General features: G+C 71.5%; 108 protein-coding genes and 1 pseudogene (1 of these 109 only partly in view). 59 read left to right on the top strand and 50 right to left on the bottom strand.

Annotated elements, in window-relative coordinates; genetic code table 11:
• Positions 1–110 precede the first annotated feature (110 nt).
• Positions 111–305, top strand: coding sequence for a hypothetical protein (locus AB0H78_RS13255; RefSeq protein ID WP_363234454.1), 195 nt, complete (start codon positions 111–113; stop codon positions 303–305).
• Here the strand turns inward: AB0H78_RS13255 and AB0H78_RS13250 are convergent.
• Complete coding sequence (locus tag AB0H78_RS13250; RefSeq protein WP_363234453.1) at positions 284–715, bottom strand: NUDIX domain-containing protein; 432 nt, start codon at positions 713–715, stop codon at positions 284–286. The two genes, AB0H78_RS13255 and AB0H78_RS13250, sit on opposite strands and share 22 nt — an antisense overlap.
• A 75-nt stretch (positions 716–790) precedes the next feature.
• Between AB0H78_RS13250 and AB0H78_RS13245 the strand changes: the two genes are divergently transcribed.
• The 3 genes from AB0H78_RS13245 to AB0H78_RS13235 all read left to right on the top strand — a co-directional run bounded on the left by AB0H78_RS13245 (position 791) and on the right by AB0H78_RS13235 (position 2,021).
• A complete protein-coding gene (locus tag AB0H78_RS13245) occupies positions 791–1,126 on the top strand; it encodes a DUF4240 domain-containing protein (protein WP_363234452.1) in 336 nt (111 codons plus the stop codon).
• The gene (locus AB0H78_RS13240) at positions 1,123–1,476 is read left to right on the top strand and encodes a DUF6247 family protein (RefSeq protein WP_363234451.1); all 354 of its coding nucleotides are present in this window, start codon (positions 1,123–1,125) and stop codon (positions 1,474–1,476) included. The genes AB0H78_RS13245 and AB0H78_RS13240 overlap by 4 nt, the downstream gene beginning before the upstream one ends.
• Before the next feature lie 155 nt (positions 1,477–1,631).
• Positions 1,632–2,021: a hypothetical protein gene (locus AB0H78_RS13235; protein ID WP_363234450.1), complete on the top strand. Its 390-nt coding sequence runs from the start codon at positions 1,632–1,634 to the stop codon at positions 2,019–2,021.
• Between the two features lie 41 nt (positions 2,022–2,062).
• On the opposite strand, the gene AB0H78_RS13230 is transcribed toward AB0H78_RS13235, so the two are convergent.
• Positions 2,063–2,434, bottom strand: coding sequence for a DUF4267 domain-containing protein (locus AB0H78_RS13230; protein ID WP_363234449.1), 372 nt, complete (start codon positions 2,432–2,434; stop codon positions 2,063–2,065).
• Between the two features lie 107 nt (positions 2,435–2,541).
• Between AB0H78_RS13230 and AB0H78_RS13225 the strand changes: the two genes are divergently transcribed.
• The 3 genes from AB0H78_RS13225 to AB0H78_RS13215 all read left to right on the top strand — a co-directional run bounded on the left by AB0H78_RS13225 (position 2,542) and on the right by AB0H78_RS13215 (position 4,827).
• Positions 2,542–3,126, top strand: coding sequence for a TetR/AcrR family transcriptional regulator (locus AB0H78_RS13225; RefSeq protein ID WP_363234448.1), 585 nt, complete (start codon positions 2,542–2,544; stop codon positions 3,124–3,126).
• 89 nt (positions 3,127–3,215) lie between these two features.
• Complete coding sequence (locus AB0H78_RS13220; RefSeq protein ID WP_363234447.1) at positions 3,216–3,890, top strand: RNA polymerase sigma factor; 675 nt, start codon at positions 3,216–3,218, stop codon at positions 3,888–3,890.
• A complete protein-coding gene (locus tag AB0H78_RS13215) occupies positions 3,883–4,827 on the top strand; it encodes a CU044_5270 family protein (protein WP_363234446.1) in 945 nt (314 codons plus the stop codon). The genes AB0H78_RS13220 and AB0H78_RS13215 overlap by 8 nt, the downstream gene beginning before the upstream one ends.
• A gap of 17 nt (positions 4,828–4,844) precedes the next feature.
• Here AB0H78_RS13215 and AB0H78_RS13210 read toward each other — a convergent pair whose 3' ends face one another.
• The gene (locus AB0H78_RS13210) at positions 4,845–5,768 is read right to left on the bottom strand and encodes an EamA family transporter (RefSeq protein ID WP_363234445.1); all 924 of its coding nucleotides are present in this window, start codon (positions 5,766–5,768) and stop codon (positions 4,845–4,847) included.
• 36 nt (positions 5,769–5,804) lie between these two features.
• The gene (locus tag AB0H78_RS13205) at positions 5,805–8,714 is read right to left on the bottom strand and encodes an FAD-binding and (Fe-S)-binding domain-containing protein (RefSeq protein ID WP_363234444.1); all 2,910 of its coding nucleotides are present in this window, start codon (positions 8,712–8,714) and stop codon (positions 5,805–5,807) included.
• Positions 8,715–8,888: 174 nt separating this feature from the next.
• On the opposite strand from AB0H78_RS13205, the gene AB0H78_RS13200 reads away from it, so the two are divergent.
• The 7 genes from AB0H78_RS13200 to serC all read left to right on the top strand — a co-directional run bounded on the left by AB0H78_RS13200 (position 8,889) and on the right by serC (position 15,350).
• Positions 8,889–10,202, top strand: coding sequence for an ATP-binding protein (locus AB0H78_RS13200; RefSeq protein ID WP_363234443.1), 1,314 nt, complete (start codon positions 8,889–8,891; stop codon positions 10,200–10,202).
• Complete coding sequence (locus AB0H78_RS13195; RefSeq protein ID WP_363234442.1) at positions 10,199–10,597, top strand: roadblock/LC7 domain-containing protein; 399 nt, start codon at positions 10,199–10,201, stop codon at positions 10,595–10,597. Before AB0H78_RS13200 ends, AB0H78_RS13195 begins: the two co-directional genes overlap by 4 nt.
• On the top strand, positions 10,594–10,968 hold the full coding sequence (locus AB0H78_RS13190) for a DUF742 domain-containing protein (protein ID WP_363234441.1): 375 nt from the start codon (positions 10,594–10,596) through the stop codon (positions 10,966–10,968). The genes AB0H78_RS13195 and AB0H78_RS13190 overlap by 4 nt, the downstream gene beginning before the upstream one ends.
• Positions 10,949–11,563 carry an ATP/GTP-binding protein gene (locus AB0H78_RS13185; protein WP_363234440.1) on the top strand — a complete coding sequence of 205 codons (615 nt, stop codon included), beginning with the start codon at positions 10,949–10,951 and terminating at the stop codon, positions 11,561–11,563. Before AB0H78_RS13190 ends, AB0H78_RS13185 begins: the two co-directional genes overlap by 20 nt.
• Positions 11,560–12,831, top strand: a complete 1,272-nt coding sequence (locus tag AB0H78_RS13180; protein ID WP_363234439.1) for a cytochrome P450 — start codon at positions 11,560–11,562, stop codon at positions 12,829–12,831. Before AB0H78_RS13185 ends, AB0H78_RS13180 begins: the two co-directional genes overlap by 4 nt.
• Complete coding sequence (locus AB0H78_RS13175) at positions 12,828–14,075, top strand: cytochrome P450 (protein WP_363234438.1); 1,248 nt, start codon at positions 12,828–12,830, stop codon at positions 14,073–14,075. The genes AB0H78_RS13180 and AB0H78_RS13175 overlap by 4 nt, the downstream gene beginning before the upstream one ends.
• Before the next feature lie 156 nt (positions 14,076–14,231).
• On the top strand, positions 14,232–15,350 hold the full coding sequence (serC, locus tag AB0H78_RS13170; protein WP_363234437.1) for a phosphoserine transaminase: 1,119 nt from the start codon (positions 14,232–14,234) through the stop codon (positions 15,348–15,350).
• 60 nt (positions 15,351–15,410) lie between these two features.
• On the opposite strand, the gene AB0H78_RS13165 is transcribed toward serC, so the two are convergent.
• The 3 genes from AB0H78_RS13165 to AB0H78_RS13155 all read right to left on the bottom strand — a co-directional run bounded on the left by AB0H78_RS13165 (position 15,411) and on the right by AB0H78_RS13155 (position 18,030).
• Positions 15,411–15,971 carry a TetR family transcriptional regulator gene (locus AB0H78_RS13165; RefSeq protein WP_363234436.1) on the bottom strand — a complete coding sequence of 187 codons (561 nt, stop codon included), beginning with the start codon at positions 15,969–15,971 and terminating at the stop codon, positions 15,411–15,413.
• The gene (locus AB0H78_RS13160; RefSeq protein WP_363234670.1) at positions 15,968–17,383 is read right to left on the bottom strand and encodes an MFS transporter; all 1,416 of its coding nucleotides are present in this window, start codon (positions 17,381–17,383) and stop codon (positions 15,968–15,970) included. Before AB0H78_RS13160 ends, AB0H78_RS13165 begins: the two co-directional genes overlap by 4 nt.
• A 161-nt stretch (positions 17,384–17,544) precedes the next feature.
• Positions 17,545–18,030 carry a GNAT family N-acetyltransferase gene (locus AB0H78_RS13155; protein WP_363234435.1) on the bottom strand — a complete coding sequence of 162 codons (486 nt, stop codon included), beginning with the start codon at positions 18,028–18,030 and terminating at the stop codon, positions 17,545–17,547.
• 64 nt (positions 18,031–18,094) lie between these two features.
• On the opposite strand from AB0H78_RS13155, the gene AB0H78_RS13150 reads away from it, so the two are divergent.
• Entirely contained in the window at positions 18,095–18,496 is a 402-nt protein-coding gene (locus AB0H78_RS13150) for a PPOX class F420-dependent oxidoreductase (protein ID WP_363234434.1), read from the top strand.
• Positions 18,497–18,504: 8 nt separating this feature from the next.
• Here AB0H78_RS13150 and AB0H78_RS13145 read toward each other — a convergent pair whose 3' ends face one another.
• Positions 18,505–19,821 (bottom strand): hypothetical protein, encoded by a 1,317-nt coding sequence (locus AB0H78_RS13145; protein ID WP_363234433.1) that lies wholly within the window; start codon positions 19,819–19,821, stop codon positions 18,505–18,507.
• A 104-nt stretch (positions 19,822–19,925) separates the two neighbouring features.
• Positions 19,926–20,945 (bottom strand): WD40 repeat domain-containing protein, encoded by a 1,020-nt coding sequence (locus tag AB0H78_RS13140; RefSeq protein ID WP_363234432.1) that lies wholly within the window; start codon positions 20,943–20,945, stop codon positions 19,926–19,928.
• A 68-nt stretch (positions 20,946–21,013) separates the two neighbouring features.
• On the opposite strand from AB0H78_RS13140, the gene AB0H78_RS13135 reads away from it, so the two are divergent.
• The 4 genes from AB0H78_RS13135 (at position 21,014) to AB0H78_RS13120 (ending at position 24,048) form a co-directional block, all read left to right on the top strand.
• Entirely contained in the window at positions 21,014–21,676 is a 663-nt protein-coding gene (locus AB0H78_RS13135; protein WP_363234669.1) for a GDSL-type esterase/lipase family protein, read from the top strand.
• Between the two features lie 43 nt (positions 21,677–21,719).
• Positions 21,720–22,709, top strand: coding sequence for an aldo/keto reductase (locus AB0H78_RS13130; protein WP_363234431.1), 990 nt, complete (start codon positions 21,720–21,722; stop codon positions 22,707–22,709).
• Positions 22,710–22,934: 225 nt separating this feature from the next.
• Positions 22,935–23,525, top strand: a complete 591-nt coding sequence (locus AB0H78_RS13125) for a Uma2 family endonuclease (RefSeq protein WP_363234430.1) — start codon at positions 22,935–22,937, stop codon at positions 23,523–23,525.
• Between the two features lie 22 nt (positions 23,526–23,547).
• Positions 23,548–24,048: a GNAT family N-acetyltransferase gene (locus AB0H78_RS13120; protein ID WP_363234429.1), complete on the top strand. Its 501-nt coding sequence runs from the start codon at positions 23,548–23,550 to the stop codon at positions 24,046–24,048.
• A gap of 6 nt (positions 24,049–24,054) precedes the next feature.
• On the opposite strand, the gene AB0H78_RS13115 is transcribed toward AB0H78_RS13120, so the two are convergent.
• Both AB0H78_RS13115 and AB0H78_RS13110 read right to left on the bottom strand, forming a co-directional pair.
• Positions 24,055–25,380: an MFS transporter gene (locus tag AB0H78_RS13115; RefSeq protein WP_363234428.1), complete on the bottom strand. Its 1,326-nt coding sequence runs from the start codon at positions 25,378–25,380 to the stop codon at positions 24,055–24,057.
• Positions 25,381–25,425: 45 nt separating this feature from the next.
• Positions 25,426–25,863, bottom strand: a complete 438-nt coding sequence (locus tag AB0H78_RS13110; RefSeq protein WP_363234427.1) for a MarR family transcriptional regulator — start codon at positions 25,861–25,863, stop codon at positions 25,426–25,428.
• A 132-nt stretch (positions 25,864–25,995) separates the two neighbouring features.
• Between AB0H78_RS13110 and AB0H78_RS13105 the strand changes: the two genes are divergently transcribed.
• Complete coding sequence (locus tag AB0H78_RS13105; RefSeq protein ID WP_363234426.1) at positions 25,996–26,190, top strand: ribbon-helix-helix protein, CopG family; 195 nt, start codon at positions 25,996–25,998, stop codon at positions 26,188–26,190.
• Between the two features lies 1 nt (position 26,191).
• On the opposite strand, the gene AB0H78_RS13100 is transcribed toward AB0H78_RS13105, so the two are convergent.
• Positions 26,192–27,652, bottom strand: coding sequence for an NCS2 family permease (locus AB0H78_RS13100; protein ID WP_363234425.1), 1,461 nt, complete (start codon positions 27,650–27,652; stop codon positions 26,192–26,194).
• A gap of 186 nt (positions 27,653–27,838) precedes the next feature.
• Here AB0H78_RS13100 and AB0H78_RS13095 point away from each other — a divergent pair, with 186 nt between their 5' ends.
• Together AB0H78_RS13095 and AB0H78_RS13090 are read left to right on the top strand one after the other, a co-directional pair.
• Positions 27,839–28,138 carry a DUF2530 domain-containing protein gene (locus tag AB0H78_RS13095; RefSeq protein WP_363234424.1) on the top strand — a complete coding sequence of 100 codons (300 nt, stop codon included), beginning with the start codon at positions 27,839–27,841 and terminating at the stop codon, positions 28,136–28,138.
• Between the two features lie 53 nt (positions 28,139–28,191).
• Positions 28,192–30,624 (top strand): cation-translocating P-type ATPase, encoded by a 2,433-nt coding sequence (locus tag AB0H78_RS13090; protein WP_363234423.1) that lies wholly within the window; start codon positions 28,192–28,194, stop codon positions 30,622–30,624.
• A 65-nt stretch (positions 30,625–30,689) separates the two neighbouring features.
• Here AB0H78_RS13090 and AB0H78_RS13085 read toward each other — a convergent pair whose 3' ends face one another.
• From AB0H78_RS13085 to AB0H78_RS13075, 3 genes are all read right to left on the bottom strand, one after another.
• Positions 30,690–31,562, bottom strand: a complete 873-nt coding sequence (locus AB0H78_RS13085; protein WP_363234422.1) for a DUF5707 domain-containing protein — start codon at positions 31,560–31,562, stop codon at positions 30,690–30,692.
• A 151-nt stretch (positions 31,563–31,713) separates the two neighbouring features.
• Positions 31,714–34,962: a molecular chaperone Hsp90 gene (locus AB0H78_RS13080; RefSeq protein ID WP_363234668.1), complete on the bottom strand. Its 3,249-nt coding sequence runs from the start codon at positions 34,960–34,962 to the stop codon at positions 31,714–31,716.
• 301 nt (positions 34,963–35,263) lie between these two features.
• Entirely contained in the window at positions 35,264–36,193 is a 930-nt protein-coding gene (locus AB0H78_RS13075) for a DUF3027 domain-containing protein (protein ID WP_363234421.1), read from the bottom strand.
• 276 nt (positions 36,194–36,469) lie between these two features.
• Between AB0H78_RS13075 and AB0H78_RS13070 the strand changes: the two genes are divergently transcribed.
• The 4 genes from AB0H78_RS13070 to AB0H78_RS13055 are packed head-to-tail and all read left to right on the top strand — an operon-like array spanning position 36,470 to position 39,814.
• Positions 36,470–37,825, top strand: a complete 1,356-nt coding sequence (locus tag AB0H78_RS13070; protein WP_363234420.1) for an MFS transporter — start codon at positions 36,470–36,472, stop codon at positions 37,823–37,825.
• Positions 37,826–37,852: 27 nt separating this feature from the next.
• Positions 37,853–38,326: a DUF2771 domain-containing protein gene (locus AB0H78_RS13065; RefSeq protein WP_363234419.1), complete on the top strand. Its 474-nt coding sequence runs from the start codon at positions 37,853–37,855 to the stop codon at positions 38,324–38,326.
• An 8-nt stretch (positions 38,327–38,334) separates the two neighbouring features.
• Complete coding sequence (locus tag AB0H78_RS13060; RefSeq protein ID WP_363234418.1) at positions 38,335–38,976, top strand: futalosine hydrolase; 642 nt, start codon at positions 38,335–38,337, stop codon at positions 38,974–38,976.
• On the top strand, positions 38,969–39,814 hold the full coding sequence (locus tag AB0H78_RS13055) for a 1,4-dihydroxy-6-naphthoate synthase (RefSeq protein ID WP_363234417.1): 846 nt from the start codon (positions 38,969–38,971) through the stop codon (positions 39,812–39,814). The genes AB0H78_RS13060 and AB0H78_RS13055 overlap by 8 nt, the downstream gene beginning before the upstream one ends.
• Here the strand turns inward: AB0H78_RS13055 and AB0H78_RS13050 are convergent.
• Entirely contained in the window at positions 39,801–41,255 is a 1,455-nt protein-coding gene (locus AB0H78_RS13050) for a hypothetical protein (RefSeq protein WP_363234416.1), read from the bottom strand. The genes AB0H78_RS13055 and AB0H78_RS13050 overlap by 14 nt on opposite strands.
• Before the next feature lie 296 nt (positions 41,256–41,551).
• Positions 41,552–41,935, bottom strand: a complete 384-nt coding sequence (locus AB0H78_RS13045; RefSeq protein WP_363234415.1) for a cold-shock protein — start codon at positions 41,933–41,935, stop codon at positions 41,552–41,554.
• A gap of 120 nt (positions 41,936–42,055) precedes the next feature.
• Here AB0H78_RS13045 and AB0H78_RS13040 point away from each other — a divergent pair, with 120 nt between their 5' ends.
• Positions 42,056–42,304 (top strand): hypothetical protein, encoded by a 249-nt coding sequence (locus AB0H78_RS13040; RefSeq protein ID WP_363234414.1) that lies wholly within the window; start codon positions 42,056–42,058, stop codon positions 42,302–42,304.
• Here AB0H78_RS13040 and AB0H78_RS13035 read toward each other — a convergent pair.
• Complete coding sequence (locus AB0H78_RS13035; protein WP_363234413.1) at positions 42,283–42,918, bottom strand: haloacid dehalogenase-like hydrolase; 636 nt, start codon at positions 42,916–42,918, stop codon at positions 42,283–42,285. The two genes, AB0H78_RS13040 and AB0H78_RS13035, sit on opposite strands and share 22 nt — an antisense overlap.
• A gap of 69 nt (positions 42,919–42,987) precedes the next feature.
• On the opposite strand from AB0H78_RS13035, the gene AB0H78_RS13030 reads away from it, so the two are divergent.
• The 3 genes from AB0H78_RS13030 to AB0H78_RS13020 are packed head-to-tail and all read left to right on the top strand — an operon-like array spanning position 42,988 to position 45,880.
• On the top strand, positions 42,988–43,992 hold the full coding sequence (locus tag AB0H78_RS13030) for an iron ABC transporter permease (RefSeq protein WP_363234412.1): 1,005 nt from the start codon (positions 42,988–42,990) through the stop codon (positions 43,990–43,992).
• Positions 43,989–45,083: an iron ABC transporter permease gene (locus AB0H78_RS13025; protein WP_363234411.1), complete on the top strand. Its 1,095-nt coding sequence runs from the start codon at positions 43,989–43,991 to the stop codon at positions 45,081–45,083. The genes AB0H78_RS13030 and AB0H78_RS13025 overlap by 4 nt, the downstream gene beginning before the upstream one ends.
• Entirely contained in the window at positions 45,080–45,880 is an 801-nt protein-coding gene (locus AB0H78_RS13020; protein WP_363234410.1) for an ABC transporter ATP-binding protein, read from the top strand. Before AB0H78_RS13025 ends, AB0H78_RS13020 begins: the two co-directional genes overlap by 4 nt.
• A gap of 283 nt (positions 45,881–46,163) precedes the next feature.
• On the opposite strand, the gene AB0H78_RS13015 is transcribed toward AB0H78_RS13020, so the two are convergent.
• The gene (locus AB0H78_RS13015; RefSeq protein ID WP_363234409.1) at positions 46,164–47,159 is read right to left on the bottom strand and encodes a hypothetical protein; all 996 of its coding nucleotides are present in this window, start codon (positions 47,157–47,159) and stop codon (positions 46,164–46,166) included.
• Between the two features lie 67 nt (positions 47,160–47,226).
• Between AB0H78_RS13015 and AB0H78_RS13010 the strand changes: the two genes are divergently transcribed.
• A complete protein-coding gene (locus AB0H78_RS13010) occupies positions 47,227–49,755 on the top strand; it encodes a helicase-associated domain-containing protein (RefSeq protein ID WP_363234408.1) in 2,529 nt (842 codons plus the stop codon).
• Positions 49,756–49,957: 202 nt separating this feature from the next.
• Here the strand turns inward: AB0H78_RS13010 and AB0H78_RS13005 are convergent.
• Positions 49,958–50,449: pseudogene (locus AB0H78_RS13005) on the bottom strand (VanZ family protein); the annotation flags it as partial.
• 117 nt (positions 50,450–50,566) lie between these two features.
• On the opposite strand from AB0H78_RS13005, the gene AB0H78_RS13000 reads away from it, so the two are divergent.
• Positions 50,567–52,210, top strand: coding sequence for a DNA repair helicase XPB (locus tag AB0H78_RS13000; protein WP_363234407.1), 1,644 nt, complete (start codon positions 50,567–50,569; stop codon positions 52,208–52,210).
• A gap of 70 nt (positions 52,211–52,280) precedes the next feature.
• Positions 52,281–52,568, top strand: a complete 288-nt coding sequence (locus AB0H78_RS12995) for a hypothetical protein (protein ID WP_363234406.1) — start codon at positions 52,281–52,283, stop codon at positions 52,566–52,568.
• On the opposite strand, the gene AB0H78_RS12990 is transcribed toward AB0H78_RS12995, so the two are convergent.
• Together AB0H78_RS12990 and AB0H78_RS12985 are read right to left on the bottom strand one after the other, a co-directional pair.
• Positions 52,516–53,622, bottom strand: a complete 1,107-nt coding sequence (locus AB0H78_RS12990) for a glycosyltransferase 87 family protein (protein WP_363234667.1) — start codon at positions 53,620–53,622, stop codon at positions 52,516–52,518. The two genes, AB0H78_RS12995 and AB0H78_RS12990, sit on opposite strands and share 53 nt — an antisense overlap.
• A gap of 97 nt (positions 53,623–53,719) precedes the next feature.
• Positions 53,720–53,899, bottom strand: a complete 180-nt coding sequence (locus AB0H78_RS12985) for a hypothetical protein (protein ID WP_363234405.1) — start codon at positions 53,897–53,899, stop codon at positions 53,720–53,722.
• Positions 53,900–54,171: 272 nt separating this feature from the next.
• On the opposite strand from AB0H78_RS12985, the gene AB0H78_RS12980 reads away from it, so the two are divergent.
• Positions 54,172–56,232, top strand: a complete 2,061-nt coding sequence (locus AB0H78_RS12980; protein ID WP_363234404.1) for an ATP-binding domain-containing protein — start codon at positions 54,172–54,174, stop codon at positions 56,230–56,232.
• Positions 56,233–56,307: 75 nt separating this feature from the next.
• A complete protein-coding gene (locus AB0H78_RS12975; protein WP_363234403.1) occupies positions 56,308–58,209 on the top strand; it encodes an AarF/UbiB family protein in 1,902 nt (633 codons plus the stop codon).
• Here AB0H78_RS12975 and AB0H78_RS12970 read toward each other — a convergent pair.
• The 9 genes from AB0H78_RS12970 to asnB (AB0H78_RS12930) form a co-directional block, all read right to left on the bottom strand.
• Positions 58,190–59,698 (bottom strand): peptide MFS transporter, encoded by a 1,509-nt coding sequence (locus AB0H78_RS12970; protein WP_363234402.1) that lies wholly within the window; start codon positions 59,696–59,698, stop codon positions 58,190–58,192. The genes AB0H78_RS12975 and AB0H78_RS12970 overlap by 20 nt on opposite strands.
• Positions 59,699–59,735: 37 nt before the next feature.
• A complete protein-coding gene (locus AB0H78_RS12965) occupies positions 59,736–61,658 on the bottom strand; it encodes an ATP-binding cassette domain-containing protein (RefSeq protein ID WP_363234401.1) in 1,923 nt (640 codons plus the stop codon).
• Positions 61,655–63,397, bottom strand: a complete 1,743-nt coding sequence (gene cydD, locus AB0H78_RS12960; protein ID WP_363234400.1) for a thiol reductant ABC exporter subunit CydD — start codon at positions 63,395–63,397, stop codon at positions 61,655–61,657. Before cydD ends, AB0H78_RS12965 begins: the two co-directional genes overlap by 4 nt.
• Positions 63,397–64,407, bottom strand: a complete 1,011-nt coding sequence (gene cydB / locus AB0H78_RS12955) for a cytochrome d ubiquinol oxidase subunit II (RefSeq protein WP_363234399.1) — start codon at positions 64,405–64,407, stop codon at positions 63,397–63,399. The genes cydD and cydB overlap by 1 nt, the downstream gene beginning before the upstream one ends.
• 28 nt (positions 64,408–64,435) lie before the next feature.
• Positions 64,436–65,731 carry a cytochrome ubiquinol oxidase subunit I gene (locus AB0H78_RS12950; RefSeq protein WP_363234398.1) on the bottom strand — a complete coding sequence of 432 codons (1,296 nt, stop codon included), beginning with the start codon at positions 65,729–65,731 and terminating at the stop codon, positions 64,436–64,438.
• A 184-nt stretch (positions 65,732–65,915) separates the two neighbouring features.
• Entirely contained in the window at positions 65,916–66,881 is a 966-nt protein-coding gene (gene sbnA / locus AB0H78_RS12945) for a 2,3-diaminopropionate biosynthesis protein SbnA (RefSeq protein ID WP_363234397.1), read from the bottom strand.
• Positions 66,878–67,561: a GNAT family protein gene (locus AB0H78_RS12940; RefSeq protein ID WP_363234396.1), complete on the bottom strand. Its 684-nt coding sequence runs from the start codon at positions 67,559–67,561 to the stop codon at positions 66,878–66,880. The genes sbnA and AB0H78_RS12940 overlap by 4 nt, the downstream gene beginning before the upstream one ends.
• A 23-nt stretch (positions 67,562–67,584) precedes the next feature.
• Positions 67,585–68,463, bottom strand: a complete 879-nt coding sequence (locus AB0H78_RS12935) for a DUF6410 domain-containing protein (RefSeq protein ID WP_363234395.1) — start codon at positions 68,461–68,463, stop codon at positions 67,585–67,587.
• Positions 68,463–70,316 carry an asparagine synthase (glutamine-hydrolyzing) gene (gene asnB / locus AB0H78_RS12930; RefSeq protein ID WP_363234394.1) on the bottom strand — a complete coding sequence of 618 codons (1,854 nt, stop codon included), beginning with the start codon at positions 70,314–70,316 and terminating at the stop codon, positions 68,463–68,465. Before asnB (AB0H78_RS12930) ends, AB0H78_RS12935 begins: the two co-directional genes overlap by 1 nt.
• A 142-nt stretch (positions 70,317–70,458) precedes the next feature.
• Between asnB (AB0H78_RS12930) and AB0H78_RS12925 the strand changes: the two genes are divergently transcribed.
• Positions 70,459–72,099, top strand: coding sequence for an FAD-dependent oxidoreductase (locus AB0H78_RS12925; protein WP_363234393.1), 1,641 nt, complete (start codon positions 70,459–70,461; stop codon positions 72,097–72,099).
• Positions 72,100–72,167: 68 nt separating this feature from the next.
• Here the strand turns inward: AB0H78_RS12925 and AB0H78_RS12920 are convergent, their stop codons facing one another.
• Genes AB0H78_RS12920 through asnB (AB0H78_RS12910) form a run of 3 tightly spaced genes read right to left on the bottom strand, consistent with a single transcriptional unit; the run spans position 72,168 to position 76,821 of the window.
• Entirely contained in the window at positions 72,168–73,745 is a 1,578-nt protein-coding gene (locus tag AB0H78_RS12920) for a multicopper oxidase family protein (protein ID WP_363234392.1), read from the bottom strand.
• A gap of 41 nt (positions 73,746–73,786) precedes the next feature.
• Positions 73,787–74,989 (bottom strand): Xaa-Pro peptidase family protein, encoded by a 1,203-nt coding sequence (locus AB0H78_RS12915; protein ID WP_363234391.1) that lies wholly within the window; start codon positions 74,987–74,989, stop codon positions 73,787–73,789.
• Positions 74,986–76,821 carry an asparagine synthase (glutamine-hydrolyzing) gene (gene asnB / locus AB0H78_RS12910; RefSeq protein ID WP_363234390.1) on the bottom strand — a complete coding sequence of 612 codons (1,836 nt, stop codon included), beginning with the start codon at positions 76,819–76,821 and terminating at the stop codon, positions 74,986–74,988. Before asnB (AB0H78_RS12910) ends, AB0H78_RS12915 begins: the two co-directional genes overlap by 4 nt.
• 207 nt (positions 76,822–77,028) lie before the next feature.
• Here asnB (AB0H78_RS12910) and AB0H78_RS12905 point away from each other — a divergent pair, with 207 nt between their 5' ends.
• Positions 77,029–78,465 (top strand): MFS transporter, encoded by a 1,437-nt coding sequence (locus AB0H78_RS12905; protein ID WP_363234389.1) that lies wholly within the window; start codon positions 77,029–77,031, stop codon positions 78,463–78,465.
• A gap of 95 nt (positions 78,466–78,560) precedes the next feature.
• Here the strand turns inward: AB0H78_RS12905 and AB0H78_RS12900 are convergent, their stop codons facing one another.
• The gene (locus tag AB0H78_RS12900; protein ID WP_363234388.1) at positions 78,561–78,941 is read right to left on the bottom strand and encodes a SchA/CurD-like domain-containing protein; all 381 of its coding nucleotides are present in this window, start codon (positions 78,939–78,941) and stop codon (positions 78,561–78,563) included.
• Positions 78,942–79,105: 164 nt separating this feature from the next.
• Between AB0H78_RS12900 and AB0H78_RS12895 the strand changes: the two genes are divergently transcribed.
• Genes AB0H78_RS12895 through AB0H78_RS12840 form a run of 12 tightly spaced genes read left to right on the top strand, consistent with a single transcriptional unit; the run spans position 79,106 to position 87,704 of the window.
• Complete coding sequence (locus AB0H78_RS12895) at positions 79,106–79,441, top strand: TcmI family type II polyketide cyclase (RefSeq protein WP_363234387.1); 336 nt, start codon at positions 79,106–79,108, stop codon at positions 79,439–79,441.
• Positions 79,438–79,872 (top strand): cupin domain-containing protein, encoded by a 435-nt coding sequence (locus tag AB0H78_RS12890; protein ID WP_363234386.1) that lies wholly within the window; start codon positions 79,438–79,440, stop codon positions 79,870–79,872. The genes AB0H78_RS12895 and AB0H78_RS12890 overlap by 4 nt, the downstream gene beginning before the upstream one ends.
• Positions 79,869–81,158 (top strand): beta-ketoacyl-[acyl-carrier-protein] synthase family protein, encoded by a 1,290-nt coding sequence (locus AB0H78_RS12885; protein ID WP_363234385.1) that lies wholly within the window; start codon positions 79,869–79,871, stop codon positions 81,156–81,158. The genes AB0H78_RS12890 and AB0H78_RS12885 overlap by 4 nt, the downstream gene beginning before the upstream one ends.
• Complete coding sequence (locus AB0H78_RS12880) at positions 81,155–82,393, top strand: ketosynthase chain-length factor (RefSeq protein ID WP_363234384.1); 1,239 nt, start codon at positions 81,155–81,157, stop codon at positions 82,391–82,393. Before AB0H78_RS12885 ends, AB0H78_RS12880 begins: the two co-directional genes overlap by 4 nt.
• 31 nt (positions 82,394–82,424) lie before the next feature.
• Positions 82,425–82,889, top strand: a complete 465-nt coding sequence (locus tag AB0H78_RS12875) for an SRPBCC family protein (protein WP_363234383.1) — start codon at positions 82,425–82,427, stop codon at positions 82,887–82,889.
• Positions 82,890–82,923: 34 nt separating this feature from the next.
• Positions 82,924–83,385: a DUF1772 domain-containing protein gene (locus AB0H78_RS12870; protein ID WP_363234382.1), complete on the top strand. Its 462-nt coding sequence runs from the start codon at positions 82,924–82,926 to the stop codon at positions 83,383–83,385.
• A 31-nt stretch (positions 83,386–83,416) separates the two neighbouring features.
• Entirely contained in the window at positions 83,417–84,172 is a 756-nt protein-coding gene (locus tag AB0H78_RS12865; protein ID WP_363234381.1) for an SDR family NAD(P)-dependent oxidoreductase, read from the top strand.
• Positions 84,172–84,492, top strand: coding sequence for an antibiotic biosynthesis monooxygenase family protein (locus AB0H78_RS12860; RefSeq protein ID WP_363234380.1), 321 nt, complete (start codon positions 84,172–84,174; stop codon positions 84,490–84,492). The genes AB0H78_RS12865 and AB0H78_RS12860 overlap by 1 nt, the downstream gene beginning before the upstream one ends.
• Positions 84,482–84,793 carry an antibiotic biosynthesis monooxygenase gene (locus tag AB0H78_RS12855; protein ID WP_363234379.1) on the top strand — a complete coding sequence of 104 codons (312 nt, stop codon included), beginning with the start codon at positions 84,482–84,484 and terminating at the stop codon, positions 84,791–84,793. Before AB0H78_RS12860 ends, AB0H78_RS12855 begins: the two co-directional genes overlap by 11 nt.
• Before the next feature lie 52 nt (positions 84,794–84,845).
• Positions 84,846–85,724 carry an NAD(P)-dependent oxidoreductase gene (locus tag AB0H78_RS12850; RefSeq protein ID WP_363234378.1) on the top strand — a complete coding sequence of 293 codons (879 nt, stop codon included), beginning with the start codon at positions 84,846–84,848 and terminating at the stop codon, positions 85,722–85,724.
• Between the two features lie 4 nt (positions 85,725–85,728).
• Entirely contained in the window at positions 85,729–87,402 is a 1,674-nt protein-coding gene (locus AB0H78_RS12845; protein WP_363234377.1) for an FAD-dependent oxidoreductase, read from the top strand.
• Positions 87,399–87,704 carry an antibiotic biosynthesis monooxygenase family protein gene (locus tag AB0H78_RS12840; protein ID WP_363234376.1) on the top strand — a complete coding sequence of 102 codons (306 nt, stop codon included), beginning with the start codon at positions 87,399–87,401 and terminating at the stop codon, positions 87,702–87,704. Before AB0H78_RS12845 ends, AB0H78_RS12840 begins: the two co-directional genes overlap by 4 nt.
• Before the next feature lie 87 nt (positions 87,705–87,791).
• Here the strand turns inward: AB0H78_RS12840 and AB0H78_RS12835 are convergent, their stop codons facing one another.
• The 8 genes from AB0H78_RS12835 to AB0H78_RS12800 all read right to left on the bottom strand — a co-directional run bounded on the left by AB0H78_RS12835 (position 87,792) and on the right by AB0H78_RS12800 (position 93,872).
• Positions 87,792–88,244 carry a DUF1772 domain-containing protein gene (locus AB0H78_RS12835; RefSeq protein WP_363234375.1) on the bottom strand — a complete coding sequence of 151 codons (453 nt, stop codon included), beginning with the start codon at positions 88,242–88,244 and terminating at the stop codon, positions 87,792–87,794.
• A complete protein-coding gene (locus AB0H78_RS12830; RefSeq protein WP_363234374.1) occupies positions 88,241–88,630 on the bottom strand; it encodes a SchA/CurD-like domain-containing protein in 390 nt (129 codons plus the stop codon). Before AB0H78_RS12830 ends, AB0H78_RS12835 begins: the two co-directional genes overlap by 4 nt.
• The gene (locus tag AB0H78_RS12825; protein WP_363234373.1) at positions 88,630–89,385 is read right to left on the bottom strand and encodes an SDR family NAD(P)-dependent oxidoreductase; all 756 of its coding nucleotides are present in this window, start codon (positions 89,383–89,385) and stop codon (positions 88,630–88,632) included. The genes AB0H78_RS12830 and AB0H78_RS12825 overlap by 1 nt, the downstream gene beginning before the upstream one ends.
• Entirely contained in the window at positions 89,382–89,651 is a 270-nt protein-coding gene (locus AB0H78_RS12820) for an acyl carrier protein (RefSeq protein WP_363234372.1), read from the bottom strand. The genes AB0H78_RS12825 and AB0H78_RS12820 overlap by 4 nt, the downstream gene beginning before the upstream one ends.
• A gap of 15 nt (positions 89,652–89,666) precedes the next feature.
• On the bottom strand, positions 89,667–90,476 hold the full coding sequence (locus AB0H78_RS12815) for an AfsR/SARP family transcriptional regulator (protein ID WP_363234371.1): 810 nt from the start codon (positions 90,474–90,476) through the stop codon (positions 89,667–89,669).
• A 13-nt stretch (positions 90,477–90,489) separates the two neighbouring features.
• Entirely contained in the window at positions 90,490–91,233 is a 744-nt protein-coding gene (locus AB0H78_RS12810) for an alpha/beta fold hydrolase (RefSeq protein ID WP_363234370.1), read from the bottom strand.
• Between the two features lie 75 nt (positions 91,234–91,308).
• The gene (locus AB0H78_RS12805; RefSeq protein ID WP_363234369.1) at positions 91,309–92,106 is read right to left on the bottom strand and encodes a 4'-phosphopantetheinyl transferase superfamily protein; all 798 of its coding nucleotides are present in this window, start codon (positions 92,104–92,106) and stop codon (positions 91,309–91,311) included.
• Positions 92,107–92,129: 23 nt separating this feature from the next.
• Positions 92,130–93,872: an acyl-CoA dehydrogenase family protein gene (locus AB0H78_RS12800; RefSeq protein ID WP_363234368.1), complete on the bottom strand. Its 1,743-nt coding sequence runs from the start codon at positions 93,870–93,872 to the stop codon at positions 92,130–92,132.
• A 498-nt stretch (positions 93,873–94,370) separates the two neighbouring features.
• Here AB0H78_RS12800 and AB0H78_RS12795 point away from each other — a divergent pair, with 498 nt between their 5' ends.
• From AB0H78_RS12795 to AB0H78_RS12780, 4 genes are all read left to right on the top strand, one after another.
• A complete protein-coding gene (locus AB0H78_RS12795; RefSeq protein WP_363234367.1) occupies positions 94,371–94,991 on the top strand; it encodes an antibiotic biosynthesis monooxygenase in 621 nt (206 codons plus the stop codon).
• An 85-nt stretch (positions 94,992–95,076) separates the two neighbouring features.
• Positions 95,077–95,283 carry an acyl-CoA carboxylase epsilon subunit gene (locus AB0H78_RS12790; protein WP_363234366.1) on the top strand — a complete coding sequence of 69 codons (207 nt, stop codon included), beginning with the start codon at positions 95,077–95,079 and terminating at the stop codon, positions 95,281–95,283.
• 56 nt (positions 95,284–95,339) lie between these two features.
• Entirely contained in the window at positions 95,340–97,112 is a 1,773-nt protein-coding gene (locus AB0H78_RS12785; RefSeq protein ID WP_363234365.1) for a fatty acyl-AMP ligase, read from the top strand.
• Positions 97,109–98,344 (top strand): acyltransferase domain-containing protein, encoded by a 1,236-nt coding sequence (locus tag AB0H78_RS12780; protein WP_363234364.1) that lies wholly within the window; start codon positions 97,109–97,111, stop codon positions 98,342–98,344. The genes AB0H78_RS12785 and AB0H78_RS12780 overlap by 4 nt, the downstream gene beginning before the upstream one ends.
• A gap of 22 nt (positions 98,345–98,366) precedes the next feature.
• Here the strand turns inward: AB0H78_RS12780 and AB0H78_RS12775 are convergent, their stop codons facing one another.
• From AB0H78_RS12775 to AB0H78_RS12760, 4 genes are all read right to left on the bottom strand, one after another.
• Positions 98,367–98,981, bottom strand: a complete 615-nt coding sequence (locus AB0H78_RS12775) for a response regulator transcription factor (RefSeq protein WP_363234363.1) — start codon at positions 98,979–98,981, stop codon at positions 98,367–98,369.
• A gap of 51 nt (positions 98,982–99,032) precedes the next feature.
• Positions 99,033–100,232, bottom strand: coding sequence for a histidine kinase (locus AB0H78_RS12770; RefSeq protein ID WP_363234362.1), 1,200 nt, complete (start codon positions 100,230–100,232; stop codon positions 99,033–99,035).
• Positions 100,233–100,375: 143 nt separating this feature from the next.
• Complete coding sequence (locus AB0H78_RS12765) at positions 100,376–102,652, bottom strand: TOMM precursor leader peptide-binding protein (RefSeq protein ID WP_363234361.1); 2,277 nt, start codon at positions 102,650–102,652, stop codon at positions 100,376–100,378.
• Positions 102,649–102,936, bottom strand: coding sequence for a hypothetical protein (locus AB0H78_RS12760; RefSeq protein ID WP_363234360.1), 288 nt, complete (start codon positions 102,934–102,936; stop codon positions 102,649–102,651). Before AB0H78_RS12760 ends, AB0H78_RS12765 begins: the two co-directional genes overlap by 4 nt.
• Positions 102,937–103,130: 194 nt before the next feature.
• On the opposite strand from AB0H78_RS12760, the gene AB0H78_RS12755 reads away from it, so the two are divergent.
• Positions 103,131–103,952, top strand: coding sequence for an AfsR/SARP family transcriptional regulator (locus tag AB0H78_RS12755; RefSeq protein WP_363234359.1), 822 nt, complete (start codon positions 103,131–103,133; stop codon positions 103,950–103,952).
• A gap of 60 nt (positions 103,953–104,012) precedes the next feature.
• Positions 104,013–105,602 (top strand): acyl-CoA carboxylase subunit beta, encoded by a 1,590-nt coding sequence (locus AB0H78_RS12750; protein ID WP_363234358.1) that lies wholly within the window; start codon positions 104,013–104,015, stop codon positions 105,600–105,602.
• A gap of 39 nt (positions 105,603–105,641) precedes the next feature.
• Here the strand turns inward: AB0H78_RS12750 and AB0H78_RS12745 are convergent, their stop codons facing one another.
• Positions 105,642–106,331, bottom strand: coding sequence for a copper homeostasis protein CutC (locus tag AB0H78_RS12745; RefSeq protein WP_363234356.1), 690 nt, complete (start codon positions 106,329–106,331; stop codon positions 105,642–105,644).
• A gap of 185 nt (positions 106,332–106,516) precedes the next feature.
• Here AB0H78_RS12745 and AB0H78_RS12740 point away from each other — a divergent pair, with 185 nt between their 5' ends.
• From AB0H78_RS12740 to AB0H78_RS12725, 4 genes are all read left to right on the top strand, one after another.
• Positions 106,517–108,772, top strand: a complete 2,256-nt coding sequence (locus AB0H78_RS12740) for a heavy metal translocating P-type ATPase (RefSeq protein WP_363234355.1) — start codon at positions 106,517–106,519, stop codon at positions 108,770–108,772.
• A 454-nt stretch (positions 108,773–109,226) separates the two neighbouring features.
• Positions 109,227–109,898, top strand: a complete 672-nt coding sequence (locus tag AB0H78_RS12735) for a hypothetical protein (RefSeq protein ID WP_363234354.1) — start codon at positions 109,227–109,229, stop codon at positions 109,896–109,898.
• Between the two features lie 7 nt (positions 109,899–109,905).
• A complete protein-coding gene (locus tag AB0H78_RS12730) occupies positions 109,906–110,385 on the top strand; it encodes a GNAT family N-acetyltransferase (RefSeq protein WP_363234353.1) in 480 nt (159 codons plus the stop codon).
• A 90-nt stretch (positions 110,386–110,475) separates the two neighbouring features.
• Complete coding sequence (locus AB0H78_RS12725; RefSeq protein ID WP_363234666.1) at positions 110,476–111,711, top strand: Cmx/CmrA family chloramphenicol efflux MFS transporter; 1,236 nt, start codon at positions 110,476–110,478, stop codon at positions 111,709–111,711.
• On the opposite strand, the gene AB0H78_RS12720 is transcribed toward AB0H78_RS12725, so the two are convergent.
• Both AB0H78_RS12720 and AB0H78_RS12715 read right to left on the bottom strand, forming a co-directional pair.
• Entirely contained in the window at positions 111,668–111,934 is a 267-nt protein-coding gene (locus AB0H78_RS12720) for a DUF4031 domain-containing protein (RefSeq protein ID WP_363234352.1), read from the bottom strand. The genes AB0H78_RS12725 and AB0H78_RS12720 overlap by 44 nt on opposite strands.
• Positions 111,931–112,052, bottom strand: partial view of a hypothetical protein gene (locus AB0H78_RS12715; RefSeq protein ID WP_363234351.1) — the final stretch only. 235 nt of this gene lie beyond the right edge of the window; the window shows 122 of its 357 coding nt (coding positions 236–357); the start codon falls outside the window, past its right edge; it ends in the stop codon at positions 111,931–111,933. The genes AB0H78_RS12720 and AB0H78_RS12715 overlap by 4 nt, the downstream gene beginning before the upstream one ends.

Below are 112,052 nucleotides of genomic sequence, written 5' to 3'. Positions count from 1 at the left end.
CAGCCACACCCTCCCCCGTCGCGGGCCCGGCTTCATCGAACATCGACAGCCCAGGTGTGTCCAGACGTCGTCCACAGCCGCCGCCGGACATGGCCTCCGACTCTCCGCCCATGCAAGGCCGTTACCGCGCCTGGCCGTTCGTCATCCCGCCCTTCGACCGGCTCTACGACTTCCCGGACGAGGACGGGATCGAGCCCGACGCCCGCGCCGACTACACGCCTGTGCACAGGCTGTACGACATCCGGACCGCGGACAACGGCCACCTCGCAACGGATATCGAGATCTACGGGACACCCGAAACGTGAGCCAGCCCGTCGATCGCCGCAGGCGACAGCATCGACTCCACCAGCCCGGTCACGGGCATCCACTCCACGGCACAAGTGGAATCGTCCGCCTTCACCACGGCGAGGGGGCCGGGCTTGAGCTCGACCCGATAGAAGAGCCCCACCAAATGCCAGCTCACCCCGAGCCGGTGCGCGGCATATGAACGCGAGTCGACGAGTCGCGCATCAAGCACCTCGAGCCCGGTCTCCTCCACCAACTCCCGCGCCAGCGCCTCGGCCGGCTGCTCGCCCGGGTCGATGCCCCCGCCGGGCAGATGCCACAGCCCCGGCTCGAACACCGGTGATGCATCGGAGAGTTGCGTAAGCAGCAACTGCCCGCCCCTCGTGGCGATCGCATACGCCGATACGCGCACCCGCACGTTGTCCGCCATGACACCTCCAGATCGGATCCACAGTAGCGATCACCGCCCGGAACGATGTCAGTGCCCAATGGCATGCTCCTGGTCATGGAGAAGAAGCAGTTCTGGGCGCTGGTCGACGAGGCCCGAACGCAGGTGGCCGACACCGAGGATGGCGAGGCAGTAGCCAGTCACATCACCTCGTTGCTCGCGCTCCGGCCACCCCTGGAGATCGTCGCAGCGCAGCGGATCATCTGGGACCTCATGGCCGAGTCCTACCAAGCCCCCTTGTGGGCGGCCGCCTACGTCATGAACGGCGGGTGCTCGGACGATGGCTTCGACTACTTCCGCGGCTGGCTGATCAGCCAGGGACGCATGACCTTCGAGCTGGCCGTCACTGCACCCGACACCCTTGCCGACCTGGCCGTGAGGAGGACATTGTGAGCGCACAGCCGGACCACCCCGGCGGAGAGCTGATTCGCCGCCCGGATCGCACTCCCGACGCACTTCGGGAGGCGCTGGCAGTCCTTGCGCCCGCTCGGATTCCGGAGATGGAGCGGGAGAAGGACAAGGCGCTCACCGAAGCCGTACGGCAGAGCAGCATCGACCCGCTGCGGGGGGTCCTGCTGCGCTGGGCCGCCGTCATCGAGATCGAGCGCCATCCCGCTATGGCGCAACGATTCCACCGGGCCGAGTATCTGGCCCAGGTCTCCGCCGACCCCGAGACCTCCCGCCGGTACGTCCGGGAGTCCGGGGACATCCTCCGCGCCGCATACACGGAGCTGGACGCTTGATCTGGTCCTGGGGGTACGACCCCGACGAGGAGTACCTCGCCGGTGGCGCAGATCCGGCATCCGGCAGATCACCATCTACTAGGTGACGGTTCCGGAAAGTCGACTGCCCAAGGCAGCCCCTGGTCGCCGGCCGCTCCCCATGAGATCGTCCCCAGGTGACTGACGCCACCGCCGGGGATACGGCCGCCGCCCGGCCGGACGACCGCATACCGTCCGGCTTTCGCTTCGCCACCGAGCTCGTCGCCTGGGTCGCCACCCCCTGGGCCCTGTCCGGGTATTCGTGGGTGCTCGCCGTGCTGGCCGTGGTCGCTCTCATCGGGCTTCCCACCCTCTTCTCCACCCCGGGCGACAAGTCCTCCGTGATCATCGCCGTCCCGGGCCTGGTCACGATCCTGCTCGTACTGCTGCAGCTCGTCGCCGCCGTGGTGTCCGCCTGGGTGGTGTGGCCCGTGTGGGCCGCCGTCCCCGCGACCCTGCTCGCCGGCGCGACGCTCGTCACCGAGCGGCGGCGCTGGCGGTGGCTGGTGGCGGACCGCACCGCCTAGCCGCCGGGCCGCCTCCCAAAGGGCGCCGGACGCTCGCGGCATCAGACCGCGAAGAGGAGCGCTGCGTTGATGAGCATGATGACCGCAGTGAGCGTGTGGATGCCGTACGCCACCGCCTTCTTGCCGCCGTTGCGCAGCACGATGAGTGTGTCCGCGATCGGTGCCAGCGCCACCACCAGCATGAACCAGGCCTCCGCGTGGGCCCCTGCGAACGCCAGCAGGGCCAGGCCGAGGAGGCCGTAAGTGCCGTCGCGTACGCCCTTGATGGTGAGGTAGACGGCGTCGCCGTTCTCCTTCGCCGCCACTCCGTAGCCGGCGGCCGCCACCTTGGGCTGCGCCAGGAAACTTATGCCGATCCAGACGACCATGAGGTTGAGGACGATGGCCAGACCGTAGGCGATGGGGGTGAGCATGGTCTTCTCCCTGTGTTCTTCTCCGGCAGATTCGCTAGCAGCGCTAGGAACAATGTCGAAGGTAGCAGAGCATTGGCAGCTTGCCTAGCGCTGCTAGAATTTGATCCATGACCACACATCACGCGCGGCGTGAGCGCGAGCGGGCAGAGCGGGAGCAGTCGATCGTCACGGCCGCGCGGGACCTGGCCGAGGCGGACGGATGGGACGCGGTGACGACCCGGCGGCTCGCCGCCGAGATCGAGTACAGCCAGCCCGTCCTCTACAGCCACTTCAAGGGCAAGAGCGCGATCATGGCGGCCGTGGTGGTGCAGGCCTGCGGCGACCTCGCCGACGTGCTGCACGCCGCCCGCACCGGTGCGCGGGGGAAGCGGCAGGTGCTGTGCGCGGTCGCCACCGCGTACACGGAGTTCGCCGAGCGGCGGCCCGCCGTGTACGACGCGATCTTCACCCACCCCGTCGACCTGCCGTTCGCGACCCCCGAGGCACCGGCCCAGCTGCACGCCGCGTTCGGCGAAATCGTCGCGACGGTACGACCGCTCGCCGAGGGCGCTGACGACGCCGAACTGGTCGTGCTCACCGAGACCTTCTGGAGCTCGCTGCACGGCCTGGTCACACTGATGCGCAGCGGCAGGCTCCGCCGCGAGGACCATGAGCGGCGGCTGGCGCTCCTGATCGGGCGCTTCTGGAGCTGAGGAAATGGAACTCGAATGCCGGCATCGGCGAACAACCGGTGACCATGCCCGAATCGTCGAAGGAACCGCATGCATCCAGGAGGCAACCAGTGACCGCCTCGCCGGACGTCGGAGTGGACCGTGCCTCCGTCAGGGACGATCCGGCGGACTCCGACGCCTCGGTCGTCGAACGGTCCTGTGACGAGCCGGAGTTGTTCGCCGTGCTCTTCGACCGGCACTCCGATGACATTCATCGGTACGCGGCCAGGCGGCTCGGCACCGAGGCGGCCGACGATCTGATGGCCGAGACCTTCGTCATCGCCTTTCAGCAGCGGCGCCGTTACGACCTGACCAGGCCGCACGCCCTGCCCTGGCTGTATGGAATCGTCACCAACCTCATCAGCCGGCACAAGCGGGCCGAGGCCCGCCGCCTGCGGGCGCTCGCGCGCGTCATGTCTTCAACTCCGGCAGAAGGAGCGGGCGTTGGGGACGCCCACAGCGAGGCGATGGCCGATCGCGTGGTGGCCCGGGTGGGCGCCGAGAGCACCCGGGGCGCTCTGGCCGCGGCGCTCGCCGGGCTGTCCCCCCGTAACCGGGACGTCCTGCTGCTGATCGCCTGGGGCGATCTCGACTACGCCGAGGCCGCGGAAGCCCTCGGCATACCCGTGGGCACCGTGCGGTCCCGGCTGCACCGGGCCCGCAGCGCGGTGCGCGCGGCGCTGGGCGGAGCCGATCCCACCACCATTCGCGAGGACGAGGACCAGGAGGAGACGCATCGTGGATGACCTTATGCAGGTGCGGGAGTGGGAGGCCGACGTGCCGCCGCCCAGCGACGAGGCGCGGTCCGCCGCCCGCGTGCGGCTGCAGAGCGCCGTCCACCGGGAGAGCCGTCGGGGTGCTTCTGCCGCGCCGTCCCGGCGGCTGATGTTCCGGGTGGCGGCCGGCGCGACCGTGGCCGCAGCCGCGGCCGTCGCTGGAACCGCCGTGGTCGCCACCAAGGGCGGGGGCAACCGCGGCGCGGCGCCACGTATGGCCCCCCTCAGTGCGGTGCAGGTGCTGCACAAGGCCGCGGACCGGTCCCGGTCCCGCGGGAACGGGCTGCCGGCCCCGCGCAACGACCAGTACATGTACATCAAGACCTACATCGAGCGGAAGCCGATGAAGGGCGGCGGCACTCCCCGGACCCGGACCTGGACGGACGAGAGCTGGATGTCGGTGGACGGCCGCAAGCCCTCTCGGCGGCAGGACCACGGCACGTTCCACGACGACCCTCCGATGGGCCCGCACCAAGCGCCGTGGCCGCCGACCGTCTACACGAAACTGCAGGCCATGCCGACAGATCCGGACGCGCTGCTGCGTGCGCTGAGGCACAGCACCGAACCATCGCCCGTGCTCGACAGCTTGGCGTTCAGCCAGCTCTGCATGCTGATGATGGGGACGCGCGTCATGCCACCCGGCCTGCAGGCGGCGGCCTTCGAGGCGGTCGCGAAGCTCCCGGGCGTCCGGCTCGACCGCGACGAGGTGGACACCCTCGGACGGCGCGGGGTCAGCGTCTCGTACCCCCAGATCGCCAACTCGTTCCTCTTCGACCGCCGCACGTACGAGTACCTCGGGTTCCGCACCAAAATCCGTGGCGCACAGAAAGACGTCTGGTACACCGAGACCCGAAGCCTCGTGCGGCTGGGGGTGGTCGACTTCATCGGGCAGCGGCCGCCGGGCTGAGAGGCCGCCGGGCGGCCCTACTTGCCCGTGACCTGCGACCGCACCGCGCCCATGCTCGCCACGATCACCAGCGAGATCGCGAGCGCGTCCAGCGCGGACAGCGACTGGTGCAGTACGAGGAAGCCCGCCAGCGCCGCGATCGCCGGTTCCAGGCTCATCAGGACCGCGAAGACCGAGTTCGGGAGGCGGCGCAGGGCGAGCATTTCCAGGGTGTACGGGAGGACCGACGACATCAGCGCCACCGCCGCCCCCAGCGCGAGCGTGCTCGGCACGAGCAGCTTCGCGCCGGCGTCCGCGATCCCCAGCGGCAGCATCAGCACCGCCGCGACGCCCATCGCGAGCGCGAGGCCGTCCGCGCGGGGGAAACGGGCGCCGGTCCGCGCGCTGAAGACGATGTACGCCGCCCACATGGCGCCCGCGCCGAGCGCGAAGGCCGCCCCGACCAGGTCGATGCCGCCGAAGCCGCCGCCGCTCAGCAGCGCCACCCCGCACAGGGCGATCCCCGCCCACAGCGCGCTCGCCAGGCGGCGGGCGGCGAAGACGGAGAGGGCGAGGGGGCCGAGGACCTCCAAGGTGACGGCCGCACCCAGCGGGATGCGGTCGGCGGCCTGGTAGAAGAGGCCGTTCATGCCCGCCATCGCGACGCCGAAGACCAGCACCGTGCCCCAGTCGCCGCGCGAGAGGCCGCGCACCCTCGGGCGGCAGACCACGAGGAGCACCGCCGCGGCGACGAGGAGCCGCAGCGAGACCACGCCCAGCGCGCCCACCCGCGGCATCAGCCACACCGCGACCGCCGCCCCGAACTGCACCGAGATCCCGCCCGCGAGGACCAGACCCACCGGGCCGAAGCGCGCACGAGGACTGGGAGCCGTGGCGGCGGGGGCGGGCGCGGGGGCAGGGGCTAGCGCCTGGGCGGCGTCGGCGGGGGCGATCGGGTCCATCCCTACAGGGTAAGGGTCGACCACCCATGGTCCCGCTTACAGTCCAGCTGCCAAGATCTCCGCCAGGTGACGCCCCCGCACCCCGCCCAGCTGCTCCAGCTGCGTACGGCAGGAGAAGCCGTCGGCCAGCACCGCCGCCCCCGGGTCCGCCTGCCGTACGGACGGGAGCAGCTGCTCCTCCGCGCAGGCCACGGAGACCTCGTAATGACCGCGCTCGAAGCCGAAGTTCCCGGCGAGACCGCAGCAGCCGCCACTCAGTTCGCCCGTCAGTCCGGCGCGCTCGCGCAGGCGCCGTTCCGCCTCGTCGCCGAGGACGGCGTGCTGGTGGCAGTGCGTCTGGCCCACCACGGGGCGGTCGATGCGCGGGGGCTGCCAGTCCGGCGCGTACCGCTCCAGCGCCTGCGCGAAGGTGAGCACCCGGTCGGCCAGGCGCCGGGCGCGGGGGTCGTCGGCGAGGAGCTCGGGGAGGTCGGTGGTGAGGGCGGCCGCACAGCTCGGTTCGAGGACGACGACGGGCAGGTCGCCGTCCGCGAGCAGCGGGTCGAGGAGGTCCAGCGTGCGGCGCATCACGGCGCGGGCCCGGTCCAGCTGCCCGGTCGATACGTACGTCAGACCGCAGCAGACCGAGGCGCGACGGAGCCGACGCGGGATCCTCAGCGTGAAGTCCTCGCCGCGCTCGGCGGCCCGCTCCAGTTCTGCGTACGGCACGGGCAGCTCTGCCTCCGGCGGGAGCATCACGCCGATACCGGCCGCCTCCAGGACCTTGAGCGCGGCCCGCCCCACCCCCGGGTCGAGGTGATTGGTGAAGGTGTCAGGCCAGAGCAGCACCTCGGGTCCGTCTCCGCGACTCCGCAGCCGGCCCGCCGTCGCCTCCCGCATCAGCCGCTTCCACCACCACCGCGAGAAGGTCTCGCGCGCCACCGTGGGGAGCATCCGCTCCGGGGCGATCCCGCCTGCGCGCTTGGCGATCGCGGCGAGCGGGGTGACCTTCGCGCCCGCGTTCAGCAGCGGCGCGAGCCGCAGCCTTGCCGCCAGCCGCAGCCACTCCGGCAGGCGCCCCATCGCGTGGTGCGAGGCCGGGCGGCGCCGGCCTTCGTAGTGGTGGTGAAGGAATTCCGCCTTGTACGTGGCCATGTCCACGCCCACCGGGCAGTCGCTCCTGCACCCCTTGCAGGACAGGCAGAGGTCGAGCGCGTCCCGTACCTCCTCCGACTGCCAGCCGTCCGTCACCACCTCCCCCGCGAGCATCTCGTGCAGCAGGCGGGCCCGTCCCCTGGTGGAGTGCTGTTCCTCGCCGGTGGCCCGGAAGGACGGGCACATGACGCCTGAAGTGGGCTCTGTCGTACGGCATTTGGCGACCCCTACGCACCTGCGCACCGCCGCCGAGAAGTCCCCGCCGTCGTGCGGGTAGCCGAAGGCGACCGGGACCGGCTCGCGGGGAAGCACCTCGAAGCGGAGGTTCTCGTCGAGGCGGTCCGGGCGGGCGAGCATGCCGGGGTTCATACCGCCCGACGGGTCCCAGACGTCCTTGAACCGGCCGAAGACATCCACCAGTTCGTCCCCGTACATCTTCGGCAGCAGCTCGGCCCGCGCCTGCCCGTCCCCGTGCTCGCCCGACAGCGATCCGCCGTGCGCGACCACCAGGTCGGCCAGCTCCTCCGAGAAGCGGCGGAAGCCCTGCACCCCCTCCTTGCTCAGCAGGTCGAAGTCGATCCGTACGTGGATGCAGCCGTCCCCGAAGTGTCCGTACGGAGTCCCGCGCAGTCCGTGCTCCCCCAACAGCCCGCGGAAGTCCCGCAGATACGCCCCGAGCCGGGCGGGCGGCACCGCGCAGTCCTCCCACCCCGGCCAGGCCTCGCTCCCGTCGGCCATCCGGGTCGCCGTCCCGCTGGCGTCCTCCCGTACCCGCCACAGCGCCCGCTGCCGCGCCGGATCGTCGACCACCATCCCGTCCAGGGCGTCCGCGCCCCGCACCAACTCCTCAGCCCTGGCCCGCGCTTCCCCAGCCCCCTCGCCCCCCATCTCCACGAACAGCCATGCCCCGCCCCGAGGCAGCCCGGCCCGGTCCCCCGCGTCCCTGACCAGGTCCGCCGCCATGCCCTCCACCGTAAGCGGACCCACTGACAACAGCCCGGCCGCCGCCTCCGCCGCCGCGCTCTCGTCCGCGTACCCGAGCACCGCGAGCGCCCGCGCCCGGGGCGACTCCACCAGCTTGACGGTCGCCTCCGTCACCACCCCGAGCGTGCCCTCGCTGCCGCAGAAGGCCCGCGCGAGATCGACTCCGTTCTCGGGCAGCAGCGCATCGACCGCGTAGCCCGAGATCCGTCGCGGCAGCCCCTGCGGATACCCCGTCCGCAGCAGCGCCAAGTTCCCTTCCACCAGCGGGCGGAGACCGGAAGGCGCCCCCTCCCAGCCCTGCCCGAGCCGCCACCGCTCGCCCCCGTAGCCGAGCACCGTGAGACCGCTCACGCTGTCGGCGGTCGTCCCCCACGCCACCGAGTGCGAGCCGCAGGAGTTGTTGCCGATCATGCCGCCGAGCGTGCAGCGGCTGTGCGTGGACGGATCGGGCCCGAAGGTCAGCCCGTACGCCCCCGCCGCAGCCCGCAGCTCGTCGAGTACGACGCCGGGCTGGACGACCGCCGTACGCGCCTCGGGGTCCACCTCCGCCACCGTCCGCATATGGCGCGTGAAGTCCAGTACCACGCCGACTCCGGTCGCCTGACCGGCGATCGACGTCCCGCCTCCGCGCGGCACAACCGGAACGCCCGCCTCCCGGCAGGCGGCGAGGGTCGCGGCGACGTCCTCGGCGTCGCGCGGGGCGACCACGCCCAACGGCACCCTTCGGTAATTGGAGGCGTCCATCGTCATCAGCGCGCGGGCGGCCGATCCGAAGTCGATCTCGCCCCGCACGGTCCTCCGGAGTTTTTCCTCGAGTTCGAGTCCCATCACACCAGGATGCACCTGGGCGAAATGTGCACCGGTATCAACAATCTCCACACCAAGAACTCCCCAAAGTGATCACCAACTCTCCTATAGTTGCCAGGCATTGCTCAGGAACCGACGCTTCCATTTCGCCCGGTCCGTCCCGCCTGTCCCATCCGTCCATGAGGACTCCGATTGATGACCGCCACACTCGTCTGGTGCCTGGGCGCACTCGCCGTGCTGCTCTGCGCCGCCGTCGCCGTCGCGGCGCACGCCCGGCGCACCGCGCGCGGACTCCGCGCCCGTATCTCCGAAATGGGCGTGGCCCAGGACCGGTTCGGCGCACGGGAGGCCGAGCTGAAGGCCGAGACCGCCCGTGCCGAAGCCGCGACCTCCCGCGCCGAGTCGCAGCGCGCCGCCGCGCTCTCCGCCGCGGCCAACGCCGCGGGCCGCATGCAGGCCCTGGCCACCGGCATGCTCGCCGACCTGCGCGACATGGAACACCGCCACTCCGACGAGGACGTGCTCGGCGACCTCCTCCACCTCGACCACCGCACGGCCCAGGCCGGACGGCTCGCCGACTCCATCGCGGTCCTCACCGGAGCGCGCTCCGGGCGGCGTTGGGCCAAGCCGATCGTCATGGAGTCGATCCTGCGCGGCGCGATGGGCCGGATCTCCGGCTATCAGCGGGTGCGGCTGCACTCCACCAGCGAGATCGCCATCGCGGGGCACGCGGCGGAAGGCGTCATGCACGCCCTCGCGGAACTCCTTGACAACGCTGCCAACTTCTCGCCGCCCACCGCCGAGGTCCATGTGTACGTCGAGGAGGTCCCGGCCGGGGTCATCCTCACCGTCGAGGACAGCGGCCTGGTGATGAGCGAGGTCCAACTCCGCCGCGCCGAGAAGGCGGTGGACGCCGACGCCACCCGCCAGCTCGACCTCGCGGGTCTCTCCGGGACCCGCCTCGGACTCGCGGTCGTGGGCCGGCTGGCCCGCAAGCACGGACTGACCGTCTCCTTCCGCCCCTCGGCGCGAGGCGGCACGGGCGTCCTGATGCTGCTCCCCCAGGACCTGATCACCCGCCGCCCGGCCGTGAACCCGGCACCGGCCGCAGCACAGGAGCCGGCACCGGCAGAGGCAGCGGCAGCCACCCCGCCCGCAACACCCGCACCCCGTAAGGCCCCTGAGCCCGCCCCGGACACCACCCCCGCCCCGGAAGCCGACACCCTCGATTCCGCGCCCGACCCCGACCCCGACCTGGGCGGCCTCCCCCGCCGCCGCCGCGGCGCCACCATGGCCGCCGCGCACCCGGACTTCCCGGCGGCCCCCGCCGTCCCCCGGCCCCGTAGAGCCGAGGCCGAGACCGACTCCGAGTCCTCCACCACCGCAGCGGCCCGCTTCAGCACCTTCCGCCAGGCCGTACGCCCGGGCGCCGCCACGAGCGCCGCGCCCAGCACCACCCCGGGCACCCCCAACCCCCCGCGACCGGAAGGCACAGGCACATCCGAATGACCACCACCACCGACGAGAAGCTCAACTGGCTGCTGGAGAGCCTCCTGGAGCGCACTCCCGGCGCCCGCCACGCGCTCGTCCTCTCCCGTGACGGCCTCAAGCTCTGCCGCACCCCCGAGCTCTCCGTCGACCAGGCCGACCAGCTGGCCGCCATCTCCGCCGGCATCCAGTCCCTCTCCCACGGAGCCTCCGTCGAGTTCGGCGACGGCACCGGCGGCGTACGGACCGCGATGGCGGAGTTCTACGGCGGCATCCTCTTCATCGTCGAGGCGGGCGACGGCGCCCATCTCGCCGTCGTGGCGGACGAGTCCGCGGACGTCGGCCTCATCGGCCACAACATGAGCGAACTCGTCGAGCAGCTCGGCGACCACCTCGCCGCCGAGCCGCGCCAATGACTCCGCCGCCCCCGCCCCGCCCGGGCCGCAACGACAACCCGGACCGGCTCTACACCGTCACCGGCGGTCGCAGCCGCTCCAACGCGGTCGACACCTTCGACCTCGTGACGCTCATCGTCGGCGAGTGCGACCCGGCGCCCGGCATGCAGTCGGAGCACAAGGCGATCCTGCGTCTCTGCGAACGCCCCACCGCGGTCGTGGAGATCGCCGCCCACCTCCAACTCCCGGTCTCCATCACCCGGATCCTGCTCTGCGACCTGCTCGACACGGGCCGGATCAGCGCCCGCCACCCGCGCACCGCCCGCGCCGCCGACCGGCTCCCCGACCCCACCATCCTGGAACAGGTGCTCGTTGGACTCCGCAACCTCTGAACGAGGAAACACAGAGGCTCTCTCCGCGACGGCCGACAACGGTCTCAAGATCGTCATCGTCGGCGGCTTCGGCGTGGGCAAGACGACGATGGTCCGCTCGGTCAGCGAGATCCGCCCCCTCAACACCGAGGAGACGATGACCGAGGCGGGCCGCCCGGTCGACGACACCTCGGCCGTACGCAACAAGACCTCGACCACCGTCGCCTTCGACTTCGGCCGCATCACCATCGACGAACGCACGGTGCTCTATCTCTTCGGCGCGCCCGGCCAGGAGAGATTCTGGTTCCTCTGGGACCGGCTCTTCGCCGGCACGCTCGGCGCGGTCGTCCTCGTCGACACCCGCCGGCTCGCCGACTCCTGGTACGCCATCGACCGCCTGGAGCACCACGGCACCCCGTTCATCGTGGCGTGCAACGACTTCGGCGGCTCGATCCACACCCCCGAACAGCTCCGCGCGGCGCTCGACCTCCACCCCGACGTACCGCTGATCGACTGCGACGCCCGCGACCGTACGTCGTCCAAGTACGTCCTCATCGCCCTGCTCCAGCACCTGCACGCCCTCTCCGCCGCCGCCCGGGAGCCCAGCACTTCATGACCACGCACGCCGCGCCCACCGGATGCCCCGTGGCCCACGGATCCCCCGCATCCGCCGCACCCGCCCCGCTCAGCGGCCCGCGCTTCCACGTCGAACCCACCCCGCTCTACCGGGAGTTGCGTGATACGCACGGACCGGTGGCGCCCGTCGTCCTCGACGGCGGCATCCCGGCCTGGCTGGTGCTCGACTACCGCGAGCTCCACCTCGTCACCGGCGATCCGGTGCTCTTCAGCCGCGACTCCGACCTCTGGAACCAGTGGGAGCGCATCCCCGCCGACTGGCCGCTGCTCCCGATGATCGGCCGCAAGCAGCCGTCGATCCTCTACACGGTCGGCGAGCGCCACCGCGAGCGCGCGGCCATGATCAGCGATGCGCTCGAAGCGGTCGACCCCTTCGAACTGCGGCGCCTGGCCGAGCAGTTCGCGGACGAGCTGATCGACGCGTTCTGCGGCACCGGCACCACCGAGATCATCGGCCGGTACGCGATGCTGCTGCCCGTCCGCGTCCTCGCCCACCTCTACGGCTTCGCGGACGAGCAGGGCCCCGGCCTCGTCAAGGCCATGAACGACATGATCGACGGCCGCGAGGACGCCCTCGCAGGCCAGAGCCACCTCGGCAAGTCGATGTTCGAACTCCTCAGCGCGAAAAGGGCCGTCCCTGGCAACGATGTCGCCTCGCGCATGCTCGCCGACCCCTCGGGCTTCACGACCGAGGAGATCGCCCAGGACCTGATGGTGATGATGGCGGCCGGCCACCAGCCCACCGCCGACTGGATCGGCAACTCCCTGCGCCTGATGCTGACCGACGACCGCTTCGCCGCCTCCCTCTCGGGCGGCCGGCACAGCGTCGCCGAAGCCATGAACGAAGTCCTCTGGGAGGACACCCCCACCCAGAACGTCGCCGGCCGCTGGGCCTCGCGCGAAACCACCCTGGGCGGGCACCACATCAAGGCGGGCGACCTCCTGCTCCTGGGTATCGCGGCGGCCAACGCCGACCCCCAGATCCGCACGCACGCCTCGGAGTTGACCGGCGGCAACAACGCCCACTTCTCCTTCGGCCACGGCGAGCACCGCTGCCCCTTCCCCGCCCAGGAAGTCGCCGAGGTCATCGCCCGTACGGGAATCGAGGTCCTCCTGGACCGCCTCCCCGACCTCGACCTCGCCACCCCGGACGACGCGCTGACCCGCCGCCCTTCGCCGTGGCTGCGCGGCCTCTCCACGCTCCCCATCACCTTCACGTCGACCCCCGCCCTCGGAGGCACCCGATGACCTGCCCGATCGACCACACCACCGGCACGGGCGCCGCCGCCATCGTCCTCGACCCCTTCGTCGCGGACCTCGACGCCGAGAGCGCGACCCTGCGCGCCGCGGGCCCGCTCGCGCGCGTGGTGCTCCCGGGCGGAGTGCCGTGCTACGCGGTCACCCACCACGCCGCTGCCCGCCAACTCCTCACCGACGCACGCCTGGTGAAGGACATCAACGTCTGGGGCGCCTGGCAGCGCGGCGAGATCCCGGCGGACTGGCCGCTGATCGGCCTGGCCAACCCGGGCCGCTCCATGCTGACCGTGGACGGCGAGGACCACCGGCGGCTGCGGACGCTGGTCGCGCAGGCCTTGACCGTACGAAGGGTGGAGCGCCTGCGCGAGGGCATCGAGAAGCTCACGGAGGCGAACCTGGACCGCCTGTCGGCCCGTGAGGGCGTCGGCCCCGTCGACCTCAAGGCGGAGTTCGCCTATCCCCTCCCCATGGCGGTGGTCAGCGACCTGATGGGCGTGGACGAGGCGGACCACCCGGAGCTGAAGACCCTGTTCGAGAAGTTCTTCTCGACGCAGACGGCGCCGGAGGAGGTCCCGCAGATGATGGCGGACCTGGCCGCGCTCTTCTCCCGGGTCGTCGAGTCGAAGCGGGCGAACCCGGGCGACGACCTGACCAGCGCGCTGATCGCGGCCTCGGAGGACGGCGACCACCTCACGACGGAAGAGATCACCAACACCCTCCAGCTGATGATCGCGGCGGGCCACGAGACGACGATCTCGCTGATCGTCAACGCGGTGGTGGCGCTGCAGACGCACCCCGAGCAGCGCGCGCTGGTCCTGTCGGGCGAGGTCCCGTGGGAGAACGTGATCGAGGAGACCCTGCGCTGGTCGACGCCGACCTCGCACGTCCTGATCCGCTTCGCGGCGGAGGACATCGAGGTGGGCGACACGGTCCTGCCCAAGGGCGAGGGCCTGATCGTCTCCTTCGGCGCGATAGGCCGCGACGAGCAGGCGCACGGCGAGACGGCGGGCGCCTTCGACATCACGCGCACCTCCGTGAACCGGCACATCTCCTTCGGCCACGGCCCGCACGTGTGCCCCGGCGCGGCACTGTCCCGCCTGGAGGCGGGGGTGGCGCTCCCGGCGCTGTACGCCCGCTTCCCCGGCCTGGACCTGGCGGTCCCGGCGACGGAACTCCGCAACAAGCCGGTGGTCACCCAGAACGACCTGCACGACCTGCCCGTGACGCTGGCCTGATCACCCCTTGAGGAGCGGGCGCCCGGGGCGGGGTCCCGGGGGCCGAGCCCCCGAAGGCCCCGGGCGCACCCGCTCCCCGTTCCACTCCGTGGCGCCCCCGTCTCACCCCCCGGACCCCCTTCCACGCCCCCCACCCCAAGGAGCTACGCTCCACGCGTGGCTGATCTCCAGATTCCCGCTGACATCAAGCCCGCCGACGGCCGTTTCGGCGCGGGCCCCTCCAAGGTGCGTACGGAGGCGCTGGACGCCCTGGCCGCCACCGGCACCTCTCTCCTCGGCACGTCCCACCGCCAGGCCCCGGTCAAGAACCTGGTCGGCGCGGTGCGCGAAGGCGTGCGCGATCTCTTCTCCCTCCCCGAGGGATACGAGGTCATCCTGGGCAACGGCGGCTCCACCGCCTTCTGGGACGTGGCGACGCACGGACTGATCTCCTCGAAGTCCCAGCACCTCAACTTCGGTGAGTTCTCCTCCAAGTTCGCCAAGGCCTCCAAGCTGGCTCCCTGGCTGGAAGCCCCCTCCGTGATCGCCTCCGACCCGGGCACCCACCCGGACCCGCAGGCCGAGGCAGGCGTCGACGTCTACGCCCTCACCCACAACGAGACCTCCACCGGTGTCGCGGCCCCCATCAAGCGCGTCGCGGGCGCGGACGAAGGCGCACTCGTCCTCGTCGACGCCACGTCGGGCGCGGGCGGCCTCCCGGTCGACATCACCGAGACGGACGTCTACTACTTCGCCCCGCAGAAGTCCTTCGCCTCCGACGGCGGCCTGTGGATCGGCATCTTCTCCCCGGCAGCCCTGGACCGCGCGGCCGCGATCCACGCGTCGGGCCGCCACATCCCGGAGTTCTTCAGCCTCCCGACGGCGATCGACAACTCCCTCAAGAACCAGACGTACAACACCCCCGCCCTCGCCACGCTGTTCCTCCTCAACGAACAGCTCACCTGGATGAACTCCCAGGGCGGCCTGGACTTCACCACGGGACGCACCGCCGACTCCTCCTCGCGCCTCTACACCTGGGCCGAGAAGGCGTCGTACGCGACGCCGTTCGTCACCGACCCGGCCAAGCGCTCGCAGGTCATCGGCACGATCGACTTCGACGACTCCATCGACGCGGCCGCCATCGCCAAGGCGCTGCGCGCCAACGGCATCGTGGACACCGAGCCGTACCGCAAGCTGGGCCGCAACCAGCTGCGCGTGGCGATGTTCCCGGCGATCGACCCGGCGGACGTCGAGGCCCTGACGGCCTGCATCGACTACGTCATCGAGAAGCTGTAAGGGTTACGCACCCGACACGAGGCCCCCGGCGCACAGCACCACCCGCGCCGGGGGCCTTCGTCATGCACGTACCACCAGCGCCTGAAGTGCGGGCGCGTACACATCGGCGAGGTGCCCGGGGTCGGCGGCCTCGGCCGCGCTGTCGGGCCGGTTGAGGCCGATGGCAGCGCCCAGCCCGAGCAGCATCCCGACGATCAGTTCGGCCCTCAACTGGGCTTGGTCCCCGTCGAGTCGACCGGCGAGCCGCTCCGTCACCTGCTTGCGGAACCGCTCCTTCATCAGGGAGCGCTCGTCCTGGTTGCCGAGCCCGAAGACCACCCGCAGCAGCGGATCGACCTGCTGTTCGCGCCGGGTCTTCAGCAGGGAGAGCACCATGTGCCGTCCGAGCCCCTCCAGCGGCGCGTCGAACAGCTCGTCGGCGGCGGGCCCGAAGTCCGTCACCGTACTGAAAAGCTGCTCCTTCGTCCCGAAGCGCTTCACGATCAGCGAGGCGCTCACGCCCGCGTCGGCGGCGATGCCCCGCATGGTCACCTGGGCGTACGGCTGCAGGGTGAAGGCCCGGCGTGCGGCGCGCAGGATGGCGTCGCGCCCCGTACTGCCGGCCCCGGCGTCGGCGGTCATGCACCCTCCTGGGCAAGCGTTTTGGATCCCCTGACCTCGACCGTACCGGCGACGGATGCGGTACGCCCCGGCAGACCCAGCGTCACGAGCAGCGCGGCGAGTGCGGCGCCCCCGGCGATCAGGAAGACCAGCAGATACGCGTGCAGGGTGGGGGCGGTGTGCCCGCCGACCTGGAAGGTGACGTTGGCGAGTACGGCGGCGACGACCGCACTGCAGAAGGCCTGACCCACGGACCGCATCAGGGTGTTGAGCCCGTTGGCGGCTCCGGTCTCGCTGACGGGGACGGCGCGCATGACGAGCGAGGGCAGTGCCGAATAGGCGAGAGCGGTGCCGGAGGAGACGACGGTGGCCCCGATGATGATCATGAGCAGGCTGTGGCTGGTGAAGAACCGCAGCACATACCCGACGATCATGACGACGGCCGCGAGGCCGAGAGTCACCTTGGGCCCGCGCGAAGTCGATATGCGGGCCGAGATCGGCGACAGCGCGACCATGGTGATCCCGCCGGGCAGCAGACAGAGCCCGCTGACGACGATGGACGCACCGAGCCCGTATCCGGTCACCTTCGGCTCCTGGACCATCTGCCCGGTGACGAGCGAGTTGGCGTAGAAGGAGAACCCGATGAGCAGGGCCGCGATGTTGGCGAGCAGTACGGCGGGCCTGGCCGAGACCCGCAGGTCCACCATCGGCGAGGAGACCCGCATCTCGTAGAAGCCCCACGCCAGTCCGATCACGACGGCGGCGACGAAGAGCCCCACGATCCGCGTGGACCCCCATCCCCACTCCCCGCCCTGCGTCACGGCGAGCAGCAGCGCCACGAGCGCGCCCGAAAGGCCGATCGCGCCCACCACGTCGAAGCGCCCCCGGGCCCGCAGCGGCGACTCCGGTACGAAGACGAGCACCAGCACCACGTCCAGCAGCCCGAGACCGGCCGAGGCCCAGAACATGGTGTGCCAGTCGGAGTGCTCGATGACCAGCGCGGCGATCGGCAGCCCCACGGCCGCCCCGATCCCCAGCGTCGAACTCATCAGCGCGACGGACGACAGCACCCGGGCGGGCGGCAGTTCGTCGCGCATGATGCTGATGCCCAGCGGTACGACGGCGAGCGCGGCGCCCTGGAGGGCGCGCCCCGCGATGAGCACCCCGATGTCGGAGCTGACGGCGCAGAGCACGGACCCCACGACCAGCACCCCGAGCGCGGCGACGAGCACGCGCCGCTTGCCGTACATGTCGCCGACGCGGCCGAGGACGGGCGTGCACACGGCCCCCGTGAGCAGGGTCACGGTCACCAGCCAGCTCGCGGCGGACGGCGTGGCCCCGGTGAGGGCGGGCACGTGCGGCAGCAGCGGCACGACCAGGGTCTGCATGACGGCGACGACGACCCCGCAGAAGGCGAGGACGCCGACCATCATGCGGGGGTGCGGGGCCTCGGTGACCTCGGCGGATTCGGCGGATTCGGCGGATTCGGATATCGCGGGGGGCATGGCGCTCCGTGGGATCTCTGGCGGCACGACGGGGGTGCACAGGCGTTCACCCCCAGGGTAAACGCCTGTGCACCCCCACCGTCACCCCCTCACGCGACGACGAGCCGCCACCGCACTTCCCCGTCGTGCGTCTCGTCGGTGGGCGCGAGCCCGACTCCCCTGGCCACAGCGCCCGACGCCACGTTCGCGGGATCGATATGCGCGATGACCTCCCGCACTCCGGATTTCCGCACTCCGGCCTCCCCCGTCAGCACCCCCACGAGCTCCCCCGCGGCCTCGGACGCGATCCCCCGCCGCTGCCACGGCTCCCCGACCACCCAGGCGACTTCGACGGTCCTCGCCACGACGGTGGCCTGCACGTACCCCACGAGCCGCCCTTCCTCCCGCAGCCGGATCACCCAGTTCCACCACTCCACCCCGGGCTCGGGCGCCCCCGCGACCTGCCGTACGTACCGGGCCCGCAGCGCTTCGACCGGCAGCTCGGGGTCGGCCAGCACCCCGGCCATCTCCTCGGCGAACCCGACCTCCAGCGGCAGCAGATCGAGTCGCTCGGTGTGCATCGGCAGCAGTGGCATCCGGCGAGGATACGCACGGAACCAGGGGATGACAGGTCCCTTTTCCCGTGCATGGATGGAAGGCATGAAACCTCAAGCGAGCCCCGTGCTCGCCCCCCTCGTCAAGCAGTACGCCGTCCTCCTCACCACCCACAAGCGCGACGGCACCAGCGTGGGCACCCCCGTCTCCATCGCCGTGGACGGCGACCACGCCTACATCCGTACGTACGCCTCCGCAGGCAAGGCCAAGCGGATGCGCAACTTCCCCGAGGTGGAGATCGCCCCCTCCACCCTGCGCGGCACACCCACGGGCCCCGCCTTCAAGGCGCGGACGCGACTGCTCGAAGAGGGCACCGACGAGTGCAGGCGCGCGGCGCGGCTGCTGCGCCGCAAGCACCCCGTCATGCACGGCGTCGGAGTGCCGGTCGTCCACCGCCTGATGCGCGACAAGACGCTCCACTACGAGGTGCGGGCCCTCGGCGAGTAGCGGGACGGCTAGGGGTAGTCGGAGAAGAACAGCAGGGTCACCGCGAGCAGCAGCCCCAGCAGCGCCGGCCAGTACAGCAGCTTGGGCAGCCGGTTGTCCGCCCACTCCACCGGGCGGACCTCGCGGCGGGCCGTCAGCAGCACCGCGTTCAGGGAGACGCCCAGGATCACCGCGTACATGACGTACGCGAAGCACTCCAGATACGTGAGCATCCCGCCGCCCGTCGCACTGCGCACCTGCGCCTGGTCGACCACGATCACCAGCAGCGTGGACATCGTGAAGGTGATCGCGCCCCACGTCGAGAAGCCGAAGACGGCACGCCGGTCGTCGTCCGCCTTCGTGTAGAGGAACAGCGCCAGGAAGGCGATCACCGCGACGATCAGCGTCCTGATCAGGCTGTCGAACATCGAGCCGACCCAGGCGCGCTTCGTCCCGATGTTGAAGTAGAGGTCGGACCAGACGCCCGGGTTGACGTACTCACGGGCGTTGGAGCCCTGCGTGGAGCGGTGGTCGTGCTGCACATAGCTCCAGGTGGAGAAGTACGGCATCCAGTCCGCGTGCACGAGCCCCTCGTCGATCCCGAACTTCTTGCTGTCCATCCAGGGCGGGTACGAGCTGTAGTCCGGCACCAGCGCCGTCTGCTGGGTGTTGTCCTTGGTCCACAGCTTCAGCCAGACGTCCTGCCGGTCGAGCGGATAGTGCCGGTAGTCGAAGGTCTGGCGGAGCTTGACCTGGAAGTACCAGCCGATGGTCTTCGAGCCGTCGGCGTGCTGGTACGTGTACGCCTCGTCGAGCCCATAGGAGTTCTCCGCCTCCGGGAAGATCACCCCGCGCACGCGCTCCGGCACATCGGCGGCGAGGCGCTGCCAGACGTACCCGGACACATCGATCTCGTTGGCCCCGCCGAACTTCATCTGCTGGACCATCACCCCGGTGGGAATGTGCCGCATCCGCTTCGAGCCGTGCTGGTCCAGGTACTTCTCGGCCGCCGCCGGCGACCCGACCCGCGTCCCTTCGATCGGCTCGGCGCCGTTGTCCGTGCTGACCATGGACCAGGTGAGGCCGATACCGGCCGCGAAGACCACCGAGGCCATGACGGAGGCCGCCACGGTGCGGTGGTGGGTGAGGGTGAAGGGGCGGATGATCGCGATGCCCGTGGTGATGAGGAAGACGGTCGCGGTGATGACGACCGCCCACCAGCGGTCGAGCGTGCCCGGCTTCGTATCGGCCAGATACCAGAGCACCGCCAGCACCAGACAGACGGCGGACACCGCGAGTACGACCAGGTTGACGCGCTCGAGCCTGCGCCGGGTCTCCATCTCCATCGGTCCAGCCAAGCCCGGGCCCCGGAGCACTGCCACTCAAGCGCGACCGTCTCAGCTAGGCGCGTCGCTCACGCCCCGTCAGTTACGCCGTCGGTTACGCCCCGTCAGCCGCGCCGGAACATCCGCCGCAGCCCCAGGAACCCGAGCAGCGCAGCGACCAGCACCCCCACCCCGAGCACGGTGGCGGAGTTCCCTTTGCCCCCGTTCCCGCCCCCGTCCGCCGACGAACTCCCGTCCTTGGTGGGCGACTTCGTCCCGTCCGAGCTCCCCTTCGGCCGGTCAACCCCCACCCGTACGACGTCGCTCTCCGCCCCCTCCGAGCCGAACATCAGCGCCGATCCGTCCGCCGTGTACGTCATCGACTCGGCCTGCCCCTGGAAGGGCGCGCTCACCGAATGCCGCTCGCCGAGCCCTCCGTCGCCGCCGTGCGCGGACGGCTCCCACGCGTACTCGGCCGCGCTGAAATACCCGCGCAGCGCGAGCCGCGACCCGTCCGGCGAGAAGGCGCCGTCGGTCACCCAGGGCAGGTCGTCCTGGATGCGCCGGAAGACATTGACGCCTTTCGCGGAGAGCTGCTTGGGCCCGACGTACAGCCCACCGCCGTCCTCGTTCTTCGAGGCGATGTAGACCCGCCCGGTCTTGGGCTGCACCATCAGCGCTTCCGCGTTGCGCGGCCCGTCGGCGTACTTCACGACGTACTGCGTGGCGCGGACGGTCTCGTCCTTCAGCTGCTTGGGCTCGGGGAACCGGTAGATCCACACATGGCTCCACGTCCCGTCGAGGTTGTCCCCGATGTCCCCGACGTAGATGTCCCCGTCGGGGCCGATCGAGATCGCCTCGACGTCACGCGGCGCGCCCACGCCCTTCATGGTGACGGTGGCGACGGTCTCGCCGGTCCTGGAGTCGACGGCGTAGATGTACGGCCCGTCGTCGCTGTCGTTGTGGGTCCAGTACACGCCGGGATGCAGTCGCGAGGCCGCGAGCCCGCTGGACTCCTTGATCCGGGGATCCTTGATGGTGAACCCCCCGTCGTCGGCGAGCGCACCCCCCGCCCCGCCCACGACGATCGCCAGGGCGCCACCCGCCACGACCGCCCAACCCCGCCACCCCTGATACGCACGCATGCCCCCCAGCCTGCCAGGGTGTCCGGCCTCACATGCGGCGGGCCCTGAAGATCGACCATGATGAGCGGATGCTCAGGTTCATGTGTGTAGGCGACTCGATGACCATAGGGAGCGCCGGCGAACACACCTGGCGTCACCGCATGTGGCAGCACCTGCGCGCAACGCTCCCCACCCCCTTCGACCTGGTGGGCCCGCGCACCGCCCTCCACGAGGACGCGACGTCGTACGCCGCCCCGGACTTCCCCCAGTCCCACCTGGCGGGATGGGGCGAGGGCTGGATGCACATGGCTCCGGTGATCGCCGAGGAGACCCGCACCGCACAGGCGGACATCCTGCTGATCTCCCTGGGCCTGATCGACCTGGGCTTCTACACGGACGCGGACCAGACGGCAGCCAACGCGGCCCGCTTCATCGAGGCGGCCCGCACGGAAAATCCCCGCATCCGGATGGTGATCCTCCCGGTGATCCCCAACATCCGCGCGGAGACGGACGCCCCGTTCGCGGCGGAGGTCGCGCACTTCAACACCCTGCTGGCGAAGACGGTCGCGAACGCGGACGAACCCCGTTCGCCGCTGCTCCTGGCCTCGCGCCCGGCGACATACGACATCCACCACGACACCTACGACGGCACCCACCCCAACGCCTCGGGCGAGCACAAGCTGGCGGCCGCCTTCGCCGACACCATGCATCAGGCATGGGAGTTGGGCGGTCCGTACTCCCGAACATCCTGAGGGCCTTGATTAGAGCGCGCTTCAAGGCGTTGGCTTGGACCTCATGAAGTACACACAGCTCGGACGCACCGGACTCAAGGTCAGCCGTCTCGTCCTCGGCACGATGAATTTCGGTCCGCTGACCGACGAGGCCGACAGCCACGCCATCATGGACTCCGCGCTCTCCGCGGGCGTGAACTACTTCGACACCGCGAACGTCTACGGCTGGGGCGAGAACAAGGGCCGCACCGAGGAGATCGTCGGCAGCTGGTTCGCCAAGGGCGGCGAGCGCCGCGACAAGACCGTCCTGGCCACCAAGGTGTACGGCAACATGGCCGCCGACGGCGATGCCTGGCCCAACCACGACAAGCTCTCCGCGGTCAACATCCGCCGGGCCGTCGAGGCGTCGCTCAAGCGGCTGCAGACCGACTACATCGACATCTACCAGTTCCACCACATCGACCGCTCGACGCCGTTCGACGAGATCTGGCAGGCGATCGACGTCCTGATCCAGCAGGGCAAGATCCTCTACGCCGGCTCGTCGAACTTCCCCGGCTACAAGATCGCCCAGGCGAACGAGGCGGCCGCCCGCCGCGGCAGCGTCGGCCTGGTCAGCGAGCAGTGCCTCTACAACCTCAGCGAGCGCCGCGCCGAGATGGAGGTCATCCCGGCCGCGCAGGAGTACGGCCTCGGGGTCATCCCGTGGTCGCCGCTGGGCGGCGGGGTGCTCGGCGGTGTGATCAAGAAGGAGGTCGCGGGCGGGCGCAGGGCGTCGGGCCGTGCGGCCGATGCGCTGGCCGATCCTGCCAAGCGCGCGCAGATCCAGTCGTACGAGGACCTGCTGGAGAAGCACGGTCTGGAGCCGGGCGAGGCCGCCCTGGCCTGGCTGCTGACGCGCCCCGGGATCACGGGTCCGATCGTCGGCCCGCGCACGCAGGAGCAGCTCGACTCCGCGCTGCGGGCGGTCGAACTGGAGCTGTCGGATGAGGTCCTCACCGGACTGGAGGAGATCTTCCCCGGTACGGGCCCCTCCCCCGAGGCCTTCGCCTGGTAGCAGCGGCAGCGCGGTGAGCGGTCGCCGTCAGTTTCCGACGGCGGCCGCCACGGCGACGACGACGAACATCAGCACGAGCACACCGGCCATGATCCGGTTCCTGGTTTTCGGGTCCACACCATCGAGGTTACTGGGCCCGGGAAGCGGGGCGTGTCCCGGGAGCCATGCGTATCGTTGTACTGCGCGGCTGCATGCGCTTACGCGGCAGCGGGGAGGAGCGCCACTGTGACTGTTCTTGACGACAGGACCGAGATGGCCGAAGAGAGCGACGAGCTCAGCCTGGACATGATGTTCGATGGAATCGAACGGATGGCCGTCCCCGAGGGATACAAGGTCGAGGTCGTCGAGGGGGCCATCCACATGACGCCGCAACGGGACGTCCACTGGCAGATCATCCGCCGGATCGTGCGAGCCCTGGAGGACAAGTACGGCGTGGACGTCAAAGTGACATCGGATGTGCGTATCGATTTCCCCGGGCATCTCAACGGCTTTGCCCCCGATGTCGCCAAACTCCGTGACGGCGCCATGAAGAGCGCCAAGGGCCGCTGGGACCACCGGGACATCGAGTTCGTTGCCGAGGTGATCTCCAAAGACACGGCGGCCAATGACTACGGCCCCAAGCTGGCCGCATACGCCACCGCCGAAGTCCCCGTCTACCTGATCACCGACCCTTACACGGGCGAGTGGCATCTCCACACGCTCCCCGAGGGCGGCAAGTACCGCTCCACGCTCAGCCTCCATTTCGGCGACCCCGTGGACCTGACGGCCACAGTCGTCAGCCTGATGCTGCGGACCGACGACTTCCCCCGCGACTGATCGCGGCCTAGTCTCTCCGCCCATGAAGATCCGAAAGGGTGGGGCCGACGACATCCCCGCGATACTCGGCATGCTGGACGGCGCCATCGAGTGGCTGGTCGCGGAGGGTCGGACGGGCCAGTGGGGCACCAAGCCCTGGTCCTCGATGCCGAAGGCCGTGGAGAAGGTGCACCGGTACGTGGCCGAGGGCTCGCCCTGGATCGCCGAGGTCGACGGCGTCCCGGCCGGCACCCTCACCCTGACCGAAGGGCCTGGTCCGGAGCTCGCCCCGGCCGACGAACCGGAGCGCTACATCCATCTGCTCGTCATCGACCGGCGGTTCGCGGGCCTCGGCGTCGGCAGCGAGCTGCTGAGGCACGCGGCCGAGGAGACCCGGCGCGAGGGGATCTCGCTGCTGCGGGTGGACTGTTATGCCGGCCCGGACGGCGAACTCGTCGCGTACTACGTGCGCAACGGCTTCTCCCCGACCGAGAAGTTCTCGGCCGGGGAGTGGCGGGGACAGGTGCTGGCTCGGCGCCTCTAGACGCCTCTAGGCCGCCGTGGCCAGTTCGCGCGGGACGAAGGCGAGGTGCTGCTGTCCCTTGCGCAGGTCCACCTTGAGCCGCAGGTTCGCCGCACGGGCCAGCATCAGGCCGACGCCGACCGCCGCGATCGCGCAGATGATGCCGCCGAGAGCGAAGCTCAGGCGGACCCCATAGGCGTCCGTGAGCCAGCCGAAGAGCGGTCCGCCCAGCGGCGTACCGCCGGTGAAGACCATCATGAACAGCGCCATCACCCGGCCCCGCATCTCGGGGTCGGTGCCCATCTGGACCGTCGAGTTGGCGGTGACGTTGACCGTCAGGCCGAGGATCCCGATGGGGACGAGGAGCAGGACGAAGAGCCAGAGGGTCGGTGCCATCGACGCCGCGACCTGCAGGACGCCGAAGGCGATCGCGGCCCCGGCGAGGACGCGCAGCCGCGAGGTTCCGCGGCGTGCGGCGAGGAGCGCTCCGACCAGGGAGCCGATCGCCATCAGGGTGTTGAACATGCCGTACATTCCCGAGCCGCCGTGGAAGGTGCCGTTGGCGAAGGCGGAGAGCCAGATCGGGAAGTTGAAGCCGAAGGTGCCGATGAAGCCGACCAGGACGATCGGCCAGATCAGCTCCGGGTGCTTGGAGACGTAGTTGAGGCCCTCGCGCAGCTGGCCCTTGCCGCGTGCCCTGCGCGGTGCGGGGTGGAATTCGGAGGTGCGCATCAGCATCAGGCCGGTGAGCGGCGCGATGAAGGAGAGCCCGTTGGCGAGGAAGGCCCAGCCGGGGCCCACGGCCGCCGTCATGACGCCCGCGACGGCGGGGCCGATGAGGCGGGCGGACTGGAAGTTCGCCGAGTTCAGGGAGACGGCATTACGGATCTGGTCGGGGCCGACCATCTCGGAGACGAAGGACTGCCGGGAGGGGTTGTCGACGACGGTGACCAGGCCGGTGAAGAAGGCCGTGGCGTACACGTGCCAGACCTCGACGTTCCCGGAGAGGGTCATCACGGCGAGGAAGAGACCGCCGAGACCCATCGCGCCCTGGGTGGTGAGGAGCAGCTTCCGCTTGGGGAACCGGTCGGCGATCACGCCGCCGTAGAGGCCGAAGAGAAGCATCGGGAGGAACTGCATCGCTGTCGTGATGCCGACTGCTGCGGAGGAGCCGGTGAGGGACAGGACGAGCCAGTCCTGGGTGATGCGGGCCATCCAGGTGCCGGTGTTGGACACCACGGCACCGGTCGCGAAGAGACGGTAGTTGCGGATCTTCAGCGAGCTGAACATCGAGCTCTTGACGGGGATGTCTGTCGGTGCGGGTGCGGAGTCTGCTCCGGGTCCCGTACTCAATCGAGGTCGCCTCCTAGGCGGGTCGGCAGGAATGTCTGGTGGGTGTCAGAGATGGGCGAGCTTCTCCAGTACGGGGGCGGCGGCGAAGAGCTTCGCCCACTCGTCCTCGTCCAGGCCGTCGGCGAGTTCGGCCAGCCAGGCGTTCCGCTTGCGGCGGCTCTCGACGAGCATCGCCTCGGCCGCTTCGGTCTGGCTGACCACCTTCTGCCGGCGGTCGTCGGGATGCGGCTCCAGCCTGACCAGGCCCTTGGCCTCCAGGAGCGCCACGATGCGGGTCATCGACGGCGGCTGGACGTGTTCCTTGCGGGCCAGTTCGCCGGGGGTGGCGCTGCCGCAGCGCGCGAGGGTCGCGAGCACCGACATCTCGGTGGGGCTCAGCGACTCGTCGACGCGCTGGTGCTTCAGGCGCCGGCCCAGCCGCATGACGGCGGAGCGCAGGGAGTCCACGGCGGCGGCTTTGTCGCCGGGCGTAAGGTCAGGCATGGTCGTTAGCGTAACTCATTACCCTAACTAAAGACCACTCCGAAACCGTGTAGCTGGTCACGTCACTCAAATGAGTGAGTCGGAGGCGGAAAGTGACGTGCCGGGCGCCCCCGCCCCGGGACGCTGTTCCGCATGGGATCGGAAGTGCTGTCGGAAGTACTCAGCCTGCGCATAGACGGCGAGCTGCTCGACCGCCTGAAGCAGCATGCCTCCAAACGCGGAATGAGCGTCCAGGACTATGTGGTCCGGACGCTCATTCGCGACGACTTCGACGAGCGGTTCAAGACCGCGGTCGATGCAACAGAGAAGTTCTACGGGGCTGCCTGATTTATGTGAGGCCCAGGGCCGGCATCAGGTAGTAGAAGACGAACACCGCCCCGACGACGTACATCGGGATCGGCACGCTGCGTCCCCGTCCCGCGACGAGGCGCAGGACGCAGAAGGTGATGAAGCCGATGCCGATGCCGTTGGTGATCGAGTACGTGAACGGCATCAGGACCATCGTCAGGAACGCCGGAATGGCGATCGTGAAGTCGGTCCAGTCGATCGCCGTGATGGAGCCGGACAGGATCAGGAAGCCCACCGCGACCAGTGCGGGGGTGGCGGCCTGGGCCGGGACCATCGTGGCGAGCGGTGTGAGGAACAGTGCCACCACGAAGAGCCCGCCGGTGACGATGTTGGCGAAGCCCGTACGCGCGCCCTCGCCGACACCGGCGGTCGATTCGACGAAGCAGGTGGTCGCCGAGGAGGAGCTGGCGCCGCCCGCGGCGACGGCGATGCCGTCGACGAAGAGCACCTTGGAGACGCCCGGCAGGTTGCCGTCCTTGTCGAGCAGCTTGGCCTCGTCGCTGACGCCGAGGATGGTGCCCATCGCGTCGAAGAAGCAGGACAGCAGCACGGTGAAGACGAAGAGGATCCCGGTGAGGATGCCGACCTTCGAGAAGCCGCCGAAGAGGCTGACCTTGCCGAGCAGCCCGAAGTCGGGGCTGGCGACCGGATTCCCGGGCCACTCGGGGACGGTGAGGCCCCAGTTGAGGGCCGGGATGTCGGCGATCGCGTTGATGATCAGCGCGAGCACGGTCATCGCGACGATCGAGATGAGGATCGCGCCCGGCACCTTGCGGACGATCAGCGCAAGGGTGATCAGCGTGCCGAGGATGAAGATCAGCACCGGCCACCCGTTGAGGTGACCGTCGGAGCCGAGCTGCAGCGGCACGGTGGTGTGCGCGGCGTCGGGGATACGGGAGACGAAGCCCGAGTCGACGAGGCCGATCAGCATGATGAAGAGGCCGATACCGATCGCGATGCCCTTGCGCAGGCCGAGCGGTACGGCGTTCATGACCCGCTCGCGCAGCCCGGAGGCGACGAGCAGCATGACGACGAGACCGGCCAGGACGACCATGCCCATCGCGTCCGGCCAGCTCATGCGCGGGGCGAGCTGGAGGGCGACGACGGTGTTCACGCCGAGGCCAGCGGCGAGCGCGATCGGCACATTGCCGATGACGCCCATCAGGAGCGTGGTGAAGGCGGCGGTCAGCACGGTGGCGGTGACCAGCTGGCCGTGGTCGAGCTGGTGCCCGTACATGTCCTTCGCGCTGCCCAGGATGATCGGGTTCAGCACGATGATGTAGGCCATCGCGAAGAAGGTGGCGAACCCGCCACGGATCTCCCGGACGACGGTCGAACCGCGTTCGCTGATCTTGAAGAAGCCGTCGAGGGCGTTCTTCGGCGGCCCACCCGGGGACGGCGGCTGCTTGGCGTCGACCGAAGCCGTGGCAGAGGGGGACATGCGCTTGACCTCAGTTGTCATAGGGCGATAGGAAAGCGCCAGGTTTGGACGTTTATCCGAACGGAACCAGCCATTCCTGAGCGGTTTCAGTATGAATACATAAAGGAAAGATCGCTATCTCCGCGCGTAGACCCTTGGGCCACCTGGGCTGACAGCACTTATGCAGGCCGCGCCTACACTGAGCGCATGGCGAAGTGGACACCAACGCATGAGGCACCCGAGCCCCTGGAGGGCCCGGTCGTTGCCACCGTCACCGGCGGCACGATCCTCTGGTTCGTTCTCTTCCTCGTCCAGATCCCGTTCTACGGCTGGTTCGACGACCACGGAAAGCTCTGGTGGGTCTGGACCTGCCTGGCCGGCGGCGGTCTCGGCCTCATCGGCATCTGGTACGTACGGGGGCGTGACGCGGCCCTCAAGAGGCACGCGGCGGAGACGGCGGCAGCCGCCGTACTGCCACAGGACGATTCAGGTCCTGCTCAGGTCTGAGCTTGCCGCTTCTCGACAGGTGAAGGGCACCTTCCGCCCGTAACGTCGGATCCATGACCCATGGGCCAGAGATCGACGCCGGGGCCGAGCTCGATCCGGTCCACCCCATCGCACCGCCCGAACACGCGCACGCGCACACCCCGGGCCGGGCACAGGGACTGAGTACCGCCGAGGTCGCCGAGCACGTCGCGCGGGGCGAGGTCAACGACGTCCCCGTGCGCTCCAGCCGGTCCCTCTCCGAGATCGTCCGCGCCAACGTCTTCACCCGCTTCAACGCCATCATCGGCGTCCTCTGGGTGGTCATGCTCTTCGTCGCGCCGATCCAGGACGGGCTCTTCGGCTTCGTCATCATCGCCAACACGGGCATCGGCATCATCCAGGAGCTGCGCGCCAAGAAGACCCTCGACTCCCTCGCCGTGGTCGGCGAGGCCAAGCCGACGGTACGGCGCGACGGGCAGGCCGCGGAGATCTCCACCTCCGAGATCGTCCTCGGCGACCTCATCGAACTCGGCCCCGGCGACAAAGTGGTGGTCGACGGCGAGACCGTGGAGGCCGACGGCCTGGAGGTCGACGAGTCGCTGCTGACCGGCGAGGCCGACCCGGTGCTCAAGAAGCCCGGCGACCCCATGATGTCGGGCAGCTTCGTGGTCGCGGGCGGCGGCGCGTTCACCGCGACGAAGGTCGGACGCGAGGCGTACGCGGCCCAACTCGCGGAGGAGGCCAGCCGGTTCACCCTGGTCCACTCCGAGCTGCGGACCGGTATCTCCACGATCCTGAAGTACGTGACGTGGATGATGGTCCCGACCGCGATCGGGCTCATCATCAGCCAGCTCGTCCACGACAAGCACAACTTCAAGGACTCCATCGCCCGGACGGTCGGCGGCATCGTCCCGATGATCCCCGAGGGCCTGGTCCTGCTCACCTCCGTCGCCTTCGCGATCGGCGTCATCCGTCTGGGCCGCAGGCAGTGCCTCGTCCAGGAGCTTCCCGCGATCGAGGGCCTGGCCCGGGTCAACGTGGTCTGCCTCGACAAGACCGGCACCCTCACCGAGGGCGGCATGGACGTCACCGAGGCGCGGATGCTGGGAGGCGCGGACGAGGCCTACGTACGCAAGGTCCTCGGCGCCCTGGGCGAGTCCGACCCGCGCCCGAACGCCAGCCTGCAGGCCATCATCGACGCCTATCCGGAGGTGGAGGAGTGGCGCTGCACCGAGTCGCTGCCCTTCTCCTCGGCCCGCAAGTACAGCGGGGCCGCCTTCAGCGAGGGCAACGGCGAGAACTCGACCTGGCTGCTCGGCGCCCCCGATGTGCTGCTGCCCGCCGGGGACGCGGCACTCGATGAGATCGACCAGCTCAACCGGCAGGGACTGCGGGTGCTGCTGCTCGCCCGGGCCGCCGGCGAACTCGACGACGCCGAGCCGGCCGCGAGCGCCGTACCGACCGCCCTGGTGGTCCTGGAGCAGCGGCTGCGGCCCGATGCCGCCGAGACCCTCGCCTACTTCGCCGAGCAGAACGTCCAGGCGAAGGTGATCTCCGGCGACAACGCGGTCTCGGTCGGCGCGGTCGCGGCCAAGCTCGGCCTGCCGGGCGCGGAGAACACCATCGACGCCCGCCAACTCCCCACCGACCAGGAGGAGATGGCGAAGGTCCTGGAGGCCAACTCGGTCTTCGGGCGCGTCACCCCGCAGCAGAAGCGGGACATGGTCGCCGCCATGCAGTCCAAGGGCAACACGGTCGCGATGACCGGCGACGGCGTGAACGACGTCCTGGCCCTGAAGGACGCCGACATCGGCGTCTCCATGGGCTCGGGCTCGGAGGCGACGCGGGCGGTCGCCCAGATCGTGCTCCTCAACAACAGCTTCGCGACGCTGCCCTCGGTGGTCGCCGAGGGCCGCCGGGTCATCGGCAACATCACCCGGGTGGCGACGCTCTTCCTGGTCAAGACGGTCTACTCGGTACTGCTCGCGGTCCTGGTGGTCTGCTTCCAGGTCGACTACCCGTTCCTGCCGCGCCACCTGACGCTGCTCTCGACGCTGACCATCGGCATCCCCGCCTTCTTCCTCGCACTGGCTCCCAACACGGAGCGCGCCAAGCCGCACTTCGTGCACCGGGTCATGAAGTACGCCATCCCGGGCGGCGTGATCGCGGGGCTGGCCACGTTCATCACGTACATGTTCGCGCGGCACTTCTACACCGGGGCAGGCTCCCTGGCCGCCGAGACGAGCGCGGCGACGCTGACGCTCTTCCTGGTCTCGATGTGGGTGCTCGCGATCATCGCCCGCCCGTACACCTGGTGGCGCATCTGCCTGGTCCTGGCGATGGCCGCGGGCTTCCTGCTGGTGCTGGTCGTGCCGTGGCTGCAGGACTTCTTCGCGCTGAAGCTGGTGGGCGTCTCCCTGCCGTGGACGGCGGTGGGGATCGCGGCGGTCGCCTCGGTGGCGCTGGAGTTCGCCTGGCGGTGGGTCGGGCGGCGCTTCCCCGACTAGGGGTTACGGCAAAGGGCCCGGTCCCCGCTGGATGCGGGGGCCGGGCCCTTGAAGTGCGGAAGTGCTTACTTCACGTCGACGAAGTCGCCCAGGATGGTGACTTCCTGCGTCGTGGACGTACCGGCGAAGCTCCAGCGCCAGTAGCCGTCGACCGTGGCCTTGACCGAGGTCTTCAGGCGGCCCGTGGCGTCCGTCTTCAGAGTCTTGACCGTCGTGTAGGTCTTCGCGGTCTTCGCGCGGAACTGCAGCTTCACCGGCTGGCCGGTGTAGCCGTGGTACGCCAGGTCGTCCCAGTTGGCACGCGCGAGGCGGCCCTTGACGGTGACGAGCTGGCCCTTGACGACCGGCTCGGGACCGGCGTCGGCCTCGTCGATCTTCGCGCCGCGCTGGACCAGCTGGGTCTTGTACGCGGTCTTGATCTGGATGCTGTTGTCGTTGCCGGCGGCGCCGACGTAGACCTTCCAGCTGCCCGCGAGGATGTTGCTGTAGATGTTCTCCTTCGGGTCGGCGACCATGCTGATCTTGCAGTTCGAGGTCGTGCTGCTGACCTTCTTGCACGTGGCCTCGTCGGCGGTCGGCGTGATGGCGCCGTTGATGCCGTTCTTCGCCGTGAAGGAGCTGCCGTGCCACAGGAACGCCATGGCACTGTAGATGCCCTTGTTGTCCTTGGCGGTGAAGGAGATCGTGACGGTCTTCTTGACGGCGGTGCCGACGACGATGTTCTTGCCGCCGTTGACGACGACGTTCGAGATCTTGGTGTCACCGACCTGCTTGTCACCGGACGCGGCGGCGAACGCCGACATCTGGTGACCCGGGGTCTGAAGCGTCGGGACCTCGATGGCCGACGGGGTGCTGCCTGCGGCCTGAGCGGCCGGCGCGACGAGCGAGGCGATGGCCAGAGCGCCGGTGGCAGTGGCCAGTGCGGTGCGAATGCGCATGTATGTCCCCATGGTGGTGTGGTGCAGCCGGGATTCCCCCCGTGGCGGCAACCAGAAAAGGTCTGCGGAACACGGAAAATCCCGTGCTTCCGCAGACCAGACCTGTGACAGAAGTGAAAGGTTGTACGAACGGTGAAGAAAATGTGACCGCTCAGTCGAACCAGCGGTCGCGCGCCAGTTCCTCCGTACGCGACGGGTCCTCGAGCAGCGCCGCCACCTCGAACCGGCGCGGCCACTGCCCCGCCGACCAGGCGAGCCCCGCCGCCACACCCTCCAGCGTCGCCGCGTGCAGCACCCCGTCGCGGGTGCGGTGCCAGTCCAGCTCCGCGCCGCCCGCGAAGAGCTCTTCGTGCTCGGTGTACGTCGCCGGGGTGGCCGGGCCGAGCAGGGTGCGCACGGCCGCGGGGACCTCGCGCTCCTCGCCCTGCGTGGTGACGTCCGCCTCGACGCTCTCGCTCAGCCTGCGCACCTGGAAGAGCTCGGCCAGATCGGCGGCGCGGGACGGGGCGACGGGCAGGAGCGGGACACCCGCGGCGAGCGGCAGGAGGTCGGGGGCGTCCGCGACCGCCGCATCGGCGGCGTCCACGATCACCGTCCGGCCGTCGTCCGTGATGGCGCGCAACTCGTCGGGGAGGGTGACCTGTTCGGGGTCGAGGTCGGCCAGGGCGCCGTACAGGGCGTGCAGTTGGGGCGCGGTGACGTCGCGGTCGGGGTCCGCGAGGCGGGTGAGGAGCTCGGCCGCGCCGCCCGGCTCGTCGAGGAGCGCGGCGACGGAGGTCCGTACGCCCAGGGCCCTGAGCACCTGCTCGTCCTCGAAGCCGGTGGCGTCCGCCTCCTCGTAGAGGCCCTGCAGGAGCTGGTCACCGCCTCGCGCCCGCATCCCTGCCGGGCGGCGGCCGTCGATGACCGGGTGGTCGCGCAGCCACCAGGCGGTGTACGAGCGCACCGAGGTGGTCGTGCCGTCGGGGAGCAGGACGCGGACGGGCTGGGTGAGCGCGTCGCGCAGCGGCGGCTGGGCGAGGAGGGCCAGGGCCTGCGGCCAGGCGTCGTCGTCGACCAGGTCGAGGTCGCGTACGGCCACCAGCTCGGTGGCGACCGGCGGCACAGGGGTCTCGGGGAGCTGGTCGAGGAGGTCCTCGCACCACACGTCGACCGCGTCCAGGAGGCCCGCGTCGTCGGGCTCGGCGAAGTCCCCGTCGCGCGGGTCGAGTTCGTCCGGGTCCAGGACGACGTCGGTGGCGCGTACGAGAGCGAAGGTCGCCAGGACACCACAGGCGGTCAGCGGCTGCTCGCCCCAGCGGTCCGCCAACTCCTGGTCGCAGGCGGCCAGTTCGCCCTCGCGCATGATCTGCGCGAAAGGGCTGCCGGGGAGGACCAGCTCGCCGGCCGGGGCGAGTTCACCGTCCTCGTCGGGCAGGGCGAGCGCGGCCAGCCAGGGCTCGTCGCCGGGGGCCAGGTCGGCATCCCGTACGAGCGCGAGGACGGTCTGCGCCAACTCGTCCGCGTCCAGGGCGTTTTCGTCCTCGTCCCAGATCTCCCCCGCGTCGAGGGACGCGGCGACGGCTGCCCGCACCTGCGGGGTCGTGAGGACGGCGCGAGGAGTCGCGGGCAGCGCGCCCAGCTTTTCGAGGAGGGGGTGGGCGGCGTCGGGGTGGGCGACCTTGAGGCCGAGGCGGGCCAGGGTGGCGGGGCTGACGGGAGCGGGCCCGTCGGAGAGCTGCGGCAGCAGGACCTGGCGGGGGCCGGTGGCGGTACGGGGGCCCCGGCGGACGGCAGGCGCGAAGTCCGCAGGACCGCCCTCCGCATCTGCCCCGGCGCCGGTCTCGATGCCGGCGAGCGGCACCGGGAGCCCGCTGAGGCGGTCCGGGTCGACTCCGGCGAGGCTGTCGTACAGCCGCCACCACCATCCCGGTTCGCGCTCGATGCCCGCGACCCGGTCGATGACCTCGCCCAGCGAGAGCCGGGCCACACCGAGCGACCGCAGCTCGGCGCGGCGCTCGAGCCCGGCGGGCAGCAGCGTCGGCAACGCCTCGGCCAGCACCTTCACGGTCTCCGCGCCCGCCCCCTCGACCACCTCGGCCTCGACCGGCCGCAGGGCGTGCGGGGCGCCACCCGAAACCGTGCGCCCGAACTCGTCCTGCCCGGCATCGGGCTGTGCCTCCTCGGGCGGGGCGGCCGGTGCGAGAAAGGCGATGCGCGGGAGCCGGTCGAGCACGGCGGCGCGCAGGGCGCCGTCCAGCTCGCCCTTGCCGAGCGGGCCGGGGACGAGGTCGATGGTGCCGGTGGAGACGGGCGCCCAGTCGGCGAGGAGTTCGGCGTACGCGTCGGCCGCCCGCTCGACAAGGAAGTCGGTGAGCGGGCCTGGGGCCGGGTGGCGGCGGGACGGGTCGAGCGGCAGCGAGGCGATCAACAGGGCGGGTACGCCCAGGGGTTCGTCGGTGGGCGTCGGCGCGTGCACCACGGGGGCGGTGCGGGGGCGTACGGGCGCGCCCTCGCCGTCGACGGGGACGGCCCAGGTGACGGCCCAGTGGGGGCGCAGTCGCTCCTCCACGGGCCGGCCCTCCAGGAGCTTCGGCTCCAGCGCGCCATGGGCTGCGGCGGTGCGCCAACGGGTCGTGCCGGACGCCGAGTCCGTGATGTGGATGTACGGGCCTTCGGCGGACCGGGTCAGCGTCCGTACGCCTTCCGCTGTCTCGACGACGATCTCGCGCAGCCCCGGCAGGGTCAGCAGCAGGGCGTCGTCGATGCCGGCGAGCAGCCGCCCGGCCAGGTCCTCGGCGCCGCCGTCGCGCAGCGGCATCAGGACGACGGTGTCGTAGCCGTCCGGGGCGGTGCCCTCGGCGGGCAGCGGGAGGCGCAGGAGCGGTACGTGGCCGTCGCGGCGCCGGAGTTCGTCCGCGAGGCCGGGCACGTCCCGGGCTGCCGCCGCGGCCAGGTCCCGCGCCTCGGCGAGCGACCAGCGGACGGCGCCGTGCCGCCCGACGACGGCGGGCTCGTCGCTGACGGCGAGGACGGCCGCGAAGCCGACGCCGAAGCGGCCGACTGCGCCCTGGGTGTCCTGGGTGTCGTCGTCCGTGCGCTTGGCCGATGCGCGGAGGGTGGAGAGCGACTCCACGCCTGTGGCGTCGAGGGGGGCGCCGGTGTTCGCGGCGGCGAGGGTGCCCTCGCGCAGTGTCAGCCGGAGCCTGCCGTCGACGCCTGCGCGGGCGGCGGCGTCGGCGGCGTTCTGCGCGAGCTCCACGACGAGGCGGTCGCGGTAGCCGCCGAGGGCGAGGTCCTCCTCGGAGTTGGCGTCTTCTCGGAAGCGGGCCGGGCTGGCGGCCCAGGCGTCGAGAACGCCGCGTCGCAGCCGTGCCGTACCGAAGGGGTCGACCCCGTCGTCCGTCGCAGTCGGCTTCACGATCACGGCTGGTGCTCCTCGCTGTGCTGGGGATGTGCGGTCCCGAAAGGTACCGCGCGGGCGAGGGGGCACCTACCCGAGTGGGCGGGGCTTACGGGTGCGGGTGGGAGGTCCGGCGGAGCTTTTCCCCACCCCGCCCCTTCCCGAACCGGGGCTACGCCCCGGACCCCCGAGCCCCGGCAAGCGGGGGCTTCGCCCCCTGCGCCCCCGTATGCGGCCTTCGGCCGCATGTCCTCAATCGCCGGACGGGCTGAAATTTGCTGGCGGAGCCCCGGGGTGGGGGCGCGCCTCCCGGGGTCCGTCAGGAGTGGCCCAGGTCCTCCGCGCCACCCGCATCCACCAGCGACACCGAACCGCCCTCGGGGTCGGGCCGCAGCGTGAAGGGGTCCGCCGCCGTGGAGTCCAGGCGGAGCGGTGCCGGGCGCGTCGGGGTCGGCATGACCGCCGCCTCGGAGTGGCCTCCGCAGCCGTACGACAGCGAGACGACATGGCCGTCCGCCGGACCGAACTCGTTCGCGCAGACCCCGAAGGCCTGGCTCAGCGAGCCCGTCAGCGGGACCATGAACGCACAGGAGACGCACGTCGCGGGCGCCGCCTGCGCCATCGGGGTCTTCGCCCCGAACGACTCCTCCCAGCGGTCGGCCGCCACATGCAGCCCGTACCGGGAGAGCACCCGGGCCCGGCGCATGCCGAGCTCCTCGGCGACCGAGGCGATCGACCCTCGGGCAGGGGGCACCGCGGACCGGTCCACGACCTCCGCGTCCTCCTCGTCGACCCGCGACGCGACGCTTTCCATGTAGGCAGCCTCGGAGACCACGGAGTTCGGCGGCGGCTCGTCCTCGCCGGAGTACCCGGGCTCGAGCCGCAGATCCTCCGCCTCGGTGGGCAGCAGATCGCCTGGGCCCATGTCCCCGGGCCGCAGCCGCTCGCTCCACGGCACCCATTCGGGGGCCAGCAGCGCATCGGATCCCGGCAGCAGGACCGTCTCGTCGAGGGTGACGATTTTCGCCCGGGACGCCCGGGCGACCGTCACCGCCCAGCGCCAGCCCCGGTAGCCCATTTCCTTGCACTCGAAATAGTGCGTGACCACCCGGTCACCCTCGGCGACGGCGGCCACATGCTCGCCGACCACCCCCGGGAAGGCAGCCTCTTCGGCCGCCTCGCGGGCAAGGTCTACCGCCTCGGCGCACAGACGGTCAGGGGTACGGCTTCTCGTCGTCGCAGCACTCACAGGTCTCGCTTCTCTCCTACGCCGTCTCACGGGTGCGCCGGACGGACCATCGCGTACGAGCAGCGGGCGGAGCGGACCAGGGGGCCGCATCGACGTCCGCGCCCGACCTGCTGGGGCGCACCTTGTTCCTACCCATTCTGCGGGATGCCGGAGAGGCGCGCGGCCAGAGTCGACCGCCGGTGGCGCGCTACGCACGCTACCTTCTCTTCCGCTCCTCGCCCACCTGCACGGAGGAATCCCGGTTCGGGTCGGTAGGGCTTGGGGCACTATGACGGGGTGGCAACCGCGAGGTCGACCGATGGGATCGGCCCGGTGCGCAGGGCGGGCCGGGCGGTCGGACGTGCCCTGCACCTGCCCTTCACCGGTACGGCGAAAGGGATCAGACGGGCCACGCATGCCCATGGCGCGGGCGAGTCGGGTCTCGGGAAACTGATCGAACTCCATGCGGTGAACAGCGCGGGTGACGTCATGGTGACGGTCGCGCTCGCCTCCACGGTCTTCTTTTCCGTACCGACCGATCAGGCCCGCGGCCGTGTCGCGCTCTATCTCGCCATCACGATGGCGCCCTTCACCCTCCTCGCCCCGGTCATCGGCCCGCTCCTGGACCGCCTGCCGCACGGCCGCCGCGCCGCGATGGCCGGCGCGATGCTGGCCAGGGCGCTGCTCGCGCTGATGATGTCGGGCGCGGTGGCGACGGGCGGGCTCGAGCTGTATCCGGCGGCGCTCGGGGTGCTGGTGGCGTCCAAGGCGTACGGGGTGGTCAGAAGCGCCGTCGTGCCACGGCTGCTGCCACCCGGCTTCTCCCTGGTCAAAGCCAATTCCAGAGTGACCCTCGCGGGGCTGCTCGCGACGGCGATCGGCGCGCCGATCGGGGCTGGGCTCCAACACATCGGCCCGCCATGGCCGTTGTACGGGGCCTTCACCGTCTTCGTCGCCGGTACGTTCCTGGCCTTCACCCTCCCTCACAAGGTCGACTCCGCGAAAGGCGAGCGCCGGGCGCAGCTGGTCAAGTACGGCGACGACGGCCGGCAGAAGCCCGGCCTGCGCACCGTCGGCCCCTCCGTCCTGAACGGTCTCGCCGCCAACGCCTCGCTCAAGGCGCTCTCCGGATTCCTGATCTTTTTTCTTGCTTTTCTGCTCCGGGTCCATCCGCTCGCCGGTCAGAGCGCCGCTGTCTCGCTCGCCGTCGTCGGCATCTCGGCGGGCGTCGGCAATGCGCTGGGCACGGCGATGGGGGCGGCGCTCAAATCACGCGGCCCCGAGTTGATCATCGCGACGATGCTGGCCCTGGCGCTGGGCGTGGCCATCGTCGCCGCGGTCTTCTTCTCGCCGGTCATGGTGGCCGTGCTCGGTGCGACCGCGGGTTTCTGCCAGGCCCTCTCGAAGCTTTCGCTCGACGCGATGATCCAGCGCGACGTGCCCGAGGAGGTCAGGACCTCGGCCTTCGCCCGCTCCGAGACGATGCTGCAGGTCGCCTGGGTGATCGGCGGCGCGATCGGGATCGCCCTGCCGCTCAACGGCGTGCTGGGCATGTCGGTGGCCGCCGTCCTGGTCGCCACGGGATTCTTCGCGACCGTACGAGGGCTCCTCGCCGCCGCGAGGCGCGGCACGCCGCACCCCCGCGTGGCGTGAGCTGGGACGAGAGATAGCCTTCGCCCCATGACCGTTGCGTTCTCTTCCAAGCGCCGTCGCGCCGCCGCCACTCTCGGTGCGGTGTCCGCCGGACTCCTCGTCCTGTCCGCCTGCGACAAGCCGACGCCCGTGGCGACCGTGACGGTCGGCGACAACTCGGTGAACTCCCAGGCCGCCTGCTACAACGACGGCAAGAAGCTCGACGTCGCCAAGCTCCAGGGCTGCCTGCAGGACAAGGACATGAAGTCCATCAAGGTCGACCCGGACGCGAAGGTCCGCCTGGGTGTCGACCCGGACATCGCCGACAACGGCTGGACGCTGCTGATGAACGGTCAGCCGCTGACCGAGGCCAGCAAGAAGACCTACCTGTCCATCCCCGGCAGCGTCTTCTTCAACGCCCAGTACGGCGCCAAGGGCAAGACCACGACGATCAGCATCGTCGAGGGCACCAGCTCCAAGGCGACCGGCCTGTGGTCGTTCAAGCTCGAAAAGGACGCCTGACCCGACCCATGCGCATTCTCGTCGTGACGGCGGTACCCGCTGAGCGGGACGCGGTCACGCGCGCGTCCGGGGCCCTTTCCGGGGCTTTCGACGTGATCGCGGGCGGGGTCGGTCCCGCCGCCTCCGCGGCTGCCGCCGCCACGGCCCTCGCGCTCGGTACGTACGACCTCGTCGTCTCCGCCGGCATCGGCGGGGGCTTCGGTGTCCCGCTCGGCTCCCTCGTGATCGCCGATGCGATCGTCGCCGCCGATCTGGGCGCGGAGACCCCTGACGGGTTCGTCCCGGTGACCGAGCTGGGCTTCGGCTCGGTGGAGCACCGGCCGCCTTCCGCTCTCGTACGGCGGACTGCCGCGGCCTGCGCCGCCGCCACCGGCACCGTGCTCACCGTCTCCACCGTGACCGGCACCGCCGAGCGCGCCGCCGCCCTGCGCCTCGCGCACCCGGGCGCCGTCGCCGAGGCCATGGAGGGCTTCGGCGTCGCGGAGGCCGCGCATCAGCACGGCGTCCCCGCCCTGGAAGTGCGCGCGATCTCCAACGCGGTGGGCCCGCGCGACCGGGACGCCTGGCGCATCGGCGACGCGCTGGCCGCGCTCACCGAGGCCTTCGGGAAGATCCCACCCGTACTGGAGAGTTGGAACAGCCATGACTGACCCTGTGCAGATCGCGTTCTCGCCGTGCCCCAACGACACCTTCGTCTTCGACGCCTGGGCCCACGGGCGGGTGGCGGGCGCGCCCCCGCTCGACGTCACCTTCGCGGACATCGACATCACCAACGGGATGGCCGAGCGCGGCGAACTGGATGTGCTGAAGGTCTCGTACGCCGTGCTGCCGTGGGTCCTGGAGGAGTACGCGCTGCTGCCCTGCGGCGGCGCGCTCGGGCGTGGGTGCGGTCCGCTGGTGCTGACGCGGGAGGCGGGCGTCGATCTGACCGGCAAGACGGTCGCGGTGCCGAGCGAGCGCTCGACCGCCTATCTGCTCTTCCGGCTGTGGGCGGCCGATGTGGTGCCGGGCGGGGTCGGCGAGATCGTCGTGCTGCCCTTCAACGAGATCATGCCCGCCGTCCGCGACGGCAAGGTCGACGCCGGTCTGGTCATCCACGAGGCGCGCTTCACGTATCAGAACTACGGTCTGCACTCCCTCGCCGACATGGGCGAGCACTGGGAGTCCACCACCGGGCTGCCCATCCCGCTGGGCGCGATCATCGCCAAGCGCTCGCTGGGCGAGGAGAAGCTGCGCGAGCTGGCGCAGACCATCCGCACCTCGGTCCGGATGGCCTGGGACGACCCGGAGGCCTCGCGCCCGTACGTCACCGAGCACGCCCAGGAGATGGACCCGTCGGTCGCCGACCAGCACATCGGTCTGTACGTGAACGAGTTCACCGCGGACCTCGGTGAAGACGGTTATGCGGCGGTACGGGGTCTGCTGACGAGGGCGGCGGCCGAGGGGCTCGTGCCGCCCCTCGGGCCGGACGCGCTCAGTTTCGTCTGATCCGGACCACGCCCGTCTCGGTGCCCTGGTAGAGGGTGCCGTCCGGGCCCGTCGTGCCCGTCATCTGCAGCGGGTTGAAGAGCAGGCCGATGCCCAGCGCGGAGCGCGCGGTCTGCTTGCCCGTGGCCGGGTCGATCACTCCGTACGCGTACGTGGCGAAGGTCTGGCTGCCGACCGAGTCCGTCGGGCCGGTCACCGTGACCGTGTAGATCTTGCCGTCGCCGAGCGAAAGCCGGGGCAGGGCAGCCGACTTGACGGTGCTGTTCCACACCACGGAGCAGCCGGTGCCCTCCGCGTCGACGTCCACCCGGGTCAGACCGCCGTCGAAGTTCGCGGACGACGGCGTGCTGGCGGGGGCGCCTGCGGGGAGCGCCGGGTAGGGGTAGCCGTAGGTGTTGGTGACGAAGACGCTGCGGCCCGACGCGATCACCGCGTCCTCGGTGCCGCTGGCCGCGTACTGGGTGAGCACGGGGATCGAGCAGACCGGGCCGGCACCGCCCGCGCCGTCCGCGACCCGGTAGACCAGCAGGTTCTCGTGCGGGGCGGCGTTGTCGGTGATCGTCACGTACTCCGTGCCGTCGCCGGGGCCGAAGAAGCTGGGCGTCGCGCCCGTGCCCCAGCTCAGCTGGCCCGGCTTGCGGGCGGGGCCGCGGTCGTACGGTGCGCGCCAGCTGATCCGCGGGGTGCCGTCGGGGGCCTCGGTCAGCAGGTACAGCGCGTGGGTGGTGGCCACCGCGGTCCGGCCGGGGATCGTCGAGATGCTGTTCTGCACCTCTTCGCCGGTGCTGATCGTGCGTACGGCTCCCGTACCGGTGTCGACCGTACCGATGACTCCGCCGGTCGACGCGAACCAGATCCGGCCGTTCCAGCCGGGGCTGAGGCCCACCACGTTGTCGCCGTCGGGGAGGGCTGCGGCGAGCGGGGTCGACTGGTCGACGGTCAGCGCCCAGCCGTTCGCGGTGCGGTGGTGGCCTATGCGCAGGAGGTTGTCGTCGCCGTCGACCGCGACCAGGGCGTTGTCCTGGTCGAGGTAGGCGTACACGCCGCCGAAGAGGCTGCCCTTGGGGAGGGCGAGGGAGGCGAGGTCGGCGCCGTTGCCGGGGTCCAGGAGGTGCACGGTGGGGGTCTGGCCGAAGATCGTCGTGCAGAGCGTGACGGGATAGCCGTCGTCGCCGATCACGACGGTGGGGCAGGCGGAGGCGAGTGCCGTACGAGAGGCGGTGACGGCCCCTGTCCCGGGGCCCGCGTACGGGGTGGTGTCGCTGGAGGCGCTGTCGCCGTGCATGGTGGCGGTGCCGTTGGCGGCGGTGGCCGGGTTGCGGGGCGGGAGCGGGCCGTACCCGGGTGATGCGGCCGAGGCGGAACCCACCCCGGCGACGAGGCCCAGGAGGGCAGCGGTCAGGGCGGCCGGGCGCACGAAGGCGCGCGGGAGGAAGAGCATGGCGGGTCCTTGTCCTGATCAGGATGCAGGGAACGCGGTGCGGGAGCGGGAGTTGGCGCGACGGAGGACGCCTCGGAGGACGCCTCGGAGCGCGCGAAAAGTGCGGGCGGGCCGGTCAGAGGACGCGGCGACAGCTCGTGGTGGTGACTCGGCCGAGGTCTACGTGCCGTCGGCTCACCAGAAGGATCACGGCGCGACTGTAGCGGAGTGTTGTTGACATGGCTACGCAAAGTGGGCCGGGGCAGGGTACACACCCTGCCCCGGCCCACTCGGAAGTGACGGGCCGGCGAGATGAACTACACGTCGAGCTGGTCCGCTACCGCCCTCAGCAGGCCCGCGATCTTCGCGCCGGAGGCCTTCTCGGGGTAGCGCCCGCGCTCCAGCGTCGGCGTGATGTTCTCCAGGAGCGTCGTCAAGTCCTGGACGATGGAGGCAAGTTCGTCCGGCTTGCGGCGCTGCGCTGCTGCCACGGAGGGCGTCGGGTCGAGGATCGTCACCGAAAGCGCCTGGTCACCGCGCTGGCCTGCGACCACCCCGAACTCCACGCGCTGGCCGGGCTTGAGGGCTTCGACGCCGGAGGGGAGCACGGAGGAATGGACGAAGACGTCGCCGCCGTCGTCGCGGGAGAGGAAGCCGAAGCCCTTCTCGCTGTTGAACCATTTGACCTTGCCGGTAGGCACGTCTGTCCTCGTCCTCGTACTCGTAGAAAAACGGCTCTGGATAGCACTGCAGCGGGTCGCATCGGCCGACCCGCCTCGTCCACATTATTGGTCCTGCGGGCAGGGAACTACCCTGACCGGGTGAGTACCGAAACCAATCCCTCCGAGGTCCGTGCCGGTGACCGGCTGGTTCAGGCCGGGGCGATCATCTTCTTCATCGGGGCCGTCGCCACCCTGGTCACCGTGGCACCACTGTTCCTCGGGACCGATCCGTTCCCTCCGGTCGCGTACGCGGTGTGCATGCTGATGGGCGTCGGGTTCGTCGTCGCCGCTGCCGGGGTGCTGCGGTCGGTCGCGTATCAGCGGCGTCAGGCGCGCGAAGCCACGTAGCCGTCGAGCCAGGCCGGGAACTCGGTCAGGTCGGCGAGGACGACCTCCGCGCCGGCCGCGCGCAGCTCGTCCGCGCCGATCGGGCCCGTCGGGACGGCGACCGCCAGGGCGCCCGCCGTGTGTGCGCCGCGTACGTCGCCGGTGTGGTCGCCGACGTACACGCTCGCGCCGTGCTCGCGCAGCGCCTCCGCCTTCTGCTCGGCCCACAGGTTGCCGATCAGTGCGTCGGCGTTGATGTGGAGGTGGTCGAGGTGGAGCTTGGCGTTCGGCTCGTACTTGGCCGTGACGACGATCGCGCGGCCGCCGTGGCGCTGGACGGCCTCCACCGCCTCGCGGGCGCCGGGCATCGCGAGCGTGCCCTCGATCGCGAATGTGGGATACCTCTCGCGGTACAGGTCCGCCATGGCCTCGACCTGGTCGGCGGGGAACCACTCGGCGAGCTCCTGCGTGAGCGGCGGGCCGAGGCGGCTGACCGCCAGATCGGCGTCGATGTAGGTGCCGGTGTGCTCGGAGAACGCGCGGTAGGCGGCGTGGATGCCGGGGCGCGAGTCGATCAGGGTCATGTCGAGGTCGAAGCCGACGGTCAGCGTGGCGGGCGATGCGGAGAGAGGCATGGCTCCATCCTCTCCTGTGCGCCTGCTTAGACTTAGTGCAGCCTTACCAACCCCCTTGAGATGGACGTCATGCCGATACCTGTGGCCCGCCGCCGCATCGTCTGGACGGGCACAGCCGTCGTGGCGCTGCTGCTCGCGGTCCTCTTCAGCCTCGCGGTCGGGGCCAGGACCATCGCGCCCGCCACGGTGATCGACGCCCTGCTGCACGGCGGGCACAGCGATGCGGCCGAGGTCGTACGGCAGATGCGGGTGCCGCGGACGCTGATCGGGCTGATGGTGGGCGCCTCGCTCGCGCTGGCCGGGACCGTGCTCCAGGGCATCACCCGCAATCCGATCGCGGACCCGGGGATCCTGGGGATCAGCCAGGGCGCCTCGGTGGGGGTGGTGCTGGCCATCGCCTTCGCGGGGGTGCACACGCTGAGCGGGTACGTGTGGTTCGCCTTCTCCGGGGCCGCGCTCGCTTCGGTGGCGGTGTACGCGATCGCCTCGCGCGGGCGGGGCGGTGCGACCCCGGTGAAGCTTGCGCTGGGCGGGGCCGCGATCAACGCGCTGCTGGTGTCGGTGACCCAGGGCGTACTGACGACGAAGGCCTCCGCACTGGACGAGTTCCGGTTCTGGCAGATCGGGTCGCTGGGCGGGCGTGACTCCGAGATCGTCGGGCAGATCTGGCCGTTCCTGCTGGTGGGCGCGGTGCTGGTGCTGTCCGTGGCGCGGGGGTTGGATGCCTTGGCGCTGGGCGAGGACGTGGCCACGGGGCTCGGGCAGAACGTGGCGGTCGTACGGATCGTGGGCGGGATCGGGGCGACGGTGCTGGTGGGGGCGGGGGTCGCGGCCGCCGGGCCCATCGCCTTCATCGGGCTCGCCGTGCCGCATATCGCGCGGGCCGTGGTGGGCAGCGACCACCGGTGGGTGCTGCCGATGGCGGCGCTGATCGGGCCCGTGATGCTGCTGGTCGCGGACACCGTGGGGCGGATCGTGTTCCCGCCGAGCGAGGTTCCTGCCGGGGTGATGACGGCGCTGATCGGGGTGCCGTTCCTGGTGACGCTGGTGCGGCGGAAGGCGGTGCCGGCATGAGCGGGGCTTCTACCGCTGTGCGCCCTGCGGGGTATGCGGTGCTGCGGGTCGGGCGCGGGGCCTTTCTGGTGCACCGGCGGGCGGCTGTGGTCGCGGGTGCGCTCGCTGTGCTGCTGGCCGTGACGTGTGTGGCGTACCTCTGCGTCGGCGAGAGCTTTGTCGCGCCGGGCGAGGTGGTGCGGGTACTGCTCGGGCAGTCCTCGCCCGACGAGCTGGTCGTGGGGACGCTGCGGCTGCCGCGGATGGTGGTCGGGCTGCTGGTGGGCGCCGCCTTCGGGGTCGCCGGGGCGCTGATCCAGACCGTCGCCAGGAACCCGCTGGCCTCGCCCGACATCATCGGGATCAGCCAGGGCGCGAGTGCGGTGACCGTGGGGGCGATGACGTTCGGGGTCACGTCGTACAGCGTGCTGCCGTACCTGTCGGTCGTGGGCGGGATCGTCGCGGCCGGGCTGGTGTATGTCTTCGCCTGGCGCGGGGGGCTGCATGCGACGCGGTTCGTGCTGATCGGGATCGGGTTCGCGATCGCTCTGCGGTCCGTGACGCAGTTGTTCCTGACGAAGGGCGACTATCTCGTCGCCCAGCAGGCGCAGATCTGGATGACCGGGTCGCTCAACGGGCGCGGCTGGGACGAGGCGAGCGTGCTCGGGTGGGTGCTGCTCGCCCTGGTGCCCGCCGTGCTGTGGGCCGCCCGGGCCCAGCGGACCGTCGGCATGGGCGATGACACGGCTGTCGCGCTGGGGGTGCGGCTGGGGCGGGTGCGGCTGGGGCTCGTGGTGGTGGGGGTCGTGCTGGCGTCGGTCGCCACGGGGACGGCCGGTCCTGTGGACTTCGTCGCGCTGCTCGCGCCGCAGATCGCGCGGCGGATGACGCGGACCGCGCAGATTCCGCTGCTGTGCTCGGCGCTGATGGGCGCGTTCATCGTGGTCTTCGGGGATCTGCTGGCGCGGCGGCTGTTCTCGCCGACCGAGCTGCCGGTGGGTGTGTTGACGGCGGCGGTGGGGGCTCCGTATCTGATCTGGCTGATCGTGCGGGGGCGGGCTTCTGGTTCTGGTTCTGGATCTGGTTCTGATTCTGATGGAGGCAAGGCATGAGCACGAGTCGGCTGGCCGCGCGTGAGCTGACGCTCGCCTACGACGACCGGGTGGTCGTCGAGGATCTCGAACTGGCCGTCCCGGACGGGCGGGTGACCGTCATCGTCGGGCCCAATGCCTGTGGGAAGTCGACGACGCTGAGGGCGCTCGGGCGGTTGCTGAAGCCGCGGGGCGGGGCGGTGCTGCTCGACGGGGTCGAGCTGGCCCGTATACCGACGAAGAAGATCGCGCAGACCATCGGGCTGCTTCCGCAGTCGCCCGTCGCACCGGAGGCGATCACGGTCGCCGACCTGGTCGCGCGGGGGCGCCAGCCGCACCAGAGCTGGTGGCAGCAGTGGTCGGAGGCGGATGAGCGGGCCGTCACCGACGCCATGGAGCGGACCGATGTGGCGGAGCTGGCCTCGCGGTCGGTGGACGAACTGTCGGGCGGGCAGCGGCAGCGGGTGTGGATCGCGATGGCGCTGGCTCAGGAGACGGATCTGCTGCTGCTGGATGAGCCGACGACGTTTCTGGACATCTCGCACCAGGTGGAAGTGCTGGATCTGGTACGGCAGTTGAACCATGAGCGGGGGCGGACGGTCGTCGCCGTCCTGCACGATCTGAACCAGGCGGCGCGGTATGCGGATCATCTGGTGGCGATGAAGGCGGGGCGGGTGGTGGCGGAGGGGCATCCGAAGGAGGTCGTGACGGCGGAGCTCGTGCGGGATGTCTTCGGGCTGGAGGCGGTGGTGGTTCCTGACCCGGTGACGGGGTCGCCGCTGGTCGTGCCGGGGGCGCCGTGGGCGGCGGGGTCCTGACCCCCCACCCCGCCCCTTCCCGAAACTGGGGCTGCGCCCCAGACCCCGGGCCCCGGCCCCCGGTAAGCGGGGGCTTCGCCCCCTGCGCCCCCGTATGCGACCTGCGGCCGCATGTCCTCAATCGCCGGACGGGCTGGATTTTGCCGACACCGGCTTGATGGTGCAGGGGGATCACTCAGCAGGATTTTGCTGCGCCTGCACGCGCAATCCGAGATCAGCAAAATCAAGCCCCTGCGGCGATTGAGCAGCGGGGTCTGGGGCGGAGCCCCAGGGCGGGGGCTGCTCAGCGCAGGCCCCGGCGCGCTCGCCAGACCAGATACAGCGCCGACACCACCGCCGCCACGCGGATCAGCACCGGCCACAGCTCCGTGATCGCCGCCCCCATCCCGTGCGGCGGAATCGGCGTGCCCCAGCGGCCGTCCGTACGGCCCCACAGCCAGGTCAGCCCGCCCACGGCGACCAGTCCGGGCAGCCCGAGCGCCGCCCATTTCGCCTCCGACGGGGTGAGGCGGCGCGAGCTGTACGCGAGGAGCCAGCCCGCGCCCAGGGCCAGCAGCCAGCCGAAGACCGCGCCCGCCACCAGGAGCGCCGCGGCCAGCAGGAGCAAGGGGTTCGCCAGCGGGGTGGACCGGGAGCGGAGGGCGCGTGCGCGCCTTCTCAGGAGGCGGCGGCGCGGGGGCTCTTCGGCCTCCGTGTACTCGTCCCCGTCCTCGTCCTCCTCCGCCTCGGCGTCCTCTTCCTCGGCCTCCTCGGCCTCGTCCAGCGGCTGCTTCGCCTTGCGCGGCGGCCGCAGTATCTCGGGGATCTCCACCCCGCCGACGAAGCCGTGGACCTCGTCGCCTGCCCCTCCGAAGGGGGCCGTCTCGATGCGCCACCAGTCCGGTTCGCTGCCGGACGGGCCCAGTTCGTCCGTGCCCGCCAGGTGCGGCGGGGAGGCGGCGGGCGCCTGCTCCGCCTCTTGCGGCGGCGGCTGCTTCTCCGTGCGGCGGGGGCGCGGGATCCGGCGCGGGCGCGGTTCCTGCCGTACGGAGGCGGGCTCCGCTCCGCCGAAACCGCCCGTCGCCGCCGCGACCTGTTCATCGGGGGTGCCGAGCCGGCCCAGGATCCGCCGGACCGTCGCGGGCGACTCGCTCTCGAACTTCCCGCGCTGCCGGTCGATTTCGTTGCGCAGCGACGACACCAGCCGCATGCGCTCGCCCGACGGCAACTGCCGCTGCTGCGCCAGGTCTCCGACCTTGCTCAGATAGTCGTAGACGAGCTGATCGCTCTCGATCCCCACGCGTCCGCACCCCTTCGCCACCGTCTGCATCGACGGTAGCGCTTCCCGAGCCGCTAACGTGGGGCGGATGGGGACCGGCGAGCGCAATCAGGAGGCGCACGTGTCGAGTGGAAACGGCAGTACGACGCCACCGCGTACCCTCGCCGAGGCGCTGCGCGCCCGCGACGACACGTCGATGGCAGCGCTGCTGCGCGCCCGCCCCGATCTGCTGACGCCCGTCCCCAACGACGTGACACAGCTGGCGACCCGGGCCGCGACCCGCGCCTCGGTCGTACGGGCGCTGGAGCATCTGGACCGGTTCGCGCTGCAGACCGCGGAGGCCCTCGCCGTCGCGCCCGACCCCGCCCCGTACGAGACCCTCCTCGCGTTGATCGCCGGTGACGAGGGCGACCCCGTCATCGAGGCCGAGCTCCCCGGCGCCGTGGCCACGCTGCGCGAACAGGCCCTGATCTGGGGCGAGGGCGACCGGCTGCGCCTGGTGCGCACCGCCCGTGAACTCCTCGTCCCCTCCCCCACGCAGCACTCCCCGACCGGCCTCGGCCCGACCGTGGCGGAGGCGACGGCGGGGATGTCGCCGGGGCGCGTCCAGGAGATCCTGCTCGCCGCAGGACTGCCCGCGACCCATGACTCGGTGTCGGCGGTCACGGCGCTGACCTCGCTCTTCACGGACCGGACCCGGATGTCGGAGCTGCTCGACTCGGCTCCGCCGGAGGCGCTGTCGGTACTGGACCGCCTCGTGTGGGGGCCTCCTTACGGTGAGGTCGCCGCCACGGCGACCCCGCCCGTGCGCTGGCTGCGCGACCGGGGGCTGCTGCTGCCCGCCAGTGCGCGCACCGTCGTACTGCCGAGGGAGGCGGCCCTGCATCTGCGCGGTGGGCGCGCCCACCGCACGCCCCAGCCGCTGCCGCCGGAGGTCGCCGCGGCCCGCGAGTACGGTCCACAGGCTGTGGATTCCACGGCGGCCGGCCAGTCCTTCACCGCGCTGTCCACCGTCGAGGAACTCCTCAAGGACTGGAACGAGGGCGGCCCCAACGTCCTGCGCGCCGGCGGCCTCAGCGTCCGCGACCTCAAGCGCACCGCGGCCGCCCTGGACTGCACCGAGCAGCTCGCCTGCTTCTGGCTCGAACTCTCTTACACGGCAGGCCTGTTGGCCACCGACGGGGAGGCGGACGAGCGTTTCGGCGCGACGCCCGCGTACGACGACTGGGCCGAACTCCCGCCCGCGGACCGCTGGTCCCACCTCGCGCTGGCCTGGCTCACCGCCACCCGCACCTCGGGGCTGATCGGCGGCCAGGATGCCAAGGGCCGCGCACTGTCCCCGCTGGGCCCGGAGCTCGACCGCTCGTCGGCCCCCGAGGTACGCCGCCGGGTCCTCACCCTGATCGCCGGGCTCCCCGAAGGCACCGCCCCCGACGCGGAATCCCTCCTGACCCGCCTCCGCTGGGAGCGCCCGGTGCGGCGCGTGCAGGGCAGCCTGGGCGCCACGGCGATCTCCGACCTCCGCTCGCGCATCGCCCAATGGACGCTGAACGAGGCCGAGTTGCTGGGCGTGACGGGCCGGGGCGCGCTGTCGGCGCACGGCCGGGCGCTGCTGGGCGGCACCCCCTCCACGGAGGCCGGCCCCGCGCCCGCCCCCAGCGCCGCCGAGCTCGCCGCCGCCCGCGCTCTCGCAGCCCGGGCGCTCGCCCCGCTCATCCCCGAGCCCCTCGACCATGTGCTGCTCCAGGCCGACCTCACCGCCGTCGCGCCCGGCCCGCTGGAGCGGCCCCTCGCGGAGCTCCTCAATGTCGCCGCCGACATCGAGTCCAAGGGCGGCGCCACCGTCTACCGCTTCACCCCGGGTTCGATCCGCCGCGCCCTGGACGCCGGGCAGGCCGCCTCCGACCTGCACGCCTTCCTCGCCGCGCACTCCCGTACGCCCGTACCGCAGCCGCTCAGCTATCTCATCGACGACGTGGCCCGCAAGCACGGACATCTCCGGGTGGGCGCCGCCTCGTCCTACGTACGCTGCGACGACGAGTCCGTGCTGAACGAGATCCTCGCCGACAAGCGCTCCCAGCCCCTGCGGCTGCGCCGCCTGGCCCCCACGGTCCTCGCCGCCCAGGCCGACCCCGCGACGCTCCTCGACACGCTGCGCTCCATCGGCTTCGCGCCCGCCGCCGAGTCCGCCGACGGCGACGTCCTGATCACCCGCGCCGACGCGTACCGCACCCCGCCGCGCACCGCGCCCGCCCCCGTCCCCGAGGGCCCGCCGGTCCCCGACGCCGTCCTGCTCCAGGCCGCGCTGCGGGCGCTGCGCGCGGGCGACACCGCCGCCACCGTGGCCCACAAGCCGGTGCCGCAGCACGAGCAGGGCGACCTGCCCCGCAGCAGCTCAGCCGAGACGCTGGCCACGGTGCAGGCCGCCGCGATGACCGGCTCCGCGCTGTGGATCGGTTACGTCAACGCCGACGGGGCCGCCAGCCAGCGGGTCATCGCACCGGTCAGGGTCGAGGGCGGGTACGTCACCGCGTACGACCACACGGCCGACGAGGTCCGTACGTATCCGCTGCACCGCATCACGGGCGTTGCCGAGCTGGCCGACGACCCAGCCTGACCTTGAGGGCGGCCGCCCTGGCCCGGGCGGCAGAGGTGATCGATCCCGCGTTCTTGGACTTGGACTTGGACTTGGACGTGGCCGCAGGCTTGGACCTGGGCCTGAACTTGGACGTGGCGCTGGGCTTGGCCCCGGACTTGGGCTTGGGCTTGGTCCTCGTCGTCCTGGCGGCCGGCGCCTCGCTCCGCTGCCACCAGTGCCTGCGCCGCGGATGCAGCGCCCGGCCCAGCCTGCGCCCGAGGAGCAGGTAACCCACCAGTGCACCAACGGTGTTGAGGATGACGTCGTCGATGTCGAAGGCGCGCCCCTCGACCAGCAGCCCCTGCGCGGTCTCGACGCAGAGCATCACCAGCGCCGTCACGACCGCCACCCGCAGCAGCCCGCGCGCCTTGGGCACGAGCACCGGCAGCAGCACCCCGAAAGGCACCCCGAGCAGCAGATTCCCGCCGATCTGCTTGAGCGTGTCCCGGAAGGCGGGCTGGTCCAGGTACATCCGGATCGAGTCGCCGGGGTGCAGATTCGTGTGCGTGAGGTCCACGGACGCCTTCGAGGGCTCCAAGGTGATCTTCGCCAGCGCCACCGCGAACCCCACCATGAACACGAACCCCACCAGCAGCACGAGCACCCGTGCCGCCACCGATCCCCAGGTCCGCCGCTGCAGCCGGGGCCGTGCTTCCACTTCCTTGGTCGCCATGGGGACGCGTCTACCCCGTCACAGCCCGGCCAGACGGCCCCGGCGCAGGCGGCTACGTCCCGGCATGGCGGCACGGTACGGCACACTGGAGGTTTGACCGTACGGAAGGGGCACCGCGTGAATGGGCCACTCATTGTCCAGTCGGACAAGACCCTCCTCCTGGAGGTGGACCACGACCAGGCCGACGCCTGCCGTCGTGCGATCGCGCCGTTCGCCGAGCTGGAGCGCGCCCCCGAGCACATCCACACCTACCGGCTGACGCCGCTGGGCCTGTGGAACGCCCGTGCGGCCGGACACGACGCCGAGCAGGTGGTGGACGCGCTGGTCGAGTACTCGCGCTACCCCGTACCGCACGCGCTCCTCGTCGACGTGGCCGAGACGATGGACCGATACGGCCGCCTCACCCTCTCCAAGCACCCGGTGCACGGCCTGGTCCTCACCACGACCGACCGCCCGATCCTGGAGGAGATCCTCCGCTCGAAGAAGGTCGCCCCGCTGGTGGGCGAGCGCCTCGACCCGGACACGGTCGCGGTGCACCCCTCCGAGCGCGGGCAGATCAAGCAGACGCTGCTGAAGCTGGGCTGGCCGGCCGAGGACCTCGCCGGGTACGTCGACGGGGAGGCGCACCCCATCGAGCTCGACGAGACCAGCTGGTCGCTCCGCCCATACCAGAAGCAGGCCGTCGAGGGCTTCTGGCACGGCGGCTCGGGCGTCATCGTGCTGCCCTGCGGGGCCGGGAAGACGCTGGTCGGAGCGGGTGCGATGGCGGAGGCGAAGGCGACGACGCTGATCCTCGTCACCAACACCGTCTCGGCCCGCCAGTGGAAGCACGAGCTGGTGAAGCGCACCTCGCTGACGGAGGAGGAGATCGGCGAGTACAGCGGTACGCGCAAGGAGATCCGCCCGGTCACGATCGCGACCTACCAGGTCCTGACCACCCGCCGTAAGGGCGTCTATCCGCACCTGGAGCTCTTCGACTCCCGCGACTGGGGCCTGGTGATCTACGACGAGGTGCACCTGCTCCCCGCCCCGGTCTTCAAGTTCACGGCGGACCTGCAGGCGCGGCGCCGCCTCGGCCTGACGGCGACGCTCGTACGCGAGGACGGCCGCGAGTCGGACGTCTTCTCGCTGATCGGCCCCAAGCGCTTCGACGCCCCGTGGAAGGAGATCGAGGCGCAGGGCTACATCGCGCCCGCGGACTGCGTGGAGGTCCGGGTCAACCTCACGGACCACGAGCGGCTCGCGTACGCGACGGCGGAACCGGAGGAGAAGTACCGCTACTGCGCCACGACGGCCACCAAGCGCAAGGTGACGGAGGCGCTGGTTGCCAAGCACAAGGGCGAGCAGACGCTGGTCATCGGCCAGTACATCGACCAGCTCGACGAGCTGGGCGAGCACTTGGACGCCCCGGTCATCAAGGGCGAGACGACCAACGCGGTGCGCGAGAAGCTCTTCGAGGCGTTCCGGCAGGGCGAGATCAGCGTGCTGGTCGTCTCGAAGGTGGCGAACTTCTCGATCGACCTCCCCGAGGCGACGGTCGCGATCCAGGTGTCGGGAACGTTCGGCTCGCGCCAGGAGGAGGCGCAGCGTCTTGGCCGCGTGCTGCGTCCGAAGGCGGACGGGCACGAGGCGCGGTTCTACTCGGTGGTCGCGCGCGACACGATCGACCAGGACTTCGCGGCGCACCGCCAGCGGTTCCTGGCCGAGCAGGGGTACGCGTACCGGATCGTCGACGCGGACGAGCTGCTGGCGGGGGAGTAACCCGGGGGGCAGCGGTGCGGTGCGCCCAGTCGGTACGCTGGGAGATCCACCCCAGGGCAAGGAGCGCACCGTGCAGCCCCAACACATCTACCGCGTGCAGTGGACCGAAGAGGCCGCCCGTATCCGCGACTCAATCGAGGGCGACCGCAAGCGCTACCTCCTCGAAGGCGTGGAACTTCTTGCCGCCGACCCGTTCCACGAGCAGTCACGCGCGATGAACGCCTCGGGGACCCTGCGCAAGGCGATCGTCACCGATGGCATCCTCGCCGAGTACGACGTGGTCGCAGAGGTCGCCGTGATCATCTTCATCGAGCTCTTCGACAGCATGAGCGCCCTCCGACCTGCCGACCCGGCGTAGCCGGGACCCGCTCCGGCTCTTCGGTACGGGTACTCATCCCGCGCCCGCGCGCGTACTCAGCCGCGCACCCCACGAGCACCAGACCGAGCAGCGGGTAGGGCGACGCCAACGGCTGCTGCCACCACGGCAGTTGAAGGTCGAGATCCCCCTGGTGCGGTACGAGCCACAGCGTCCGCGCGGTGAAGACGCAGGCCACCGCCCACGCGACCCGCACCCGGCCCTCCGCGACGAGCACGGCGATCAGCGGCACGCACCACACCCAGTGGTGCGACCAGCTGATCGGCGAGACGAGCAGCGCGGTGACGGCGGTGACGAGGACACCCCACCGGTACGGGACCCGTCGCGCCGCCCAGAGCCCCGCGCCACCGGCCAGCACGGCGAGCGCGGCCCAGGCGGGGCCCGGTTCGGGGGTGTGGAGTGCGCGCGCCACCAGGCCCTGCAGCGACTGGTTGTCGACGATCCACGCCTTGCCGACCCGGCCCGTCTCGAAGATCCGCCGCGTCCAGAAGTCCAGGCTGGCGGAGGGCAGGACGAGCGCGCCGAGCAGCACGGTCCCGGCGCAGGCGGCCAGGGCGGTCGCCGCGGCGCGCACGCGGCCGGTGAGGAGCAGGAAGAGGAGGAAGACGGCGGGGGTGAGCTTGATCCCGGCGGCGACACCGAGGGCGATTCCCTTGCCCGGGGCGCCGTCGGGCCGGGTCAGGTCCCAGAGGACCAGGCAGGCGATCAGCAGGTTGATCTGCCCGAACACAAGCGTCTGGAAGACGGGTTCGAGCCAGAGCGCGGCGGCGGTGACGGCGAGGAGCGTCCCGGTCCGTACGGCGATGCCCGCGAACCGGCACGACAGTCGCACGAGCACGGCGAGCAGGACGGTGTTCCCTGCCAGGAAGGTGGCTTTCAGGCCCGCGACGGGAAGCCAGCTCAGCGGCACGAAGAGGATCGCGGCGAACGGCGGGTAGGTGGCGGGCAGTTGCCACCGGGTGACGGTGAATCCGTACAGATCCGCGCCCGAGGCGACGGCGGCACCTTCGGCACGGTAGACGAGAGCGTCGGCCATGGGGATGCGCAGGCCGGCGCAGAGCGCGGCGAATGCGGCGAACGACAGTCCGGACACGACAAGTGAGCGACGGTGCACGGACCGTGACTCTAGTGGATCAGTTGCTGTACTCCCCGAGGATGACGACGCTGACGACGGCGGAGGCGAAGACCTTGACGGCGCGCAGCGCGTTGCCGACGGGGCGGGAGGGGCGCGGCTCGGCGGAGACGGCGGTGGCTCCGGCGGCGGTGGCGCCGACGGACTGGCGGGGGACTGGGGTGAGGGTCGCTGTGGTCATGCGTCCATCATCCGTTTCGGGCATTCCCGGCACATCGCTCTACGGTCGTAACCTGCGGTCGCACCATGTCCGTCTCAGGGTGCAGACCATCCCCTAGGAGATGTACGGGAACAGGGCCCCCGCGCCGCGCCCATAAACCGTTGGCCCCGCCACCCACCGGTGGCTAGAATCTCCCCCTTCCCCCGCCGCCCCCTCGGGAGCGTGCGCCAACCGGCAAAAACCGGCTGGCAGCCATGCCGTGATCACCGTCGCACCCGCCCGGAGGCTCCGCAGTGCCCTCGCACGCCCCAGAAGAGACCGACCCGCTCGCCCGCGAGCGCACCCACCTCACCTCCTCCCGCTCCGCACTACGCGCCATGCGCGAGGACGTCCAGTCGCTCGACATCCGCGATGTCACCGCGAACTGGGTCAACGCCGCCGTCCTGGAGCGCCAGATCGAGGACCGGATCAAGGCGCTCGCCGATCTCTCCCACACCCCGCTCTTCTTCGGCCGGCTCGACTACCTCCACGCCCCGGGCGCCGACAAGGCCGAGGGCGCCGAGGGCGAGCGCTTCTACATCGGGCGGCGGCACGTCCACGACGCCGACGGCGACCCCATGGTCATCGACTGGCGCGCACCCGTCTCGCAGCCCTTCTACCGGGCCTCCGCCAAGGACCCCCTCGACATCGCGCTCCGCCGCCGCTTCGGCTACACGGGCGGCGAGCTCACGGCGTACGAGGACGAACACCTCACCGACCCCCAAGAGGCCGCGCAGACCAGCAAGTTGCTCCAGGCCGAGATCGAACGGCCGCGCGTCGGGCCGATGCGCGACATCGTCGCGACGATCCAGCCCGAGCAGGACGAGATCGTCCGTGCCGACCTCGGCGGCAGCGTCTGCGTGCAGGGCGGCCCCGGCACCGGGAAGACCGCCGTCGGCCTGCACCGGGTCGCGTATCTCCTCTACGCCCACCGCGACCGCCTCGCCCGCACCGGCACGCTCGTCATCGGGCCCAACAAGTCCTTCCTCCACTACATCGAGCAAGTCCTCCCGGCCCTGGGTGAGTTGGAGGTCAAGCAGGCGACCGTCGACGACCTGGTCGCCAAGGACGTCGAGATCCGCTCCACCGACCCCGCCGATGCCGCCGTCATCAAGGGCGACGCCCGGATGGCGGAGGTGCTGCGCCGCGCGCTGCGCTCGCACGTCACCGTCCCCACCGAGCCCGTGATGGTGGTGCGCGGATCGCGCCGCTGGCGCATTCCGGCGTACGAACTCGAGGAGATCGTGAGCGAGTTGCTCGCCCGCGACATCCGCTACGGCGCCGCCCACGACGCACTCCCCCAGCGCATCGCGCACGCGGTCCTGGTGCGGATGGAGCAGGCCGGCGAGGCCCCCGACGACCGGGTCCAGGACGCGGTCGCCCGCAACACCGCCGTGAAGGCGGCGGTCAAGGCCTCCTGGCCGGCCGTCGACCCGGCAAAGCTCGTCCTGCGGCTGCTCAACGACGCGGACTTCCTCGCCGAGCACGCCGCCGGCATCCTCTCCCCCGAGGAGCAGAAGACGATCCTGATGCCCAAGGCCGCCCGCTCGGTGAAGGCCGCCAAGTGGTCCCTGGCCGACGCCGTGCTCATCGACGAGGCGAGCGACCTGATCGCCCGTACGCACTCGCTCGGCCATGTCGTGCTCGACGAGGCGCAGGACCTCTCCCCCATGCAGTACCGCGCCGTCGGCCGCCGCTGCACCACCGGATCCGCCACCATCCTCGGGGACCTCGCGCAGGGCACCACCCCCTGGGCGACGGGGAGTTGGGCCGAAGCGCTGGGCCACCTGGGCAAGCCGGGGGCGCACATCGAGGAGCTGACGGCAGGTTTCCGCGTGCCGCGCGAGGTCATCGCGTACGCGTCCCGGCTGCTCCCCCACATGTCACCGGGCCTGGCGGCGGTCTCCTCCGTACGCGAGAACCCGGGCTCGCTCGACATCCGTACGACGCAGGACCTCGACGCGGCCGCGGTGACCGCCTGCCACGACTCGCTCCGCCACGAGGGCTCGACCGGCCTGATCGCGGCGGACGCCCGTATCCCCGCGCTCGCCGAGGCCCTGACGGCCGCCGGCCTGGCGTATCTGAACCCCGGCGAGGAGACGACGGCCGAATCCCGCCTGACGCTCGTCCCCGCGTCCCTGGCCAAGGGCCTGGAGTACGACTACGTGGTCCTCGACGAGCCCGCGTCGGTGGTGTCGGGCGAGCCCGACGAGCGCACGGGCCTGCGCCGCCTGTACGTCGCGCTCACGCGCGCGGTCTCCGGCCTGATCGTCACGCACGCGGCCCCGATGCCGGAGCAGCTGACCGCGGCTTGAGCACGGCTCGAAGGCCGCTCGCGGCGGACTCGACAACTCCCCTGCTCAACGCCCCTGTTGAGTAGCCTCGTCCGCATGTGGACCTTGGGCGCGGCTGTCGGGGCCTTTGTCGTGATCGTGCTGCCCGCGGTGCTGGGGCGGCGGCTGCTGGGGATGGACGCCGGGCTGCTGCGGGTCGTGGCGGCGGGCTTCACCGGGATCGCCGTGTCCGGCTCGCTCATCGGCCCGCAGCTGCAGAATCCGCAGCGCGGGCCGATGCTGCTCTCCGTCATGATCGGTGTGGGGCTGCTGGTCGCCATGGTGGCGCTGGTCGTCCTCGACCTGCTGCTCCCCTCGGGCGGTCCCCGTCCGCTCCAGTGGTTCGGGGCGGTGCGCCGCAGGCTCGCACGGGCCCGCAGATACACCCAGATCGTGCGGATCGCCGGCCGCCACGGGCTCGGCCCCTATCTGCGCGGCCGCGGCCGGGGCGGCGGCCCCACGGAGCTGCGCCAGGCGCTGCAGGCGGGCGGCACCACCTTCGTGAAGCTGGGGCAGTTGATGTCCACCCGGCGCGACATCTTCCCCGAGGCGTACGTCGAGGAGCTGAGCCGCCTCCAGGACCAGGTGCCGCCCGCCCCCTGGGACGAGGTGGAGGCCGTGCTGCGGGAGTGCGCGGGCGGCCCCCTCGACCTGGTCTTCAAGGAGGTCGACCGGACCGCGCTGGCCGCCGCGTCCGTCGCGCAGGTGCACGCGGCGGTGCTGTGCGACGGCACGGAGGTCATCGTCAAGGTGCAGCGGCCCGGCATCAGGGCCGCCGTCGAACGGGACCTGGACATCGTGGAGCGGCTCGCCGCCACCGTGCAGAGCCGCACTGACTGGGGGCAGTCGCTCGGGCTCACCGCACTGGCCAGGGGGTTCGCCGCCGCCCTGCGCGAGGAGCTGGACTTCCGGGTGGAGGTGCGCAACATGACGGCCGTACGCCATGCGGCCGCCGCCCGCGGGGACCGCGGCGTCGTCTTCCCCGAGCCGTACGCGGCCCTGAGCGGCGAGCGGGTGCTCGTGATGAGCCGCATCGACGGCGTACCCCTGGGCCGGGCCCGCCCGTCGGGACCGCAGGCGGCCGAACTGGCGGGCACCCTGCTCCACTCGCTGCTCGACCAGATCATGTACGACGGCGTCTTCCACGCCGATCCGCACCCGGGGAACATCCTGGTGCTGCCCGACGGCAGCCCCGCCCTGCTGGACTTCGGCTCCGTGGGCCGTCTCGACAGCGGGCTGCGGGACGCGATGGCCGGGCTGTTCCTGGCCGTGGAGCGCGGGGACGCGTCGGCGCTGCGCGATGCGCTCCTGGAGCTGACCGACCGGCCCGAGGAGGTCGACGAGCAGCGGCTGCAGCGCGCGCTGGGGCAGTTCAGCGCACGCCATCTGGGCCACGGGTCGGCGCCAGGGATCGAGATGTTCAACAGCCTCTTCCGGCTGGTCGCCGACTTCCGGCTGTCCATACCGCCGGAACTGGCCGCGGTCTTCCGGGCGTTGGGGACCCTGGAGGGGACGCTCACCCGCCTCTCGGCGGACTTCGACATGCTGGCCGCCTCGCGTACGTACGCCTCCTCGCGCCTCTCCCGGCAGCTGGAGCCCGGGACCGCCGGGGACACGGCGCGCGGCGAACTCCTCACCCTGCTGCCGGTGTTGCGCAGGCTGCCGCGCAGGATCGACCGGCTCGGCGGTGCGCTGGAGGACGGCAGGCTGGGGATGAACGTACGGCTGCTCGCCGACCCCCGCGACCGGCGGTTCGTCGGCGAGCTGCTCAACCGGGTCCTGCTGACCTTCCTGGGGATCTTCTTCGGGGCGGCCGGGGTGCAGCTGGTGGGGATCGAGGACGGGCCGAGCGTCACCCCGGACCTGGGGCTCTACCCGCTGATCGGCTACCACCTGCTGGTGCTCTCCGCCGCGGTGGTCCTGCGGACCGTCTACACCCTCACGCGCCCCCTGAAGTGAGCCTGGACGTCAGCGGGTTGCGGGCCAGGACGAGGGCGGCCGCCACGGCGAGCGCGGCAACTCCGAGCGCGAGGAAGTAGCCGGGGCCCGGCACCTGGTCGCCCGACACCTTCAGGGCGTTGCCGCCCACCCCGCCGCCGAGCGCACCCGCCAGCCAGAACAGCGCCACCATCTGATTGGTGTACGTCGCCGGGGCGAGCGCCGTGGTGGCGCTCATCCCGACCGGGGCGAAGGACACCTCGCCCGCGCCGAGCAGCAGGAACGCCAGGACCAGCCAGAGCGGCGAGACCCTGGTGCCGCCCGAGGCGGCGAGCGCGGCCAGCGACATCACCAGGTAGGCAGTGCCCGTACAGCCCATTCCTATCGCGTACTTGACGACGGTCGGGATGCGGTCGCCGCCGCGCCGCCACAGCCGGGCGAAGAACGGCGCGGTCAGCAGGACGAAGAGCGGGACCGCCGCCTGGAACCAGCTGGCCGGGACGGTGTGCCCCAGGACGTCCCGGTCGGTGGACTCCTTCGCGAAGAGCGCGAAGACGGAGCCGCCCTGGAGGAACAGCGCCCAGAACACCGCGGAGGCGAGGAAGATCCAGATGTAGGTCCGCACCCGGGTCCGCTCGGCGGCCGTCAGCAGCGGCTCGCGCAGCAGCCGGCGGAAGCAGATCACCGGGGTCAGTACGCACAACGCCCCGACGAGCGCCATGACATGGGCGATACGGAAGGTCCCGGCGACGGCGTCGGCGCCGTAGCCGAGCACGGCGATGCCGGCCGCCACACCCGTCAGGCGCAGCACCCGCAGCCGCTGGGCCGGGGTCGCGGTGCGCTCCGCCGCCCGCCCGATGTCGCCGAAGTGGCGCTGCCCGCGCACGTATTGGAGCAGCCCCGCCGCCATGCCGAGCGCGGCCAGCGCGAAGCCGAGGTGCCAATCGACGCCCTCGCCGACCGCCCCGACGATCAGGGGCGAGAGCAGTGCGCTGACCTGCACGCTCATATAGAAGATGGAGAACCCGGCGTCGCGGCCGGCGCGGTCGGTGCGTGCGTAGAAGCCGCTGAGCAGGCCCGCCATGTTGGGCTTGAGGAGTCCGGTGCCCAGCGCGATGAGCAGCAGGCCCGGGTAGCAGGCGGTGGCGAGGGGCAGCGCCATCGTCAGGTGCCCGCACATGATGAGGACTCCGCCGTACAGCACGGCCCTGCGGGGTCCCAGGATGCGGTCGCCGATCCAGCCTCCGGGGACGGACGACAGGAAGACCGACGCCATGTAGAGGCCGTAGAGCAGTGCGGCGTCGGCGTGGGAGAGACCGAGGCCGCCGTCGGCGGACGGTTCGGTGGCGTACAGGACGAGCAGGGCGGTCATCCCGTAGAAGCTGAACCGCTCCCAGACGTCGGTGCCGAAGAGCGTGTTGAACCACCGTGGCCTGCCGAGCAGTCCGGCCTCCGGGGAGGGCGGCGCCGGCTTGTGCAGGGCGGGGCGGACGGGGGCGGGGACTGCCATGGCTCCTCCGTGCGTACGGCTCGTACGGTGCGTACGGTCATCCGGTGACGAGGAGAGGCTGGCCCGGGTCTGTCGAGTACGGCTCAAGGACCGCTGCGGGAGCGCCGCGCCGCACGATGCGGCCCGCGTCCATCACCACCACCTCGTCCAGGGCGTGCAGGCCGGCCGTCCGGTGGGTGACGAGCAGCAGCGAACGCCCTTCGGTGGCGCGCAGCACATCGGCCAGGACGGCGTCGGCGGTGGCGGGGTCGAGCGCTTCGGTCGGCTCGTCGAGCAGCAGCAGGGGCGGCCGGGCGAGCAGCGCGCGGGCCAGCACCAGGCGCTGGCGCTGACCGCCCGAGAGGCTGCCGCCGTCGGGGCCTGCCGAGGTGTCCAGGCCGCGCGGCAGCGAGCGGACCCAGTCGAGGAGCCCGGCCTGGCGCAGCGCCTCTTCCAGTGCACCGTCGTCCGCGCCGGGGCGGGCGGGGAGGAGGTTGTTGCGCAGCGTGGTGTGGAAGACGTGCGCGTCCTGGAGGGCTCCGCCGACGGCACGGCGCAGTTGCGCCTCGGGGACGGTGGGCAGCGGGTCGCCGCCGAGCAGGATCTCGCCCCGCTCCGGTTCGACGAGGCGGGCGATCGCCGCGAGCAGGGTGGACTTGCCGGAGCCGCTGGCGCCGATCACCGCTGTCCTGCGGCCGGGCGGGAGTTCGAGGTCGACGCCGCACAGGGCGGCCGGGCCCGACTCCCGGTAGCGGACGTGGAGTTGGCGTACGGAGAGATGGGCCGCGACGGCCGGGGAGGAATACGCGGCGCCCGGCCGGGGGGATTGACCGGGCGCCGCGGGCAAGGGGGCCGGGTCTCGGCCGGCGATCCGTGCGGCCGGGTGGGGCGCCACGTCCCGCACGACATGGTCGGACCCGACGAGCCGGTCGGCGCTCCCGCGCGCCGTTTCCCTTGCACCTTCATGGAAACCCCGGCCGCTCGCGAGGGACTCGCGGCCGGCTCGGCCCGATCGGCCCGATCGGCCCGCCCGGCCCGGCGTGAGCGCCTGCAGTCTGCGGGCGCCCTGGACGATGCCGCCGAGCAGTTGGGCGGCGGCGGGCAGCGGTGCGAGGGCCTCGAAGGACGCCAGGGCGAGCAGCGGCAGCGCGACCGCCCATACGGCGGCGAGCCGCCCGTCCGCGACGGCGTGCGCGCAGACCAGTGCGACGGCGAGGGTGCAGACGCCCTGCACCACGGTCAGGGCGGCCGCGGCGACGGCCGCGAGCAGGGCGGCGCCCCGGTCGTGGGCGCGCAGTCTGCGGGCGGTGTCCTCGGCCGCCGCGGTCTCCGTACGCACCGCCCCGAAGGCCTGGAGGTCGGCGGCCCCGTCCAGCAGATCGCCGCCCCGTACGGCCAGTTCGGCGCGGAGCGCGGCACTGCGGTGGGCTCCACGGGTCGATGCGAGAGCCGTCAGGGCGGGTACGAGCAGGCCGCCCGCGGCCAGCCCGCCGGCCAGGACGAGGGCGGCGGAGGGCGCGAGGAGCGTGGCGCAGAGGAGGGCGGCGGCCGAAGCGAGCAGTGCGCTGAGCGCGGGGACGGCGACCCGCAGCAGGGCGTCCTGCACCAGGTCGACGTCGGCGACCAGGCGCGAGACGGCGTCGGCGTCGCGTACCGTACGGGCGTCCTGGCGGGGGGACTGCCGGGCCAGCGCCCCGAACACCCGGCGGCGCAGGGTCGCGACGGCGGCCAGCGCGGCGTGGTGGCCCGCGAGCCGTTCCCCGTAGCGGAAGAGACCCCGGGTGACGGCGAGCGCGCGGACCCCGACGATGGCGATCGACAGGGTGCCCATGGCGGGGTGTTCGGCGGCCCGCGCGATGAGCCAGGCGGCCGTGGTCATCAGCGCGACCCCGACGAGTTCGGCGGTGGCCGCGAGCAGGGCGGCGGGCGCGAGGCGGGTCAACGGGCCTGCGGTGCGCAGGACATGGAGCAGGGCCTTCATGCCGTCCCGCCCTTCTTCGTGGTGGCGAGTTCGCGCAGGATTCCGCCGTCGAGGTCGAACCTGCGGTCGGCGTCGGCCAGCAGGGCGGGACGGTGGGCGACGACCAGCACCGTGCGGCCCCGGGTCAGCAGGCTGCTCGCGGCGAGCACCGCGGCCTCGCTCTCGTGGTCGAGTCCGGCGGTGGGTTCGTCGAGGAGGACGAGTGGGGCGTCGCGCAGGAACGCCCGCGCCAGGGCGATGCGTTGGCGCTGCCCCACGGAGAGACCGGTGCCGCGGACACCGAGGCGGGTGTCGTAGCGCTGCGGCAGCGCGCAGATGAAGTCGTGGGCGGCGGCGGTGCGCGCGGCCGCCTCGACCTGACGGTCGGTGGCGGCGGGGTCGCCGAGCCTGATGTTGTCGGCGACGGACCGGTCGAAGAGGTGCGGCCGCTGGGGCACCCACCCGATGGACCGCCTCCACAGCTCCGGGTCGAGCCCGTCGAGCTCCTCGCCGTCGATGAGGATCCGCCCCGACTGGGGCCTGACCAGCCCGAGCAGCAGGGCGATGAGGGTGGACTTCCCGGCCCCGCTGGGCCCGGTGAGCGCGATGCGCTCACCGGCGCCGACGGTGAACGAGACGTCTTTCAGGAGGGGTTGGGGCCTTCCGGGCAGGGCGACGGTGACGTGGTCGAACCGGATGGCGGGGTGACCCGTACGGGAATCGGGCGCTGTACGGCCGCCAGGGCGCGTGCCCTGAGCGCCGGGCCCGGCGCCGGCACCGGCGTCCAGCAGCGCGAAGGCTTCGCGGGCCGTGGTCAGGCCCTCGGTGCCCGCGTGGAAGCGGTTGCCCAGGGCGCGCAGCGGCAGGTACGCCTCGGGGGCCAGCAGCAGGACCACGAGCGCCGTCTCCAGGCCCAGCGATCCGTTCAGCAGGCGCAGGCCCACCGGGACCGCGATCAGTGCCACCGAGAGCGTCGCCACCGTGTCCAGTACCAGCGTCGAGAGGAACGCGATCCGCAGCGTGCGCAGCGTCGCCCTGCGGTGCCGGTCGGCCACCTCGCCCACCAGGGCCTCCTGCGCCTCGGCCCGGCCGAACGTCCGCAGGGTCGTCAACCCCCGCAGGGCATCGTGGAAATGGCCGCCGAGCCGCGAGAGCGCCGCCCACTGCCGGGCGGTCGCGTCGCGGGTGTGGAGCCCCACCAGGGCGCCGAAGAGCGGGATCAGCGGCAGGGTGACCAGCAGGACCACGCCGCTCAGCGGATCGTGGGCGAGCATCGCGCCCGCCACCGCCGCCGGCGCCAGCGCGGCGAGGAGCAGCTGGGGAAGGTAGCCGATGAGGTACGGGTCCAGGGCGTCGAGTCCCCGGGTGAGGAGCGTGCTGAACTCGCCCGTACGGGGGGCATGTTGGGCATACGGGCCGCTCCGTGCGGCTGCCCGCAGGAGGTCCGTGCGCAGCCGCAGTTTCACGCCCGCCGCCGCGTGCTGCGCGGCGATCGCCTGGAGCCAGCCGGCGCCGCCGCGCACGGCGACGGCCACCGCCAGCCAGAGGGCTGGGGTGGCCGGGGATCCGGTGCCGGTGAAGGCGTCGGTGAGCAGCGCGGCCAGGGCCAGCGCCTGGCCCACCACCCCGCCCGCCGCGAGGACGGCGGCGAGCAGGACCAGGGCGCCCGCCGGGCGGGCGGACGGCTCGATGCGCAGCAGCCGCCGGCGTATCGCCCGGTCGGTGGGCGGGGCCGCGGGCGGGTCGGCGGGCGCCGCCATCAGAAGTACACCGGTGAGCGCTCGTCGGCCTTCGCGCGGAACGCCCACCACTGCATCGCCTGGAAGGCGAGCAGCACGGGGAAGACGAGCAGCACCACCGGGCCGACCACACTGAGCGTGGAGGGGTCGGCCGCCGCGTGCGCCACCGAGATGTTCTGGGCGCCGGAGACGCTGCTCACCACCGCCTGCGGGAAGTGCGCCACGCCGATCACCGCGACCGGCGCCAGCGCGGCGAGCCCGCTCACGGACCAGGCCGCCCAGCCGCCCCGCGCGGCAAGTCGCGGGGCCAGCAGCAGGGCGGCGAGCGCGAGCACGGTGATGAGCACGGCCGGGACCGGATTGAGCACCCCGTCACGGGAGTTGGTGTCGAGCGCGACGGCCGCCGCCGTCAGCAGCCCGAGTCCCGCCGCGACCGGAGCGAGCCGCGCGCTCAGCTCCTTCGCGCGCGACGCCACCGGGCCTTCGGTGCGTACGGCCAGGAACACCGCCCCGTGCAGGGCGAGCACCGCGACGGCCGTCAGCGCGGAGAGCAGCGGTACGGGGCGCAGCAACACCCCTGCGGTGAGCGGCAGATGGCCGTCCTTCACGGGCAGCGCACCCAGTACGGCACCGCCCAGCGCGCCCCAGGTCACGGCCAGCACCAGACAGGCCAGCTGCACCGCGCCCTCCCATCCCCTGCGCCAGCGGCCGGGGGCCACCCGGCGGCGGAACTGCATCGCGGCCTCGCGCAGCAGCAGCGCGGCGACGGCGAGCACGATCAGTGGGTACATGCCGCTGAAGACGGTGGACTCCAGGCCGGGGAAGCCGCCCAGGGTGATGCCGGCTGCGGCGACCAGCCACACCTCGTTGCCGAGGAAGAAGGGGCCCGTCGCGGCGGCGACGGTGTGCCGGTCCGCGTCGGTCCTGGCCAGGAAGCGGCCGATGACGCCGGTGCCGATCGTGATCCCGTCGAGGACCAGATAGCCGGCGAGGAGCACGCCCAGCAGGGCGTACCAGATGTTGTGCCACATGGTGAGGGCTCCCTGCGTACTCGGTTGCTCAGAAGGTCGGGGCGTCGGCGAGTTCGTCGGCCGTGTCGGGGGCGGCGGGTGCGGCGGCGGGGCGGGCGTCCGCTCCGGGCTCGCGCCCCAACTGCGCGGCGTCGGGCCCGCGCCGGGCGAACTTCGTCAGGAGCGTCCAGTCGGCGATCAGGAGCACGAGGACGAGGAATCCGAAGACGGCCAGCGAGGTGAGGACGGTGCCGGTGGTCAGCCCCGGCGTGACCGCGTCCTTGGTCTTCAGGACGCCGTACACCGTCCAGGGCTGGCGACCCACTTCGCGGAAGACCCAGCCGGAGACGACCGAGATGTACGGAAGGACGAGCGCGTAGCCCAGGAACCGGAGCAGGATCCTGCGCCGGATCAGATTGCGCTTGATCATGAAGGGGAGCGCGACGACCGCGACCAGCATCATGAACAGCGCGGGAATGATCATCACGAACTCGGCGGTCTGCGAGATGCCGGGCGGGAAGTAGTTGTCGGGGCCGAACTTCGCGGTGAACAGGTCGACCGCGGCCTGCGCCCGGTCGGAGCGCGTGCCGTACTTGGTGGGCGTCTGCTTGACCGAGTAGCCGATCTGCAGTCCGCCGAGCGAGGCCGTGAGCAGGACGAGCACCGGGGTGACGGGCAGGGCCAGCTTCATGGAGGTCCAGAAGAACTCCTCGTGCCCTGTGCGCCGGCGCAGGTGCCAGGCGCTGACGGCGATGACGAAGAAGGAGCCGAGGACCAGCGACGCGGAGAGGATGTGCAGCGAGGCCGAAACGGCGTTGCTGTTGGAGAGGAGCTCGCCGAAGCTGGTCAGCACCGCCTTGCCGTCGCGCATCTTGTAGCCGACGGGGTGCTGGAGGAAGCCGTTGGCGGTGAGGACGAAGAACACCGACGCGTACGCGGTGAGCGCCACCAGCCAGAGCAGTACGGTGTGGAGGGTCCTGCCCATCCTGTTCCAGCCGAAGATCCACAGGCCCAGGAAGGTCGATTCGGCGAAGAAGGCGACCAGGGTCTCGACCGCGAGCGGGGCACCGAACACATTGCCCACGAAGTGCGTGAGGCCGCTCCAGGTCAGCCCGAACTGGAACTCCATGACCAGGCCCGTGCCGATGCCGAGGGCGTAGTTGATCACGTAGAGCTGGCCCCAGAACCGGGTCTGTTTCCGGTACGCCTCCTTCCCGGTCACCGCCCAGCGGGTCTGCATCACCACGACGAACGTGACCAGTCCCAGGGTCAGGGCGACGAACAGGAAATGCGCGATGGCGGTGATCGCGAACTGGAGCCGTGCGAGATCTAGCACGTCATCCACGGTGATGGTCCCCTCGGTCGGCGGTGCTCGCCGTCTTGATGTGGGTGGTGGACGGCCTTTCCACTTCAGCGGAGGCCGGTGGAGCGCCCCTCGCCCGTGGGTGGAGGAGCGGTGGAGCGGGGGTGGAGTCCGCACACCGGACTCCGCCCCCGCCGCGCTGGTCGCGCAGGTCGCACTGCTCGTACTAGACGAGCGCGCCCCCGGTGGCGACGCTCTCGATGGCCGTCTCGTCGGTGTAGACGAGATCCAGGTAGCGCTCGCCGCGGTCGGCCAGCAGGGTCACCACCCGGCAGGGGCGCGGGAGTTGCGGTGCGATCTCGTCGATCGCCGCCACCACGGAACCTGACGAGCCGCCCGCGAAGATCGCCTCGTGGCGCAGCAGCCGGTGACAGCCCCGGATGGCGGCCGCGTCGTCGACATGGACGACCTGGTCGATCTCCGAGGGGGTGAAGAGCTCGGGCACCCGGCTGGAGCCGACGCCGGGAAGCATCCTGGGGCCCGGCGGCGTACCGAAGATGACCGAGCCGACGGCGTCCACCGCGACCACCCGCAGCCTGGGCCAGCGCTTGCGCAGACCGCGGGCCAGTCCGTGCAGGGTGCCGGTGGTGGAGACCGCGGCCACCAGCACGTCGATCGGGTCGGGCGAGGCGTCGAGGATCTCCCGGGCCGTGGTGGCGACATGGGTCTCCACGTTGAGCCGGTTCGCGTACTGGTTGATCCACACCGCGTCCGGGTCCTCGGACAGCAGGTCCTTGACCCGGGCGATCCGGCTGTGCAAGTAGCCGCCCGCGTGGTCGAGTTCGCTGACGAGCTCGATGTCCACGCCGTACTGGCGCAGGATCCGGATGTTGGTGCGCGAGGCGTTGGGGTCGACGACCGCGGTGAACCGCAGCCCGTGGCGGACCGCGAGCATGGCCAGCGCGACGCCGAAGTTCCCCGAGGTCGACTCCACGAGCCGGGAGCCGGGGTGGATCGTGCCGTCCCTGAGGCCCCGCTCCACGATGTAGCGGGCGGAGCGGTCCTTGACGCTGCCGCCGGGATTGAGCATCTCCAGCTTGGCGACGACGTCGAGCCCTTCCTGGGGGAAGAGCCTGCCGAGCCGGACCAGCGGGGTGTTGCCGATGCAGTCGGTCACCGATTCGTAGATCATGCGGACTCCCGTACGGCGCCGAGCAGTCGGCGGCAGGCTTCGAGGCCGTGGATGTGCACCTCGTCGGTGCGCGAGCCCAGATCCCACTCGGCGCGGGTCATGCGCCAGCGGGTGAGCTGTGCGGTGGTGCCCTTGCGCTCCTGGATCTCGATGCCGTCCGGCTGGTATCCGAGGCGCTTGTTGATGGCGATGGCCGCGGCTCCGTCCTCGTACACGGCGGAGGTCGCGTGGTCGGCGCCGAGACCGTCGAAGATCAGGTGCAGGGCCGCGGCCCGCATCTCGGTGCCGATGCCGCGGCCCTGGTGGCCGCGGGCGAGCCAGCTCTCGGTGGCGCACTCCTTCAGTTGGGCGAACCTGCGGGCCTGGAGGCCCTGGACGCCGACGATCTCGCCGTCCAGGAACACCGCGAAGCCCAGGTTCCAGTAGTCGGGGCGGGTCAGGGCGAGTCCCTTCCAGAGGTACTGCAGGACCCGGCCGGCGACGACCTCCTGCGGGGCGCTGCTCCAGCCGCCCTGGAAGGGAACGGTGCCGGGGTCGTGGATGCCCTGCGCGGCGACGAGCTCCGCGAGGGCGCGGAGGTCGGACTCGTCGGGTACGCGCAGTTCCAGTCGGGGCGTGGTCAGCCGGAGCTGGTACTGCGGTACCCAACCGGCGATCGTGTTGCGGTTGTTCTCAGCCATGGCGACATGCTCCGCAGGCGGTCTCAACGGGCGGTGGAAGACGTCTCGACGGCGACCGGGCGCACGGCCCGGGGCCGGTGGCGGCGGTCGCCCGACTGCAGTCGCAGGGCGCCGATGACCAGTCCGGGCAGGATCACCGCGGGCCACAGCACATCGGGCACCGCACCGGCGGCACCGCCGAGGCCCAGGAGCGCGAAGAGCGCGGCGAGCCGCAGTCTGCGCTGGGTCAGGGGTCCTCCTGCCGGGAGCGCGAACAGCACGCCGGCGAGGAGCAGGAACCCGCCCACGGCGGGGCCCAGCGTGTCGGGGTGGTCCATGACACGGCCGACAGGTCCGCGTACGGCTGCCAGCGCGGGCACCGTCCAGTACCAGGCCAGCGCGGCGGCGGCGAGCAGCCCCGCGGTGCGCCGGGCGGTCCCTTCCTCGCCGCGGAAGCCGCGTTCGGCGAGGTCGACGGCGTTGTACGGCCCGTACAGCAGCGGCCGGTAGCCGAGCACCAGCGAGGGGATCGCGGCGAATTCGAGGCCGCCGTACCCGATGAGCCCGGCGATCAGCGCGGAGGACTCCACGAAGAGGGCCACACCCAGCGCCGCCCCGTGCGGCAGGACGCCGATCGGGTACAGCAGCATCGGCAGGAGCAGCAGGGCCCCGCCCGGCCAGCCGGCGAGCCGGCTGGAACGGCGGCTGCGCAAACGGGACTTGAGGGCGGCGACGAGCAGCGTGTACGCGGCGGCGAGCACGACGACGGTGATCAGCGCCGTCGTCACCTCGCCGCCGGTGCGCTCGGGGATCTTGGTGGAGATGATCTGGGTGAGGGCGCTCGCACCGGCGAGGATGCGGACGGCCCGCCCGAGCGGGCCCGCCTCCTTGCCGAGGACGCGGGAGTGCGCGGCGGTGCTCATCACAGCACCACCCGTACGCCGTAGCGCTGCAGCCAGTCGTTGAGGCCGAGCAGCATTTCGACGTTGGCGCGGGCCACCCAGGCGCGCATCCCGCTGTCGAGGACCGACGGGTCGTCGATGAGCGCCCGTACGCCGGCCGTGTCGGCGAGCGCGGCGGCCGGTGCGCCGGGGTCGGCGAGGAGTGCGGCCATGCCGTCGCACAGGGCGCGGCCGTACGCCGGGTCCTGGGTGACGGGGTAGGGGGACTTGGCGCGGTTGACCACGTCGTCGGGGAGGAGATCGGCGACGGCGGCGCGCAGCAGGGACTTCTCGCGTCCGTCGAAGCTCTTCATCGACCACGGCACGTTGTAGGCGTAGTTGACGAGCCGGTGGTCGCAGAACGGCATCCGGGTCTCCAGGCCCACCGCGGAGCCGAGCGACTCGTCGTGGCTGAGGAGGGTCTCCAGCCAGCGGGTGAGGTGGAAGTAGGTGATCTCCCGCATCCGCAGGGTCTGCCCGGTCTCGCCGTCGAGCCGCGGCACCTGCGCCATGCTCGACGTGTAGGCGTCGCCCGCATAGCCGTTGAGGTCGAGCTTGCCCAGCAGGTCGGGGGCGAGCAGGTCGCCGCCGAGGCCGTGCTTGCCGCCGCCGAACTGGCCCATGGCCACCCAGGGGAGCATCGGGGCCTCGACGAGCTGCTTGTTGTGGACCCAGGCGAAGCCGCCGAACACGGCGTCCGCGATCTCGCCGAGCAGCACCGAGCCGACGTGTTCGCGCACCGCCTGGCAGAGCAGATAGAGCGAGGTGTTCATGTTGCCGAGCGGGCTGGGCACGTCCTTGGCCCGCAGCACGGCGGCGCGAACCGCCGGGTCGATGATGTCGCCGGTCTCCAGGACCAGGTCGGTGTGGTCGGTGCCCAGGTGGTCGACGACGGACCGGACGAACGGGGCGTCGGGGCTCCCCCAGATCTCGTCCTCCTTGAAGTCCTCGGCACCACCGAAGGACACCGTGAAGGTGCGCACGGTGCCGCCGCCGCGCTCGGCGAGCGCCTGGTGGGCGAGGGCCGTCACCGCGCTGGAGTCGATGCCGCCGGAGAGCATGATGCCGGGGACGTCACCTGTGCCCAGCGTGCGCCGTACGCTGTCGCCGAGGAGTTCACGGACGGTGGCGATGGTGGTCGCCTGGTCGTCGGTGTGCTCCTCGGCCGTCAACTCCCAGTACTTGTACGCCGTTTCGCCCTCGCGGCGGATGCGCAGCACATGGCCGGGCCTGACCTGCTTGAAGCCGCGCAGGATGCCGTGTCCGGCCGTCCCCGCGTACGAGAAGAGCTCGCGGAGCCCGTCGGCGTCGATCTCCGGGTCGACCGCGGGGTGCGCCAGGATCGCCTTGCGCTCCGAGCCGAAGAGGACGCCGGAGCCGAGCGGGTAGTAGTAGAGGGGCTGGTTGCCGAGGCGGTCGCGTGCCAGCACCAGTTCCTGGTCGCGCTCGGACCACAGGGCGGCGGCGAAGGGCCCGTCCAGCTGCTCGGCGAACTTCTCGCCCCAGCGCAGGAACGCGCGGCCCACCAGCTCGGCGTCGGAGGCGCGCCACCGTACGCCGAGGGTGGCGGCCAGCTCCTCCCTGTCGTACAGCGTGCCGGTGAAGAACGAGGCCAGCACGGTGGCGCCGGCTTCCTCGAACACCCAGGGCTGCTGTACGTAGCCCTGGCCGCCCGAGGGCCGGGAGTGGCGTACGCCGAGGCCCGCGGAGCGGGTGCTCCACAGCTGTTCGGCGTCGGGGCCCCGCTGGGCGAGCGCGGCGGTCATGGCCAGCAGGGTCGGGCGCTCGCGCCGCAGGTCCCTGGTGTGATCGATCCATCCAGCTATACCGGACACAGCTCCGGCTCCCTTCGGTATGGGAGCCACAGGCTGGCCGGGGCACCTCAAGTTTCCCTGGACACGCCCTCCAGCGTGCGGGCCCACGATCCACCGGTACGCGGGCCACCAGTCGGGCCGCGCGGGCCGAAAGGGGAGAACCGTGGGCAAGGAGCCCGAGGAGCTGACGGACGTACTGGTCGTGGGGGGCGGCATCACCGGGCTGAGCTGTGCGCTCTTCCTGCGCCACCACGGGGTGCGCTGTGTGCTGGTGGAGCGGCACGCATCGACCTCCGTCCACCCGCGGGCCTGGGGCTGGTACCCCAGGACCCTGGAACTGCTGCGTTCGGTGGGCGTCGAGGAGGCGGTCCTCGAGGCCGCCGAGGGGTACAAGGACCATCTGCGCCAGGCGACCGTCGAGTCGCTCGCCGGCCGGGAGGTGCGGGCCGCGATGCTGCCCGCGCCGGGCGATCTGTCGCATCTGACGCCGTCCCGGCAGATCTCGCTGGGCCAGGACCGGATGGAGCCGATCGTCAGGGAGGCCGCACTGAAGGCGGGCGCGGCGCTGCGGTTCTCCGCGGAACTGACCTCCTTCGAACGCCCGGAGGGTCCTGACGGTCCCGTGGTGGCGACGGTCGAGGACCGCGGGAGCGGCGCGCAACGGCAGGTGCGGGCGCGCTGGATGGTGGCGGCCGACGGCGCGCGCAGCCCGGTGCGCGAGACGCTGGGCATCGGGCGCAGCGGGCTGGGGACGCTCCAGCACCAGGTGAGCATTCTGTTCCGCGCCGACCTCAGCGGTCCGCTGGACGGCCGGCGCTTCTCCATCTGCCAGATCGAGAACGATCTGCTGCACGGTGCGGTCCTGGGGCACGACGACAGCCTGGGGCGCGGCACGCTGATCGTGCAGTACCGCCCGGAGGCGGGCGAGAGCCTCGACGACTTCACGACCGCGCGCGCGGTGGAGCTGGTGCGCAGTGCGATCGGCACGGCGGCGGACGGCACGGAGGCGGAGGTGGAGATCATCGGCGTACTGCCGTGGGAGCTGGCCGCGCTGACCACCGACCGGTTCAGGGACGGGTCGGTGTTCCTGATCGGGGACGCCGCGCATGTCATCCCGCCGATCGGCGGGTACGGCGCGAACACCGGGGTCCATGACGCGCACAATCTGGCCTGGAAGCTGGCGGCCGTGGTGCGCGGCGAGGCGGACGACAGGCTGCTCGACACCTACGAGGCCGAGCGCCGCCCCGTCGCCGAAGCCACTGTCGCCCAGGCGCAGTTGAGGCTTGCGGTGCGTTCGGGGCGGGCCGACGAGGAGCAGCGCAGGGCCACCCTGGATGTGCTGTCGGTGACCTTCGGGCACACCTATGCTTCGGCTGCGATCGACGGGCGGCGGCTGCCGCCGTTCCGGGCGCTGGAGGAGATGACGGGCGAGCCGGGGACGCGCGCTCCGCATGTGCCGGTGATCGTGCGGGACCGGCCGGGGTCGCTGCTCGACGAGTTCGGCAGCTCGTTCGTGCTGCTGACCAGCGAGGCGGGGCTGGCCTGGGAGAAGGCCCGGACGCGGGCGGCCGAGCGCGCCGGGGTGGCGTTGCGCGGTGTCGCCTTCGGCGACGGGCCGACGGACGCCACGGATCTCTCGGAGTTCGGGTGGCGCTCCCGCTACGGGGTGCGGGCGGACGGTGCCGTGCTGGTGCGCCCGGACGGGTTCGTGGCCTGGCGGGCGGAGGCTGCGGCGGTGGAGGGCTCGGACCCGGCGGAGGTGCTGGAGCGGGCGCTGCTGGGCGCGGTGGCCCGTACGCACTGAGACCGGGCGGGAACGCGTGAAGGAGGGGCCGGCGGATCGCCGGCCCCTCCTCCGCACCTTCAATATGCCTAGCTCACCTGGAAGTTGGCCATCATCGCCATGTCCTCGTGTTCGAGGTTGTGGCAGTGGAAGACGAACTTTCCCGTGTAGTCGCTGAACCGGACGAGCACGCTGAGCTTCTCGTTGGGCATCAGCCGCGCCGTGTCCTTCCAGCCCACGTCCTCGGGGTTGAGGCTGGTGGTGCCGCCCCGCTTGTAGACCTGGAAGGGCGAGAGGTGCACATGGATGGGGTGGTGCGTGGAGGAGGAGAACTCCCAGATCTCCACCTCGCCGCGCTTCACATCCGCCCAGCTGCGGTCGGTCGAGAACGGCTGGCCGTTGATCTTGTAGACGTGCACCCCGTTCTCGGTGTTGTTGGCCAGCGAGAAGGTGCGGGTGCGCACCGCCTTGGCCGGGTCGAGGCGCTCCACGGTGGAGAGGGTGGCGGGAACGCTCGTCGAGTCGGCGATCTTGGAACCGACCACGAACTGCATGAGCTCGTCGGTGGTGCTGTCACCGAGGCTGTTCTCCAGAGTGATCTTGGTGCCGGGTGCGTACGCCCCGAAGTCCACGATCACGTCGAAGCGTTCGCCCGGCACCATGTAGATGGAGTCCATCGCCTGCGGCTTCGCCAGCAGCCCGCCGTCGCTGCCGATCAGCGTGAACGGCGCGCCCGACGAGGGCTTGGCGCTCAGCTTCACCCGGTAGCGGCGGGAGTTGGAGGCATTGAGAAGCCGCAGCCGGTAGCGCGCGCCCTGTACGTCGAAGCGCGGCCACGGCACCCCGTTGATGAGGATCACGTCGCCGGTCATGCCGTTGTGCGCGTCCCCCGAGACCCCGGGCGGGCTCTTCAGATTCGGGTCGAGGGAGGGGTAGGCCAGCGAACCGTCGGCGTTGAAGGACCGGTCCATGATCATGACGGGTACGTCGCGGTCGCCCTTGGGGAGCGGCAGCGCGTCCTCCTCCTCGTCGTGGACGAGATAGAAGCCCGCGAGCCCCCGCCAGACCTGCGGCCCGGTGAAGTCCATCCGGTGGTCGTGGTACCAAAGGGTGCTCGCCCGCTGGGCGTTGGGATAGGTGTACTCGCGGCTGCCCTGCGCGGTGACACCCTCCATCTTCATCCCCGGCATCCGCATGCCCGAGTGCGCCGCGTGCCCCGATGCCGCCGTCCAGCCCGAAGTGGGCAGGATCAGGTCGGTGGGGTAGCCGTCGCTGGTCTCGGGGGTCTTGCCGCCGTGCAGATGCGTACTGATCGGCACGGGCAGGTCGTTGCGCGTACGGACGACGGCGGTGCGGCCCTTGCGGACGTTGAACGCCGGGCCGGGGAAGGTGCCGTTGTAGCTGAAGATCTCGGTCTGCACACCGGGCAGGATCTCGGCCTTCGCCACATAGGCCCGTACGTCGAAGTAGTCGGTCGTGCCCACCGAGGAGGCCGGCTGGATGGTCGCCGGGCGCTTGAAGGGCTGGGTGAAGTGCGCCGGGATGGGGACGCCCTGACTCTTTATGGTCTTGCCGCCCGTGCCGTTGTCACAGGCGGCGGCGAACGGGACGACCAGTCCGGAGGCGCCGACCGCGCCCAGGAACCGGCGGCGGGACAAGGGGGGCATGGTTCTCCTCAGGTTCTGTACGGGTGGGGGGGCACGGCCGGTCAGCCGAGCACGACGAGGCCCCGGTCGAGGGAGGTCAGCAGCCGGTTTCCGTCCGGGCCGACCACGAACGGGTCCTCCACGTGCACGCCGCCGAGGCCGAACTCGTAGTACGGGGTCTCGACGTTGACGACGACCCCTTCCTCCAGGAGGTCCGGATTGCCGGGCGTGATGAGCACAGGTTCGTAGATCTCGGCCCCGATCCCGTGGCCCACGTGCTGTCTGCGGTAGTGCGGGACCCCGGCCGCCCGGACGGACTCCACGGTCAGGTCGAAGAGTTCACCGCCCGACATGCCCGCCTTCGCCGCCTCGATGGCGGCTTCCTCGCCGGCCAGCATCGCCGCGTACACCGAAGCGAGCCGGGCCGAGGGCTCGCCGAGGCTGAAGGTACGGGCGATGTCCGACCAGTACCCCTGGTAGGTGCAGCCGACGTCGAACCAGATCGAGTCGCCCCGGCGCAGCGGCTCCTCGGACGGTCTGGTCTGCCCGAGCACCCCCTCCCGCCCGAACTTGATCAGCGTGAACCTGGGCCGCCCGCCCGCCCGCGCCACCGCCGTCTCGAACTCCCCGACCAGCTGGCGCTCGGTGACCCCGGGCACGGCGATGGCGGTCGCGGCACGGATGCCGGTCTCCGCGCAGGCCGCGGCCCGGGTGATCCGTACGATCTCCGCCTCGGTCTTCACCTTGCGGATCTGCTGGAGCAGCGCCCCCGCAGGGGTGATCCGTGCCTCGGGCAGGGCGGCACCGAGCCGCTCCAGGAAGCCCAGCGGCGCGGCGTTCTCGTCCACGCCGATCCGCGCCGACGCCAGGCCCGCACCGGTGAGGATGCGCACCAGCGCGCCGAGCGCGTCCGGTGCCGGCTCCGTGTCGAGGCCGATCTCCTTGAACCGCAGTTCCCGTGCGGTCAGTTCGACACCATCGGGGAGCTCGCGGAAGAACGTCCCGTACGGAACGACACCGCTCAGCGGCGTCGTCGCATCCAAGAACTGATCGACGTCGCTGCGCGAGGAGGCGAAGTACGGGGCATCGGTGCGATCCCTGGTCACCACCGCCAACGCCCGGCTGCTGTAAGGGTGGTTGAGCCCGCCGACACTCGAAATCCCGGTCAGACAGAGCACGTTCTCCGACGAGGTGGCCACCACGGCGTCGAGCCCCGCCGCATCGAGATGGCGTGCGACGCGCTCCGCCCGGGAGCCGGCCCTCACAGCGCCAGCCTCACCCGGTAGTGGTCGAGCCACAGGTTCAGCTGCAGCATCAGCTCCACATCGGCCCTGGCCATCCGGTCCTTGGTGAGCCGCTCCACATTGGCGGCGACCGCGGCGGCCCCCTCCAGGTCCATGATCTGGCGCACCGGGGCCTTCGGATCGGCGAGCACGGCCTTCATCGCCCGCTGCAACGCACCCGGATAGTCGGGGTGGTTGGAGACCGGGGACGCGCTGCGGTGCCGGTCGAGGACGGAGGTGGGCAGCAGGTCGGCGACGGCCGCGCGCAGGATGCCCTTCTCGATGCCGCGCCGGTTGTGCATCTCATTGGGGATGTTGTACGCGTACTGCACCAGTTCCGGGTGGTTGATGGGCGTGCGCAGCTGGAGCCCGGCGGAGGAGTACGAGCCCGCGTCGATGCCGAAGCGGGTGTTCATCAGGTACGCGACCCGGCGCATGTGCCGCTGCCACTCGTCCTCCTCGGGGAGGTACTCCACCTCGGCCACCGCGGTCGCGTACACATCGCGGTAGTACGTGGGGAAGTCCAGCGCCTTCAGGGCGTCCTGGCTGAAGAGCCCGGTGCCGAAGCCGTTGGCCGCACCGAACTTCTGCGCCAGCGCCAGCCACGGGAAGGTGCCCGAGACCACCAGGTCCTTGTGCGTGAACCAGGTGGCGCCCTGGAAGTACTTGTCGCCGCCGTACCCGGCGAAGACCACCTTGCGGCCCTCCTGCGCGGCACGCTGCACCGTCAGGTACTGGGCGGTGTCCATGTCGTACTGGCGCGTGGGGAAGTCCTTGGACTTCAGCATGCCCAGCCGCACGATCGGGTCGAGGATGTCCCCGGTGTCCAGCTCCACCAGCGTGTGATCGGCGCCGATGTGCGCGGCGACCTCCTCCGCGAAGGGGGTGTCGTGGGTGGAGCGCATCACGTCCGCGCGGAACTCGCTCTGCGCGAAGCCGATGGTGAAGGTGCGCAGCGAGCCGCTCTGGGCGCGGGCGAGCGCGTCGGCGGCGAGCGCCGCCACGGCGGAGGAGTCGACGCCGCCGGAGAGCATCACCAGGAGCTGCGCGGGGTCCTCGGTGAGGTTCTCCTCGACACTGCGCTGGAGTACGTCACGGACCTTGGCCACCGTCGCGTCGTAGTCGTCGGTGTGCGGCTGGGTGCTGATCGACCAGTACTTGCTGCGCTGCCAGCCGTCCCGCCCGTACCGGGCGATCTCCGCCGCACCGATCCGGTCGAAGCCGGCGAAGATGCCGCCGTGCGGCAGCGCCTGCGAGACCGCCTCGCGCAGCCCGGCCGCGTCGACCACCGGGTCGACCTCGGGGTGGGAGAGCAGCGCCTTGCGCTCGGAGCCGAAGACCAGCGCGGTCGCGGTCCGGGTCCAGTACAGCGGCTGTCCGCCCAAGTGGTCGCGGGCCAGCACCACTTCCTCGGTGCGGCCGTCCCACAGGACGACGGCCCACGCGCCGTTGAGCCGGGGCAGGAAGTCCGTCCCCCACTGCCGGTAGGCGTACGCCACCAGGGCGGCAGGGCCTTCCGCCGCCGAGACGCGGGCGCCGGCCGCGGCGAGTTCGGCGCGCAGCGCCTCGGTGCCGGTGGGCCAGCCCGCCACCACGGCGACGATGTCATGGTCCCCGGCGGGCAGGACGTAGGGCTGCTCGTCCCTGGCCCCGTCCACATCCAGCAGCCGTACGCCCAGTGCCGCGTGCTCGCCGACCCAGACGCTCTCGCCGTCCGGCCCGCGCTGCGCGAGCGTGGCGGTCATCGCCGTGGCCACCGGGCGGTGCCTGCGCAGGTCCCTCTCGAAGTCGATCCAGCCAACGACACCGGACACGCTGCCACCTCAGTCCTTGTTCGTGCCTACGAACGGTCCCTTCGAGCATCCGGTCCCCGCCTCGCGGGCCGCCCGCACGGCGGTGGAGGCGCACTCGAACAGGCGCGGCCCCGGCGATCCTTGAGCGGTCCTGGGTGCGGGGCGCGGACAGTGCCCGCAAAGGCACTGACCAGTGCTTCCCGTACTCCCCGTAGGAAGGCGTGATCCGTGAACCGACCACCGACCGTGGAGCGGCCGTCCGTTCCGCGCAGCTCCTGGCTCGCCCTGGGCGCGGTGCTGCTCGCCGGGTTCCTGCACACCTTCGACGTCACCGTGGTGTCGATCGCCGCCCCCTCCATCCAGGACGGCCTGGGCGCGTCCGACAGCATCGTCCAGTGGCTGCTCGCCGGTTACAGCCTGGCCTTCGCGCTGGTCCTGGTCACCGCGGGGCGCCTGGGCGACGCCTTCGGGCGCAAGCCGATGGTGCTGGCCGGGATCGTCTCCTTCACCGCCGCGTCCGCCCTGTGCGCGGCGGCCCCGGGATCGGGGTGGCTGGTGGCCGCACGGGTGCTGCAGGGTGCGTCGGCCGCGCTCCTCGCCCCGCAGATAGCCCCGGTGATCATGCTGCTCTTCCCCAAGGAGCGCCGGGGGGCCGCGTTCGGGGTGCAGGCGGCCGTGATCGCGGTCGCCACCTGCGGCGGTCCGATGCTCGGCGGGCTGCTCACCCACGCGAACCTCTTCGGGCTCGGCTGGCGTGCGGTGTTCCTGGTGAACCTCCCCGTCGGGGCGGTCGCGCTGCTGCTCGCCCTGCTGTGGCTGCCCTCCGAACACCGTGAACAACCGCTGCGCATCGACCTGTTGAGCGTCGCGGTCGCCACCGCGGGCCTGGTGCTGCTGCTCGTACCGCTGGTGCAGGGCCGAGAGGCGGGCTGGCCGCTGTGGCTGCTGCCGCTGATGGCCGCGGGCGCGGCCCTGCTCGTCTCGCTGGCCCCCCTGCAGCGGCGCGCCGGGCGGGCGGGGCGGGCGCCGCTCATCGCCCCCGAGCTCTTCAGGGGCCGGGCGTTCCCGGCCGGGGCGGCCGTCAACTTCCTTGTCCTGGGCGGGGTCGCCTCGTTCTTCCTGGTCTTCGTCGTCCATCTCCAGGACGGTCTGGGCTTCACCGCCAAGGAGGCCGGCCTGAGCCTGCTGCCGTTCGCGCTCTCCGCGGCCTTCGCCTCGGGCGCCTCGGTGCCGCTGACCGGGCGTCTCGGGCGGCCGATGCTGGAGGCCGGGGCGCTGCTGATGGCGACCGGCACCGGGGTGCTGCTCTGGACGACGGTGTCGCTGGGGTCAGGGCTGCGCCCGCTGCACATCCTGCCCGGGCTGGTCCTCACCGGCGCCGGCATGGGGCTGCTCTCCCCGCCGCTCTACAACCTCACCCTCTCCGCCATGTCCCGGGACGGCATCGGCTCGGCCAGCGGAGTCTTCGCCACCTTCGGCCAGGTCGGCAGCGCGACGGGGGTGGCCCTGGTGGGCACGGTGTTCTACGGCGCCTCGTCGATCGGCTGGGCGCTGGGCTGCCAACTCACCATGTATCTGGTCGCGTTGACCCTGCTGCGGGTGGGGATGCCCCGCCCTCGCCCTGCGACCACCACCGCACCGGCGCGGGTGCGCCAGGAGGCCTGACCGTCCTGACCGCCCTGATGCCCGTACGCAGGCGAGTGCGGCGGGGGCCCTGCACCGGGCCCCCGCCGCACTCGTCCGCGTAACTCCGGAACCCGTCAGCCCGCCGCCGGCAGGTCCCGCGCCGAGATCTGCGCCACCGTGTTCAGCAGACTGCGCCGGAACGTCGCGACGAAGCCCTCCGGGGTGTCGGTGTCGCGCGGCTTGCTGAGGTACGGCTTGAGCTTCGCCTCGACCTCGCGCACCCCCGGCTGCACGGCCATGTGCCGGGCGACCGCGTCCAGGTCGCCGGTGTACTCGATGACCCGCACCAGGGTGTCGTCGCGCAGGAAGACCGCCGTCGCCAGGATGGTTCCCGCGGCGGCGCCCGACGCGTCGGGGACCCGGCCGGACTTCACCCGCTTGAAGTCGCCGAAGATCTCGGTGAGTTCCTTCTCGTAACCGGGCTTGATGTCATACGTGATCGCAGCGAACGGCATGGCGGCCTCTCCTGGGTGTCGGGTGCGCCCCAGAACAGCCGCCGCCCCTCGCGAACGGCTCGAACCCGGCTGCCGAGCCGCGCTGGAGAGGAGTTCGAGCGGGTCTCCAGATCGCGATGGGACCTTCCGTGGCGACCGCCGCAGGACCCACGGGAGGTAGCACCGTGCATCGCACCCTGATCGTCGCCCGGTTGAAGCCGGACAAGACGGAGGACATCGCGAAGATCTTCGACGAGTCGGACTCGTCGGAGCTCCCGCACATGATCGGCGTCAGCCGGCGCACGCTCTTCAAGTTCCACGGGCTGTACTTCCACCTCGTCGAGGCGGACGACGACATCACCCCGAACCTCTACAAGGCGCGCAGCCACCCGCTCTACGACGACATCAACACCCGGCTCACCGAGTGTGTCGAGCCCTACGACCCGGACTGGAAAGAGCCCAAGGACGCCATGGCTCAGCCCTTCTACGTCTGGACCAAGGAAGGAGGGCGGATCCAGTGACGACCGCCATCACCCGTACCGTGAAGGTCGCCTCCGAAGAGGTCGACGCCAACACCAAGCGCGGCGGTGACCTGCGGGTCACCCTCAGCCCCAAGACCGTCGGCTGCACCTCCGGCTTCGGCGGGGTGCTGACGCTGGAGCCCGGTGACCACATCACCGAGCACTACCACCCGTACTCCGAGGAGTTCCTGCACATCGTCGAGGGCACCCTGACGATGTCGCTCGACGGGGAGCAGATCACGCTCGGCCCCGGCGACTCGCTGCTCGTGCCCATCGGCGTACGCCACCGTCTCGTCAACACCGGTGACTCCACGGCCCGCGGGGCCTTCCACCTGTCGCCGCTCGCCCCGCGCCCCGAGCTCGGGCACGTCGACACCGAGCCGGCCCAGCACCCCGCCGAGTCCAATCCGGATGTAGGCGGTACGCCGTGACCCGACGTGCCGTCATCACCGGCATCGGCACCGTCGCGCCCGGCGGAGTGGGGCGCGAGGCCTTCTGGCAGCTCCTCTCCGACGGGCGCACCGCCACCCGTTCCATCTCCCTGTTCGACGCAGGGCGCTTCCGCTCCCGGGTCGCCGCCGAGGTCGACTTCGACGCGGCGGCCTGCGGTCTCACCCCCCGCCAGATCCGCCGGATGGACCGGGCCGCGCAGTTCGCCGTCGTCTCCGCCCGCGAGGCGGTCCTCGACAGCGGCATCGACCTGGCCGCGCTCGCACCCGAGCGCCTCGCGGTCTCCATCGGCAGCGCCGTCGGCTGCACGATGGGCCTGGAGGAGGAGTACGTCCTGCTCAGCGACGGCGGCCGCAAGTGGCTCGTCGACCACGAGTACGGCGTTCCGCACCTGTACGGGTACATGGTGCCGTCCACCCTCGCCGCCGAGGTGGCCTGGGAGGTCGGCGCCGAGGGCCCCGTCGCATTGATCTCGACCGGCTGCACGTCGGGCCTGGACTCCATCGGGCACGCCGTGCAGCTGATCGAGGAGGGCTCGGCGGACGTCGCGCTCGCCGGTGCCACCGACGCACCGATCTCACCGATCACCTCGGCCTGCTTCGACGCCATCAAGGCGACCACCCCCAACAACGAGGACGCCGAGCACGCCTCGCGGCCCTTCGACAGCCGGCGCGACGGCTTCGTCCTCGCCGAGGGGTCCGCGGTGATGGTGGTCGAGGAGCGCGAGGCGGCCATCGCCCGCGGCGCCCGGATCTACGCCGAGGTCGTCGGCTTCGCCGGCCGCAGCAACGCCCACCACATGACCGGGCTCAAGCCGGACGGGCGCGAGATGGCGGAGGCGATCACGGTCGCCCTCAACCGGGCGAAGCTGGACCCGACCGCCGTCGGCTACATCAACGCCCACGGCTCGGGCACCAAGCAGAACGACCGCCACGAGACGGCGGCGTTCAAGCGGAGCCTCGGCTCGCACGCGTACGACGTGCCGGTCAGCTCCATCAAATCGATGGTCGGGCACTCGCTCGGCGCGATCGGCTCCATCGAGGTGGCGGCCTGCGCGCTCGCCCTGGACCGCCAGGTCGTGCCGCCCACCGCCAACCTCAAGAACCCCGACCCGCTGTGCGACCTGGACTATGTGCCGGTCACCGCACGCGACCACCGGATGGACGTGGTGCTGAGCGTGGGCAGCGGCTTCGGCGGCTTCCAGACCGCGATGCTGCTCGCCAGGCCGGGATCGGCGGCGGCCGCCGCAGGAAGGAGCGCGGCATGAGCGCCCTCACCCCCAGCAGCGGCAGGCCGCCGGTGATCACCGGTCTCGGCATCACCGCGCCGACGGGCATCGGCCCCGACGCGCACTGGTCGTCGGTGCTCGCGGGCAAGTCGGGCATCGTGGCCATCGACCGCTTCGACGCCTCCGGCTACCCGGTGCGCCACGCGGGCCAGGTGCCGGGCTTCCACGCCCCCGACGTCGTACCGAGCCGGCTGATCTCGCAGACCGACCACTGGACCCATCTGGGCCTGTACGCGGGCGAGTCGGCGCTGCGGGACGCCGCGGTGGACCCGGCGGAGCTGCCCGAGTACGAGATGGCCGTGGTCACCTCGTCGTCGTCCGGCGGCACCGAGTTCGGCCAGAAGGAGATGACGGCGCTCTACCAGCACGCCCCCTCGCACGTGGGTGCGTACCAGTCGATCGCCTGGTTCTACGCCGCGACCACCGGGCAGCTCTCCATCCGGCACAAGATGCGCGGCCCGTGCGGGGTGCTCGCCTGCGAGCAGGCCGGCGGTCTGGACGCCATCGGGCAGGCCCGCAGGCTGCTGACCGGCGGCGACTCACGGCTCGTCCTCACCGGCGGTACGGACGCTTCGCTCTGCCCGTACGGACTCACGGCCCAGCTGTCGAACGGCAGGCTCTCCAGGGTCCAGGACCCCGAGCGCGCCTACGTCCCGTTCGACAGCGAGGCCAGTGGCCATCTGCCGGGCGAGGGCGGGGCGTTGCTCGTCCTGGAGAGCGCCGAGTCGGCCGAGGAGCGCGGCCGGGGCGGCGGGTACGGCACGGTCCTCGGGTACGCCGCCGGTTTCGACCCGGCGCCCGACTCCGGAAGGCCCCGCGCCCTGCGCAGGGTCGCCGCCCGCGCGATCGCCGACGCGGGGCTCACCCCCGCGGACATCGACGTGGTCTTCGCCGACGCCTCGGGGATGCCGGCCGACGACCGGGACGAGGCCGAGGCGATCGCCGCGGTCTTCGGGCCCGGCGGGGTCCCGGTCACCGCGCCGAAAACCCTCACCGGCCGGCTGTACGGCGGCGGTGCCCCGCTCGACGTGGCGACGGCCCTGCTCTCGCTGCGCGACGGCGTCATCCCGCACACCAAGGGGGTACGCGACCTCGCCGCCGGCTGCCCGATCGACCTGGTCACCGACGCGCCCCGGGTGCTGCCGCTGCGGCACGCCCTGGTGCTGGCCCGCGGCCACGGCGGCTTCACCTCGGCCCTGGTCCTGGGCCGCTGACCACCCCTACCACCCAGGAGGAGTTCCGATCATGGCCGGACACACCGAGAACAGCATCGTCATCGACGCACCCATGGACGTCGTGTGGGACCTCACCAACGACGTTCCCAACTGGCCGCATCTCTTCAGCGAGTACGCCTCGGCCGAGATCCTCGAGCAGGACGGCGACACCGTCGTCTTCCGCCTCACCATGCACCCCGACGAGGACGGCAACGCCTGGAGCTGGGTCTCCCGGCGCACCGGCGACCCGGTCGCCCGCACCGTGCGCGCCGAGCGCGTGGAGACCGGCCCGTTCGAGTTCATGAACATCGCCTGGGACTACACCCAGGAGCCGGCCGGCGGGGTCCGGATGCGCTGGGTGCAGGACTTCCACATGAAGCCCGAGGCCCCCGCCACCGACGGGGCGATGACCGAGCACCTCAACCGCAACACCGTCGTCCAGATGGACCTGATCAAGCAGAAGGTCGAGTCCGCGGCCAGGGCCCTCACCCGCTGACCCCTTCGGGAGCACCTTTCGAGAGGACCCCGCCGTGCTCACCTATGTCGTACCGCTGCTCCTGCTGCTCAACGGACTGGCCGCCGGGGTGCTGTTCGGCACCCAGCTCGGCGGATTCCCCTACCTGGCGTCGCTGCCCGCGGACCGCTATGTGCACGCCCACGCGTTCTTCGGGACCCGTTACGACCCGGCGATGCCGTTCTGCCTGATCGCCACCGTCGTCTGTGACGTCGTCCTGGCCTCCCGGGTCGAACAGGCCCCGGCGCGCACCCTGTTCGCGGTCGCGGCGGTCCTCGCGGTGGCCACCGCGGTCATCTCGGTGACCAAGAACGTCCCGGTCAACCGCTGGATGCGCACCCTCGACCCGGAGAACCTGCCCGCGGACTTCGCCGAACGCGACCCGCGCGGCCCCTGGGGCGCCTGGAACCGCAGGCGCTCCCTGCTCACGATCCTCGCCCTGGCCGTCAACTGCGCGGCGCTCGGCTTCCTGCTCTGAAGACCACTTCTACGGCGATACGGAGACTTCCATGGATCTCGAACTGAAGGGCAAGAAAGCCCTCGTCACCGGCGGTACGCGCGGTGTGGGCCGGGGCATCGTCCTGGCCCTGGCCCGGGCCGGTGTCGACGTCGTCACCTGTTACCAGAACGACAGCGAGTATGTCGCCTCCCTGGAAAGGGAGTTGAAGGAGACCGGCGGCAACCACCACGTCCTGCGCGCCGACCTTTCCGACGCCGCCCAGATATCCGCACTCCTGGAGCGCACCGGGGAGATCTTCGGCGGCCGGATCGATCTGCTGGTCAACAACGCCGGCACGATCAGCCACATCCCGTACGCGGAGCTCTCCGTCGAGGAGTGGACCCGGGTCCTCACCACCAATGTCACCGCCGCCCACCTGGTGATCCAGCACGCCCTGCCGCTGCTGGGCGAGGGCTCCTCGGTCGTCTCCATCGGCTCCAAGGCCGTCGAGGCTGGCATCCCGCTGCGCTCGCACTACACGGCGACCAAGGCCGCGCTGGTGGGCCTCAGCCGCTCGCTGGCGAAGGAGTTCGGCCCGCAGCAGATCCGCTTCAATGTGGTCGCGCTCGGCGTCATCGAGACGGAGAACTTCCACAAAATGCCGCAGGAACAGCGGGAGTTGATGGCACAGCGGTACGGCGCCAAGACCGCGCTCGGCAGGCTGGGGACCCCCGACGAGGTGGCCGGCGCCGTCATGTGGCTCGCCAGCGACCTGGCCAGGTACGTCACCGGCAACACCATCGGCGTGGACGGCGGTATCTCCTGATGTCCTTCCGAGTGATGCTGCGCATGGAGATCGAGCCGGGCAGCGAGGAGGCCTTCGAGAAGGCCTGGCACGCGGGGACCGACGCGGTGACGGGCCACCCCGCCAACCTCGGCCAGTCCCTGTCGCGTTCGGCCGCGGGCGACAACGCGTACTACATCGTCAGCGACTGGCTGGACGAGCCGCGCTTCCGCGAGTTCGAGAACAGCACGGCCCATCTGGAACACCGCGCGACGCTCCACCCGTACCGCAGGGGCGGCTCCTTCCACGTCATGGAGGTCGTCACCCACATCGAGGGCAGGGCGGTCGCCGATGCCAGGTGAGGTGCGCGTACTGGTCTACCAGGCGGCCCACGACGAGCGGCAGCTCGCGGAGGTGCGGGCCGCCTACCACCTGGTCAGCGAGCGGCTGGCGAAGGTCGACGGGATGCTCGGCAACGAACTGCTGCGCAGCCCCGTCGACCCCACCGCGCTCGCCGTGATGAGCCGCTGGTCGTCCATGGACACCTTCCTGGCGTGGGAGCGGGGTGCGGACCACCGCCTGGACACCGCACCGCTGCGCCAGTACCGCGACGAGCGGACCACCGCGCCGTTCGCCGTGTTCCAGGTCGACGCCGCGTACTGAGCGAACCGCGCGTGCCGAACATCAACTGAGCGCAAAGGAGAGGGATTTCACCATGGACAACCGTCAGCTGGCCTTCATCGGCCTGGGCAACATGGGCGGAGGCATGGCCGGTCGGCTGCTCGACACCGGCTACCGGCTGACCGTCCACAACCGCACCCCGGCCAAGGCCGCCCGCCTCGTCGAGGCGGGCGCCCGCCTGGCCGCTTCCCCCGCCGCGGCCGTCGAGGGGCAGAGCACCGTCGTGCTCAGCCTCGCGGACGAGAGCGTGGTCGAGGAGATCCTCTTCGGCCAGGTCGCCCCGGCACTCGCACCGGGTTCGTACGTCATCGACACCTCGACCGTCTCCCCCGGCTACGCCCGCGAGTCCGCCCGCCGCCTGGCCGGCATGGGACTGCACCGCATCGAGGCCTGCGTCGTCGGAAACCCGCTGCAGGCCCGCAAGGGCGAGCTGCGGGTGTACGTCGCCGGGGCCGGCGAGCACCTCGACGCGGTACGCCCGGTCCTGGAGGCGATCGGCAGCGAGGTGGTGCACCTCGGCGCACCCGGCACCGCGGCGAGCATGAAACTGATCCTCAATCTGCTGCTCGGCGCGCAGGTCGCCTCGCTCGCCGAGGCGCTCGCCTACGGCGTGGCCTCGGGCCTGGACCGCGACCAGCTGCTCGGCTCCGTGTCCCAGAGCGGCTTCAGCTCGATGGTGATGCGCTTCCGGGCCGAGCTGATGCGCAAGCAGAGTTACGAACCCGCCTTCTTCCGCGCCCAGTTGATGGAGAAGGACATCCGGATCGCCATGGAGGCCGCGGCCGCCGAAGGGACCGCCATGCCGGTTCTGGGCGCCGTACGCGAACGGTTCGCCGCGGTGGTCGCCGCGGGCGACGGCGACAAGGACGCCTCCGTACTCGTGGAGCACCAACCGCCCAGGCAAGGAGTGTGAAGCTGTGCAGAGCACGACCCGGAGCACGCTCCGCAACACCGACGTACTGATCGCCGGAGGGGGGCTCGCGGGTCTGTCCACCGCGGTCTTCCTCGCCCAACTGGGCGTCGACTGCCTGCTGATCGAGCGGCAGCCCGAACTCTCCGGCCACCCCAGGGCCCGGGGCGTCCACCCCAGGGCGATGGAACTGATGCGCGCGGCCGGCCTGGAGGAGGAGATACGGTCCACCCCCTCCGCCCGGCTGCTGGCCGGCAACTCGGGGGTGACGGCGGCCTCTTCGCTGTCCTCCCCCGAGGTGACCACCCTGGACGAGAAGTACGTGATGGACGTGCGGGCCGACATCACCGGCCTCTCCCCCTCCTCCTGGTGCCTGGTGCATCAGGGGGAGCTGGAGGACGTTCTGCGCAACCGCGCCGAACGGCTGGGCGTCGCCCTGCGCTTCCACACCGAACTGCTCTCCTTCGCCCAGGACGAGGAGGGGGTCGTCGCCTCCGTACGGGACACCACGACCGGGGCCCCGACGACGCTCCGCGCCCGCTACCTCGTCGCCGCCGACGGGGTGCACTCCACCGCGCGCGAGCACCTCGGGATCCCTTTCGAGGGCGAGGTGCTCGGCCACTATCTGAACGTGCACTTCCGCGCCGACCTCACCCAACAGCTGGGCGACCGGCGCTTTTTGATGTGCTACACGCTGAACGAGACGGCGCGCGGCGCGCTGATGCCGCTCGACAACGCCTGCGACTGGCTGCTGCACGCCGTGCACGACGAGACCCCCGGGGCAGCCGAGCCCGACCTCCCCGCGCTGATCCGGGCCGCCACCGGTGTCCCCGGTCTGGAGCCGGAGATCCTCTCCGCCTCCCCCTGGGAGAGCGCCACCAAGCTCGCCTCGCGCTTCTCCGACGGCCGGGTCTTCCTGGTCGGCGACGCCGCCCATGTGATGCCCCCGAGCGGTGGGTTCGGTTCGAGCACCGGAATCCAGGACGCGCACAACCTGGCCTGGAAACTGGCTGCCGTACTGGACGGCTGGGCGGCCCCCGGCCTGCTCGACACCTACGACGAGGAGCGCAGGCCCATCGCGGCCGCCACCGTGGAACAGGCGGCCCTGCGCTCGAAGGACCGCCCCCGGCTGACCGGCCCCGAGCCGGCGGGCCCCGTCCACCCCGACCTGGTGGAGGACACCCTCGTCTGGCTGGCCTGGCGCTACCGTTCGTCCGCGGTCTCCTCCTGGGACGAGGGGGTGCTGCCCGCGTACGGCGTGTGGGCTGCCGAGAACGACGGGCGCCCCGGCAGCCGTGCCCCGCACCTGAGGCTGCGCCGCGGCGGAGCGGAGATCTCCTCGCTGGACCTGTTCGGCAACGGCCCCGTCCTGCTCACCGGCCCCGACGGCCGGGTCTGGCAGGAGGCGGCCCGCGCGGTCGCCGCCGAGCTGGGCCTCCCGCTGACCGCCCATGCGGTCGGCGCCGAACTGGAGGACCTGGACGACCGGTTCCCGCTGCTCTACGGGGTGACCGCGCAGGGTGCGGTCCTGGTGCGGCCCGACGGGGTCGTCGCCTGGCGCTGCGGGGACGCGCCCGTCTTTCCCCGTAACACACTGCGTTCCGTACTCCGGCGGCTGCTGACCGGCGACGCGACCGCGCACGGCACACAACACGGCACGACAGAAGGCGGAGCGAAGTGACGCACCGGGTGATTCTGCGGATGGAGATCCACCCCGAGATGTCGGGGGACTTCGAGACCACCTGGCAGGCGGTGGGCGAGGCGATCTCGGCCGAGCCCGCCAACCTCGGCCAGACGCTGGTCAGGGACACCGAGGAGGAGGGCGTGTACTACGTCCTGACCGACTGGGCGGGCGAGAAGGAGTTCCGCGCCTTCGAGCTCAGCGCCCGCCATGTCCTGCACCGCCAGCGCCTCAAGCCGTACCGCAGGGGCGGCACGATGAACGTCACCGAGGTCGTACGGCACATCGAGCCCGCCGGCTGAGCGGGCGGCTCAACACCACGAACCGGCCGCGGAGTTGGACTCCGCGGCCGGTTCCGTGTGTACGTGTGTGTGGGGATGGCAGATGCTTCAGACCAGCGCCACAGCGGACGCGGTGCACACCAGCGCCAGCACGGCGAGCGCGGTGCGCAGCAGGTGCCAGCGCCGCCAGAGCGGTCGCGGGTCCTGCCAGTCGGCGGGCAGCACGGCGGGATCGGTGATCCCCTTGACCGTGCGGTTGATGGGGACGTTGCAGAGGTGGGAGACGCCCGAGACGCCGAGCAACAGCACCGCGGCGGCCGCGAAGAGCGGCCGCCCGGCACCGTCGACCGTCACCGCAAGCACCCCGTTGGCGAGGGTGCTGGAGAGCACGATGACCGGCATGGTGGGGTCCCAGTTGCGGCCGAGCAGCTGGTGGGCGTGGACGTAGGGGCCCGTCTCCATCGCGAAGAGCGCGGGCAGCACGCTCAGCGCGACGGCGAACAGGACCCCTGCGGTCACGCCGCCGCCCAGCAGGGCCGCGACACCGAGGACCTCGGTCATGACGCGGCGGCCCCCGCGGGGTGGGTGTCCACGGTCAGCTCCGCGATCTTCCGCATGGTGGCGTCGCGGAAGTACGCGCCGAAGGCCTGCGGCGACGAGGTGTCGCGCTGCTCCTGCAGGAACGGGGCGAGCCTGCCCTCCAGGAGGTGTACGCCCTTCTGCGCGGCCATGTGCTTGCCGACGGCGGCGAAGTCGCCCTCGTAGTGGATGACGCGGACCAGGAACTCGTCCTTGATGAAGACCGTGGTGCCCAGGAGACGTCCCGCCACCTGCTCGCCGTCGCCGGTGAACTCGGGGGTGGAGACCCGCTGGAAGCCGTCGAAGATCTCGGCTATCTCGTCCTCGTGACCGGGCTTGACCCGGTAGGTGATCGCCGCGTACGGCATCAGATTCCTCCGTCTACTTCGATGGTGGTGCCGGTGACATAGCCGGCCGATTCGCCGGCCAGGAAGAGCACCGCCCCTGCGACGTCCTCGGGGCGGCCGAGCCGTCCGAGGGCGGTCTGGGCGGTGAGCCGCGCGACGATCTGCGGCGGCGGGCCGCCCGCGCCGTCGGGGTCCGTCTCGGTCACGCCGGGGGCCACCAGGTTGACCCTGATCCCCCGGCCGCCGAGCTCCTTGGCGAGCGCCCTGACGAAGCCCACCAGGGCGGCCTTCGACGCGCTGTAGTGCACCCCGAGGGGGCGGCCGCGCAGCGCCACCGAGGCGCCGACGCACACCACGGCCGCGCCCTCGGAGAGCAGTCCCGTCAGGGCGTGGGTGACGAGATAGGCGGAGGTGGTGTTGTGGTCCATCACCCGGTGCCACTCGTCCTCGGCCAGCTTCTCGAACGGGACGTGCCCGTCCACGCCCAGGTTGTTGACCAGTACGTCCAGGCCACCGATCCCCTCACGGACGTGGTCGGCGACCAGCCGGGCCCCCTCCGCGCGGGTCAGGTCGGCCTGCAGCAGCTCGAACTCGGCGCCCACCGCCTCCAGTTCGCCGGTCAGCCGCTTGGCCGCCTCGCCGTCGGACCGGTGCACGAGCACCAGGGTGGCGCCCGCCCGCGCGAAGGCCAGCGCCGTCGCCCGGCCGATGCCCCGGGTGGCGCCGGTCACCAGGACGCGCCGGCCGGCGAAGGCGGTGCCGAAAGCAGCTGTCATCGGACGGCACCCGCCCGCGGGGCGGCGGCGATCATCTGCAGCAGCAGCCGGGGCGTCTCCGCCTCCGCCACCGCGTCGTCGTCCAGCAGGATCGCGTGGTTGCGGTTGATCACGCTGGTCACCTGGAGCAGCGCGAGGGAGTCGTATCCGAACTCCAGGAACGGGGTGTCCAGGGCGTCTTCGCCCTCGAACGCCATGCCCTCCTCCGGTGCGCCGACGCATTCGAGCAGCAGCTCACCGAGTTCGGCCAGGGTTATCTCGCTCACGATGGTTCCTTTCAGTCAGACGGCGGCCCTCGCCAGCAGCTCCAGATCCAGATGCGGCGAGGAGTCGAGCACTGCGCGGTGCAGTCGCTCGATGACAGGTGAGGGGTCGAGCCCCAGGGACTGGTTGAGGGCGGACCTCAGCCGGCGGTAGGCGGTCAGGGCGTCGCTGCGCCGGCCGGCCCGGTAGAGCGCGAGCATCAGCTGCTCGTGCATCCCCTCGTGCAGGGGGTGCCTGGTGGCGAGCCCGTGGAGCTCGCCGAGGAGCTCATGGTGACGGCCGAGCCTCAGGTCCGCCTCGATCCGCCCATGAAGGACGCTCATGCGCGACTCGTCGAGGCGGGTGGCCTCGACCTCCAGGAGCATTCCGCACTGCACATCGGAGAGTGCGTTCCCGCGCCACATGGACAGGGCTCTGCCCAGGTAGTCGGAGGCCCCCGGCCAGTCGCCTGCCTCCAGGGCGCGGTGTCCCGCAGAGGCCAGTGCGTCGTACTCCAGTACGTCGTTGACGCCGCCGAAGGTGTCCAGGCGGTAGCCGCCGGGCTCGGTGACCAGCACGCTCTTGGCTCCCAGCGGCAGCCCCGAGTCCGCCGCGCGCAGCGCGTCCGCGATGAGATGGCGGATCTGGAGTATGTAGGTCTGCAGCGTCGTCTGGACGCTGCGTGGTGGGCGTTCACCCCAGACCTCCTCGACCAGGGACTCGACCGAGACCACCCGGTCGGCCTGGACGGCGAGCAGCGCGAAGACCTTGCGCGGCTTCACGGCGGTGAGGTGCACGGGCACCCCGGACTGCACGGCCCGGAACGGACCGAGAACACTGATGTCCATCACTGCTTCTCCTTCAGAGACTTGAGCGGAGTGCCTCTCCCACGAGGCGCGGCAGCTCCCGGCCGCGTACGAAGAAATGCGCGCCGGCCACGGTCCGGAACCGGAAGCGGGCATCGGTGCACCGCTCCCAGGGGCGGATCTCCGCCGCGGGCACCAGTGCGTCGTCCTGGCCGGCGAAGGCGTCGAGGGGGCAGGGGAGCGGGGTGACGGGCAGGGAACGCAGGCTGTGTGCGAGCCGCAGGTCCGCGCGGAGCGTGGTGAGGACCGTGGCGAGCATCTCGGGCCTGGACAGCAGCTGTCCTGGCAGGCTGTTCTCGTCCCCGAGGGCCGCGATGAGCTGCCCGTCGGGGAGTTCGGGGCGCAGGACGCCCAGGGCGGCGGACGGCAGGTGCGGCGCGGGGCAGCCGCCGACCAGCAGCCGCTCGGGGGGCCGCAGGCCACGCTCGGCCCGCCGCTGGGCGAAGCGGTAGGCGACGAGCGCCCCCAGGCTGTGCCCGTAGAACGCGTGGCGGCCCGACAGCAGCGGACCGAGATCGGCCTCCAACTCCTCGATGAGCAGGGCTCCTTCGGTGATGTGCGCCTCCCGGAGGCGGGACTCGCGCCCCGGCAGCCGTACGGGCAGGACCCGCACCCCGGGGCCGACCCGCTGCTGCCATCCCGCGTAGGCCATCGCACCGGCCCCCGCGTGGTGGAAGCAGAGCAGCGTGAGGTCGGCCGGGCGGTCGTTCGGCCGTACTGCGAGATAGCGGTGACGCATCCAATACCCCTTCCGTGCCGCACCGGCCCGGTCAGCCGCGGGGTTCGAGAGTCACCGCACCACCTGGAAGGCGGCTCAATGCCCGGTAGAGCGCGGGTCGTCGAGCACCGGGAGCAGCGGTAGTACGGCGCTCGACCCGCGCCGGGCGTCCAGACCCGGGTCGTTGAAGGCGACGCTCACCCGGTAGGGGCCCGGCACCAGCCAGCTGTGGAAGGACCATTCGCCGCCCGCTCCGGGGGCGCCGTCGGGGCGTTCCATGCGCGTACGGCGGTCCTCGGCGCCGAAGCCGAACTCGGTGAACCGCAGGCGCAGCCCTTGTCCGATCGCCTTGCTGTACGCCTCTTTGAGCGTCCAGAGGCGGACCAGTTCGCGGTTGCGCCGCTCCTCGGGGACCTCGGCGAGCGTCTGGAGTTCGTGGGGGGTGCAGATCTGCCGCTCGGTGCCCAGGCCGAGCATCCGCCGGTCGGCGCCCTCGGTGTCGACGCCGATCCGGCCCCAGCGGCTCAGCCCCACCACGAGGAGTTCACCGGTGTGGCTGAGGCTCACGTCGAGGTGGTCGATGCCCCGCAGATGGGGGCGGCCGCCGGGCTTGTAGGCGAGTTCCAGTTCCTCGGGGAGCGCGCCGAGCACGGCGCCGGCCGCGGTCCGCAGGAGCAGCCGGGACGCGACGAACCTGTCGCGGTTGCGCGAGGGGGGCATCTTCGCGAACCTCCGCCGGTCGGGGCCGAGTTGGTCCGCGAGGTCGGGGGAGGACAGATCCGCGGGCAGCCAGTCGTCGACGTACGCGTAGGTGATGCAGACCCCGGTGGCGGCGATGTCGTGGCACACCGGCTCCCAGGGGTCGTCCGGGCCGCGGTTGCGCAGGGGGCGCATCTTCACTCTCCTCAGCGGCCGGATCAGCGGCCGATGGCGGTCGCGTACAGGTCGTAGCTGCGGGCGTCGTCGAACCGCTCCAGGAGTTCGGCGAGCAGCCGGTCCTCGCCGGCCTCGCCGCCGCGCGGTTCCCGGTGCCCGAGCCGTCCCACGATGCGCGTGAGGGCCCGTGCGGCCCAGGCGGGGTCGGCCAGGAAGCCGCTGCGGGCATCGGCCCGGTGGCGCCAGACGCCCAGGCAGGCGGCGCCCGCGACGATCAGCGCGTACCGGTCGGCCAGCGCGTAGGCGCGCGGGCTCAGGGTGGGCCGGCCGTGCGGCGCGGCGAGCCGGGCGCATTCCTCGTACAGGGAGCGCAGTTCGGTGGCGAGCACGTGCGCCGCCGAGGCGAGGACGGCGCCCTGCTCGCCGCCCGCCGCCGCCGCGGCCCGGCGCACCGAGGCGTCCAGCGAGGCCAGCAGCGAGTCGGCGGCAGGCGTGAGACCCCGCTCCTGCGGTACGTATGGCGGGAGGTCGGCGTCGAAGGGCCGGAACAGCCCGGCCGGTGCGTCGTCCGCGCGCCCCTGGAGTTCCGGGAGCCGCAGCAGCTGGCGGATGACGACCAGCCGGCTCGGTCCTGTGCCCGCGCTACCGAGACCGATCATCGGCAGGTCGCGGGCCGCCTTCTGGAAGATGCCGTACGTTCCGCCCCTGCTGTACGACTCGGCGCCGAGGACGGTCGACAGGTCGTCGACCGACTCGGCGAGCACCGAGGGCAGCAGGTATTTCGCGACCGCGCCCAGCGTGACGCTCTCGCGTGGCAGCAGATGGACCGAGCGCGTCGCGACCAGCGAGAGGCAGTCGCAGATCAGCAGGTCGACGAAGGCGTTGACGAGTGCGGTCCTGGTACGGGTCGTACGCAGGGACGCGCTGCCCCGCGAGCGGTGCGAGCGTGCGAAGGCGACGGAGGTGCGCAGCGCGGTGTCGACGCAGCCCAGCGCCATGGAGAGGCCGGGTCCGCGGGTGAGCGGGAAGACCCGCTCGGCCTGTGCCCGCCCGCTGCCCGGCGTGCCGAGCAGCGAGGCGGCGCCCAGCCGGTGCTCCTGGAAGCCGATGCCCTGGATGGTGCAGCCCCGGACGCCGACGGTGCGCCGCCTCTCCGTGAGCCGCATGCCCGTGCTCTGCGGGCCGGGCCCCTGGACCAGGAACACGCTCTGGTCCTCGTCCCCTTGGCCGCCCGTGTCGGCGAAGAGCAGCAGCGCTCCGGCGCGTGCTGCGTTGTTGAGGGCGTCCTTGACGCCGCTGAGCAGATAGCCGCCGGGGGCGGGCGCCGCGGTGAGCCGGTTGTTCAGGAAGTCGTTGCCGCGGGCCGGTTCGGGGTAGGCGGGGGCCAGCCGGGAGCCGCCGAGCAACAGCTCGGCGGTGGACCGCTGTTGGGCGTCCGTGCCCGATGCCCAGACCAGTACGGCGCCCAGGTAGGAGGTCAGCCCGTATCCGAGTCCGAGCGAGGCGTCGCGCCTGAACACCGCCCGCATGACCCGCGACAGCGCGTCCATGCGCTCCAGACGGCCGCCGAGTCTGACGGGGACGAACTCGCCGTTGAGGCCGAAGTCGTCCAGCAGCCGCTCGGCGGCGGGCAGCATCCGGCGCTGTTCGTCGGCGAGCATGAACTGCTGTGCCCCCAGCGGGTTTCCCGGGTCGTCGATGTCACCGAGGGCGAGCTCCAGGCGGGCGATGCGTTCCTGTACGGCGGCCTCTCCGTACTCCGTCCTGTGCACCGCGACGACCATGGTTTTCTCCCTCCCTGGGGGTGAGCGCCGGAGGGTCGCAGGAGCCCCCCGGCGCACGGCGTGCTCACGAATCAAGAGACGCTCAAGCTCTCCGGTTCAGACTTCGGCACAACGGCGCGTTCCTGCGTCGGGGCGGTGTGCCGTGCGGGCTCGTATCCATAGGGGGAAACCAGATCGCTCGGGCGTGTGACATGGCCGAAGCCCACCCACATCCAGCCGTAGTCGGCGAGCGCGTGCCAGGACGGCACGAGAAGGCGGTCGACGGCGAAACGCACGAGTGGGTTCCGGTTCTTTCCGTTACTGGGCATGGGCAGTTCGTCCCTTCGGGGTCGGACGCCTCACGATCCCTGCCGGCGCTCGGCGGACTCTCAAGGACCGCTCGTACTCTGGGCCGTTCCTGTGCCCGGCCTGCGGACTCAAGCGGTATTCGAGCGGTGTGTGCTGGACTGGTCGGCCCTGACGGCCACGGCTGCGGACGAATCAGGAGGGGGACGGACCATGCTCCAGCGCGATACCGGCCCCCGGGTGACCGCTGTCGGCTGCTTCAACGCCACCGGTCCCGCCGCCGTGTTCGAGCGGGATCTGCTGGCCTACGCCCTTCACCGGGAGGCCTGCAAGGGCTTCGTGCTCCGGGTGACGGTGGAGCTCGTCGACCGGCCCGGCGCCTATGTCCACCTCGATCAGTGGGAGGGCCTGGACGCCCTCGTGCGGACGGGGCAGGACGAGGACCGCCGGCCCGCGGTGCGCCCGCCCGCCGACCCGCTGGGCGGCGGCTGCCTGACGGTGAGCGTGGGGCGCGTGGTGGTCGGCAGCCCGGTGCAGGAAGCGCTGCGGCTGCTGGTCGTGCAGGCCCGGGTCAGCGGCGAGACGTCCCGGTTCGAGCAGGACTTCGGCGCGCTGGCAGGTCAGTGCGTACACGACGAGGGCTTCGGCGGAAGCGATCTGCTGCGCTCGGTCACCGATCCGCAGCGGTACACCGGCCTGCTGTGGTGGCGGGATCCGGCGGCCTGCGACCGGACCCTGGCCGCCGACGGCTTTCTGCAGCGGCACGGGGACCTCGCGCGGTCGGCCGACGCCCTCAGCGCGGAACGCGGCCGTCCGCTGCGCGGGGCGCGCTGAGCGCCGTACGGCACCCGAGAGCGGCCCCAGCGGCACTGCTGTCGGATGCGAGCGTTGTTCGAGCGGCCGGGTCCACTCTCGGCCCATGGACGGGGAGACGCTTTTCACCATCATCCGCGGGCGGCCGGACGCATCCGAGATCGCTGCGCTGACCGCCGTGCTGCTCCTGCTGCTGCGGGCCGACGAAGGCATGGACGAGGGTGCGGACGGCGAGGCCGGCGAGCCGGGCAGCGCACCGTGGGGCCGCGACCGGCTCCGCCGGCGCCCCCGGGTCTCCTGGGCCCGTTCCTGACCTGCACCTGCCCGCCCACCACCAGCAAAGGTCCGACGACCTGTCAGGGGGAACCAGTGGCCAGCCACCGCACCTTCGCCGAACTGATGATCGAAAGAGCCGCGCACGATCCCGACCGCGTCGCCCTCCTGCTGCTGCCCGACAGCGACGAGCACGGGCGCCCGCACTCCGTCTCGTACCGGAGCCTGGACGCATCGGCGCGCGCGCTGGCCGGCTGGCTGCAGGAGCGCGGTGCCGTCGGCGGGCGGGTGCTGCTGCTGCACACCTCGCGCAGCCAGTTCGCCGTCTCCTTCCTCGCCTGCCTGTACGCAGGGGCCATCGCGGTCCCCGCACCGCCCACCGGCGGCCGCAGCCACCACGCGGCGCGGATCGCCGGCATCGTGAAGGACGCGGCGGCCTGCGCCGTCCTCACCGACGCCGCACTCGCCCCCGACGTCTCGCGGCTGCTGGCCGAGTGCGGCCAGGGCGGGCTGCCGTGCCTGGCCGCCGATGCCCATCCGGGCGGCGGGAACTGGGAGTTGCCGCGGCTCACCGAGGACTCGGTCGCCTACCTCCAGTACACATCGGGCTCCACGGGGCGCCCGCGCGGAGTGATGGTGACCCATGGCAATCTGCTCGCCAATCAGGAGGCGATCGGCGCGCTGCTGTCCACCGGCCCCGACGACCGGGTGGGCGGCTGGCTCCCCTACCACCACGACATGGGCCTGGTCGGCCAGTTGCTGCACCCGCTGTGGGCCGGGGGCACCAGCGTCGCGCTCTCCCCCGCGGCCTTCGTCCGCCGCCCGGCGCGGTGGCCGGAGGCGGTGAGCCGGTACGGCATCACGGTCAGCGGCGCACCCGACTTCGCGTACGACCTGTGCGCCCGGCGGACCACCCCGGAGCAGGCGGCCGCGATGGACCTGTCCGGCTGGCGGGCCGCGGTGATCGGCGGTGAGCCGGTACGCCTGGACACGGCGCGCGCGTTCACCGAACGGTTCGCGCCGGCCGGTCTGCGTCCCGGAACGCTCTTCTCCTGCTACGGACTCGCCGAGGCGACCCTGCTGGTCTCCGGGGCGCGGGTGCCGCTGACGCCGGAGGGCGAACCGCACGGACTCGCCGTGGAATCGGCCGCGTTGGAGCGCAACGTACTGAAGAGATACGCGCCGGATGCCGGGCGCCCCTCCCACGACCTGCTCCCCCTGGGCTCGCCCGCGGCGCCCGCGGCCCCCGCGATCCGCGTGGTGGACCCGGTGAGCCGCTCCGCCCTGCCCGACGGCACGATAGGCGAGATATGGGTGCGCGGGCCCGCCGTCTCCCCCGGCTACTGGCGCGACCGCGGCCACGACGGCTCCGTGTTCGGCGCGACCACGGCACAGGAGGAGACCGGCTATCTGCGCACCGGAGACCTGGGCACGCTGGAGGACGGTCAGCTCTACGTCACCGGACGCATCAAGGAAATGATCGTGGTGTCGGGCCGCAACCTCTACCCGCAGGACCTGGAACAGACCCTGCACGAGGTGAGCTCGCTGTTCGGTGCGGGCACCGCCTTCGCGATACCGGGCGAGCGCGAACGTGTCGTGGTCGTACAGGAGTTGAGAACCCACCAGCGCTACGCCCTGGATCTGGCCGAGCTCGCCCAGGATGTGAGGCGCCGCCTCACCGAGGAGTTCGACGTACCGGTCGCGGGAGTGCTTCTGGTACGCCCCGGCACGGTCCGGCACACCTCCAGCGGAAAGGTCGAACGCACCGAGATGCGGCGGCTGTTCCTGAGCGGCGCCATCCAGCCGCTCTACCAGCATCTGGAGGCCGAGCCCGCGAGGACAGGGCCCAGGGAAGGCAGCACCGTATGACCGCGAACGCGCCGGGCGGCGCGCCGGACGAGGACGACTTCCTCCACTGGCTCCGGGAGCAGGTCGCCGCGTACGCACAGCGGGAGGTGGACGACGACGCGCCGCTCGCCGAATGGGGCCTGGGCTCACTGACGCTGCTGGAGCTGTACGGCGACATCGAGGAGCGCTTCGGCCCGCTGATCGACCCTCCCGACCTCTGGGCGCACCCCACCATCCGCGATCTCGCCCGCCACCTGGCGATGCGCAACGGGCTGCGCGTGCACGGCGAGCGCGTCAGGGCGGCGTTCGTCTTCACCGGCCAGGGCAGCCAGCACCCCCGCATGGCGGCCGGCCTGTACGAGCACTCGACGGCGTACCGCCACCACCTCACCACCGCCGACGAGGCGATCTCGCCCCATCTCGGGCGCTCCGTCGTGGAGTTGATCCTCAGCGGCGACAGCCGGATCCATCAGACGGCGCTGACCCAGCCGGCCCTCTTCGCCGTCTGCTACGCGCTGGCCATGACGCTGATCGGTGAGGGCGTGGAGCCGGTCGCCGTGCTGGGCCACGGGGTCGGCGAGTTCGCGGCCGCGGTCGTATCGGGGGCGCTGCCGCTCGCCGTCGCGGCCCAACTGGTCTCCTTCCGGGGTGCGTTCATGCAGTACCTGCCGTCCGGCGGCGGCATGATCGCCACCTGCGCCGACCCGCACGAGGCCGCCGAGGCGACGGCCTCGGAGCCCGGGGTGTCCATCGGCGCGTTCAACGCCGCCCGCGCCACGGTCCTCTCCGGTGAACTGGCCGCTCTGGAGCGGGTGCAGGAACGTCTCGCCTCGTCAGGGATCGCCAGCACGTTCCTCCAGGTCACCCACGCCTTCCACTCCCCCCTGATGGAGCCGGTCGCCCCCCGCTTCGAGGAGGCGGCCCGCCGCCTGCCCGGTGGGGCTCCCCGTATTCCGTACTACTCCACGGTGTACGGGCGCAGGATCGACGAGCCGCTCGACGCCGTGTACTGGACGCACCAGATCACCTCGCCCGTACGGTTCGCCGACGCGGCCCGCGCCATGCTGTCCCAGCAGGCGCCGAGCCATGCCGTGGAGATCGGGCCCAAGCCGGTCCTCACCCCCTTCCTGCGGCGCATCGCGGGGTCGCGCGGACCGCGCTGCATCCCCGTGTGCCGGGGCCCGCAGAGCAACGCGGTCGAACTGGCCGGGGTGTTGTCGGCGCTGAGCGCGGGACCGCTGGCCGAGGCATGACCGCGTGCAGCCCCTGCGGGACCTACGGGATCCAGCCCGCTTCCTCGGCGATCCTGATGGCGTCGATCCGGTTGCGGGCGTTGAGCTTGTCGACGATGGCCGTCAGATAGTTGCGTACGGTGCCCTTCGTCAGGAACAGCGCTCCGGCGATCTCCTCCGCCTCGGCCCCCCGCGCCGCGAGCCGCAGCACCTGCGTCTCGCGCGGCGAGAGCGGTGTCTCGGGCGCCTCCCAGGCGCTGAGCGCGAGTTCGGGGTCGACGACCCGGCCGCCGGCCGCGACCGTCCGCACCGCGTGGGCGAGGCGGTCGGGCGGGGAGTCCTTGAACAGGAACCCCGACACCCGCGCGGCCATCGCCCGGCGCAGCGTCCCCGGCCGGCCGAGGCTGGTCAGGATCAGCGTCCGGCACTCCGGCAGCTGCACATGGAGTTCGGCGGCCGCGGTGAGCCCGTCGATCCCGGGCAGGTCGATGTCGATGACGGCGACATCGGGCCGCGTCTCCAGCGCGGCCTTCAGGATCAGATCGCCGCGGTGGACGGATGCCACCACATGGAGATCAGGCTCGAGTTCGAGCAGTGCCACCAACGCGCCCCGGATCATATGGACGTCCTCGGCGAGCAGGATTTTGACAGCCAGCATGATGAATCCCCCGTAACACCCATGCCGGTGGCCCTTCGGGGCCCCGGATTCCTACGCGCTCTCCTTCTTCAGCCCGCTTCGGGCCGCCACCGGCACGACGGGCGCCTCGGCCACCAGCCTGAAACTGGATCCGGCCACGGCTCCCGCGGTGAGCCCTCCGCCGATCTCCGAGAGCCGGGTCCGCAGGTTCCCGAGCCCGCTCCCGCTGTGCGGATCGGCGGTCCTGCTCTCGTCGCTCACCCCGTCGTTCGTGAGGACGAGCCGCACCCTGTCTCCCTCGACCGTTCCCGTGATCGTGCAGGTCTGGACCTTGCTGTGCCGAAGAATGTTGGTCACGCCCTCCCGCAGGGCGGTCGCAAGCACAGTGTCCACGACGGGGTGCAGTCTGCCGCACGAAATGTTCACATCGGCGCGTACGTCGGCGACCGCCATCACCTCCGCCACCGAACCGGCCTCCCGCTCCAGCGACATCGCGCGGTAGCCGCTGGCGACCAGCCGGACATCGGCGAGCGCCTGCCGGGACACGCTGAGCACCGAGGCCACTTCGGAACGGGCCCGCTCCGGATTGACGTCGATCAGCCGGTGGATCAGCTCGCTCTTGAGCGTGATCGTGGAGAGGCCGTATCCGAGCAGGTCGTGGAGGTCCCTGGCGAAGCGGAGCCGCTCCTGGGTCACGGCCATCCTGGCCATCTCGGCCCGGGTGTCGTGGACTTCGCGTACGAGGTCGGAGAGCCGGGTCAGTCCGTAGATGACCAGACCGGCGAGGGTTCCGGAGACTCCGATGTAGCCGATCTCCAGAGCGGCGAACCCCTGGGACACCGCATAGCCGATCATGCTGAACTGGATGGACCCGAAGGCGGACCAGGCGAGGGGGCCCGGCAGGGTCAGGAGAACCGATCCTGCGAACGGACCCACCATGCTGCCCCAGTTCATGCCCAGCCAGAACAGCGGGACGAAGGTCAGCAGTCCCTGAACACCGAGGACCAGCCGCCTGCGCCCCACCGTCCACTGGCGCGCCCGGGCCGAGGTGCAGCGGAACTGCAGCCCGTACAGCGCGAGGACACCCACTGCGCACAGGACCTTTTCGAGCTGCGTGGAGTGGGTGCGAAAGACATTGAGGATCGTGACGACGCCGTATCCGGCGAAGGCGGTCGAACCGATCGCCCGGGCGAGACGTGGAGCGATCACATCACGCCCGTCCGCCCCCATCCGCATCCGTGCGGCCAGGGACTGCAGCGTCCCGGACGCCATATCGCGACTCCTCGGTTGAGATGCGGGAGGATCCGTGACGGAACTATAGGCGGAACCTTAGTAGTTGGGGCCGCCATTCACATTTGAGCCGAACTTCCCCGACTTCCCAGGACTTCATCCATTATTGGACAGCGCGACAACAACTACACGAAGAGCGGAACCGGGTTCAGTTCGTCATATGCCGTTGTCCTTTCCAGCAGGCCGAGTTGGACGGGTACGTCGAACAGCCGGCCCGGCGCGAATCGCGCCCAGAAATGGCGCAGACCAGGAACGATCACCTTGACCACGGGAATGCCGATGTCCGGCCGGGTCTGATCGAGTACCAGCAGCTCCATCGACCGCTCGGCCATCAGCTGCCTGATCGCGTCCACGTCGGACAGGAGATCGGGCCTCGGTACGTAACCGAAGACACCCGGCGTCCTGGGTGTCTGCCCCGGGTCGGGCAGCAGATAGGGGTGGCCGTCGGTGGTGGCCGACGACCACCAGTCGTGCAGTTCGCGGTCCGCGGCCGGCGGCGGCCCCTCGCCGGGGGGCGGCGGCAGCAGCTGGGCCATCTCGGTCAGCGCACGGCGCAGCGCGAGCCGGGGGTCGAAGTGGGCCCCGAATCCGAAGCAGATCTGCTGCGCGGGCCCCGACGTCCGCCGTGACAGCGCGACGATCACCGGGATGCCCAGGTCGGAGGTGAGGTCGATGGCCCACACCCGGCGGCCCGCCGACGCGAACGCGTTCCGCAGCCCGGTGAGCCAGGGTGCGTCGAAGGCGTCGAGGTCGACGGCCGGCAGGTGGAGCCGGTTGTACCACCACAGGGCCACGGCGTCCCGCTCCACCAGCTCCAGGAAGCCCTGGACGACGGCGTCCTCCATGCTGCTGCCCGCGGCATTGCCGTTGGAGTCCGCCCACAGCCCGTCGTTGTTCACCGCACGTCCGCAGTCGAAGTACAGGGTCGACGTGGGCAGCAGCCGCTGGGTGTGGCCCGTGAGCGACCAGACCGGTGTCCAGTCGGTGGCCAGGTCCTGGCCGAGCTCCGGACTCACCTGCTGGAACAGGGAGTTGGCGGCGTTCCACTGCTCGCGCTCGCGGAACTGCCGCTCGGCGAAGAGCTGGTACGCGTTGGGGTGCAGCGCCCGCTCCCCGAGGCCCGCCAGAGTTCCGCGCACCGTCAGTTCATCGCCCTGCCGGGTACCGCTGTAGCGCTCCACCGCCTCGCACAGCGCCCCGGCCTCGGCCTCGTCCGCGGTCGTCCCCTTGCCGGCGCTGCGGGCCCGCAGTCCGTGCCCCGCCATGGCGAGGGAGCCGGCGCCCAGGGCGAGGTTGTGCCCGGACTCGTAGCAGTGCAGCCCTTCCGGTACGCCGGCCATCGGCTTGACCTCGGAGACCACCCCCGCGACCTTCCCGATCAGATGGCGGTGGCGCGCCAGCATCTCCTGGGCGGTCAGCGCCCGGTGGTTGTTGCCCCCGCCGGCGGCCTTCGGCCTGGACCGGAGCACGACCGGCCTGCGGGCCGCGTCGGCCACCAGCCGCGGGTCGCCGCAGTCGGGGCACTGCGGGCGCCTGCGCACCTCGTGCCGGGTGACGCCCAGAGCGAGGCTGTCCAGTACGGACACCGCGCGCTGCCCCTCGTGGCGCATCCCCGCCACCCATTTCGCCGCCTCCAGGACCGCCGCGTGGTACCCCATCGCACGGACGGCCCCGATGGCCGGGGACGGGCCGCGCACCGGTCCCGCACACCCCAGCGCACCCTGCAACAGCAGTTCGCAGCGCCGGTGTTCACGTATCCGGTACGCAAGGCAGCTCCAGCAGGGCCCGTCGGTACCGGGCTGGAAGACCGGTCCCGTCCAGGGCTCCGCACCACCCGGTTTGGCCAGCAGCCAGGGCCGGCCCGCCTTCCTCAACTGCTCCGCGATCGCCGTCAGTTCGGGAGAGAGATAGTCGTCGCACAGCACCAGGGTGAAGTCGGCGCCCGCATCCGGGTCGGCAGGCGTCAGACCGCTGGCGCGACAGGCCGCGCCGGCCGCCGCCAGATCCACTTCTCCGGCCCCGAGCAGCGCGACGGAAGTACGGAGCACGGCGCTCGCGGCACGCGAACCTTCGAGCCCGGCGAGATCCCAGTAGGCGGGCCCCTCACCGGTGATCGCCCCGTCGCCGGGGTGGCGGTAGCCGACGAGATTGGCCTCGGCGAGCTTGCGCACCATCCGGCCCGTCTCGTCCGGGGGCATGGCGACGGCGGCTTCGCGGAGCAGTTGGGTCAGGGTCCGGGTTCCGTCGAGCAGCGCGGCAAGCGTCTCGACTCCGGCCCCCCGCAGGGCGGTCACCCCTTTGTCGCCCAGCAGGTACACGGCTTCCCCCGGGACCACTTCGGCCCGGACGTGGCGCTTGAACGCCACGAACGGGCCGGGAGCGGGGGGATGGTCCAGGGTCACGCGCCTGCCGTCGCGGCGGAAGCAGCGGCGGGGGCGCCGGCCGGGTCGGGCTGGAACGGTATGCCGCCGAAGCACCATCTGATGGTGTCCCGTGCGTGGCCCTCGGGGGCGCTCAGGTCCTCGATGACCGTGGTGCCCTGTGTCGTACGGGGCATGTTCCCCGAGATGCCGAACTCGGCCAGCACGGCCGCCGGGTCGCTCTCGTAGCGCTGGGCGAGCTCCGGCTCCAGTCCGGTGCGTGCGGCGAGCTCGGCGAAACGCAGTACTTCTTCGGTGACGTTCACAATCTGCCTCCAGTATCGGTACCGCCGGCTGCGGCGTCGGGGCTTGAGTCTGCGGCCCGAACTCCTGGAATCGGCAGTGCCTGTTTCACCGGACGACCATGAAATGTTCATAGGTGTGCTCGTGCAGCGGTCACTGGGGCACGGCCGCCCCTGGTGAGAGGCTCTTCCTCAAACTCCGGGAGGCGAACACAGGTATGGAGATCAAGGTTCTCGGGTCCCTGACCGCTCATGAGCGGGGGGTCTCCGTGGTGCCCAGTGCCGCCAAGCCGCGGCAACTGCTGGCGCTCTTCGCGCTGCACGCCGACCGTCTGGTCACGGTGCCCGCACTGATGGAGGAGATCTGGGGCGAGCGCATACCGCGCAGCGCGTCGACGACGCTCCAGACGTACATCCTGCAACTGCGACGCAAGATCTCGACCGCCCTGGCGGACGATCCCGACCGCAACGCCAAGGAGCTGCTCGTCACCAAGTTCGGCGGCTATCTGCTCCAGGTGTCGCCCGGCATGGTCGACGCCCAGGAGTTCGAGCGGATCGCCTCCTCGGGGCGCGCCGCCTACGACGTGGGCGACTACCGCGTCGCGTCGGAGCTGATGAGCCAGGCGCTGCTGCTCTGGCAGGGGCCCGCGCTGGTCGACGTACGGGTGGGTCCGGTCCTCGAACTGGAGGTGCTGCGGCTCAAGGAGCAGCGCATGGCCACGCTGGAGCGGCGCATCGAGTCCGATCTGCACATCGGCCGTCATGTCGAACTTGTCCCGGAACTCACGGTCCTGACGGCACGTCACCCCATGCACGAGGGATTCTGCAGCCAGTTGATGACGGCCCTGCACCGGGCCGGCGGATCCTGGCGGGCACTGGAGGCGTACCAGCGCCTGCGGGGTGCGCTGGTCCGCGAGCTGGGGCTGGAACCTTCGGTCGCGCTGCAACAGCTCCACCAGGCGGTCCTCACCGGCGATCCGCAGGCGAGCCTGCACGGAGTGCCGGTCCCGGTCCCGGTCCCGGTCCCGGTCCAGCGTTAGTTCAGCGGCGGTTCAGCACATGTGGACTGCTCTTCGAGGCGTCGTCCCTACCGTGTGGCGATGACGACATTCGACGAGCTCCTCGCGGCCGTACCCGGTCCCGATCTGCACCGGTCGACGGCGGAACTCATCCGCATCAAGGAAGAAGTGGGCCGGGGCCCCGACCCGGCCGCCACCCGCCGCCAGCACGACAAGGGCAAACTCACCGTCTACGAACGTCTTGAACTCCTCTTCGACGAGGGCTCGTTCACCGAGATCGAGCCCCTGCGCAGGCACCGCGCCACCGGTTTCGGCCTCGCGGACCGCAAGCCGCACGGCGACGGAGTGGTCATCGGCTGGGGTCTGGTGCACGGCCGCACGGTCTTCGCGTACGCCCATGACTTCCGGGTCTTCGCGGGCGCCCTGGGAGAGGCGCACGCCGAGAAGGTCCACAAGGTGATGGACCTCGCCGAGGCGGCCGGCGCCCCGCTGGTCTCGCTCAACGACGGCGCGGGCGCCCGTATCCAGGAGGGCGTCACCGCGCTGGCGGGCTACGGCGGCATCTTCCGCCGCAACACCCGCTCCTCCGGGGTGATTCCGCAGATCAGCGTGATGCTCGGCCCCTGCGCCGGAGGCGCGGCCTACTCCCCCGCGCTCACCGACTACGTGTTCATGGTGCGCGAGACCGCGCAGATGTTCATCACGGGCCCCGATGTGGTCCACGCCGTGACGGGCGAGCGGATCACGCACAACGGCCTCGGCGGCGCCGATGTGCACTCCGCGGTCTCCGGGGTGGCGGGTTTCGCCTACGACGACGAGGCCTCCTGCCTGGAGGACGTGCGCTATCTGCTCTCGCTCCTGCCCGCCAACAACCGCGAACTGCCGCCCGCGGTACGGAGCGAGGACCCCGCGGACCGGCGCACCGACGGCCTGCTGTCGGTCGTCCCCGCCGATCCGGGCCAGTCGTACGACATGCGCACCGTGATCGAGGAGATCGTCGACGACGGCGAGTACTTCGAGGTGCACGAGGCCTGGGCCCGCAACGTCGTGTGTGCCTACGCGCGGCTCGACGGGCAGGTGGTGGGCCTGGTCGCCAACCAGCCGGCGGCGCTCGCAGGCGTGCTGGACATCCACGGCTCGGAGAAGGCCGCCAAGCACGTCACGACCTGCGACGCGTTCAACATCCCGCTGCTGACCCTGGTGGACGTGCCCGGCTTCCTTCCCGGTGTCGACCAGGAGCACGGCGGCATCATCCGGCACGGCGCGAAGCTGCTGTACGCGTACTGCAACGCGACCGTGCCGCGGATCTCCCTGGTGGTCCGCAAGGCGTACGGCGGCGCGTACATCGTGATGGACTCGCGCTCGATCGGCGCGGACCTGTCCTTCGCGTGGCCGACGAACGAGATCGCGGTCATGGGCGCGGAGGGCGCGGCCAATGTGGTCTTCCGCCGGGAGATAGCGGCCTCCGACGACCCGGAGGCCACCCGCGCCCGGCTGATCAAGGAGTACAAGACGGAGCTGATGAATCCGTACTACGCGGCGGAGCGCGGCCTGGTCGACGACGTCATCGACCCGGCCGACACCAGGAAGGTGCTGATCCGCTCCCTGGCGATGCTGCGCGCGAAGCACGTGACGCTGCCCGAACGAAAGCACGGCAACCCCCCGGTGTGACCGCCCGGCCCCACCGCCTCCCTGCCCCGCAGCCTCCTGCTATCCGTCCAGAGTGGTACGCCACTCCCGTACGGCGGCCGCGTCCACCGGCCCGTCCCACCCCTGGGGGCGGGCCGCGCCGCCGATGTGCACGGCGTCGATGCCGGCGGCCAGCAGCCGCGGCAGGTGTTCCAGGCGCAGCCCGCCGCCGACGAGGATCTGCGGCTCGTAGCCGGGCTCGCCCCTGCGGGCCGCCTCGGCGAGCAGCGTCTCCATGCCGTCGTCGACACCGGTGGCGGAGCCCGCCGTGAGATAGGTGTCCAGACCGGGCAGGTCGGCGAGCTGCTTGCGCAGCGCGTCGCGGTCGGCGGCGCGGTCGATGGCCCGGTGGAAGGTCCAGCCGCAGCCCTCGATCTCGGCGACGAGCCGCTCGACGGTGACGAGATCGGGATGGCCTTCGGCATCCAGGAACCCGAGCACGAACTGGTCCGCACCCTCGGCGCGCAGCCCGCGGGCGGCGGCGACGAGCGCCTCGACATCCCCCGCGTCGAACCCGTCGGCCAGCCGCAGCATCACGCGCAGCGGGATGGACACGGCGTCGCGGATCTCGCGAAACGTCTCCCTGGAGGGCGTGAGCCCGTCGGCCGCCATGTCGGTGACCAGCTCGAGGCGGTCGGCCCCTCCGGCCTGGGCCGCGATCGCGTCCTGTGCGGTGAGGGCGATCACCTCCAGCACTGCACGGTTGCTCATCAGATCCCAATCCTTCAGGGAGTCGGCTACGGGCTTGGTCTAGTCCAATAACCAGCCTACGGCCCAGTAGTACTCCTTCGCAGCTTGCACTCTGAACACCCACTCTTGCGCCTGATACACCTGGGGGGTATACATGAACCCGTACTGGATACCCCCTGGGGGTATCAAACGCAGAGGAGGAGACCATGCCGTCGCCCACCACCACGGCCGGGGCCGAGGTCGAGCTCGCCATCGGCGGCATGACCTGCGCTTCGTGCGCGGCCCGTATCGAGAAGAAGCTCAACCGAATGGAGGGGGTCACAGCCACGGTCAACTACGCCACCGAGAAGGCAAAGGTGTCGTACGCCCCCGGAACCGAGGTCTCCGACCTGATCGCCACGGTGGAGAAGACCGGCTACACGGCGCAGGAGCCGGCACCCCCGCTCCCTCCCCAGGAAGAAACCGGCGAACCGGCCGACCCGGCCCTCGCCGCACTGCGTCAGCGCCTCATCGTCTCCACGCTCCTCGCGATCCCCGTGATCGCGATGGCGATGATCCCGGCGCTCCAGTTCGACAACTGGCAGTGGCTGTCCCTCACGCTGGCCGCCCCGGTCGTGGTCTGGGGCGCACTCCCCTTCCACAAGGCGGCCTGGACGAACGCCAGGCACGGCGCCGCGACGATGGACACCCTGATCTCGGTGGGCACCTCGGCCGCCTTCCTCTGGTCCCTCTGGGCGCTCTTCTTCGGTACGGCCGGGATGACCGGCATGACGCACCCCTTCGAGCTGACCATCGGCCGCAGCGACGGCGCGGGCAACATCTACCTGGAGGCGGCGGCAGGGGTCACGGCCTTCATCCTGGCGGGCCGCTACTTCGAGGCCCGCTCGAAGAGAAAAGCGGGAGCGGCCCTCAAGGCCCTCCTCGAACTGGGCGCGAAGGAAGTCACCCTGATCCGCGCCGACCGGACCGAACACCGCATCCCCACCGCCGACCTGAAGACCGGCGACCGCTTCCTGGTCCGCCCCGGCGAGAAGATCGCCACGGACGGCACGGTGGTGGAGGGCTCGTCGGCGGTGGACGCCTCGATGCTCACGGGCGAATCGGTCCCGGTCGAAGTCGCCCCCGGCGACGCGGTCACCGGAGCCACGCTCAACGCGGGCGGACGCCTGGTGGTGGAAGCGACCCGGGTCGGCGCGGACACCCAACTCGCCCGCATGGCAAAGCTGGTGGAGGACGCCCAGAACGGAAAGGCGGCGGCCCAGCGCCTCGCCGACAAGATCTCCGCGGTCTTCGTCCCGGTGGTCATCGCCCTCGCCGTCGCCACGCTCGGCTTCTGGCTGGGCAACGGCGCCGGCCTGACGGCGGCCTTCACCGCCGCGGTCTCGGTCCTGATCATCGCCTGCCCCTGCGCCCTGGGCCTGGCCACACCCACGGCCCTCATGGTGGGCACGGGCCGCGGCGCCCAGCTGGGCATCCTGATCAAGGGCCCCGAGGTCCTGGAGACGACCCGCAAGGTCGACACGATCGTGCTCGACAAGACGGGCACGGTGACGACGGGCCGTATGACACTCCTGGCGGTCCACACCGCACCCTCGACGTCGGAGCCCGAAGTCCTGCGCCTGGCAGGGGCGTTGGAGCACGCGTCGGAACACCCGATCGCGCAGGCGGTGGCAGCGGGAGCGACGGCGCGCACAGGCAGGCCCCTCCCCGCCCCGGAGGACTTCACCAACGTGGCGGGCCTGGGCGTCCAAGGGATCGTGGAGGGCCACGCGGTCCTGGTGGGCCGCACCCAGCTCCTGACGGACTGGTCGATCGCACTCCCCGAGCCCCTGTCGCGCGCGAAGACCCAGGCGGAAGCCTCAGGCCGTACGGCGATCGTGGTCGCCTGGGACGGCGAGGCGCGAGCGGTCCTGGAGGTGGCGGACGCGGTGAAGGAGACCAGCCCCGAGGCGATCCGCCGCCTGCGCGCCCTCGGCCTCACCCCGATCCTCCTGACCGGCGACAACAAGGCGGTGGCGGACGCGGTCGCGGCGGAGGTCGGCATCGACGAGGTGATCGCCGAGGTCATGCCGGAGGACAAGGTGGCGGTGGTCAAGCGCCTCCAGTCCGAAGGCCGTTCGGTGGCGATGGTCGGCGACGGCGTGAACGACGCGGCGGCCCTGGCACAGGCGGACCTGGGCCTGGCGATGGGCACGGGCACGGATGCGGCGATCGAGGCGGGCGACCTGACGCTGGTACGGGGCGACCTGCGGTCGGCGGCGGACGCGATCCGCCTGTCGCGCCGCACCCTGGGCACGATCCGGGTGAACCTCTTCTGGGCGTTCGCGTACAACGTGGCGGCGCTGCCGCTGGCGGCGGCGGGCCTGCTGAACCCGATGATCGCGGGGGCGGCGATGGCGTTCTCGTCGGTGTTCGTGGTGGGCAACAGCCTGCGGCTGCGGGGCTTCCGCCCGATGGCCTGACCCCCGCCGACAGCTCGACCCCGCCGAGGGGCGGGCCCCCTCCTGGGGCTCCGCCCCAGACCCCGCTGCTCAATCGCCGCAGGGGCTTGCTGTGTTCGCCCGGGGGACAACCCCCGGACCCCCGGCCGGACAAACAGCCCCGCTCGCCTGAGCCCGTGTCGCGAATATCCCGCACGTGCGAGCCCAGCCCAGCCCAGCCCAGCCCAGCAAAATCAAGCCCGTCCGGCGTTTGAGGACGAGCGGCCGGAGGCCGCGATCGGGGGCGCAGGGGGCGAAGCCCCCGCACACCGGGGCCAAGGGGGCCTGGGGCTCTGCCCCAGTTTCGGGAAGGGGCGGGTAGGGGACCAGCCCCGCGCAGCGGCCCCACGCCCCGCAACGCGCACCCGCACCGCCGCCCCGCGACCCCACGCCCCGCCCCCGCAACCCGCAACCCGCAACCCGCAACAATGACCCCATGCCCGCAGACGCAGTCGCAGCCGCAGACACCCACTCCCCCACCCTCCTCGCCCACTGGACCCGCACCATCACAGAAGCCCGCGCAGGCGCCCCAGGCCCCGACCCCACCCCCTACGCGCAGAACCTCCTGGACCGCTGGTCGGAGCCCCAGCGCCGCTATCACACCCCCACCCACCTCACCACCGTCCTCACCCACGTCGACACCCTCGCCGACCACGCCGACGACCCCGCAGCCGTCCGCCTCGCCGCCTGGTTCCACGACGCGGTCTACCGCCCCGACCGCGACGAGAACGAAGAGCGCAGCGCCGCCCTCGCCGAGCGCGCGCTCCCCGAACTCCTCGTACCCCCCGCCCGTACCGCCGAAGTCACCCGCCTGGTCCGCCTGACCACCACCCACGACCCGGCCCCCGGCGACACCAACGGCGAGGTCCTGTGCGACGCGGACCTCGCGATCCTCGCCGCCGCCCCCGAGGAGTACGCCGCGTACGCAGCCTCCGTACGCGAGGAGTACGCCTTCGTCCCCGACGAGGCCTTCCGCGAAGGCCGCTCGGCCGTCCTGGCCCAACTCCTCGCGCTGCCCGCCCTGTTCCGCACCCCGCACGGCATCACGCACTGGCAGGAGAGGGCCCGCGCGAATCTCACTACCGAGCTGGACCTCCTCCGCGCATAATCCCCACGTGATCCCTACAGAGCGCCTCACCCTCCGCCCCGTCTCCCCCGAGGAAGCCGCCGACCTCGCCGACGGCGGCACCGGCGGTCTGGCCTGGATCGAGGGCGGCCCCTTCGACGGCACCCGCCGCGCGGCAGGCGGGGTGGTCAGGGCGGCGATCGCCGGTGTGTACGACGAGACCTGGGGGATGTACGCCCTCATCCGCACCGAGGACGGCAAGGCCATCGGCGGCATGGGCTTCCACGGCGCCCCCACCGACGGCCGCGTCGAGATCGGCTACGACCTCGCCGAGCCGGCCCGCGGCCACGGCTACGCGACCGAAGCCGTCCGCGCCCTGTCCGCCCAAGCACTCCAACACCCCACCGTCACCACGGTGCTGGCCAAAACCGACCCCGGCAACAAGCCCTCCCAGAGCGTCCTGACCCGCGCCGGCTTCCGGTACACGACCCACGAGGACGGCCTCGACGTGTACGAACTCACACGCTGACCAGGAATGCCACACCCATGGCAGACGTTGACACCTGTCATGCCCGCCACCACACCCGCGCCCGTCCCCACGCCCGCCGGCACCGCCCGCATGCCGCTCGCCGTCTACATCCTGGGCCTCTCGGTCTTCGCCCTGGGCACGAGCGAATTCATGCTCTCCGGCCTGCTCCCGGCGATAGCCGACGACATGGACGTCTCGATCCCCCGCGCAGGCCTGCTCATCTCGGCCTTCGCGATCGGCATGGTGGTGGGCGCCCCGCTGCTCGCGGTGGCGACCCTGCGCCTCCCCCGGCGTACGACGCTCATCGCCCTGATCAGCGTCTTCGGCCTGGGCCAGGTGGCCGGCGCGCTCGCCCCGAACTACGCCCTGCTCTTCGCGTCCCGCGTCGTCAGCGCCCTCGCCTGTGCGGGCTTCTGGGCGGTCGGCGCGGCGGTCGCCATCGCGATGGTCCCGGTCAACGCCCGCGCCCGCGCGATGGCGGTCATGATCGGCGGACTCTCCATCGCGAACGTCCTCGGTGTCCCGCTGGGCGCGTTCCTCGGTGACAGCCTCGGCTGGCGTTCGGCGTTCTGGGCGGTAGGGGCGGCGTCCGCGATCGCCCTGGTCGGCGTGACGACACTCATCCCCCGCATCCCGCTCCCCGCCGAGAAGCCGCAGCTCAAGAAGGAACTGAGCATCTACGCCGACCGCCAGGTCTGGCTCTCGATCGCGATCACCGCGCTCGCCGCGGGCGGCGTCTTCTGCGCGTTCAGCTACCTGGCCCCGCTGCTCACGGACACGGCGGGCCTCGCAGAGGGCTGGGTCCCCGGCGTCCTCGCGCTCTTCGGCTTCGGCGCTCTCGTCGGTACGACGGTCGGCGGCCGGGTCGCGGACGCGCACCTCTTCGGCGTACTGCTCACCGGGACCGCGGCCTCGACGACCTTCCTGATCGCGCTCGCGCTGCTCGCGCACAGCGCCCCGGCCGTGATCGTCCTCGCGTTCCTCCTCGGCACGTCGGCCTTCTACACGGCCCCCGCGCTCAACGCCCGGATGTTCAACGTGGCAGGCGCGGCCCCCACGCTCGCGGGCGCGACCACGACGTCGGCCTTCAACATGGGCAACGCGGGCGGCCCCTGGCTCGGCGGCCTGGTCATCAGCGCGGGCCTGGGTTACGCGGCGACCGCCTGGGCGGGCGCGGCGATGACGGCGGTCGCGATCGTGCTCGCAGCCGTGTCCCTGCGCCTGCACCGCACCACGGCGTCACGCGTGGTCGCCAAGTCCCCATCCGGTCCGTCCAACTCCGTCACGCAGGGCGCCCCTTCGGCCGCCGCAGCCCCGCCTCGGTAAGCCGCCGCACCAGCTCCTTCGAGCCGATCTCGACCGCACCGGCGCGCACGGCGTCGGCGTACCGGTGCGAGGGGACGTCGTAGTGATCGCGCTCGAAAGCACGCGGCGGGCACCCCACCCCCGCCGCGAAAGCGTGCAGCTCCTCGAAGCTCACATCGCTCACGAGATGCGACCACATGCGCCCGTGTCCGGGCCAGGTCGGCGGATCTATGTAGACCGTCACGACAGGGCCCCCACCGGCGCCACGATCACGGCCGCCTTCGCGCACACCCAGTGCGGATCGGCGCCGAGCTCCGGCTCGACCTCCAGCGCATGCGGGTCCTCTTCGCCGCAGACCGGGC

It is taken from the genome of Streptomyces sp. NPDC050738 (assembly GCF_040654175.1).
Taxonomy (GTDB): domain Bacteria; phylum Actinomycetota; class Actinomycetes; order Streptomycetales; family Streptomycetaceae; genus Streptomyces.
This window is presented reverse-complemented; position numbering and strand designations above follow the sequence as displayed.

Bases quoted from the DNA above. Each gene is read 5' to 3' on its own strand.
- AB0H78_RS13035 (WP_363234413.1), bottom strand. From the start codon at position 42,918: ATGCCTCTCTCCGCATCGCCCGCCACGCTGACCGTCGGCTTCGACCTC.
- AB0H78_RS13010 (WP_363234408.1), top strand. From the start codon at position 47,227: ATGGGGACCGGCGAGCGCAATCAGGAGGCGCACGTGTCGAGTGGAAAC.
- AB0H78_RS13245 (WP_363234452.1), top strand. From the start codon at position 791: ATGGAGAAGAAGCAGTTCTGGGCGCTGGTCGACGAGGCCCGAACGCAG.
- AB0H78_RS12770 (WP_363234362.1), bottom strand. From the start codon at position 100,232: ATGGCGTCCGGGACGCTGCAGTCCCTGGCCGCACGGATGCGGATGGGG.
- AB0H78_RS13200 (WP_363234443.1), top strand. From the start codon at position 8,889: ATGACCGCCACACTCGTCTGGTGCCTGGGCGCACTCGCCGTGCTGCTC.
- AB0H78_RS13030 (WP_363234412.1), top strand. From the start codon at position 42,988: ATGCCGATACCTGTGGCCCGCCGCCGCATCGTCTGGACGGGCACAGCC.
- AB0H78_RS12940 (WP_363234396.1), bottom strand. From the start codon at position 67,561: ATGGCTGAGAACAACCGCAACACGATCGCCGGTTGGGTACCGCAGTAC.
- AB0H78_RS13105 (WP_363234426.1), top strand. From the start codon at position 25,996: ATGGGATCGGAAGTGCTGTCGGAAGTACTCAGCCTGCGCATAGACGGC.
- AB0H78_RS12965 (WP_363234401.1), bottom strand. From the start codon at position 61,658: ATGAAGGCCCTGCTCCATGTCCTGCGCACCGCAGGCCCGTTGACCCGC.
- AB0H78_RS13175 (WP_363234438.1), top strand. From the start codon at position 12,828: ATGACCTGCCCGATCGACCACACCACCGGCACGGGCGCCGCCGCCATC.
- AB0H78_RS12900 (WP_363234388.1), bottom strand. From the start codon at position 78,941: ATGCCGTTCGCTGCGATCACGTATGACATCAAGCCCGGTTACGAGAAG.
- AB0H78_RS13190 (WP_363234441.1), top strand. From the start codon at position 10,594: ATGACTCCGCCGCCCCCGCCCCGCCCGGGCCGCAACGACAACCCGGAC.
- AB0H78_RS13060 (WP_363234418.1), top strand. From the start codon at position 38,335: ATGCGCATTCTCGTCGTGACGGCGGTACCCGCTGAGCGGGACGCGGTC.
- AB0H78_RS12790 (WP_363234366.1), top strand. From the start codon at position 95,077: ATGGACGGGGAGACGCTTTTCACCATCATCCGCGGGCGGCCGGACGCA.
- AB0H78_RS13250 (WP_363234453.1), bottom strand. From the start codon at position 715: ATGGCGGACAACGTGCGGGTGCGCGTATCGGCGTATGCGATCGCCACG.
- AB0H78_RS13255 (WP_363234454.1), top strand. From the start codon at position 111: ATGCAAGGCCGTTACCGCGCCTGGCCGTTCGTCATCCCGCCCTTCGAC.
- AB0H78_RS12880 (WP_363234384.1), top strand. From the start codon at position 81,155: ATGAGCGCCCTCACCCCCAGCAGCGGCAGGCCGCCGGTGATCACCGGT.
- AB0H78_RS12805 (WP_363234369.1), bottom strand. From the start codon at position 92,106: ATGCGCCCCCTGCGCAACCGCGGCCCGGACGACCCCTGGGAGCCGGTG.
- AB0H78_RS12740 (WP_363234355.1), top strand. From the start codon at position 106,517: ATGCCGTCGCCCACCACCACGGCCGGGGCCGAGGTCGAGCTCGCCATC.
- AB0H78_RS13100 (WP_363234425.1), bottom strand. From the start codon at position 27,652: ATGTCCCCCTCTGCCACGGCTTCGGTCGACGCCAAGCAGCCGCCGTCC.
- AB0H78_RS12815 (WP_363234371.1), bottom strand. From the start codon at position 90,476: ATGGACATCAGTGTTCTCGGTCCGTTCCGGGCCGTGCAGTCCGGGGTG.
- AB0H78_RS13140 (WP_363234432.1), bottom strand. From the start codon at position 20,945: ATGCGTGCGTATCAGGGGTGGCGGGGTTGGGCGGTCGTGGCGGGTGGC.
- AB0H78_RS13150 (WP_363234434.1), top strand. From the start codon at position 18,095: ATGAAACCTCAAGCGAGCCCCGTGCTCGCCCCCCTCGTCAAGCAGTAC.
- AB0H78_RS13165 (WP_363234436.1), bottom strand. From the start codon at position 15,971: ATGACCGCCGACGCCGGGGCCGGCAGTACGGGGCGCGACGCCATCCTG.
- AB0H78_RS13095 (WP_363234424.1), top strand. From the start codon at position 27,839: ATGGCGAAGTGGACACCAACGCATGAGGCACCCGAGCCCCTGGAGGGC.
- AB0H78_RS12855 (WP_363234379.1), top strand. From the start codon at position 84,482: ATGCCAGGTGAGGTGCGCGTACTGGTCTACCAGGCGGCCCACGACGAG.
- AB0H78_RS12725 (WP_363234666.1), top strand. From the start codon at position 110,476: ATGCCGCTCGCCGTCTACATCCTGGGCCTCTCGGTCTTCGCCCTGGGC.
- AB0H78_RS12850 (WP_363234378.1), top strand. From the start codon at position 84,846: ATGGACAACCGTCAGCTGGCCTTCATCGGCCTGGGCAACATGGGCGGA.
- AB0H78_RS13230 (WP_363234449.1), bottom strand. From the start codon at position 2,434: ATGCTCACCCCCATCGCCTACGGTCTGGCCATCGTCCTCAACCTCATG.
- AB0H78_RS12875 (WP_363234383.1), top strand. From the start codon at position 82,425: ATGGCCGGACACACCGAGAACAGCATCGTCATCGACGCACCCATGGAC.
- AB0H78_RS12810 (WP_363234370.1), bottom strand. From the start codon at position 91,233: ATGCGTCACCGCTATCTCGCAGTACGGCCGAACGACCGCCCGGCCGAC.
- cydD (WP_363234400.1), bottom strand. From the start codon at position 63,397: ATGGCGGCGCCCGCCGACCCGCCCGCGGCCCCGCCCACCGACCGGGCG.
- AB0H78_RS13145 (WP_363234433.1), bottom strand. From the start codon at position 19,821: ATGGAGATGGAGACCCGGCGCAGGCTCGAGCGCGTCAACCTGGTCGTA.
- AB0H78_RS12745 (WP_363234356.1), bottom strand. From the start codon at position 106,331: ATGAGCAACCGTGCAGTGCTGGAGGTGATCGCCCTCACCGCACAGGAC.
- AB0H78_RS13085 (WP_363234422.1), bottom strand. From the start codon at position 31,562: ATGCGCATTCGCACCGCACTGGCCACTGCCACCGGCGCTCTGGCCATC.
- AB0H78_RS13050 (WP_363234416.1), bottom strand. From the start codon at position 41,255: ATGCTCTTCCTCCCGCGCGCCTTCGTGCGCCCGGCCGCCCTGACCGCT.
- AB0H78_RS13210 (WP_363234445.1), bottom strand. From the start codon at position 5,768: ATGGACCCGATCGCCCCCGCCGACGCCGCCCAGGCGCTAGCCCCTGCC.
- AB0H78_RS12825 (WP_363234373.1), bottom strand. From the start codon at position 89,385: ATGACAGCTGCTTTCGGCACCGCCTTCGCCGGCCGGCGCGTCCTGGTG.
- AB0H78_RS12935 (WP_363234395.1), bottom strand. From the start codon at position 68,463: ATGAGCACCGCCGCGCACTCCCGCGTCCTCGGCAAGGAGGCGGGCCCG.
- AB0H78_RS13160 (WP_363234670.1), bottom strand. From the start codon at position 17,383: ATGATGGTCGGCGTCCTCGCCTTCTGCGGGGTCGTCGTCGCCGTCATG.
- AB0H78_RS13135 (WP_363234669.1), top strand. From the start codon at position 21,014: ATGCTCAGGTTCATGTGTGTAGGCGACTCGATGACCATAGGGAGCGCC.
- AB0H78_RS13055 (WP_363234417.1), top strand. From the start codon at position 38,969: ATGACTGACCCTGTGCAGATCGCGTTCTCGCCGTGCCCCAACGACACC.
- AB0H78_RS13180 (WP_363234439.1), top strand. From the start codon at position 11,560: ATGACCACGCACGCCGCGCCCACCGGATGCCCCGTGGCCCACGGATCC.
- AB0H78_RS12755 (WP_363234359.1), top strand. From the start codon at position 103,131: ATGGAGATCAAGGTTCTCGGGTCCCTGACCGCTCATGAGCGGGGGGTC.
- AB0H78_RS12830 (WP_363234374.1), bottom strand. From the start codon at position 88,630: ATGCCGTACGCGGCGATCACCTACCGGGTCAAGCCCGGTCACGAGGAC.
- AB0H78_RS12800 (WP_363234368.1), bottom strand. From the start codon at position 93,872: ATGGTCGTCGCGGTGCACAGGACGGAGTACGGAGAGGCCGCCGTACAG.
- AB0H78_RS13090 (WP_363234423.1), top strand. From the start codon at position 28,192: ATGACCCATGGGCCAGAGATCGACGCCGGGGCCGAGCTCGATCCGGTC.
- AB0H78_RS12750 (WP_363234358.1), top strand. From the start codon at position 104,013: ATGACGACATTCGACGAGCTCCTCGCGGCCGTACCCGGTCCCGATCTG.
- AB0H78_RS12865 (WP_363234381.1), top strand. From the start codon at position 83,417: ATGGATCTCGAACTGAAGGGCAAGAAAGCCCTCGTCACCGGCGGTACG.
- AB0H78_RS12975 (WP_363234403.1), top strand. From the start codon at position 56,308: ATGTGGACCTTGGGCGCGGCTGTCGGGGCCTTTGTCGTGATCGTGCTG.
- AB0H78_RS12835 (WP_363234375.1), bottom strand. From the start codon at position 88,244: ATGACCGAGGTCCTCGGTGTCGCGGCCCTGCTGGGCGGCGGCGTGACC.
- sbnA (WP_363234397.1), bottom strand. From the start codon at position 66,881: ATGATCTACGAATCGGTGACCGACTGCATCGGCAACACCCCGCTGGTC.
- AB0H78_RS13225 (WP_363234448.1), top strand. From the start codon at position 2,542: ATGACCACACATCACGCGCGGCGTGAGCGCGAGCGGGCAGAGCGGGAG.
- AB0H78_RS13120 (WP_363234429.1), top strand. From the start codon at position 23,548: ATGAAGATCCGAAAGGGTGGGGCCGACGACATCCCCGCGATACTCGGC.
- AB0H78_RS12985 (WP_363234405.1), bottom strand. From the start codon at position 53,899: ATGACCACAGCGACCCTCACCCCAGTCCCCCGCCAGTCCGTCGGCGCC.
- AB0H78_RS13110 (WP_363234427.1), bottom strand. From the start codon at position 25,863: ATGCCTGACCTTACGCCCGGCGACAAAGCCGCCGCCGTGGACTCCCTG.
- AB0H78_RS12795 (WP_363234367.1), top strand. From the start codon at position 94,371: ATGCTCCAGCGCGATACCGGCCCCCGGGTGACCGCTGTCGGCTGCTTC.
- AB0H78_RS12780 (WP_363234364.1), top strand. From the start codon at position 97,109: ATGACCGCGAACGCGCCGGGCGGCGCGCCGGACGAGGACGACTTCCTC.
- AB0H78_RS12735 (WP_363234354.1), top strand. From the start codon at position 109,227: ATGCCCGCAGACGCAGTCGCAGCCGCAGACACCCACTCCCCCACCCTC.
- AB0H78_RS13205 (WP_363234444.1), bottom strand. From the start codon at position 8,714: ATGGGACTCGAACTCGAGGAAAAACTCCGGAGGACCGTGCGGGGCGAG.
- AB0H78_RS12860 (WP_363234380.1), top strand. From the start codon at position 84,172: ATGTCCTTCCGAGTGATGCTGCGCATGGAGATCGAGCCGGGCAGCGAG.
- AB0H78_RS13195 (WP_363234442.1), top strand. From the start codon at position 10,199: ATGACCACCACCACCGACGAGAAGCTCAACTGGCTGCTGGAGAGCCTC.
- AB0H78_RS13155 (WP_363234435.1), bottom strand. From the start codon at position 18,030: ATGCCACTGCTGCCGATGCACACCGAGCGACTCGATCTGCTGCCGCTG.
- AB0H78_RS12775 (WP_363234363.1), bottom strand. From the start codon at position 98,981: ATGCTGGCTGTCAAAATCCTGCTCGCCGAGGACGTCCATATGATCCGG.
- AB0H78_RS12970 (WP_363234402.1), bottom strand. From the start codon at position 59,698: ATGGCAGTCCCCGCCCCCGTCCGCCCCGCCCTGCACAAGCCGGCGCCG.
- AB0H78_RS12920 (WP_363234392.1), bottom strand. From the start codon at position 73,745: ATGCCCCCCTTGTCCCGCCGCCGGTTCCTGGGCGCGGTCGGCGCCTCC.
- AB0H78_RS13065 (WP_363234419.1), top strand. From the start codon at position 37,853: ATGACCGTTGCGTTCTCTTCCAAGCGCCGTCGCGCCGCCGCCACTCTC.
- cydB (WP_363234399.1), bottom strand. From the start codon at position 64,407: ATGTGGCACAACATCTGGTACGCCCTGCTGGGCGTGCTCCTCGCCGGC.
- AB0H78_RS13025 (WP_363234411.1), top strand. From the start codon at position 43,989: ATGAGCGGGGCTTCTACCGCTGTGCGCCCTGCGGGGTATGCGGTGCTG.
- AB0H78_RS13020 (WP_363234410.1), top strand. From the start codon at position 45,080: ATGAGCACGAGTCGGCTGGCCGCGCGTGAGCTGACGCTCGCCTACGAC.
- AB0H78_RS12990 (WP_363234667.1), bottom strand. From the start codon at position 53,622: ATGGCCGACGCTCTCGTCTACCGTGCCGAAGGTGCCGCCGTCGCCTCG.
- AB0H78_RS13130 (WP_363234431.1), top strand. From the start codon at position 21,720: ATGAAGTACACACAGCTCGGACGCACCGGACTCAAGGTCAGCCGTCTC.